This is a genomic window from Vibrio ziniensis (assembly GCF_011064285.1).
GTDB classification, from domain to species: Bacteria; Pseudomonadota; Gammaproteobacteria; order Enterobacterales; family Vibrionaceae; genus Vibrio; species Vibrio ziniensis.
In genome coordinates, this window is the sequence record NZ_CP049332.1 from 864,409 (window position 1) to 979,751 (window position 115,343).

Consider the following 115,343-nt stretch of genomic DNA (forward strand, 5'->3'; position numbering starts at 1 on the left):
TCTGATTACCAACAGCAGTTGATTGAGCGTTTGCAGCGTTAATGTCGAATAACTTTTGAACCTTCTCACATTGGCTCTTGGAATATATAAAGACATAGTTAAATGAAAAAGTTATTGAAAAATATGGCTGTTTTGTTCGTTGGATATACGGCATTTCAACCGGTAGCCTTTGCAGCAAAGTCACCCTGGTCAATTGGTGTCGGTGCTAGCTATTCTCCCGCTGTATATCGGGGGACGCCAACAAATAGAATGGTAATACCGATTCTAGGTTACGAAGGTGAACATTTTTTTATGCGAGGGTTCGGAATGGGCTATCGGATTAATCCTCAAGGTTCGACTCATAATCTGGTGATAAGGGCGATTTATGACCCGAGAACATTTAAGCCTGGTGATTCTGACATAGAAGAAATGAAGTTGTTAGACGAACGGGACGACACTGTTTTGGCTGGTTTGAGTTATCAATATTCAACATTGTTCGGTATGTTAGAAACGTCGGTAGGTGCGGATGTACTAGGCGTTCATAATGGGGTATACGGAGAGGTTGCCTGGCGTTTACCATTGCGATTTAAAAATGCGGGAATTACGCCTGCTTTTGGCTATTCATATAATGACAATAAGCTGAATCAGCACCTTTATGGCGTATCTCAGGCAGAATCGAATAGAACTAACGGCAGAATAAATGCTTTTGATATAAACGGAAGCGGTCAGTTTTTTGTGGGCTTATCAGCTTATTACGTGATTGCTGATCAGCTGACAGTAAATGGAGGAGTACGTTACACAAATTTAGAGGGTGGTATTGAAAACAGCCCAGTTCTGGATTCCACCGAAGCTACTACTGCAACTATAGGGATTACTTACTCTTTTTAATCTTAAATATATGAATGTAGATTTATCGGCTGAGTTATAAAGAGATAGCGGTGAAGTGTACCTTAATTACCAAGCGACTTTGTCATGTGTTAATTCGCTACTGAATTTTTCGGTGAGGTGAGGGGAGTTCAGAGTCATTTTTCTGTAAGAAACTTTCTTACAGAAAATTTAACTCCCAAATCCAATTATCACAAAAATATCAACATATGGTTGTATTTTTTATAACTATCTGAATTAAAGTAAATCACAAATATCATTTTATGGTTGTATCAACAAAAATGATGAAACAACCATTACGGTTGTATCAACAGGAAAATTCGAGTCATTGAGAGCCGCTTTTAGCGGTTCTTTTTTTGCTACAAAATCAGCAAATGGCGACAATGTGGCGACACTCAAAAAATTTTGTGGAGATAGTTATAAACCCGCTATAGGGTTTTTGACAATTGCTGCAGAAAGATGGTCTGGTGCAACTAAGATGGTCACTACTCAGAAATTCTATTCTTCAGATGATGCAATTGCATTTTGTGAAGACAAAGATTTAACACTTGGAAAGCTAAATCTATATAAACCTACAGAGCAGATAACTGTCTGCTATATCAATCGCAAATGGGGGTTGACCTATATTCTATGCAAACGGTAGCGATTGATGTTAACAGTAGTTTTGGATTTAAGTATGTTAATTATTCGGAGAAAGGTGCTCTGATTGTTTGCGAGTAGATTAAGGTATAGACATTTAAAGATATGCTACTAATTAAACCTCTGTGACATTGTCACATATTATTGGCGTGTATAAGTGGTGTAAAGAATCCCAGAGCATAAAGATACTACCGGGATTCTTATCGGTTTTAGCTCATCGCGAAATGCTGAATTGCGTACGCTACCGGTGAACTTAACAGCAGTGTTAATACTGTACGTTGGAACCAAACTACAACGATCTGTTTCACTGAGATAGGAATCTCAGTCGACAAAATACAAGGGATCGACGCAGAGAAGAACAAGATGGAAGAGATAGAAATCTGACCAATCACGAAGCGAGTTATGAAGTCACTTTTCGCAGCAATCAGTGCAGGTAAGAACATCTCTGCAAGGCCCGTCGCTGAAGCTTTTGCTACCAACATAGGATCTGGCATTTGCGCTATCCAAGCAAATGGATAGAACAGGATGCCCAACCATTCGAAAACAGGTGTGTATTTAGCAAGTAGCAAGCCGATCAAACCCACAGACATGATTGATGGCAAAATGCTCATCGCCATTAACAGACCTTCTTTCAGGTTGTTAATAATGCTGCTCAGAACTGGCTCAGATTTGTCTGCGATTTGTAGACCTTCATTCACGGCTTGCTTGATGCGTGGTAGATCACTTGGAATTTCATCAGCAACCGTCTTTGAATCATCTAAACGAGCAAGTGGACGTAGACGTACCGTAATAGCGGTAACGACAAAAGTTAGAACCAATGTACTCCAGAAGAACAGGTTCCAAATCTCCATCAAGCCCAACGTCTTAGCCACGATAACCATGAAGGTTGCAAAAGCCTGTACCGATAATGGCTGCTTCTTTTGCTGAGTACTGACCGGATTTGTATACCCGGTTGGTAATAAGAAGACCAATTGAGTAGCTGCCAACAAAAGAGGCTACCGCATCAATTGCTGACTTTCCTGGTGTTTTGAAAATTGGTCGCATTACCGGTTGCAACAGCACGCCTACCAGTTCAAGCAATCCAAAGCCGATGAGAAATGCTAGGAAGATTGCGCCGACAGGAACAATCAAACCTACTGGCACAACAAGCTTGCCAAATAGAAACGGCAGCATGTCTTTTTCAAACAAGACTGCAGGGCCGATAGAGAAAAATGCCATCAGAGCAGTAATCACACCGACAACTTTAAGTACAGAGAGCACTTTTTGCGTTGTGTTTGCGTTCCAACTACCTGTAATAAAAGGGTAGACGCTACCAGCGATGATCATCAGCAGTGCATAAATCTCAACACCTTTAGGTGATACTGCACGTAGCCAAGAAACCATGTGGTCGAGTGGTATAGTGGATTTTGCGTTAATTTCGATGGGTACAAAGAAAAAAATGATGCCGATAAGGCTAAACAGCATCAGTTTTAGTGCTGAAGACCAAACAGGCTTCGTGAGCATGGATTCGGTTGCTTCCATAGTTACCTTCCTTAGTGGGTTGATCTTTGCACATAGGCAGACAATCTGGCCTACATGCAGTGATTTTTTCCTGACTGAACTTTTAAGCTCGGCGTTTAAACGCTCTTGCTTGCCGCTCTTCTAAACGGCAAGTTGCAAATTATGTTGTGTAATTAAATCTCTGCTTTTAGAACGGCAGTTAATATCGCGTTGAGTTGCGATTTGATTGCGATGGCTTTATCCGTATCTAACTCGTATCTCCCTTGAGCGATTGCGTCATTGCTTAGGTAAGTATCTTGTGACATTTCAAGCTGAATGGCGTGAATGTTTTCACTTGGTTTTCCAAATCCTCGAGTAATGAAACCGCCTTTGAAGCGTCCGTTGAGTACTTGGCTATAGCGATCAGAAACCGCGCCCATCACAGCTTCGACAATCGCGCTGCTGCATGATTCGCCTTGGTTGGTTCCCCAGTTGAATTCAGGCAACGTTCCTTCGAACAACATAGGTACTTGCGCAGCGATACTGTGGGCATCAAATAAGATAGCGTAGCCGTGAATAGATTTAAGGCGCGCAAGTTCCTGTTCGATGGTGGAGTGGTATGGGTGCCAAATCTGCTCTTTATAGCGTTCGTGGTCACTTTCGCTTGGTGCTTTACCATCAACGAAAACGGGGGTGGAGTCGAAAAGGATCTCCGGGAATAAGCCAGTAGTCTTTGTTGTGTAGAGTGGTTTGTCGTCACTTGGTCGGTTTAGGTCAACCACGTAGCGAGAATAGTTGGCTGATATGACACTCGCACCCAGTTCTTTCACACATTCATAAAGCTCTGGAATAAACCAGTCAGTATCTGGAAGTTTCTTGGCGGCTTGCGTTAAACCTTGTTCAACTTCTGGAGTCAGACCTAGACCAGAGTGAGGCATACTCACTAATAGTGGGACGCTTCCTTGATGAAATTCGAATGGTGAACGCACACAATTTGGCTGACTCATTTGACAGATACTCCGTTATCTTTATTAAATGTATATACATTTAATAATCTAGCTGTCATAAAACATTGTTGCAAGTGAGAAGTTAATTATTTATTGCGTTTATCCCATTTTTTCTCGTATTAAATTCCCTTGTTTTTGTAGGTGAACTGAGTGGAAAAATATAACTTGTATATACATATAAAGCTAAATTACACTTATTTTAAACAGTGCAAGTGATTACTTTTTTGAACTAGGAATTCACCATGACAGGGACTCAAACACGTCATTATTTCTTTGCTGAGCGAGCTTGGCTTGCTGATGGTTGGCATAACAATGTCTCTTTCGAAGTTACCGACGGAGTGTTTACTCATGTCGAATCGGATACTTCAGCGGTTGAGGGAGCAACAAAGCTTATTGGCCCAGTATTGCCGACTTTAGCAAACGTGCATTCGCATGCATTCCAACGTGTAATGGCGGGAATGGCAGAAGTGTGTTTGAACCCAAATGATAGCTTTTGGAGTTGGCGTGATCTGATGTACAAAATTGTACAAAAACTTTCGCCAGAACAAGCCAACGTTATCGCGACTCAGCTTTATATCGACATGCTTAAAGCGGGTTATACCCAAGTTGGTGAATTCCACTACTTACATCATGATGTTGCGGGTAAACACTATGCCAACCGTGCTGAGATGTCTCACCAGCTAATCAATGCCGCGGATCGCTCTGGTATTGGTCTGACGCTGCTACCTGTGCTGTATTCTCATTCTGGTTTTGGTGCGCTTGCTCCGAACGAAGGTCAAGCTCGCTTTATCAATTCGTCACACTCTTATTTGGAACTGCAAAGTCAGTGTGAACAATCCTTAGCAGGTTCTGAGCTGCACAACCTTGGTATCTGTTTCCATTCACTACGTGCGGTAACAGAGCAGCAAATCAAAGAAGTATTGAGCTCATTAGACAGCAACAAAGTTGTACACATTCATATTTCTGAACAGCAGAAAGAAGTGAATGACTGTTTGGCATGGAGCGGTCAACGTCCTGTTGAGTGGTTGCATGAACATGTGGGTTTGAATGAGCGTTGGAACTTAATCCACGCGACACATCTGAATGAATACGAACTCAATGCAATTGCCAGCAGCAAAGCGGTAGTGGGTTTGTGTCCGACGACAGAAGCAAACTTGGGTGACGGTATTTTCCCTGGTGTTGAATTTGAACGTTTGAATGGTCGTTGGGGTATCGGCTCCGATAGCCATGTGAGCCTGTCGATTGTTGAAGAATTACGTATTCTCGAATACGGACAACGCCTTCGCGATCAACAACGCAATCGTCTATATCGAGGCGAACAAACTAGCATTGGTGACAACCTGTTTACGCAAGCGTTATTGGGCGGCAATCAGTCATGTGGTGTAGATCTAGGTTTAGCGGTTGGTCAACGCGCAGACTTTATGGTGCTTGATGATACCCATCCGTTTATTGGCGCAAGCGAAACCAAAGATGTACTGAATCGTTGGTTGTTCGCATGCAGCGAAAACGTGGTGAAAGATGTGTTTGTTGCAGGCAAGCAAGTCATTAGCGAAGGACGACATGAGCTAGATGTTATAAGCCGTTCAGAGTTCTCTAAAGTGATTAAGAAGGTTATTTACGATGTCTAATCACTCAAATTTGTTTAGCGTAGTTCCTCAATCTGACTATCTGCGTATGCCATGGAAAAATGGCTTAGGTGAAACGTTAGAAATTGCGGTGAGTCGAGAAAACGATGAGGTGTTGTATCGCGTTAGTCAAGCCGCGGTGGTTGAAGATGGCGCGTTCTCAGATTTTTCTGGTTTGCATCGTACGCTTGTTTTGCTAAAGGGCAATGGGATGATTCTGTCCCATAAAAACGCACAAAAAGAATATCAACATAACCTTGAGCAAGAGTTGTCTGTTGCGCATTTCGCTGGTGGTGATAGTACCTATGCGACCCTATCAAACGGGGCCATTGAAGATCTCAACATTATGGTGCGAGAAGGCAAAGCAGGTTCGGATGTGCAAGCCATTTTCTCTCCTGCCTTTTTTGATGTTAGCCGTGATTCGCACACGCTATTCACGGGCTTCTACGCTAATAGTGATTGTGTACTGGCGTTGGACTTTGCTTCAGAGCTTCACACGGTCAAGCTGCAAAGCCAATCAATGTTGCTGTTTAGCCACACCGCAAAAGTGACATTGGAAAGCGGCTCAGGAGTGGCTATTTCCATTTACTCAATTGACTAAGTTTACGCGATGGTCGCAATCGTAGGGTTGAGCATGGCTCAACCCTAAGTTTTCTATTGCTTATCTTTTAGGATTTGAAGATTTTCATTGATCTTAAAGATAACGATCATCAGTTCACACCAGATACGAGCGCCAATTGACCCTAGAATCATAGTGATTAAGCCTAAGAAGAAAGTGCCTGCAGTTAATCCCTCATAACCGCTGAACATGGTGCCTAATCCAGAAATCACCGCAATAATGATAAGCAGCCAGTAAAGACCTGTTACGAGTTTTGGCGTTAGCATTGAATCGAAGGTGAACATTGATTTCATAGTTACATTTCCTTGTTTAATTTATTGTTTTTCTTGGGTGAATAGACATAGATTGTCGAGTAAAGATATTAAACGGATTGATTATAAATACCATTGTTAAGCTGTAGGTAAATCTCATTTATTCAGATGGTTAGATTCTTACTCGAATTGTTTGAGCGAATAATTTAATAAGTCATCATGTTGTAACTGGATATTTACATTCTTCGGGCGTATATTTCTGTTTCAATTCTGCGCAGTATATAGAGGGCAATATGTTAGAGGCGTTTGGCGTTATTAATATTTGGACGTATTTAGTTGGTCTGACAATGATCATTCTTGCTCCGGGTCCAAACTCTCTTTATGTATTGAAATCAAGCTCATCACTGGGTGTGAAAGCTGGCTATCAAGCAGCGTCTGGTGTGTTAATCGGCGATGCTGTTTTAATCCTGCTCTCTTATCTGGGAGTCGCGTCACTCATTCAAACTTCTCCAGTTTTGTTCACTATCATCCGCTATCTTGGTGCGGCTTACCTGCTGTATTTAGGTATTAAAATCATCCATCAACTGATGAGCAAAAAAGGTGAAGAGGGGGCAGAAATGGCGCGCCCTAAGAAGAAAGAGAACGTGTTTGCTAAGTCACTTACTTTAAGTTTGACCAACCCAAAAGCGATTCTTTTTTATGTGTCGTTCTTCATCCAGTTTATTGATTACACCTATGAGCACACTTGGGCATCTTACCTGATTTTGGCAACCATTTTAGAAGTGTTCAGTATTGTCTATTTGAGTGTGCTGATTTTCCTTGGTACCTCTTTGACTCAGATGTTCAAAAACAACAAGGTATTGGCGAATTTGGGCAATGGCTTGCTGGGTATGTTCTTTATGGGTTTTGCGGCTCGTCTGGCGAGCTTGAGTTAATTGAATAGTTACAAAAAGGCCAGAACATATGTTCAGGCCTTTTTGTTTTCATCGCGCCGACATAGAGTAAGCGACTCGAGTAACTTAAAGTTCAGTAATGAACGTACCTTCTGGCATAACTGGCAGGTAGTTTTTGTAGAAGTCTAAGTAAGCTTGGTTTGGATTCAAGTCTGCAAATACTTCTGGGTACATTGCTTTTGCGTAGAACTGAATCATTGCACCATCAAGAATGGTACGACATGCGCCATGGTAGGCCGCGTACATGCGGTTGTTCTTAACTGCTGAAATTGAAGACCAGCCAGTACGCTTCTTAAAGCCTTCTAAACGCTCTTTCGCTACAGATTCTTGAACACCTTGCCCCATCACCATGGAATCACTGCCTGTACCCGTTTCGTAACCAGTAATGACGATAACATCTGGGTTTGCTGCGATGATTTGCTCTGGGTTTAGTTTGCCCCACCATTCAACATACGGTGCTGAAATGTTGTTACCGCCAGCCACAGTTGCGATAGCTCCCCACATGTTCTTACCGAATGTGTAGCCAATCTCGTTGATGCCAGACGCACCGTACTCAGTATAGATTTTTGGTTGAGGAAGGTTTGCTTTCTCTAAACGAGCAGTAATCATCTCGATATTCTGCTTATATTCATTGGCGATTTTAGCGGCACGCTCTTGTTGACCAGTGATCACACCAATAAGCTGGGTACTTTTGATGTGGCGATCTAGAGTTTGAGCGTTGTAGTCAACCACAACAATTGGAATGCCAGCGCTTTCAAGACGTTGGATGTCACTACCTAAGCCTTTGTATTGCCAGTCAGCCAACATGATAAGGTCTGGTCTTAGGCTGATCACTTTCTCTACTGAGAACGTATTGGTATCTACACGACCAATACCCGGAATCTCGTCGAGTGAAGGGCGGTGTTTGACGTTCATTTCCCAGTTTGCTGGGCGTGCTTGCCAAATGTATTTCGACATGCCAACTACGTTGTCGTACGCCGCTTCAGTACCAATTGCCATGTAATCTTCTGGGTAGAAGCCCACGATGACACGCTTCGCAGGAGCATCGAAAGTCACTTCGCGGTCAAGTACGTCTGTAATGGTGGTTGTTTGAGCGAAGCTGTAAGAAGCAAACAGCAAAGTTGAAAGGCTAAACAGTTTTTGAATCATGTAATGAAACCTTTTATTGTCCTTGTTTAAAAGATCGTTATTTATGCCGCTTGTCTGGCGGTTGGCGCTGATTATATTGTCAATATAAATGCACATGCAAACTATTATCATTTATTTTTCTATAATTTTGTTGTCTAACTCATAGCGTTCATTGTTCATTGCTACAAATCGCTCATTCCAGTTCAAAGATGTGTGATTCTGGCAACACCTATCGAACTTTCGTCGCTATTCTGTACGTATGGAAATCTGCAGATATGAAAAGTTTGCTCTTGTTAGTTGTAAGGAATGAAAATGGAAGATTTTATTTTGCCAAGTAACAATCCTATGCCTCGCTTAGGCTTGGGCACTTGGTATATGGGTGAGACCCCGCGAACTCGCAAACAGGAAGTAGAAGCGTTGCGCTTTGGTATTGAATACGGTGCTCGTTTGCTGGATTGCGCAGAAATGTATGGTGAAGGCGAAGCCGAAAGCATTGCTGGTGAAGCAATGAAAGGATTCCGTGATCAGCTATATATCGTAAGTAAATTTTATCCTCATAATGCCTCTAGAAAAGGTGTGATTACCGCTTGTGAACGCAGCTTACGTCGTTTGAATACCGATTACTTAGATATGTATCTACTTCACTGGATGGGTTCTGTGCCTTTTGAAGAAACGCTTGAAGCACTTTATTTGTTAAAAGAGCAGGGCAAGATTCGCGATTATGGCGTCAGTAACCTTGATATCAATGACCTGAAAGACTTTTGCTCTGCTGATTCACAAGGGCTTTGTGCAACAAACCAAGTGCTTTATAACTTAGCGTGTAGAGAGCCTGAGTGGGCGGTCAAGCCGTTTTGCGATCAGAAGGGAATGTCAATGATGGCTTACTGCCCATTAGATCAAGGCTCTTTATTATTTGAACCTGCACTTCAGACGATAGCAGACAAGCACAATGCCACTCCAGCCCAAATAGCGTTAGCTTGGTTGCTTCATCAGTCTGGCGTTATTGCTATACCTAAATCCAGCACGGTTTCTCGAGTAAAAGAGAATTTAGATTCTGCCAACATAACGTTAACCGTAAGCGATATTGAGCGGATTAATCGAGAGTTCCCAGCTCCGACAAATGATTATGAAGGGCGAATAGGGATCCGGTAGAGTAAAAGAAAGAGCCGCATTTGCGGCTCTTTAGCTATTTAATGTTCAAGAACAAACAAACGTTAGTGGAAGAAATCTACTTGCTGTTTAAGATGCTTGGACAGTTCTGAAAGCTGCTGAGCACTGTCAGACGTTTGTGCACTTGTTTCACGGCTTTGAACATTTAAGTCTGAAATTTCAGAAGCACTTGCTGCAACTTCTTGTGACACCTGAGCTTGTTGCTCTGCAGTTGTGGCAATCGCTTCGGCTTGACCTGCGATGCCGCGTACTTGTTCTGCTATAGATTCGAGTGAAGTGCCTGCTTCTTGCGCCTTGTCGAGCACCTTGTTGGCGTTTTGCTGGCTTTGATGCATTAAAGAGACAGCATTGCCTGTTGAGCTCTTCAACTGGTTAATAATCTGAACTACGTCTTTAACCGACATTTGCGTGCGAGCAGCAAGAGTCCTTACTTCATCGGCAACTACGGCAAAGCCACGACCTTGTTCACCAGCTCGCGCCGCTTCGATTGCAGCGTTAAGAGCCAGTAAGTTCGTCTGTTCGGCAATATCATCAATCATTTTGGTGACGCTTTGGATGCTATTGCTGTCGTTGTTTACTTGCTCAATGGCTTTTGCTGATTGATCGAGCTGATCGTTGAGCTGTGCCACATCTAAGCAAACTTCTTCCACTTTACCCAAACCGTTTTGCGTACTTTCGTCTGCCTGACGAACGTTTTCGGCAATCGCTTCAACTTGTTGTGCGACGGATTTTGCTGATGTTGCCATCTCTTCAATAGCTGTAACCACTTGTTCTGCTTGTCGCTGTTGTGCATCCGACTGACGCAGGTTGGTTTGTGCATCAGTCAACACACTACTTGACTGACCGTCGAGCTGCTCACTGGTCGAACGAATATCCCCAACAAGAGAGTTAAGGCGGTTTGCCATGTTGCTGACACTGTTTGTAAGCCTTGTTACTTCGTTCTGTGAATTCTGGCTGCCTTGCTCAACTTTGATGCTCACTTCACCTTCGCCCAATCGCTCCATATACCCACTAAGTATGGTCAACGGCTTGGTACTGCGATTGATGAAGAGACTCATGATGACAAAGGTTAATGCGCCAACCACAAGGGAAATGATAGCAATCAGTTTGAGAAGTTCTGTACTCTCTTTGGTCACTTCACTAACAAAAGTACCCCCAAGAATCTTCCAATCCCAACCCGGAACAGTGGCGTACACAATGTATTTTTCTCCGACTGAGCCGTTAAATTCCCATGGATAGGTGAGGATGCCTGTATCTTGACTAAAGATAGCTTTAAAAGGCTTATCACCGTTGTAATCGGCAACATCTAAGATAGATGGGTCATTGGGTTTAAATTTGGGGTGTAACAGATAATGACCAAGGTTTGCTTGTTTGTTGTCTAGAACAATCGTATAGCCAGTGTCACCCCAAGAAACGGAACGTAAAGACTCAAAAATAGATTGGGTGGCATCTTCTACTGGCAAGGCGATACTGGTAATGGCTGTTACTTTTCCTTCATCACTCAATACGGGGTCATAATAGGCGATATAGTTCCGACCTAATAAAGTCACCACACTATAATAAGGCTGACCATTCATGATGTTGTTATATGCAGGGTGTTCTCTGCCTAATAACGTGCCTATTTCTAATTTGCCTTCTGAGTCGCGAAGTGAAGTGGAGATTCGAATCCAATCGTCTCCTACTGGCGCAAATATAGTGGCAGCAGCACCTGTATCCCGACTGAAAGCATCAGGCTTACGTACATCGCTTACAATGCTCTCACCCCAAATTGTAATATCGCGAATTTGGTAGCCATTGTAATTGACTTCGTTATCTTCAACATAAAATCCCTCTAGGTACCCATTACGAAGAGTGGATGCAAGGATACGAGCGGTTTCTAGGTAAGCGTTATACTGACCTTCAATGGTCTTACCCATAGCTTGGATTTTGGACTGTTGTTCCGTCAGTGTCGTATTCAAAAGTACTTTGGAAGCATTTTGATAGACCAATGCAGCTATGCTTGAAAATGCAATCAGCAAACATACCGTCATGACGGTGCGCAACTGAAACCCCAAGTTTCTGTTTCGGTAATATTGGATCATAGACATTCCTAACCTTTTTATACTCAAACCACTTTATGTAGTGATTTATGCATATGTGTTTATTCTTCGTCGTTTTATTTATAGATTTTGTTGAATCTCGGTTGTTACATTTTGCTGAGTTCAGCACTTTGTAGGGGTGTATCTGGTATAAATAAAGGGTGATTCCTCCCGATAGATTTCAAATCCCATGCGTTTGTAGAGGCTTCCTGCATGGCTGTCTTTAAGATAGCTCAGAGAACAGGGTTTTCCGGTTTGTTTAGAATATCGGATGACATATTCCATAACTTTACGTCCGATCCCCTGATTTTGATAATTAGGTAGAATAAAGAACCTAGAAAAGTAGATCTGGTCACGTTTTTCCAGCAACATGTAAGTTCCAATGGGCTTGTCTTGATGACAGATAACTGTAGGCAGACCAGTATTCCATTCGTGTTGATGCAAGGCCCATTGAAGCTCTTCGTCCCAACCATGTTCAAGCGTTAGCAAATCGAAGTCGACAGCCTTCTTAAGCTCATAAGCAAAAAGGCAGTCGGCGTCAGTAGCTGGACGAAATCGAATCTCGCTTAAAACTGAATTACCCTTCAATTTGTGCTCTGTTAGCGCAATTTGCCGAATAGTCTCCATTTAATGCAGCAATGATGTTATCGACAGCACACTGCACCATGCTGTAACGAGTTTCTGTGGTTGCAGAACCTATGTGCGGTAACAAGAATGCATTATCCAATTGGTTAAGGGGTGATGATGCTGGCAGAGGTTCAACTTCAAACACATCCAAACCAGCGGCGCGAATCGTTTTGTTTTTCAACGCTTCGATTAATGCATTTTCATCAACCACTTTGCCACGTGCAGCATTGACAAATATGGCGCTAGATTTCATCAGTTCAAATTGTTCTTTGCCAAACATTTTTTCCGTTGCTGCGCTGAGAGGAACCAATACGACAACGAAATCACACGTTGAAAGCAGCTCATTAAGTTCTAAGCGCTCTGCTGCAAAATCGCGTTCTGCTTCAAAGTTGGCGGAACGGTTGTGGTAGCAGATAGACATACCAAATCCCATATGCGCACGTTTCGCGACTGCGTAACCAATACGACCCATTCCGACAATGCCCATCTTCTTGTGATGAAGGTCAACACCAAAATATTCAGCGGGAAGATTTCTGTCCCAGCGACCTTCTCTCACCATGTTTGAAACCTCTACAGCTCTGCGAGCGGTACCTAAGGCAAGAAGGATGACGGTGTCTGCTACGGTTTCATTTAATACGCCAGGCGTGTGCATTAGGGCAATTTTACGTTGGGAGAGATAGTCAAACCCGAACTGGTCGATACCCACGGAAATGGTCGATACTGCTTCAAGATGTGGTGCAGTATTGAGCAGTTCATCGGACATTACGACACCAGAACCTATGATTCCATGCGCTTGAGTCAATGCTGCGTTGAATTCTTCGCGATTAGCATCATTAAGTTCATTAAACACGGTTAGTTCGAAGTGTTCATGCAGACGGTTGACTTCATTTTCAGGGATACTCTTGTACAGAATGACTTTCTTTTTCATTTACTCTCTCCTAGACAACTTCGCGACCGCTTCCAAAAACAACAATTTGTTCAAGTTTACAGCTGGCAAAGCCAGAATTATTTTATTTTGCTCTTACCTTATATCGTTCTATTATCGTGATCCATACCGACAAAAATAGAAACAGATATTTGAATAAAAAATAAAGTTAACTAAACGTGAATATATCTAACATTGTTACGAAAACCTGTATTTGTAATTAATTACAACTTGATGCGATCTTTTGATGTGTTTATAAGGTATTGTTTATAAATGATTATTTTTATGTGTTGTCTAAGTGAATAAATTTCGTAGTTTAGCAATAATTAATTTAAACAATATTTTTTCTAACTTGACACAAATATATTGTGATATAGATCGCTAACTACAGCTTGAGTTTAATTTTTAAAAAATATTTGTAATTAAAGAAGTTAGACTAAGGTATACAATTTTGCGTTTGGTTGTGATTTAAATCTCTGGTTTTGTAGTTTTGAACAAAACTGGATAAATAAAAAACAGAATAATTTGATAATACTTATGATGTAACTCTTCCCGCGATGAACTAATTTTTATGACATGAACATCACTCAAAGAAGCTTGTGAAATGAATAATACGTTGCCTCGTTATATTAAAGTACATCCTAGCGATAACGTTGCCATCGTTGTTAACGATGGTGGGTTGCCTAAAGGAACTATGTTCAACGACGAATTTCAATTGCAGGAAGATATACCAGAAGGGCATAAAGTAGCTCTTGTTGACCTTGCGCCGGGCGATAAAATTCGCCGCTATGGTGAAGTGATTGGCTACGCCAACACGGCAATTGTTAAAGGTGGTTGGATCAACGAATTTCTCGTGGACATTCCTGAAGCACCACCATTGGAAGATATTCCACTAGCAACTAACGTCCCTGCGCCGTTGCCACCATTAACCGGCTACACCTTTAAAGGTTACCGCAATGCGGATGGTAGTGTGGGAACGAAGAACTTGCTTGGTATTACGACCAGTGTGCATTGTGTTGCGGGCGTGGTGGATTACGTAGTTAACATTATCAAGCGTGACTTACTACCTAAATACCCAAATGTGGACGGTGTCGTTGGTCTGAACCACTTATACGGCTGTGGTGTCGCGATTAATGCGCCAGCAGCGGTAGTGCCAATTCGTACTATTCACAACCTTGCATTGAACCCTAACTTCGGTGGTGAAGTGATGGTAGTGGGTTTAGGCTGTGAAAAACTTCAACCTGAAAAGTTACTTAAAGGAACGGACGACGTTAAAGGCATCAACGTTGATCCGGATGACATTATTTCGCTGCAAAGTGACAATCATGTTGGTTTCCAATCTATGGTTCGTAGCATTTTGCAAACGGCTGAAAAGCACCTTATTAAATTGAATACCCGCCAACGTGAAGATTGTCCTGTGTCTGAACTAGTTGTTGGTACACAGTGTGGTGGTAGCGACGCGTTTTCTGGTGTGACGGCTAACCCTGCGGTTGGTGTTGCTGCTGATCTATTCGTGCGTGCTGGCGCTACCGTGATGTTCTCAGAAGTGACTGAAGTTCGCGACGCGGTATATCTGCTTGGTCCTCGCTGTGAAAGCAAAGAAGTGGGTCAACGCCTAATGGATGAAATGGCTTGGTACGATCACTACCTAAGCCTCGGACAAACAGACCGAAGAGAGAATCCATCTCCGGGCAATAAGAAGGGAGGCTTAGCAAACGTAGTTGAGAAAGCTTTGGGATCTATTGCGAAATCGGGAAGCAGCGCAATCGTAGAAGTTCTTTCGCCAGGACAACGTCCAACGAAAAGAGGTTTGATTTACGCAGCGACACCTGCGAGTGATTTCGTATGTGGTACACAGCAAGTATCTTCAGGCATTACTGTTCAATTGTTTACAACTGGACGTGGTACTCCTTACGGACTAGAGGCAGTTCCTGTCATTAAAGTGGCAACACGAACTCCGCTTGCTAGACGTTGGCACGACCTAATGGATATTGACGCAGGTACAGTTGCAACTGGTGATAACACATTAGAAGAGATGGGTTGGGAAATCTTCCACTACGTTATCGCAGTTGCGAGTGGTGAGAAGAAAACCTACTCAGATCAATGGGGTCTGCATAATGCGCTGGCTGTATTTAACCCAGCACCAGTGACTTAAAAATAATAAGGGTCTGTGTTCTAACGAATGACAGACCCTACCTAATACCTACATATTTTTAAATTAAGTGAAACAAGAGGAATTTATGAAAAAATTCGTAAGGAACGCAATTGCACTTTCTCTAATGGCACTGCCAATGGTTGCGATGAGTGCTGACAAGCCTAACTTTGGTAATATTCGTGTTGTAATCGGTTCTAAATCAACAGGCGGTGATACTTACCAAGCCGCTGCAATTGTTTCTGAAGCACTCGCGAAGAAATTGGATGCAAACGTAAAAGTTGATGCTGTTGGTGAAACCGCTGCATTCCAAACTATTCGCCGAGTGAGCAATGGTAGCACCATTATGATCTTCCACGACCAGTCCTACCTAGGCTACTTGTATGGAACTAAAGGGTACTACGACATCTTTAATGAGTTCACTATCGGTCCAACTTTTGCTATCAACCCTGCAAACGCATACCTAGTGCCTAAGAAGTCTCCATACAACACACTGGATGACATCATTGATGCTGTTGGTAAAGGTGAAACTGTTCGCGTTGCTATCCAACCAGGTGGTGTATCTGAAATCGGCTACAGTGCGGTTAAAAACGCAATCAAATTGAAATATCCTGGTAAAGAGTCAAACTTCATTGCTATTAACACGGGTTCTCAGTCAGACAAAAACCAACTGTTGTTTGATGGCCTAGCAGACCTTATCCAAGGTAGCTTGCCTGCTAACGAACAGTTCACTCGTCTAGAAGCATCTGACCAAAAAGCGATGAAATTCGTATGGTTAACTTCAACTCGTGACACTATCGCGAACGTTAACAAAAACGGTTTTGGTGGTTTAAGTAAAGAGCAAATCTACTCTTATGCAGAGCCAGAAGTACAAGTACCAATGGATGCAACAACGAACTTCACATTCGATAAAGAGTTCTTCTTCCTATACAACAAGAAGATGCCAAAAGACCAAATCGAATACATCGATAAAGCTCTGAAAGAAATCTACGCTGAAGGCGAGATTCAAAAGACTTTTGAAAAAGCGTTCTTTGTACCTAACTTCCGTGATTCAAAAGCAGCACTTGAACACTTACAAGCTAAGAGTGAGAAGTACAAAGAAGTACTTAAAAACATTACTGAATAACTGTCGACTCGTCCTCGATAGTCAGCAAAATGCCCACATTAGTGGGCATTTTTTTATAATAAAGAAAACCAATTTATAAGCCATAAGCTAATTAAGCTGACGCACGTTAATCTATTCATAAGTTAAGAGACTGAATAACCACTTGCCTTAGGGCTGGTTGGGTATTCAATTTTATCCAAGTCTCCCACAAACCAGACAAAGCAGACAATGGCGATCAGTGCATGTAGGCCAGTGATGTAAACTGCCACATCAAAAAACCCCGTAATCTCAATCATGTAGGCGATAACGACCGGTGTAATAATGCCAGAAAGGTTTCCAGCAGTATTGAAAATACCGCCGCACAAGCCGTATAGCGGTTTTGGAGCGATATCCGCAACGATGGTCCAACCTAGTGAACTGAATCCTTTACCGAAAAATGCAAAAGACATAAACATCACAATCAATATCGGCGAATCGGTAAACAGTGAAAAAAGCATAAAAGTGGAGAACATCATACCCACGATGATAGGCAGTTTACGTGCCTTAGCAATGGAAAACCCAAGTTTAACCATACGATCAGAGACTAACCCTGCACAGAGGTTACCAAAGAAACCAAATAATGCTGGTATGGAAGCCATTATTCCCACACTCACTAAAGACATACCTTTAACTTCAATAAGATAGAGAGGAAACCAAGTTAGGAAGAAAAAGGTAATCGCGTTCATGCAGTACTGCCCAAGGCAAACACCTAACATGGTTTTATTGGTCATAAGGAAAGTAATTCGTTCACGTACACTCGATTGCTCAACTTTGGTGCTCGCTGTTTTCACAGCTAGATGTTGATCTAAATAATCCAGTTCTGTTTGCGAAATAAAAGGGTGGTCTTTTGGGCTATGTAGCCAATACTTCAAAACTATCCCTAGTAACAATGCTGCTGACCCAAGGTAGAGAAAGTTAAACTGCCACCCCTGATGATAGGTTACCCAAGCGATGATGGGGGAACAGATAAAAATCGACAGATATTGCGATGAGGCAAATATCGCAGAGGCGAAAGATATTTCATGTTTTGGAAACCAACAGGAAACGATTCGGCTGTTAGCTGGAAAAATAGGCGCTTCAAATAATCCTGCTAATAAACGGAATACTATTAGAGCTGGGAAAATGAAGAATGAGTTTGGAATAAAGGTAACGAAGAATGTGCCTAAGCTGACTACTGACCAGAATATTAAGAAAAAGAGATATAGAAATTTTGTTTTAATTTTGTCCAATAGCAGGCCGCAAGGTATCTGAAATAGTACATAGGTCACAGAAAATGAGGAAAACAAATAACCAAGCTGAACAGTTGAGAGTTGTAAATCCTTACTTAGGTCACCACCTGATATCGATAATATCGATCTCCCACCAAAGAAAATGGTGGTGACAAACATAAGCAAAAATACAACAGAGTATCTAACGGATATCGATTTCATATAAGTCACATTAATTAGAGTTTTCCCTATTTTATGTGAAGAGATGTTTGTCCGCTTATGAGCAGCAAGGCTTTGTGATGTGTTGGATTACATTTGTACAAATCTCCAAAAACCAGTGTTAAAGGCAATGTGCTTTTTGTTTAATTATTTAATTGTTTAAAAACAACAACTTAACCTCATTGTATTGTGGTCACACTGGCTTGTTTGTTTGTACAAAAAAAACAGTCAACTTACTTGTTTTTTTGTATAAATGAATAAAGCGAAGGCAAGTGCTATCCTCCATACTATTCACATCCAAAGTTCTTAAATTACCTTACATAAGGAAAATGCTATGCTAAATGTGAGTATCGATTTTGCAGAATCGCATTGGTTTTTCCCCAAGATAGTGATCACGTGTATCCTTGTTTTATTCGCGATTATCTTGGTGAAAGAAAGAAAAACAATTGCGAAAAGCGTTGCTGGTTTTTCAATGAAATCAATTCTGAATCATGAAAACTACAAAGCGTACCTATTTTTGGCGTTGATCAGTGTTTATATCTTGGTGATGGAAGCGTTAGGTGAAGTATTTCCAAATACAGGGTATGCATTTTTAATTACGACTATCCCTTTTCTATTCTGTATCCCTTTACTAATCGAAAAAGAAATCAACAAAAGAAAAATTATATATATAACCATTAACTCGGTTATATCACCAGTAATTGCCTGGGTAGTGTTAGGTCAAATTTTTGGAATTACACTTCCTTAAAATTTATATTTGAAACAAAAACTTGAATGTGGAACTTCTTATGGAAATATTGTCACATTTGTCTATTAATATGTTTCTGCTGAGTTCGATTGGCGTATTAATAGGTATTATTTTCGGTGCCATTCCGGGTATGACAGCAACACTTGCTGTAGCGGTTTGTTTACCTTTAACTTATTCACTTGGCTTAACTGACGGTTTAGCTCTACTACTTGGTCTATATGTTGGTGGTATCTCAGGAGGTTTGGTGCCTGCGGTACTGATCAATATCCCTGGTACCCCTTCGTCTATTACCACCACTTTTGATGGCTATCCTATGGCTCAGAGAGGCCAGGGTGAAAGCGCACTGAAAATTGCTGTTGCGTCTTCACTTTTTGGTGGCTTATTTAGTGCAATTGTTCTCTATTTTTTCGCGCCGTTCCTTGCGAACTTTGCAATTAAATTCTCTACTGTTGAAAAATTCCTGCTTATTTTCTTGGCTCTGACGGTTATCTCGTCTCTGTCTAAAAACATGTTGATGGGTATTTTCAGTGGCCTGTTAGGTGTATTAGTTGCTTTAATTGGTGCTTACGATATCTCTGTTGGTGGTAACGGCGAATACCGCTTAATGCCACAAGCGTTTGAAGACCAATTAAGTTTCGGTTTCTCACTACTGCCAGTACTTATCGGTATGTTCGGTCTGTCTTCTATTATCGTTGCTTGTTTGAATAAGAAGTCTGACGATGATGTAACGAGCGACATGATCAAATTGGATGCAAAACAAAAGTTCAACTGGTCAGTATTTAAAGGTCAATTCTTCAACCTAATTCGTTCTTCTTCTATTGGTACATTCGTTGGTCTTTTACCTGGTATCGGTGGTAGTGCGGCGTCAGTACTTGCTTATACACAGCAAAAGAACATTTCTAAAAACCCTGACCAAATGGGTAAAGGTGCACCTGAGGGCATCATTACCTCTGAATCAGCAAACAACGGCCTTACAGGTGGTGCGTTAATTCCGCTTCTATCACTGGGTATCCCTGGAGACTCAACAACAGCGGTTCTGATTGGTGCATTTACACTGCAAGGTATTCAGGTTGGCCCATTGTTCATCAATGAAAACCTAGAAACTTGGGATTTCATGATCATCTCATTGTTCTTCGCTAACTTTGTGATGTTCGCAATCATGTTCTTCGCTATCCGCTACGTTGCGAAGGTAGTACTGATTCCTAAATACATTCTGTATCCAATCATCGTGATGATGTGTGTTATCGGCGCATACGCAATCAACTACGGCGTGATGTTCGATGTATGGACACTAGTGTTGTTCGGCATCTTTGGTGTGTTGGCTTCGAAGATTGGATTGGAAGTGGTGCCATTCATCATTGGCTTCATCTTGGGTAAATCGGCAGAAGTGTACTTCGTGAAGAGTATCGAGTCTTACGGTGATCTATCCATCTTCGTTACTAAGAGCCCAATTGCGATGTTCTTGTGGGTAATCATTCTGGCTTCAGTTGGATATACGATTCGCTCGGCATTCAAATCAAGCAAAAACAAAAAAGTAAGTAAAACTGCGTAACGTACGGTGAATGTGATGAGTCCTGCGAAGTTTATGCCAATGGTCGAGAGTATGACGGTAATCCCTGTTGCAGGGTATGACAGCATGCTACTGAATCTAAGTGGTGCACATGCCCCTTACTTCACTCGCAACATTGTGATTTTGCAGGACAACTTGGGCAACACCGGATTAGGGGAAGTACCGGGTGGTGAGAACATTCGCAAAACGTTAGAGGACGCACGTGGGTTTGTTGTTGGCCGTAGTATCGGTGAATACAAAAACATCATGAACGAAGTCCGAAATGCGTTCTCAGAACGCGACGCAGCGGGTCGTGGTTTACAGACATTCGATTTGCGAACCACGATTCATGCAGTAACAGCGATTGAGTCAGCAATGCTCGATCTTTTGGGGCAAGCGCTAAACGTTCCGGTAGCCGCGCTGCTTGGAGAAGGTCAACAACGCGATAAAGTCGAAATGTTGGGTTACCTATTTTTTGTCGGTGACCGTAACAACACGGATCTGCAGTATCAAAGTCAGCCTAATGACAATTGTGATTGGTACCGCATTCGTCACGAAGAAGCATTAACGTCGGACGGTATTGTTCGCTTAGCGGAAGCCGCGTTCGACAAATATGGGTTTAGCAATTTTAAGCTGAAGGGCGGCGTTTTCCGCCCTGATGAGGAAGCTGATGCAGTCTGTGCATTGGCAAGCCGATTCCCAGATGCGCGAGTGACGATCGATCCGAATGGCTCTTGGTCTTTGCAGGATGCCATTCGAATCGGGAAAGGTTTGAAAAATGTGTTGGCGTACGCCGAAGACCCATGTGGTGCTGAGGCTGGATATTCAGGACGCGAGACGATGGCTGAGTTTCGTCGCGCAACGGGTATCCCAACAGCAACCAACATGGTGGCGACAGATTGGCGCGAACTTGGACATTCGATTTCGCTGCGAGCGGTCGACATTCCATTGGCGGATCCGCATTTTTGGACGATGGAAGGCTCAGTGCGCGTTGCGCAGTTGTGCCACGAATGGGGGCTAATGTGGGGCTCTCACTCGAACAACCATTTTGATATTTCCTTGGCGATGTTTACGCAAGTTGCCGCCGCCGCACCCGGAGAGATCACTGCCTTAGATACACATTGGATCTGGCAGGAAGGTAATCAACGTTTAACAAAAGAGCCATTGAAGATTCAAGGTGGCTTTATCACGGTGCCGGACAAACCTGGTTTGGGTATCGAAATCGACATGGCTCAAGTGGAAAAAGCGCATGAGCTTTACAAGAACATGGGGTTAGGCGGACGCGATGATGCCATCGGTATGCAGTACCTTGTCCCTAACTGGAAATTCGACAACAAAAGACCGTGCTTGGTTCGATAAGAGCAGGTAGAGGAAAGTTACATGAATGAAAACATTTATCCAAATCACTTTAGACGCGCGATGATCAATCAAGAAAAACGTATTGGTTGTTGGAGTGCTTTAGCGAGCCCAATTACCACTGAGATCCTTGGTTTAGCGGGTTTTGACTTCATCCTTCTGGATGGCGAGCACGCTCCAAACGACGTGCAAACTTTCATCCCACAGCTGATGGCATTGAAAGACAGCCGTAGCGTGCCAGTAGTTCGTCCACCAGTGAATGACCCAATCGTACTTAAACGTTTATTGGATATCGGTTTCTACAACTTCATCGTTCCTTTTGTTGAAACCAAAGAACAAGCAGAACTTGCAGTTGCGTCTACTCGTTATCCGCCAGAAGGCATTCGTGGCGTATCTGTGGGTCACCGAAGCAATGCGTACGGCACGATTACCGATTACTTCAAAAACATAAACGAGAACATCTGTGTTGTGGTTCAAATCGAAAGCCAAGAAGGCTTAGACAATCTAGACGATATTCTAGCGGTAAAAGGTTTGGATGGTGTGTTTGTTGGGCCAAGTGACTTGGCAGCAGCGTTGGGTCATTTAGGCAATGCAAGCCACCCAGATGTGCAAGCAGCGATTAAGACCGTATTTGAAAAAGCGCAAGCGGTTGGTAAATCAGTCGGTATTTTGGCTCCAGTTCAAGCAGACGCAGAGCGTTACCTTGAATGGGGTGCGAACCTAGTCGCAGTGGGTAGTGACCTAGGTGTGTTTAAAGCAGCGACACAAGCATTGTGTCAAAAATTTCTAAGTGAATAAGGGCGAAGAGGAATAGTTATGAAAATCGGATTTATTGGCCTAGGCATCATGGGCAAACCAATGAGTAAAAACCTACTTAAAGCAGGTTATTCATTAGTGGTACTAGACCGCAACCAAGTAGCGGTTAAAGAGCTAACAGATGCTGGCGCGGTATCAGCGACTTCGCCTAAAGCAGTGGCAGAGCAGTGTGATGTTGTAATCACTATGCTTCCTAACTCACCACACGTAAAAGAAGTAGCGTTAGGTGAAAACGGCTTAGCAGACGGTGCAAAGCCAGGTCTTGTATTTATCGACATGAGTTCAATTGCTCCATTAGCTAGCCAAGAGATCGCTAAAGGTTTAGCAGAGAAAGGCGTTCTAATGCTTGACGCACCAGTAAGTGGTGGTGAACCAAAAGCTATTGACGGCACTCTTTCTGTCATGGTTGGTGGCGACAAAGCAGTATTTGATAAGTACTACGATGTAATGAAAGCGATGGCTGGCTCCGTGGTTCACACTGGTGACATCGGCGCTGGTAACGTAACCAAACTTGCTAACCAAGTAATCGTGGCACTGAACATCGCAGCAATGTCAGAAGCTCTTTCTCTAGCGACGAAAGCAGGCGTAAACCCTGAATTGGTTTACAAAGCGATTCGTGGTGGTTTAGCGGGTAGCACCGTTCTGGATGCGAAAGCACCAATGGTACTTAATCGTAATTTCGAACCAGGTTTCCGTATCGACCTTCATATTAAAGATCTTGCAAACGCGTTAGACACTTCTCACGGTGTGGGCGCACAACTTCCTCTTACTGCACAAGTAATGGAAATGATGCAAGCGCTTAAAGCTGACGGTCTTGAAATGAAAGACCACAGTGCACTTGCTCTGCACTATGAAAAACTAGCTAAGGTAACTATCCAAAGCTAATGGTCTAGCAGCAGGTTTGTAGGGAACCTGCTGCTTCCTTTTTTTATCGAGTGGTGTCTATTGATGAAGATTGTAATCGCACCTGATTCGTACAAAGAGAGCTTAAGCGCGATTGAAGTCGCTGACGCTATCGAGTCAGGATTTAGACAAGTATTTCCCGATTATCAGTATGTGAAATGTCCAGTTGCTGACGGTGGTGAAGGTTCAGTTGAAGCCTTAGTCGACGCGTCAGGCGGAGAGATGGTGTACACTGAAGTGATAGGTCCGTTAGGCGACCATCACAAAGCATTCTACGGTATTTCTGGCGATAAAAAGACCGCATTTATTGAAATGGCAGCAGCCAGCGGTATTGAATTGATTGCTCCTGAACATCGAGACCCTTATACAGCGACCACTTTTGGTACAGGACAGCTCATCGACCACGTCTTAAATCAAGGTATTCGCCATATGATTATCTGCATAGGTGGCAGTGCGACTAACGATGCAGGTTGTGGAATGATGCAAGCATTGGGCGTTTCGTTCAAAGATGCACAAGGCAACGAACTTGTTTACGGTGGCTTAGCACTTGAGACACTTGCTCATATTGATGCGAGTAATCTTGATAAGCGTTTGAGTGAATGTCATATCGAAGTCGCCTGTGATGTGACCAACCCACTAACCGGTTTAAACGGCGCCTCTCATATTTATGGTCCACAAAAAGGAGCAACACCTGAGATGGTGAAGCGTCTTGATGCAGCGTTAGCTAATTTTGCCAAAGTGGTTGAGCAAGACCTAGACAAACAAGTAGATCATATTCCTGGCGCTGGTGCGGCAGGGGGGATGGGTGCAGCATTCTATGCATTTTTAGATGCAGACCTTCGTCCAGGCATCGACATCATGACTCATGCTGTTGGTTTGGAAAATATGGTGAAAGATGCCAACTTGGTGATCACTGGTGAAGGTCGTTTAGACAGTCAAAGCGTTAACGGTAAAGTGCCTGTGGGTGTGGCAAGAATTGCCAAACATTACCAGTTACCTGTGATTGCGATTGCCGGAGCGCTGGGTGATGAGATCGATGAGGTTTATCAGCACGGTATTGATTGCGCCTTTGACTCTGTATACAAAATCACCACTTTTGATGAGATTAAGAAAGAAGCAAAAGCAAATGTTACCCGCAGTGCGTTTAACATTGCCTCTGCAATCCAAGTTGGTCAAAGTTTAACGTTATAAAATCAAACTAAAATACAAACGGCACATATCTCTAAAGTTGTGCAAATCAATATTGCAAATTTCTTCCACCCGTTTCATACGATATCTAAGGGTGTTGGGGTGAACATAGAGAACGTTGGATGTTTTCTTAATGTCACAGCTGTTTTCAAACCAACACAAAATTGTGTGGATCAGTGTCGGATCAGCCAGCTCTAACTGTTGAACGTGAGTAGAAAGCTTATCTCGTTGCCAGCGAGATAAGCTGCTCTCAAACAGAGCAGGAAGTTCATACTGAGCGAATGGATAAAACTTCGCTTCTGGATTCAAACGTTGTCCGGCTTTCATCGTCGCCATTGCACTTTCAAATGCGTAATGAAGATTCTGCGGTTGGCTATAGATAGCACCAATCGAGCAATGGAAATCCACTTTAAGTGATTCTGCTAAATAGCTGGTAATGCTTTGCCAGTCATCAATGACGATTTCACCGCTTTTCTCTTTCTCTGTCACATTGAGCAACACTAAGTTTGTTTTGTAAGAGTATTCGGCTTTGAGGCGTTTACGTGACCACTGATTGAGTACGCGAACGACTTCTTTTTGATCACCAGAGTTACCAACTTCAATTACACAAATAGCGTGATGATTGAAAATATCGACTTTTAACTGCGCCGCCATATTGGTGATGTGTTCTTGTGATGCATTCGGGTCGATACACTCAAGCAGAAGCTCTTCAAGTTTGCGTTCGCTCCAGCGCGTCATCTCCATCATTGAGGTGTATTCAACCACCATTTCAGCGGCCATTTTTACCATTTCACCGAACGGGCGGACTTCCTCTAATGGACCTGAAATGCCGATAACACCAATTGGTTCATTGTTAAAAATGATAGGTAGGTTTACTCCCGGTTTTACGTGGGGAAACTCAGGCAACATACCTTCGGAGATTTCAATTGGTTTTAGCTCACTTAATGCGAGTACAGCACCACCATGCTTTTGATATTTGCGAGCGGGGTTGGTTGAAGCAATGATAATGCCTGTCTCATCCATAACATTAAGTGGGTACTTAATGATTTTTTGCGCTCGGTCGACAATTCGTTGTGCTAATTGTTCATGTAACTGCATATATTCACTTGTGGCTTTTTGTTCGCTACGTCAAAGGTTGATACCTTGTTGAGACATAAGCCCTATTAGGGAGATAACCAACAATCATAATGCACAACAATAATTTTAACTGAGATCTCAATCGCATCGAGGGATTGGCAGCTATGTAATTGAGTGAGTTCACCACTGGTTGTATATCTGCAAGGTTTAGAGGCTGCAATGTCTTAAGACTGCTATGTTTTAGTGATACATGTTATGTGCAGGGAGCAGAAGGAATGCAGGTATGAAGAGATGGATAACGCTATTGATGATATCGGTACTGCTTGCTGGCTGCGGTACCAAATTTGTTTACCATCATATTGATTGGTTTGTACTTGAATATCTGGATGACTATGTGACTTTAACCGACCAGCAAGAGAGCTTGGTCAAAACCCAGATTCACGCCCTTAGCCAGTGGCATCAAAGTGAAGAGTTAAACAACTACATTGTTCAATTTGACGAGTTGTTGGAACTCAATCCCAAAACACTCACTCTGGAACAACTTCAACAACACAGAGATTGGATTTATCAACATTATCAAAGCTTAGTTACTCGTATATTCCCAAGTATCTATCCGCTTGCCAACGATCTATCTGACAAACAGGTGGAGGAGTTTATGCAAGCGATGGCTAAGCGCCACCAAAAGTATTCAGACAAATATGCAGGTTTGAATGAAAACGAAACTCGAGCCAAATACCAAGAACGTATTACTGAGCGGATGGAGCAGTGGCTAGGTGAATTAAACAACGAGCAACAGCAATTCGTTAAGCTATGGGCTAGATCTTTGCAAATTACCACCGACGACTGGATTGTGTTTCAAACCATTCAACGAAATGAGATTAAGTCATTGCTAGAAGAACGCAATAACAAAGCTGAGTTTAATCAAAAGCTTTATAAACTTCTTTATTCTCAAGAGGAGTCATATAGCCCCGTGTTTAAGGCAAAACTCAATTACAATCAACAAACGTCAAATGAATATATTCTCAATATTGTTCATCTCTCCACACCAAAGCAGATAAAGCACTTCAAAGAAACCATTTATGAATGGCGCAATCTAGTACGCGATTTATACATGATTGATAGCTAAAGTGTTTTTACTCTTACTTTGAGTCCAACGATCAATAATGGATAATATGTTGTATTTCTGTTAGTTATGCATTGAGAATATTATTAATTAATATCCCCGATAGATGTTACAATCGCTCTGCAAATGTAACAACAAGTAAGCTTGTGATTAGTGCATGTGCATCCGCCATGGTTTTAACTCCATGATAGCGGAGCAAATTGAGTTCTAATCATTATGTCGTAGGGATACTGAAATACATGAAAACCTTTTCTTTTAAGAACAAGATAATCGCGCTGATTGCTAGCATCATTGCGGTCACTATTTTTGTTTCATATATGAGTGTGAACCATTTTATTAGTGGTTATATCTATGAATCAGACACCGCAAGAATCAAACACAATATTGAGTTGGTGACTGCTCAGCTAGAGCGGGAGCTGCAAGAAAAACTCTCACTGACTAAAAGTCTTAACTTCAGCATGATGGATATTGCAGACACGAAAGCGTCGACAGGTTTTGCAAGTATTGTATTGGTTGCTAATGGCTATGCATTCGATGATACCGCGAATTCGCTTGAAGATGAGCAAACAGAAATATATCTAAAGCTAGCTGAGCAATTAACAGAAGAGCCAACTATGAGCGGTGTGGAAATGGTGGATGGTAAACCAACCGTCAACATCGCTCTGAAGAAGTTTGATGGTTCTGCAAACTTCTTTACGATGGATATCAGTAAGCTAAAAGATATTATCAAAGCCTACTCACTTCCAGGCAGTTATATGGAGCTGATATCAGCAAACCAGATTACCATTTTCACTGATAAGGTGAGCGATCACGTTATTCCAGTATCAAACCAGTTCACCATTGATAGCCAAACATGGTCTCTGAATGGTTATATTGATCTTGATAATATTCAAACAAATACTGACAGTTTGAACTGGGATATTACACTGGCATTACTCGCTGCTGCGGCAATTATTATTGTTCTAAGTATTGCGATGCTTAACTTCGCATTTAAGCCGTTGTTGCGTCTAAAAGATCTTGTGGCCGGCCTTTCCCAAGGTAATGGTGATTTAACACAGCGTCTAAATGTTACGTCGAATGATGAAATTGGTCAGATCTCAACATCGATTAACCGCTTCATTGAACAACTACAGGGTATGTTTATTGACGTCTCTAGCTCATCATCGAAAATTGATGTTGCCGTGAGCAATCTAAGCAACCAATCTCAATCAAATATCCAGATGTTGAATGCACATACTATTGAGACGGAGCAGGTGATCACTGCAATTGACGAAATGAGTGCGACGGCTGGTTCGATTGCACAAAGCGCTGCTGATGCGGCTAAGTTGACTGAGCTGACAAACACCTATGCAGATGAGTCTAAACAAACAGTAAATCAAGCTGTGAGAAGCGTGACGGAATTGGAAGCGGACGTCGCGGAGATGTCAACTACCATTAGTGCTATGAATCAAGATACTAAGCAAATCAGTACTGTGCTTCAAGTGATTGGAGACATTGCAGAGCAGACGAACCTACTGGCATTGAACGCAGCGATTGAAGCGGCGCGTGCTGGTGAACAAGGACGTGGTTTTGCGGTTGTTGCGGACGAGGTTCGTGCATTGGCGGCGCGTACTCAACAAAGCACAGCGCAAATCAATGAGATGCTTTCTAAGCTCAATAACACCTCTGAAAATGTGGTGAGTAAAATGGAAACCACTCGTAGAAGTTGTGAAGCAACTTCGCAAAGCACACATAAAGTAATGGAATCTCTCAACACCGTTACAGCATCCGTGATTGAAATTAATGACCTGAACACATTAATGGCAACCTCAGCAGAACAGCAAAGTCATGTTACAGAAGAAGTGAGCCGCAATATGGCGGCGATCCAAGAACTCATAAATCAGTTAAATAATAGCGCTTCACAGACCAATGCGATAAGCCAAGAGTTAAAAGGTACTTCAACGGATCTATCCCAAGTAGTAAATCAATTTAGAGTTTGCTAGACAGGCGAGTTAGTACACCTAGTAGAACGAGCACCCAAGGGGGCTCGTTTTTTTTGTAGCCGTTGTGCTGTTACAGTATTACTTTAAAAAATGAAACATCGTGTTAGAAAATCTAGTTGAGATAGACTAAAAACATGACCGAAGTCTCATTTACCGAACGATGTAGGATCATCTATGAACTACTCCTCATCGTTTCATATTAAGTTTGGATACAATGAGCCGAAAACAATAAATGAGGCTTAGTTAGGTGTAGGAAAACTCGCTCTATTCGGATCATGTGACGAATAGTTGAAAGTCAGCTTGATAGGGCGTTTATATCAAGCGTAGCCAACCAGCAGTTAACTGATAATCCGCATAATAATAAATATTCTATTCACCACCAGCTCACGGTTTTATCGGGACCCGCAGGCTAAGAACTTTGTAAAGGATGCGAAGACTTATGAAGAGTTTTTCCTTTAAGAACAAGATTATATCGCTAATTGTTGCCATCATTGCCATCACCATTTTTGTATCCTATCTCAGTGTTAACCACTTTATTAGTAGCTATATCTATCAGTCAGATACGGCCAGAATAGAGCACAATATTGAGTTGGTTAATAAAACTCTGCAGGGTGAGTTACAAGACAAGTTGAACCTTGCGAAAAGCCTCAAATTCAACATGATGGATATCGGTACGACGAAAGAATCGGCTGGTTTCTCTCATATCGTCCGCTTGGCAAGTAGCTATGCGTTTGATGATACTGGCAGAGTGCTAGAGCAAGATGAAACGCAAAAGTATATGACCCTTTCAGAAAGCCTAACGGCTGAGCCTACAGTGAGTGAAGTGATTGTTGTTGATGGTCAGCCAACACTTAATATCTCAATTAAACATCTGGACGGTTCATCGAACTTCTTCACTCTGAATCTGAGTGGTCTAAAACCAATTCTTGAGGCCTATTCGCTTTCAGGCAGTTATATGGAATTGATATCCGCGAATAGCATTACGATTTTCTCTGATAAGACGGGTGAAAACCTGATTCCAGTTGAACGTAAATTTGATCTTGGCGGTCAAACATGGACACTGAACGGTTATATTGACCTAGACAATATTCAAGCCAATACAGACAGTCTGAACTGGAAGATTACTTTGGCGTTACTTATTTGTGCAGTGATCATTATCGGTTTAAGTGTGACAATGCTGCACTTCGCGTTCCAACCTTTACTACGCCTAAAAGACCTAGTAGCTGGTCTTTCTCAGGGGAATGGTGATTTAACTCAGCGCTTGAGCGTGGCTTCTCAAGACGAAATTGGTCAGATTTCAACATCGATTAACCGTTTCATAGAACAGCTTCAGGGTATGTTCATCGAAGTATCTAACTCTTCATCGAAAATTGATACTGCGGTTAATCACTTAAGCAGCCAGTCTGAATCGAATATGCAGATGCTAAATGCGCATACCATTGAGACAGAGCAGGTCATTACTGCGATTGACGAAATGAGTGCTACAGCAGGATCTATTGCACAAAGTGCAGCTGATGCAGCTAAGTTGACTGAGCTAACCAACACTTACGCTGATGAGTCTAAACAGACGGTAAATCAAGCTGTACGAAGCGTAACAGCATTGGAAGCTGATGTGGCAGAGATGTCAAATACCATCAGTGCGATGAATCAAGATACTAAGCAAATAGGTACTGTGCTTCAGGTGATTGGTGATATAGCGGAGCAAACTAACTTACTTGCGCTGAACGCGGCAATTGAAGCGGCGCGTGCGGGTGAGCAAGGCAGAGGCTTTGCGGTTGTTGCGGACGAAGTTCGTGCATTGGCTGCTCGTACTCAACAAAGTACTGCACAAATCAATGAGATGCTTTTTAAGCTCAATAATACCTCTGAAAATGTGGTGAGCAAGATGGAAACTACTCGTAAGAGCTGTGAAGCAACATCACAAAGCACTCATAAAGTGATGGAGTCATTGAATACTGTAACCACATCTGTGGTTGAGATTAATGATTTGAATACACTTATGGCAACATCGGCTGAACAGCAAAGTCATGTAACGGAAGAAGTAAGCCGTAATATGGCGGCCATTCAGGCTCTGATAGGTCAGCTAAATAACAGTGCAACTGAGACGGATAACATCAGTAGAGAATTAGGTGGTACGTCTAGCGATCTATCACAGGTTGTTGGACAGTTCAAAGTTCATTAATAACTTGCTTTAAATGTCATGAAGAGCATCGTTTGGTGCTCTTTTTTTATTCACTTTTCAATACCATGTATAGGGTAGGTAATATGATTGTCAGTGTTGTACTGGTCATATTGAGTGAGTTGTTAACACTCGTTTAAATTGGTGACGAATCAGCTTAAAAGGAACCAATATGAAACGATACGGGACAACTTCACCATTACTTCTGCTAGGTGCATTAATGTCGACACACGCGCAGGCGTCTGGCTCACAAGTCGATATTGAATTAGGCTGTGTTACGGTAGCGAATAAAGATGTTTCTATTAAAACGGGCGACTGTAATACTAGAAGAGTCGAGACGGTCGAAAGAGTGAAAGTAGTAAAAGTGGTGGAAGAGGATCATTACTATGGTCATCCTGTGCATGGAAAACACCCGGGTAAAAAGAAAGGCCACAACAAAGAAACGTACATTTTAGTGCCAGTGGATAAACACAAACACTAGAGATTTAAGTAATACAACAAAAGGGATGCCCATGAGCATCCCTTTTGCTTTAAATAACTTTTGACAAATTAAACGTCATAAGTCGTTGACGCAGTGTCGCCGCCTGTACCAGTCCAGTTAGTGTGGAAGAACTCGCCACGTGCACGGTCTGTACGCTCATAAGTGTGAGCACCGAAGTAGTCACGCTGAGCTTGTAGTAGGTTCGCTGGTAGACGAGCAGTTGTGTAACCGTCTAGGAACGTTAGAGCAGAAGTCATACATGGCATTGGGATACCTGCTTCTAGTGATTTAGAAGCTACTTTACGCCATGCAACTAGGCTGCTTTGTAGAATGTTTTTGAAGTACTCATCAGAGCCAAGAAACGCAAGTTCTGGGTTCTTCTCGAATGCATCACGGATATTGCCTAGGAATGCAGAGCGGATGATACAACCACCACGCCACATCAGTGCTACGTTACCGTAGTTTAGATCCCAGCCATTCTCGTTTGATGCTTCGCGCATTAGCATGAAGCCTTGAGCGTAAGAGATGATCTTAGAAGCAAGTAGAGCTTGACGTAGTGCATCAACCCACTCTTGTTTGTCGCCTGCAACTGGAGTAATCACTTTACCGAACAATTTTTCAGCTTCAACACGTTGGTCTTTTAGTGCAGACAGACAACGAGAGAATACAGACTCAGAGATTAAAGTTAGAGGAATGCCTAGGTCTAGAGCGTTGATACCTGTCCATTTACCTGTACCTTTTTGGCCAGCAGTATCTAGGATTTTCTCAACAAGTGGCTCACCGTCTTCATCTTTGTAGCCAAGGATGTCAGCTGTGATTTCAACTAGGTAGCTGTTTAGCTCAGTCTTGTCCCAATCAGCAAATACAGCTTGCATCTCGTCTGCAGACATACCAAGACCGTCTTTCATGAACTGGTATGCTTCAGTGATTAGCTGCATGTCGCCGTATTCGATACCGTTGTGTACCATCTTGACGAAGTGACCAGCACCGTCGTTACCAACCCAGTCACAACATGGCTCGCCAGCATCAGTTTTTGCAGAGATACCTTGGAAAATAGGCTTAACTGCTTCCCAAGCTTCTGGTGCGCCGCCAGGCATGATTGAAGGTCCGAAACGAGCTCCTTCTTCACCGCCAGAAACACCAGTACCGATGAAGTGGATCCCTTTTTCACGCAGCGCTGCAACGCGGCGGTTAGTATCTGGGTAGTTAGTGTTACCGCCATCAATGATGATGTCGCCTTTGTCTAGAAGTGGTACTAGTTGGTCGATAAACGTATCAACAACTGAACCAGCACGGACCATCAGCATCACTTTACGCGGTGTTTCTAGTTTCTCTACTAGCTCTTCTAAAGTGTATGCACCAATGATGTTAGTGCCTTTAGCCGGACCTTCTAGGAACTCGTCAACTTTTGACGCAGTACGGTTGTGAGCAACAACTTTGAAGCCGTGGTCATTCATGTTAAGGATCAGGTTCTGACCCATAACTGCCAGGCCGATTACACCGATATCACCTTTCATCATTTGCTTTCTCCTTCACGCAATCTTTGTTGCTGCGTCTAAATCTAAATACCACTCTGTTTCACCAGTTTTAGACTGGATTTTCGCTGCTGGATAAGGCAGTTCAGCAGCTGGAGTAGTGTGAATTTCATGTACGATATCAATTTTGCCTGCACCAAGAACGAGGTAACTAATACGTTTCGCTGCTTCCAGAACTTTCGCTGTTTTTGACACTCGAAGTTGACCAGATTCTGGATGCGTAGCCACTACAGACAGGTTTTCATCTGCATAGTTGGTTACATTAGGAAATAGCGATGCTGTATGACCATCGGCGCCAACACCAAGCAGTATCCAATCAAAAACAGGGGTGCCGTTTTCGCATGGGATAACGTCTGCCATTTCTTTTGCAAAACGTTCAGCTTCTGCTTGTGGCTCATCTTCACCACGAATACGGTGGATGTTCTCTGCTGGAAGGTTTACTTGGCTAAACAGTAATGCGTTCGCTTCGCCGTAGTTGCTTTCTGCATCATCAGGGGCCACACAACGCTCGTCACCCCACCAGAAGTGTAGGTTTTGCCATTGAATCGCGTCTGCATAAGGAGCACTCGCCAGTAGCTTAAACAGCATTTTTGGTGTGCTACCGCCAGACAGTGAAATATGTACAGGCTTGCCGTGTTCACTGTAGCGCTGCATTTCATTCGCTAGTGATTCAACAACCTGCTCGGCTGTTTGAAAAATCTTTGAATTGATCATAGTTCGCAGTAATCCGTGTCTGTAAGGTTTTTGCATGGGAAACGCCATGCTCTTCCGTCATTAATGAGAAGGTTGTCCGACTCTTTTGGTCCCCAAGTACCACATGCGTACCCATATAGGGATTGAGGGTCTTGTTTGAAGTCCAGAATGGGTTGAACAAATTTCCAACAAGCTTCTACCGCATCGGTACGAGCAAACAGTGTTGCATCACCATTCAATGCATCCAGCAGCAAGCGCTCGTAAGCGGTTAGCATCTTCGTTTCTTCTAAAGATGCGTAGTGGAAATTCATGGAAACTTCTTTGGCTTTGAAACCTGCCCCCGGTTCTTTAAGGCCGAAGCTCATCAGGATGCCTTCATCTGGTTGAATGCGAATGATCAGCTTGTTCTCAGGCGCATTTTTACCAAATACAGGGTGAGGTGTGCGTTTAAAGTGAATAACCACTTCAGTTACACGTGTCGGTAAACGTTTACCACTGCGAACGTAGAAAGGAATACCGTTCCAACGCCAGTTATTGATAAACATTTTTAACGCTACATACGTTTCAGTACGAGAGTCTTCCGCTACACCAGGTTCGTTACGGTAGCCTGGAAGGAACTTACCGCGTACTTCTGATTCAGTGTATTGGCCAAGTACTAGGTTATTGCGTAGGTCTTCTTCAGACAGAGGCTGAAGGCTTTGCAGAACCTTGTTAACTTCGTTACGGATAGAATCCGCGTTGATTGCCGCTGGTGGCTCCATACCGATCATTGCTAATACTTGTAGCAAGTGGTTTTGGAACATGTCACGAACGGCACCAGAGCCGTCGTAGTAACCACCGCGCTCTTCTACACCTAGGAATTCAGCTCCTGTGATCTCAACGTAATCAATGAAGTTACGGTTCCAAAGTGGCTCAAACATACCGTTTGCAAAGCGGAACACGAGTAGGTTTTGAACAGTTTCTTTACCTAGGTAGTGATCGATACGGTAGATTTGGTGTTCTTTGAAATGGTGATGAATTTCGATATCCAGTTCTTGCGCTGATTTTAAATCGTAACCGAATGGTTTTTCGATGATCAGACGTTTCCAACCATCTTTTTCACTGTTTAAGCCGTGAGCAGCAAGGCAAGAAGGGATCACGCCATAAAGGCTAGGAGGGGTAGCAAGGTAGAACAGGGTGTTACGTTCTTCAAATGCGTATTGGTCTGAAAGTGCGTCTAAGCGATCCTTCAGTTTTACATAATCTTCGACATCCGACGTATTGATGGCTTGATAGTGAATATATTCACAAAAAGCATCAAGAATCTCTGGTTCGGTTTTCTCTAATTCTTGAAGCGAGCGTTTCAACTTTTCTCGGTAAGAGTCGTCACTGTATTCAGTACGACTTACGCCTAAGATTGCAAAGGATTTTGGCAGTTGGTTGCTTGCAAATAGGTGGTATAAAGCAGGAATCAACTTGCGGTAGGTTAAATCGCCCGAAGCACCAAAAATCACGATGCTGCTGTTTTCAGGTATTAACATCTTCTTTCCCTTAGAAACTAGGTGTGCCCAAAAAACAATAGAGTTATTTGGGAGCTATTTAGCAATGTGCTTACCCTAGCAGCGCAATGCACAAATAAGTAATTGGTTTTGTCTATTTTTGTCATTAGAAAAACCGAAACGCCCTTTGTACTCAATGTCATTATTTTACATTGGACATCGGGACATGGCTGATTTGGTATCAAGATGAAATAACCAAACCAACGTGAGCTCAGTATTGTCTACGACAATTTGACACACATCAACTATTGTTCGCGCAATCGATTAACTTTTGTTCGATCTGTAACCATAAATTCATTTTTAGCCGTTAATAGAGCCAAAATTTGTGACTCTTTTAACCAGATTAGAATTGTTGTTTCATATACGCTTTCACTGTTTTAATGTGCTGTTCCTTATCTATGTCACTGTGCTGAAATTTTTCTAAGAACATATCAGCATATTTCTGATACACGTCTTGCTCTAGGAAGAGCAGATAAAGCTTCGGATCGATATGACCGGAAGTTGCCATCTTGGTCATTATCGAAATTGATTCTTCAATGGTTTTGGCTTGTTTGTATGGTCGGTCATTGGACGTTAAGGCTTCAAATACATCGGCTATAGCCATAATTCGTGCCTGAACGGAAAGCTCTTCTTCGGCTAAGCCTCTCGGGTAGCCTTTACCATCCATTCGTTCATGGTGCCCACCAGCAATATCCGGTACATTTTTAAGATGTTCTGGATAGGGTAAGCGCTGCAACATAGTGATGGTTTGAACTATGTGATCGTTGATCATAAAGCGTTCTTCATTGTTTAAAGTGCCGCCGCGAATAGATAGGTTATAAAGTTCTCCTCGGTTATATTGATGCTCTCCCGGCTGAAGAACAAAAGGTTCTTGCCATGTGTCTTGAGGCTTGTTGTTGGCTTCCCATTTCACTTGGTGTACCTGTTTATCGGCGATGATATTTTCCATCACAGGTAAAGCTTGTTTTTCGCCAGCACGATGAGATTCAATCCAAGATATGCCCAACTGATCATCAATGGTGCGTTTCCATTGTTTTTGGGCTATAGATTCTAGGCGAGACACATCTTCATCCGACATATATTCACCGCCAATATTGCATTTAGCGATGAAGGCAAAATCGTCGTCTAGTGCTTGCTGTGTCTGTTCTAATGCTGCTTTGAGTTGACCTTTATCACCGCCTTCAACAATACCTTGCCAGTAGTCAGACTCAGCCTGAGTTTTCAGAACCTCAAAGCGCATACGGACTTCATGTATCCGGTCGTAAATGGTTTCTAGCTTAGTAGCCTTATCAACTACGTACTCAGGCGTTGTCACTTTACCGCAGTCATGTAACCAAGCCGCTAGATTCAGCTCCTCCCACTGAGGTTTGGTCATAGAAAAATTTCGATAGTAATGAGTGTCTTTGTCGACAGCTTCTGCCAATATTTTGGTAAGGACAGGAACTCTTTGACAGTGTCCGCCAGTATAAGGAGATTTAGTATCGATGGCGGATGCGATTAAGGTAACGAAAGCATTCAACATATCTTTTTGTTGTTGAATCTTATCAATATTGTCTTTGGCTATTTCAGCAAAGCTTAATAACTCTCGTAAGAAAGCATGCTTATCAGATTGCTCTGAGGTTATGGCTCGCTCATAGCCTAGATTCAGTAAACCGACCAACTGCTTTTGACGGTTAAGCAACGGGAAAAAATAGATGTCAGAGTTGTACAAATAATCCAGATGCTTACGCAAAATGTTGTCATTCCGTGTTAAATGAACGGTTTCTCCTTTGTTTAACTCTGCTAATAGCCAAGGCGTCGCATTTACTAAAGTGTTGAGATCGATCTTAAATGGAATGATGGCGTGGTCGGCTATATTGGTAAATACCTCTTTCTCTGGTGAATATGTGTAGAGCTGAATTGTCTCTGCCCGCGTTACTAAATAGCTCTGGTGAGTAATAGTTTTAGCAAGAACCCCGAAATCTTGGTTAGAAGCCGTGTCTCTCAGCAATCTCAATAAGTCATGTAATGTGTGTTCCATTAACTCTATGGATTTAGTGAGGTTAGCAACTTCCTTAATCATGCTTTTGGGATAACGCGTTTTTTTAAAATCAAAACGCGCTATGTTGTGAGTTAGCTCCATCAAGTTGACTAATGGTCTGGCAAGACGAGACGAAATAAACCATACAGCGCCAAAGCAGATCAACATCAGAGCAAAAGCTGCTTGCAGCTGCTTGTTTCGCATAGAGAGCAGGCTAGCGATCAGGTCATCTTGTGGTGTCGCATCGGCTAGCAGCAGATGAATTTCAGGGCTTAACGCGACAGGTGTCAGAGTTACAGACCAAGACTCACCATCTTGCTCTACGGTTTCATACAAAGTTGAACTGCTGATACGGTTGGCTACAGGGGTGAAAATACTGGTATTTAGCTTCTGCTGAGTTGCTTCTTCATCGTCGGTAAGACTTAAGGATGTATTGTGCTGCGCCAGTACTCTGAACTGATGGTCAAACAACGCAAGCTTAGCATTTTGTGAATAGCCAATAATTGATAACTCTTTTGACAGCGAATCGAGTGTAAAGTCAGCACCCACTACCTTTTTGCCATCAGATGAACGACGTGCCAGTGTGACACCCGGAGTCTGGAATAGATAAAATACATAGGGTTCGGTTAGACGAATAACATCGTCGTTTTCGGCAGAGGTATACCAAGGGCGTGTACGCGGGTCGAAATGGTTACTCTCTTGCTTAACATTGCCAACTTGAGCAAGGTCCTCATCGAAGAATATGTATTCGTTCGTACCATCCACTTTGGTGAAGTTGATAAACAGTCGAGCTGTTTCAGGTGCTTTAACGCGTTCTCTGGATAGTGAATCAAACAGTGGACGAATGATCGTGAAATCTCCCTCTTCGTTGCCGAAATAGAGTGCGACCAGACTGGTTTGACGTTCGAATAGCAATCTCATGGAAGAAAGCCAACGAGCCTGTTCCGAAGGGGGTTCGTTTTCATCGATAAAACTACTGTATGCCATAAAATCCAAAGTGGATAGGATAGGGGCAATGCTTTTTTGAAATATGGATTCTAGTTTACGGCTATTTTCTTGGCTTAATTCTTGAGCGCTACCACTCAGTAATTGTTGTGCATGTTGTGAGCTGATGCCAATAAGCACTGCCCCTACGATGGCCGTTAAAATAAGAAATAGAGTACTAATGTGAATACTGAGTGGGTAGCGGCGCTTCATGCAGAATCCCTTCAACAAATGTTAGTTTAAGTATTGTCTAACTTAGAAAAGTTGCAAAAAATTATCTGTTGAAAATTTCACAAAATCATTAACTTATTGACCATTCTGTCTGTAATAGCATTGTTTTTCTCTCTTATTCTAACGATAGGAGAGAAAGCCGATGGTATCCATCAATCGCTGCTCATCCATTTTTACTTATGCGGTACGGTTGTAGTTCATAGAGGTGCTGATAAACTGCGTATATCGCGATGTCAGGAATGAAAAAATGAAATTTGAAGTAGACACCCACACCCACACTTACGCAAGCGGCCATGCATACAGTACTTTGATCGAAAATGCCAAATCGGCAAATCAAAACAACCTTACCATGTTCTGTATGACAGACCACGCAGAGACTATGCCTGGTGCACCACATTACTGGTTCTTTGCTAACCAACGTGTGATCCCTCGTTTCCTTGAAGGTGTGGCGATTATTCGCGGTATTGAGTCCAACATCATGAATGTTGCTGGTGAGGTAGATATTCATCCGACACTCGATGAAAAACTGGATTGGGTGATTGCCAGTTTCCATGAAGCGGTTTTCAGACCTTCGAGCAAAGAAGATCACACTCAAGCTCTTATCAATGTGATTAAGAGTGGTCGCGTAGATGCCTTGGGTCACTTAGGTAATCCAAATTATGATTTTGATTTTGAAACAGTGATAACCTGTGCGGTTGAACATAACGTTGCTATTGAAATTAATAACAGCACGCTTAAAGGTCACAGCAGAGTAGGAAGTGTTGAACGGTGCTACCAAATCGCTGAAGTGGCAAAACGATTAGGTGCTTGGATAACCACCGGTAGTGACGCGCATTTTTGTGAAGATGTGGGTGTGCTGACCAAAGCAGAAGAACTTCTTAACAATGTTGGTGTTGATTCCAAGCAAGTAATTACTCATAGTGCACAACAGTTCTTGAGCTTTTTGGCACTTCGCGGAAGAGAGCCGATTGAAGAGTTTTCGAACTGGTATTAATAACAAAAATTATTCTGGCTTGCGGTTAACGCAAGACGAACACGGAAGAGAAAGTAAATGAAGAAACTATTAACGCTTGGCCTAGGGTTGTTGCTCTCAACTCAACTGTTTGCTGCTGACTTCGACCTAAAAGCGACCATGAAGCAGATGAAGCAGGCATTCAAACAAGCTGCACAGGCTGAAACAATTGAGGATATGCAGCAACCTATCATTGATTTAAATGAGCTGGTGGAACAAGCCAAGTTAGGTGACTATCCGCCAGAGAAAAAAAACATTTATCTTGAAGGTTTTAATAAGCTGACAGTGACGCTAGAGAAGATTGAATCAGAGCTTCAAGCAGGAAAGTTGGAAGAGGCTAAAGCCTCGTTGAAAAACATCGATAGTCTGCGTGAAGAGTACCATGACAAACGTAATCCAAGTATTTGGGATCGTATATTTGGTTAATCTTTAAAGAACTGACACCACAGTAATTATTTAAGGCAGCCGATGGCTGCCTTTTTTGTTGTATAGAGAAAACCCCCAGCTAGGCTGGGGGTTCCGTAAAGCTTACAGCTATAAATCAGTTATATAACCCCTTTCAATTTGATAAAAACGTCTTGTGGTCTGGCAACTACAAGAGTTAATTAAGAATTGAAAGGGGGTCCCAATGGGGGACGAAAAGAGCTTAGCGCACACGCGCTGGAACTGTAAATACCACATAGTCTTTGCACCGAAATATAGAAGACAAGTGTTCTACGGAGAAAAACGTAGAGCAATAGGTGAAATATTGAGGAAACTATGTGAATGGAAAAATGTGAACATTCTTGAAGCGGAATGTTGCGTGGATCATATCCACATGCTTTTAGAAATACCGCCCAAAATGAGTGTTTCAGCGTTTATGGGGTATTTGAAAGGTAAAAGTAGCCTAATGCTTTATGAACGATTCGGGGATTTGAAGTTTAAATATCGGAATCGTGAGTTTTGGTGCCGAGGTTATTATGTAGATACGGTAGGTAAGAATACGAGCAAGATACAGAATTACATAAAGCACCAACTAGAGCAGGATAAAATGGGAGAGCAATTGTCGATCCCGTATTCAGGTAGCCCGTTTGCGGGCCGCAGGAAATAGTCATATGCAAATGTCAGATCACTACGCGCCTGCTAGGGCGCTGCCAGTAGGAGAGCCTTATAGGCGCATATGAAAAACCACCGGCTATGCCGGTGGATACTTTTTTTTCGAAAGACTTCCAACACTCGTAGTTCTATATATTTGCCTCAACATCTGAAACTCAGTCGCTCTATACCAAGTGGCATGTTGTAAATGATAGTTATTATCGATGTTATTTCTCAATGTGACTGGTATAGTACGCGCCCATAAAATGAATACTTCCAATAATAAAAGTCACAAGTGGTCAGTAGACCTAAGCCTTCATGCACTCATTAGGAGTGTGCAACAGTAAAAAGGAAAGCTCATGTTGAGACACTCAACACCTCCTCAGCCCAAAGCGACTTCACGGGCGAAATCACTCTATTTTATGACTTGGCGCTGGCATTTTTACGCTGGTCTGTTTGTTATCCCATTTATTCTAATTTTGTCGCTGACAGGATTGGTGATGTTGTTTGATGACGAGATTGAACAAGCTCGCTATCAAGAGCTACTGATGGTGACGCCACAACATCATGAATTAGCTGTCTCCGCTCAAGTTGCAGCTGTTCAGCAGCGATTTCCAGATTATGCCATTACTCAGTTTATCCATGCGCAGGCTGATAACGTTGCCAATAAGGTATCCATTCGTTCTCCAGAGGGCGTCAATCTTTTCGCAACGGTAGATCCCTACACCGGACAAGTACTTGGCACCATCGATAGAAGCGAAAGCTGGTACTCATTGGCTAACGGCATTCACGCCACACTGTTGATTGGCGATTTGGGGGATTACTTAATCGAAATTGCAGCAAGTTTGGGCGTGCTGTTACTGGTGACGGGCTTGTACTTGTGGTGGCCGAGAGATAATGCATCGAAAGCGGGATTCTTGAAGTTAAGGGCGAGCCAAGGTGTGCGGATTTTTATGCGCGATTTACATGCAAACCTTGGCGGTGTGTTATCGATTGTTTTGCTGTTTTTCCTGATCTCAGGTCTCTCGTGGACAGGGATTTGGGGTAAAACATTGGTTCAAGCTTGGAACACATTTCCGACTTACTATACGTGGGGAGAACAGCCCGAATCGGCATTGACACATGCGAGTCTTAACCATGGTAATGAAGAAGAGATGCCGTGGAACTTAGAGCTTGCACCAATGCCAGAGTCCAATGCTGCGCATGATCATTCTGCAATGGATATGGCAATGCCCGAGATGTCCCATGGTTCAATCAGTGTTGACAAGATTGTAGCTAAAGCAGAAGAGCTTGGTTTCACACAATACCGTATCTATTTCCCGAATGGAGATAAGGGCGTTTACACGGTGGCTGCTAACACCATGGCTGGTGATATTACTGACCCGAGAAATGATCGTACTTCCCATTTCGACCAGTACTCCGGTAAGTTACTTGTGGACGTCACTTGGGCGGATTACAACTTGTATGCTAAAGCAATGGCAGCGGGCGTTTCTTTGCATCAAGGCGATCTCAGTTCTCTCAATAAAGGGTTAAACGTGTTCTTTTGTATCGCTTTTATCGCGATATCTATTACCGGTGTTGTGATGTGGTGGATTCGTCGACCTTCAGGAAAAGCAGCGTTAGGTGTGCCACCTCGTTTCGCAACCAATGGCATTTGGAAAGCAGGTTTAGTAACTCTGATTGCTTTAGCGATTCTCTTCCCACTAGGAGGCGTTACCATCATTGCAACCTTGATTCTTGATTGGTTGCTGTTTAGTCGAGTTGAGAAGTTACGTTTAGCACTGCGTTAAGCCGCTAAACCCAAAAACTAAACAATAAAAAAGGTCAGAGTGTTCTGACCTTTTTACTTTTTAAAAGCGTTTTTTACAGCATGACAAGGCTGGCTGTACCTAAGAATGCAAAGAATCCAACCACATCAGTAACCGTGGTCAAAATTACCGAACCCGCTAGCGCAGGGTCTAATTCAAATTTGTCGAGAATAATCGGAATCAGCACGCCGAAAAACGCCGCAGTGACGATGTTTACCACAATCGCCAATGCGATGGTTCCACCAATAAGCGGTGACTGGAACCATAACGCCGCGATGGCGCCGATGATCAACGCCCATAGCAATCCGTTAATAGAGCCGATTCCTATTTCATTTTTCAGTAATGCGAGACGGTTACCGACAGTGATCTGATTGAGCGCCATTGCTCGAACCATCAATGTCAGTGTTTGACTGCCCGCAATACCACCCATCGAAGCAACGATAGGCATCAATACCGCTAACGCCACCACTTCGGAGATAACATTTTCAAACATACCGATAGTGATTGAAGCTAATATCGCGGTGACTAAGTTTATGCCTAACCAAACCCCACGACGCTTAGAACTTCGCACTATAGGAGCGAAAAGGTCATCGCCTTCGTCCATACCGGTACCCGCCATCAAGCGAGCTTCGTAAATTTCCCGTTGCGTGCCCAGTGCAAACTGCCAGTTGATAATCCCAACTAAGGTACCATCATTATTGACGACCGGTACCATAGGAAGCGTTGCATGTTCTAGCATTTCAACACCTTCAGATAACGTCAAATGAGCGTTAATAAGCGTAATGTCTTCCAATACTAATGTCTTAACGCGTTCCGTTGTTTCAGCCAACAAAATGTCACTGTAAGCAACTACACCGATGAGCTTTTTCTTTTTGTTGATCAGATAAATGTATTGAGGCGACTCGTAGTGATATTTCTCCAGTAACATCTTTGCACGAGCAACGGTGATGCTAAAAGGTAGGGTATACACTTTACGATCAGCCCAGTGACCGATTTCGTCATCAGCAAACTCGTTTGCTTGGTCATAGAGTTCCAGTTCGTCGCGACTGATTAAACGCAGTGCTTCCGTGACAATCTCATCGGGAAGAGAGTCTTCCCATTCGATAAGAGATAAGTTGTCCAGCTTCGCAAGTGTTAGTTTTAACTCTATTTCTGAAAGACTTTTAATAACCGAAATACGTACGTCCGCACGCATCTCAGTTAACACGTCAATATGCATTTCCAGTGGCAAGCTTCGCCACATTCTGACACGTTGCTCGACAGGGAAGGCTTCGAGAATAAGAGCAACAGAGCCTGAATCTAAAACGTTTTCAACCAATTCACTTAAAAGGCTAATTTGCTGCTGGTCATCATCTGCTTTTGCCAGCATTTCAATGTGTTGTGCTAAGTCTTGATATTCGCTCAACGTGTAACTCCGATTAGCCAAGGTTGTAAAGAGTATTTTAATACCGTGATGGTGTTGACAACGTATGGTTTTGACGTGCTCTCAAATTATAGATACGTCTGCATATGCCGCCGTGTTCCTAGCGTGGTTAACTTATCATATTCTTTTTATGAGCATGGCTATTTTTGGAGTCCGTTCGGTATAAATTTATGTGTAAGTGCTTAAAAAATGGGCTTCTATGTAAAATTAGTACACTTGACTAACAATAGTGTTTCAATTTTAACGCTGTTAAGTGAAATGAATGTTTTCCGAGCCTAACGCGATCAGTAAGTCTTCTGGCGGTATTTCAGCAGAATTCATCATGCGGGAAACGCGTTGCAGCGAAGAAAGAATTTGCGTTTGTTCCCACTGATCTAACGCTTGAAATTGTTCAATGAAATCATCTTGTAGCAACTGTGGAGCTTGTTGCAAAATACGCTCACCTTGTTGGGTGATGACCGCGTGAACTTTCCTCTTGTCTTTCGTATCTCGCTCTCTTTGGATGAATCCTCGTTTCTCTAGCCGATCAAGAATGCTGGTGGCCGTCGCCTGACTCATATTGCTGATATGGGAAAGTTGGCTCAGCGTAAATTTGGGAGAAGCCTGAATGGTTCTCATCAATAACAGCTGCGGACTGGTTAAACCGAAGTTCTTGTTCAACTGCTTGGAGTGTAAGTCTATAGCACGAACGATTTGTCGGATGCTGACTAAGACTTCATCGTGGGTATTCAAATAAACCTCCTATTGTCGCAGTTGTTAAAAAGGGCAGCTAACTGCACTGCTGCCCTTAACAGTATCGGTAATTACATCGCCGCTTTTTTAGCGGTTTCTATCCATGAATCAAACAACTTCTGATTAGCCTTAATCCAACCATTGGCATGGGCTTCAATGTCTTTTGCTGAATTGTGACCTTGACTCATCATCATGTTTTCGGCGCTGACATCATTGATGTTGAGCTTCATGATTTCAAACAATTTCGCAGCAGCAGGGTTTGCTTCAGCAAACTTTTTGTTCGCCACAATTTTCATTGAATTCATTTCAAAGCCATAGTTTTTACCGTTTGGTAAAGCCGTATCTACATTCAAGCGTTCACCCGGTAGTGAAGAGAATGGAACTTCAAGCCAAACAACATCTTTGCCAGGTACCAAGACACCACTTACCCAGTATGGTGTCCATGTGTAATACAAAATGGACTCTCCTTTTTTGTAGCGGGAGATAGTGTCAGCAATAATTGCCGCATAGTTACCTTGGTTATGAGTAATTGTGTCACGCAAACCAAACGCATCCATCTGGTGTTCAATAACGCCTTCACAGCCCCAACCGGGATTACAGCCGGTTAAATCAGCTTTGCCATCGTCATTGGCATCAAATAGCTTGGCAATTTTAGGGTCCTTGAGTTGCTCGATATTGGTAATGTTATATTGCTCTGCGGTCTTTTTATCGATCAGATAACCTTGAGCAGCACCCGAGATATAGTTGCCTTTACGGTAGAACTTATCGTACCCGCCAGAGGCTTCGAATTTATCATCATGTAAGGGTTGCCAGTTAACCGCTAAATAGGTGGCATCACCTTCAGCAATTGAAGTGTAGCCGACGTTGTAGTCCACTTCTTTGGATGGCTTGACGTCGTAACCCAACGCTTCCATTGCTTTGTTAACGATTAACGTTTGGAATGTTTCTTCCGCGACTGTTGATTGTACTGGTTGGACTGAAATGCCTTCACCTGGCAAAGATGCGGCATATGCGGATGCGCCCACTATAGAGCTCATAGCTATGCTGCTGGATAATAAAGTCTTCCATGTCAATTTCATTTCTGTTCTCCTAGTTTTTTATTTCCTTCGGTATGGGTCAGTTTCTGTTTAATGCGATATACAAAAGAGGCTGGGCCTTTTTGATACCAGTGAGTTCGTGATTTGCGACTTTCGCTGCCAATTTTCTGTGTGATGCGGTCAAGAAGGATGGCAAGGATAACAATGCCCAATCCTCCCACTGCCGCGAGTCCCATATCTAAACGCCCAATGCCACGAAGTACCATCTGACCTAGTCCTCCCACCGCAATCATTGAAGCAATCACCACCATCGACAGCGACAACATCAGTGTTTGGTTAATACCAGCCATTATGGTTGGCATAGCAAGCGGTAACTGGATTCGATACAGCATTTGTTTCGGGCTAGCACCAAAGGCGTGTCCAGCTTCGATGAGTTCATCGGGCACCTGCTGAATACCCAGTATGGTCAAACGAACAATCGGCGGCAGGGCGAAAATAATGGTCACGACAACACCCGGTACATTACCGATGCCAAACAACATCACAATCGGTACTAAATAAACGAATGCAGGGGTTGTCTGCATGGCGTCCAACATCGGACGAATGATTTTTGCGGCAGTATTACTTCGTGCCAGCCATATTCCCAATGGCAAACCGATTAACAGACAGAAGAAGACTGACGTTAATACCAACGCAAGTGTGACCATCGCTTCGTCCCATGCACCGATAAAGCCGATAGCCAGCAGTGACAACAAAGAGCTGATACCTAAACGTGGACCGGCAAACTGCCACGCTAGTAAAAAGAGTATGAGCAGCATAAACGGCGCCGGTGTTGAAACGAGTGCCCCTTCAAATGAACTCAAAATGAAGTCAATCGGTACTCTGATGGCTTGAAAAATGGGGCGACCATGTGTCACAAGCCAGTTAAGCGCTGTTTCTACCCAGTGATCGAATGGGATAACGGCGTCTTTGAATGGGTGTAACCAGTCAAATGATTCGGGTTGTACTTGGGCGGTGTTCAACCACTCACTTGTTGAAGATGTTGCATTGCTCGCAGTGGACCAAGGGTCGCTGTTTGCAGCATCATTTGCGGTTTGTGCTGCTGAACTCCATGGATCTGCAGATTGTGGAGCGCTAGAAACGTTTTCTGTAGCCATGTTATTCCCTGTCTAAAGTTTGAAGTAAGCGAGATTTGGTAATGACACCAAAATACTGTCCTTGATCATCGACGACTGGCACGGCATACGGCACTTCAGCCACTTGGCTGATGAGATCTCCGACGGAAACATCGGGATGTATCGTAATGGTGTCAGCGAGAAGGGCGCTGCTCAGTGAGCGCTGTTCTTTTTTTGCTTCATTTAAACTGTTGATTGAAACAATGCCGCTATATTTATTGGCTCTATCAACGACGATGCCGAAGTCGCGATCGTTGTCCATCAGCAGTTGCAAAGCAGCAGCAGGACCTTCGTTGTCGTGCTTCTTGAAAACAGCAGCTGGTTTTTTACGAGCAATATCTTTAGCGCTAAATACCGATGCAACATTGACACCTCGAAAGAAGGAACTGACATAGTCGTTTGCTGGGTTATGCAGAATTTCATCAGGCGAGCCTACTTGCACTACGATGCCGTCTTGCATAATGGCAATACGATCACCGATACGCATGGCTTCATCTAAATCGTGTGAGATAAAGACAATGGTTCGCTTATCGTCGTTTTGCAGACGAATCAGCTCATCTTGCATTTCAGCTCTTATCAATGGGTCTAAAGCTGAAAAGGCTTCATCCATCAATAGAATATCTGGGTCATTGGCTAGAGCGCGAGCAAGACCCACTCGTTGCTTCATCCCTCCAGAGAGCTCGTCAGGGTATGAGTTGCAATAAGTATCCAATCCAACACGTTCCAGCGCATTTTTTGCACTCTCGTGTCGAATTGATTTGTCAATACCTGCTAATTCAAGCCCGAATGCAGTATTTTCTAGCACTGTCATATGCGGCATGAGAGCGAAATTTTGAAAAACCATCGAGATGTTTTGACGACGAACTAATCGCAATTCTTGCTCTGAGATATTTGCAATGTCTTTGTTTTTGATGAACACATTGCCTTTGGTTGGTTCAATTAATCTGTTGAGCAACCTTACTAAAGTGGATTTTCCAGAGCCGGACAAGCCCATAATGACGAAGATTTCACCTTCGTTAACGTTAAGGGAAACGTCTTTGACGCCAACAGTGAGACCAGTTTGTTCAAAAATTTGATCTTTCGTTAACCCTTTTTCTATCAGAGAGAACGCTTCATCTGGTGAGTCGCCAAATACTTTGTAGAGGTTTCTTACCTCCAGCATGGTAGACATGATTTTCATCCTTGTTACTTAACTATTTAGGCGTAAATATCGAAATATTTATTAGTACACTAATTATTACTTTGGTGAATATCAAGGGTGTGAATGGTTTTGTGTAAGTGTTTTTAATTCATATATCTGTTATTAAAGGGGAAAATAAAGTAATTATTTTTTAAATATGATTTGAGTAGAAATGTTTTGTATGGAAATTATCTGGCCGTAAAGGTAGAGTGTAACAGTTAGAAATTGAGTGAGTTTCGACCGAAAGAGAAGGCTGGTTTTAGATCAGGAAATATTGAAATTGGAGACTTTTGAAACAACAAATTTGCGTTTTTTTTACTAACATTTATCAGGTGTGTAGAAACAATAAAAGTTTGTCTTAACGACAAATTATTATGATTAGACACACCCCCTAATTTGTCCGATAAAGCGCGTGACATTTAGGGTGTCAGGTGTGGCTCTCGAAGCCACTTCATTCTCTCTTAGTGTGTGAGATTAAATGTGGAACAATCATCTAAATTAGATCGCGTACGTGCTGATTATAACGTTCATTATTGGAGCCAAGGTTTCTTCGGAATAGATAACCATGGTGAAGTCTATGTGTCACCAAGGAAAGATGGCCAATATCAAACGCAATTGAGTTCAATTGTGAGTCAGCTAGAAACACGCGGTTTGAATTTACCGGTGCTTGTTCGTTTTCCTCAAATCCTGCATCAACGTGTTCACAACATTTGTGACGCATTCAATCAGGCAATTGAAGAATACGATTACCCAAACAAATACCTGCTGGTTTACCCAATCAAGGTTAACCAACAGCGTGAAGTTGTTGATGAAATTCTAGCGAGCCAAGCTCAGTTAGAGACTAAACAACTGGGTTTGGAAGCGGGCAGTAAGCCAGAATTATTAGCAGTACTTGCAATGGCGCAACAAGCAAGTTCTGTCATTGTTTGTAACGGTTATAAAGACCGTGAGTACATGCGTCTTGCGCTGATCGGCGAAAAGCTTGGTCACAAAGTATTTATCGTATTAGAAAAGCTTTCTGAGCTTGATTTAGTACTGAAAGAAGCAAAAAGCTTAGGTGTTAAACCTCGCTTAGGTATCCGTATTCGTCTTGCATCACAAGGTGCGGGTAAATGGCAATCAAGTGGCGGTGAAAAATCTAAGTTCGGTTTGGCAGCAGCACAGGTGCTGTCTGTTATTGAACGTTTGAAAGCAGAAGATCAGCTTGATGCGCTACAACTTGTGCATTTCCACTTAGGTTCGCAAATGGCGAACATTCGCGACGTGCGTAACGGTGTAAACGAGTCGGCTCGTTTCTACTGTGAACTTCGTGAATTGGGTGCAGGCATTCAGTACTTTGACGTGGGTGGTGGTTTGGCTGTCGACTACGACGGTACTCGTAGCCAGTCTTCCAACTCAATGAACTATGGTTTGGCTGAGTATGCTCGCAACATCGTGAGCACTGTGAGTGATGTATGTAACTTATACAATCAACCAAAGCCAACCATTATTTCGGAATCAGGTCGTTCGGTGACTGCGCACCACGCCGTTCTAATTACCAACGTAATTGGTACGGAAGGTTACTCGCCAGAGGCGATTGTTGAACCAGAAGCGGATGCACCAACGCTACTACAGAACATGTGGCGTAGTTGGGAAACGTTGAATGATGATACTGATGCGCGTGCGTTGATCGAAATTTATAACGATACGCAAAGTGATCTCAATGAAGCACATACGCTGTTCTCAACAGGCGTAATTAATCTGCAACACCGTGCTTGGGTAGAACAGCTTTCTCTACGTATTTATCATGAACTACGCATGAAAATGAGTGCGAAAAACCGTTTCCACCGTCCGATTTTGGACCAGTTGCAAGATCGCTTGGCGGACAAGTTCTTCGTCAACTTCTCACTGTTCCAATCGTTACCAGATGCATGGGGTATCGATCAGGTATTCCCAGTTCTGCCTCTGTCTAACTTGCAGAATGTGGAAGACCGTCGTGCAGTTATGTTGGATATTACTTGTGACTCAGACGGTGCGGTTGAGCAGTACGTTGAAGGTCAGGGTATTGAAACAACGCTGCCAGTACCAGCGTGGTCAAAAGATACGTCTTACCTAATGGGCTTTTTCCTAGTGGGAGCATACCAAGAGATCCTTGGTGATATGCATAACCTGTTTGGTGATACTCATAGTGCTGTAGTGAACATTACAGACGAAGGCGAATCACAAATCACTTTCATCAACGAAGGTGACACGGTTGAAGATATGATGCGTTACGTGCATATCGACGTAGACGCAATTAGAGCTAATTACCGCCAGTTGGTGTCTCAGCGTGTTGCTGACCACGAGCAGCAAGAAGTATTAGCTGAATTAGAGCATGGTTTAAATGGTTACACCTATTTGGAGGATTTTTAAATGAATGATTTGTTTACTAAAACGGATTATTCATTGTATTCAAATGCAATGACGTTCCTTCGCCAGCCGTACCAGAGAGATCCGCTAGAATCGGATGCTGATGTTGTGGTGTTAGGCGTGCCTTTGGATATGGCGACTTCTGGTCGACCTGGTGCTCGTATGGGACCAGACGCGATTCGTCGCGCCTCAGTTAACTTAGCGTGGGAAGGCAAAAAATTCCCATGGGATTTTAATCTATTCAAACGTATTAAGTTAGTGGATGCTGGTGACTTAGTATTTGACTGTGGTGATGCGGAAGACTTCACCTACCGCCTAGAAGCGGCGACCAGTGAAATTCTAAAAAGTGGCAAAACTATGTTGGCATTGGGTGGTGATCACTTCATCACTCTGCCAATCCTACGTGCTTATGCGAAACACTACGGTGAAATGGCGTTGATCCACTTTGATGCCCACACTGATACTTATGCTAATGGCAGTTCGTATGACCACGGCACTATGTTCTATCATGCGCCGAAAGAGGGGCTGATCTCTGCTCGTCACTCAGTTCAAGTGGGTATCCGCACTGAGTACAAACAGGAAGGTCACGGCTTCAATGTTATCAACGCGATGCAAGCGAACGATATGTCTGCGGACGAAATCGTAGAGCAAATTCGTGGAATCGTTGGCGACAAGCCAGTGTACCTAACATTCGATATTGACTGTTTAGACCCAGCATTCGCACCGGGTACAGGTACACCAGTATGCGGCGGTTTAACTTCAGACAAAATTCTGAAGATTATCCGCGCACTGAAAGGTATTAACCTGATCGGTATGGATGTGGTAGAAGTGTCTCCACCGTACGACCAAAGTGATCTGACTTCACTTGCTGGTGCGACAATTGCGCTAGAGCTACTTTACGTTTGGGCTTCAAATCCAGAGCGTGAATAAATCTAGTTCAGTGGAGTAGCTAAATGTACTTACATTTCTATAGTTACTCATATAGCTAAAAGTACTCCGTTAGCTAAAGCACCAGCAAAAACTACTGAGGCCGAGGGATGTGATTCTCTCGGCTTTTTTATTTGGCGCGTCTCTTTAGAGATCATTCAACAGGGAGATACAGACTCTGTTTTGGCGTATCTATCACTACGTTAGTTAAAACGCGGCGAATCTGGGGGAACTGCTCCATAATGTGCTCAATTAATCCATCGTAACTTTTGGCGTTTTCAGCGCAAATCACCAACATTAAATCAACGCTACCCGTGACGTAAAATACTTGCTGTATTGAGGGCTGGGTATCTGCCCAACGTTTGAATTTATTGATAACACTGTAATTGTCTCTACCAATTTCAATGCCGGCGATAAACGTCATTGGTTGCGTAGAAAGTTCGGAATTGATGATCGCCACTTCCGATTGGATAGAACCTTCTTCTCTTAAACGCTTTATCCTTCTTTGCACTGCTGATGCAGACAAACCGACTTGTTCAGCAATGACCTCACTCGCCATACGGCAGTTACTTTGCATCAATTCTAGAATTTTCTTATCGAAACTATCCAGAGTGGTTTCACCCATGGTCTTCCTCTTGTCGTTATTCCGCGTTAGTGCAATTTAAATGCGGCATTTCTTCCACGTGGAGGCAAGAATAGCGGATTTTACTCACTAATTGGAATCGACAATTAAAGAATTCGTACGGGTTAGAGCCCCAAACTGCTACTAGCCAAAAATTGTTTATGGCTAATGACAACGACTGGATTAAAAAAATGCATAAAGATGATATCGAATTTGGACTGTCCTCTGAGAGATACGCTCCGGAGACTCTCGCTGTACATGCCGCTATTCTCCCTGATCCTCAAACCAGAGCTATTGCACCTAACATTGTCATGTCAGTTAATCACAGCTTCTTACCTAATGAAGGCGCTTTTTCGGCGCAGGGTTTGGAAGACATTTCAGAGTCACCATTTTTATATGCTGGATGGACAAATCCTACGGTTCGATTACTCGAAGAACGTTTAGCTATTTTGGAGCACGCGGAAGATGGACTAGCGACAGCGAGTGGCATGGCTGCAATAACTGCGGTATTTATGTCTCTTTTAAAGGCGGGAGATCATCTGGTTATCAGTGACGTTTGCTATGCCGCTGTGTATGAGTTCGCGACTCAGATCTTGCCCCAATTTGGAATTGAGGTCTCAACTGTTGATACGTCATGCATCAATAATGTGCAAAAAGTCTTACATGAAAGCACTAAATTGGTGCACGTAGAGACGCCATGCAATCCTCTATTAAGACTCACTAATATAAAAGAGCTGTCTGAATTGCTTAAACAACGTGGAATTTTACTCAGTGCGGATTCGACGTTTTCAACACCGGTTATAACGCGACCACTTGATCTTGGGGCAGATTTAGTTATTCATTCTTTGACCAAATTCATCAACGGTCATGGAGATGTTCTAGGTGGATGTGTACTTGGCTCCAAAGCCTTAATTAGCAAGCTTAGAAGCGTTGCTGGCGTCTATTTTGGTGCATCGTTAAGTGCGCAGAGCGCATGGCTAATTATGCGCGGAATGGAGACTATTTATCCACGTATGAAAACCTTGTGTGAGTCGGCTTATACCATCGCAAACTGGTTAGAAAATCATCCAAAAGTGCTAAGAGTTTTATACCCCGGTCTTGAGTCTCACCAACAATTTTCGCTGGCAAAACGGCAAATGGCATTTTTTGGCGGCATTATTGCATTCCAAGTAGAGGACATCGAACTGATTGAGCAACGCTTTGCACATGAATCGAAGATGTTTTATTACGCTTATTCGATAGGACATCAGCGCAGTTTGGCGGTGGTGTTGAAAACTGACGATTTGGACAAGTCTACTTACCGATTTAGCCCAGAACAAAAAGCGAACTTCTGCCGTGATGCAGGTAAAGGCGTGGTTCGGCTTTCTATCGGTCTTGAGTCTCCGGTCGATTTGATTCGGGACTTGAGTCACCTTCTTAGGTGAAAAATGAATACCTATAGCACATTGTTGGTTTTAAATTCGGAAGGTTATTGAAATGTTACTAGATTGTGTTGCATTATCTTGTGGTTTTTGATGTCAGTTCGCGTTTGCGTGACACAAAATACAACATCGTATTTGTCATTGGACGAACAGAAAAATAACAAAATTTTTTATAAGGGATATTATGAAAAAATTTATTAAATCTTCAGCAGCTGGACTTGTATTTGCTTGCTCTCTACTTGGTGCTAATCAAGCGATGGCAAAGTCTGACCTAGAAGGTGTTCTTAGCTCAGGTGAGCTAAAAGTATGTTTTGATGCTGGCTACATGCCTTTCGAAATGAAAACTAAAGATGGCCGTTTCATTGGTTTTGATATCGATTTAGGTAAGCACATGGCGCGTTCTATGGGTGTTAAATTCACTCCAGTGAACACAGCTTGGGATGGTATTATCCCTGCGCTACAAACTAACAAGTGCGACATCATCATGGGTGGTATGACTATCACTTCTGAGCGTAACTTGAAAGTTAACTTTGCTGACCCGTACATCATCATCGGTCAGTCTATGATCATCTCTCCAGCGCTTGAAGGTAAAGTTAAGAGCTATGCTGACCTGAATGATCCTAAGTACACAATTTCTACTAAGCTTGGCACGACGGGTGTGGAAGCTGCGAAGAAACACCTTTTCAACGCAAAAGTTGACCTTTACGACACAGAAGTGGATGCCGTTCTACAAGTTGTTAACGGTAAAGCTGACGCGTTTGTTTATGACTTCCCATACAACGCTATCTACGCTGCACAAAACAAAGGCAAAGTTGCACACCTAGGCGAACCGTTCACTTACGAGCCTCTAGGTTGGGCAATTCGTCAGGATGATGCTAACTTCCTAAACTTCTTGAACAACTACCTACGTCAAATTAAAGGCGACGGTACTTACGATCGTATGTACGACAAGTGGTTCAAGTCTGACGACTGGTTGAAAGACGTTCAATAATTCACGTTTTAAACTTGAGTTTGCTAACACTGCTTAAGTGATAGTGAATCAAAACTCTAGTCAACTGGGCAGCGAGAGTTGCCCAGTTCATTAAAAAGAATAAAGAGAATCTGAGTGATGCAGTCAAAATCCTCAAAATGGATAGGACACGGAATTTATGTCCTAATTATGGCCATGCTGATTGGCGCGGTCTATTTCTCTGGGAAGAGTATCAATTATAACTGGCATTGGGATCGTCTCTGGCCGTATGTCGTCAACACCGAAATGCAACAGCTCCGTGCAAACGGTGACGGCACAGCAGTGGTTAAAGCAGGTCAGTTAACGATTGAGTTTGAAGACTCTAGCCAGCCTCAAATCATAGATCATTACACAACATTAATGGTTGGTAACGGTGACTTGGTATTCCAAGGCGATACGGTTGCACAACTGAATGAATGGAAGTTCGGACCGATTGCTCATGGTTTATGGGTGACGGTAGAAATCTCCTTTATCTCCCTCATATTCGCTGTTTTGCTCGGCCTGATATTTGGTCTGATGCGAGTTTCTAAGAATCAAACAGCAAGAAACTTAGCGCTCACCTATGTTGAATTGATTCGTGGAACGCCGCTTCTGGTGCAAATCTTTATCGTTTACTTCTTTATCGGAACGGTACTCGATTTTGAACGATTCACAGCAGGTGTTGTTGCGTTATCGGTATTTACTGGTGCTTACGTTGCAGAAATTGTTCGTGCAGGTATTCAGGCGATTCCAACAGGGCAAATGGAAGCCGCGCGTTCATTGGGTATGACTTATCCAAAAGCGATGCGCTACATCATTCTTCCACAAGCACTTAAACGCACTTTGCCACCGTTAGCTGGCCAGTTTATTAACCTTATTAAAGACTCTTCGCTGGTATCAGTTATCTCTATTACTGATTTAACCAAAGCGGGTCGTGAAGTTGTCAGTGGTAGCTTTGCACCGTTTGAGGTGTGGTTCACTGTTGCAGCACTTTACCTACTAGTAACCGGGACTCTGTCTTGGGCAATTCAACGTTTAGAGAAGAGGTTATCAGCCAGTGACTAGTGAATATAACGGCGAAGATATGGTTTACACCAACGATGTAGATAAGTTCTATCCTAATGGTTGCCATGCTTTAAAATCAGTTTCGACTACGGTAAAGCGTGGTGAAGTGGTAGTTATTATTGGTCCTTCAGGTTCTGGTAAATCGACGTTTTTACGTACCTTGAACCAACTAGAAGAGATCAGCTCAGGAACTATCATTGTTGATGGTTTCGATATGTATGCGAAAACCACGGACATCAACGTACTACGCCAAAATGTAGGTATGGTGTTCCAAAGTTTTAACCTATTCCCGCATATGACGGCGTTAGAAAACGTCATGATCGCACCGATGAAAGTAGCGAAGCGTCCTAAACATGAAGTGGAAGGCGCAGCGAAAGTGTTGATTAAGCGTGTGGGTTTGGAAGATCGCATGAACAACTACCCAACGCATTTATCGGGCGGTCAACAGCAACGCGTTGCGATTGCTCGTGCATTAGCAATGAAACCGGATTTGATGCTATTTGATGAACCAACTTCAGCACTTGACCCAGAAATGGTGGGGGAAGTACTGGATGTTATTAAGTCTCTAGCAAAAGAAGGTATGACCATGGTTATCGTTACTCACGAAATGGGCTTTGCCCGTGAAGTGGCTGACCGAGTGTTGTTCATGGAAGACGGCAAACTATTGGTAGATGACAGCCCGCAAGCGGTGTTTGATAATCCTGCGCATCCTCGTCTGCAACAGTTCTTAGCAAAAGTGCTGTAATAGTCTGGACGATGATTACGCAAAAACCGAGCTTTAAAGCTCGGTTTTTCTTTTTCTAAGTTACCTTACTTCGAAGCTACATAGTCCAAAGTATCAAAGCCAGTATTTGTGGTGACAGTATTCGCAAACACATCACCAAAGGGTAAACCGTTGCGTAAGCGAGCGCTGAAGCTCCACTTGATTCGTGCAAAGCATTAGCGAACGCTAGTGCTGGTGGATCGGTCATTGAACCAGCTAGCATACCGCAAATGGTGAGATAGTTGATATGTCCAAGCACTCTTGCCAATATCCCAACAGTAATAAGCGGAATAGCGGTAATGGCGACACCGTAACCCATCCAGCTAACTCCATCGCCTTGAACTAGGGTCTCGATAAAGTTACCTCCTGATTTCAAACCTACCACTGCAAGAAAGAGTACGATTCCGATTTCTCGCAAAGCTAAGTTCGCGCTTGGGGGCATAAACCAATACATCTTACCGATACTGCCAATTCTGGCGAGGATCAAGGCAACAATCAGCGGTCCGCCAGCTAAGCCTAGTTTGATAGCAGCGGGAAAGCCCGGTAAGTAAAAAGGTATAGAGCCAAGTAGCACGCCCAAACCAATACCCACAAATACAGGTAGCATTTGTACTTGCTGCAATTTTTGATGTGCATTACCCACCATACCGCTCACAGCTTCGATGGCTTCTTGTCGACCGACGAGGTTTAAGATGTCTCCAAATTGAAGGGTAGAGTTGCTAGTCGGAATCAGTTCAACACCCGCGCGGTTAAGTCGAGAGACAACGACGTCGTATTTCTCTTTTAGATCTAAGTCTCGCAATTTTTTACCGAGTACAACTTCGTTGGTCACAACTAGCCGTTGTACTCGCAGTTCTGTTCCTCTTGTGGATAATGAAACATCAACCTCATCCCCAATGACTAAACGTGCTTTTTCCAAAGCATTCTTATCGCCGACGAGGTGGAGTAGATCATTGACCTCAACACGAGAATCCGGTTTTGGTACATACAATTGTTCATTACGCTTTAGACGAGAACAGACAATGTTGCCATCGCTAAGAGATGGAATATCTTTTAAGAATAGCTCGTTCAAATTTGGGTTTTTCACTGAGATATTCATCGTATGTAAACTGGATTTCTTGTGACCATTTTTGATTTCGAACTCTTCAGCTTCCTGATCCACATTGACTCTGAATACGATTCTAATTAGCCACATGGTAAGCAATATGCCACAGATGCCAAATGGATAAGCAATGGCGTAACCCATGCCAGTCATATCAAGAAGATTCTCGTGGCCCCCGAGCTCGGTGAGAATTTGCTGACCTGCACCAAGAGATGGAGTGTTCGTCACCGCACCCGAAAAGACCCCTAGAATGACGGGAAGAGGGACATTAAATAAGTAGTAGAGTGCAACGGTCACCAGACATCCCAACAACACTATTAATGAAGCAAAGGCGTTAAGTTTGAGTCCTGAACTTCTTAGTGAAGAGAAGAAGCCGGGACCAACTTGGATACCGATGGTGTAGACGAATAAGATTAATCCAAACTCTTGGATAAAGTGTAAGGTATGATAGTTAAGCTCAACGCCCCAAGCACCAGTGAAGTGACCAACGAAAATGCCACCAAACAGCACCCCCCCAATCCCTAAACCAACCCCGTAAAGTCGCCAATTCCCTATCCACAGACCCAACACCGCTACCAGAGCGAGGATACTGATAGAGAGTGCAATATCACTCATAGTAAGCCTCCTGAACAATTATAAAACGGTTGACGGGCAAACGTTGATGAACATCAGGCAGGGGTAGGCGTAAGAACTTTAACGTGGTTATGTCTACGGCTGGAGGGTTCAGATATAGGCGTTGAAATTGCACTAAATAGACAGGAACTCAACGTCACTTTATTGCCCTAACTTAGAGATTAGTAATACTGCAATAGACTTAGATTGTTAACTCTAGTTATACAAAAATGTGCTGTTTCGCAGGAAATAGATTTTGCGATTAAATATATGTTAAATAAGGGTAAAAAGCGTTTATTTATTGCAGGAAAAGTAAACGATGATGCTCTAAATGTAACATAATATTTCACTGCATATTATGATCTTATTAGTTCCAAAGTATGCAGTGAAAGTGACGGTTATACCATTCTGGAAAATTTCCTGATCAGTGAATGGGCGTCGATAAGCAAACCCTCCGAGCCATGGATGGCTCGGCAGAGCTTCAGGGACGAATGAATGCGCGTTTGCATTTGATGCCCATTCGCTGTTCTAGATGCTCAGTCTGGTCATATTTTTATCTAGGATGGTATTATGTTTCGAGCATCTGACCGCTAGCATGTTGTAGAAGGTGACAAATCAATTCTGTCGATGCCGCAGGTTGACCTGACTGACGGCAGTAATCGATCACTGGGCCACATATCTCTTGGATTTCCATTTGGCGACCTTTCTCTCTGTCCACTAACATTGAAGTTTTGATAGCATCAAATTCACATATCAGCTTAAACATATCTTCAACGTCATCTTCGGTCATATTGACATTAGCAAACCTTGCTGCACGTGCAGTCTCTTGCATTATCTGGTACACGGTCTGTCTTAATATGGGATCACGAGTGACAGTTTGAGTGTCTTTCATGGTGAGAGCTGTAATTGGATTCACTGCGTTGTTAATGATGAGTTTGCGCCACAGAGCATAGCTGACGTCATTGTAAAGTTGGTTCGGAATACCTGCCTCTTCAAAAACAGCGCTGAGTTCGATGAGAAACTCTTTGAGATTTGGATTAGCAGATTCGGATGGCCATGCACCAAAGTCGATTTGTGCCATACCAGTGGCTTCGATTACACCGGGTTCTAAAACGTGAGCACCAATTTTAATCGCTAAACCGCCTATGGTTCGTTTTACTCCAACGGTGTTTGCAATAAGACCTTCATTCATTACACCGTTTTGAATGGATAAAACAGGGGTGTCACACTGATCGAGCCAAACCTTCATCTGTTCCATAATTGCAGATGTGGTACTACCTTTAGAAGCGATGAACAACAAGTCAAAATCACTGCCTTTATATTGCTTACATAGACCTTCTACATCCGTTGCTGAAACAGAGCCTGCAAATGAAAAATATGGATGTTCTAATGACAGGCCATTTTGTTGAAGAGCTGTTAAATGCTCACCTCTGGCAACAAATACAACTTCATGTCCAGCGGCAACGAGTTTGGCTGCATAATAGCAACCAATGCCACCTGCGCCGATCATAGCGAATTTCAAGATACTCCTCCTTAAGTGCAGTTTGTTTAACTCGATCAGATTAAACGTTCACGAAGATGATCACCAGTGCTAACTAATTTTGAACAATAAGTAACAAGCTACTTGGAGGAATAAAAAAGTCACATCAACCCTGATGTGACTCTCGCAAAAATGCGTAATTAATAAGAAAAGTCAGTAGATAAAAGAGAGATTAGAACGAATATTTAGCTACAAATTTGATTGCATTACCGTCTTCTTTCACACCTGATTTGTCAATTTCACCAGTTTGCAGTACGAAGTCAGTTTTGAACTCTTTAGTTACATCGTAACCTAGACCTAGGTATGCCGTTTGAGCATCAAAGGAATTGCCCTTGTAATCACCTTCAGCATATTGGACTGAGCCGTACATGCGGAAAACATCGATAGTGTAAGTCGCTGCAATTGAGTACGTATCACCGTTATTTGGTAGTTCAAGTTTTAGCTCAACACTGTCATTGGCTTTTAAAGATGTAGCATTTTCAAATGAGATGTAACCTGCAGCAAGTTTTAGAGAGCCAAGAGTTAGGTCTGCTGCTACACCAACAGAATCAGCTTCGTCACCATCAGAGCCATATGCCACTGCAACGGAGAATTTGTCTGCTTTATAGTTTGCAGATAGAGCATAGTTTGACTCGTTGCTAGATTCGCTATCAGTTTCGTAGTTTGCAGATAGTTCTAGTTTATCGATAGTTTTCTTGTAACGAATACCTTGCCCGTTTACGCCACCTTGACCAACGATGTATAAGTTTGCACCTTCACCTGATTTTGCCTTTTCAATTGCGCCAAATGAGTTACCAGTGTCACCTAGCGAAAGGTTACCAAAACCAGTATGGTCAAACTCCAATTTAATATCTTCAAATTTAGCTGTTCGGTCACCAGCGCTGTCGCCCGTATTGATAGCAAATGAACCAATAACTTTAGTATCTTCATTAAGGAAATGTGTTGCTTTTGCTTTTAAGTGCGCATCAGTGCATACATGAGACTCCTTATCTGCTTGGTCAGCATTTACATATAGACCAACTGCTTTTGCCCAACCTGAAAGCTCAACGGTGTTAGTATCAGTTGCGTATATTTCTCCCGCCGTTACTGAACCTGCTGCTAAAAGAGATACCACTGCTGCTAATGGTTTGATTTTCATATTTTACTCCATATATATATTGATTACTCAAAAAGCAATCGAGTACATTAATTTGTTTAATAACGTAATTTGTTTGCTAGTGAGTAATATGTTTTATTAATCAAGTTGACAGGGGAATCTTATACAAAACAACTTTTAAATATATTGAAAATTAAATTTATAAATATTTTTTACGATCTACTTCATAATGATGTGTTATTTGTTATCTTTATTGTGTAATTAGTTTTATGAAATTGATTAAATAAGATGATTAAGATTATTTAACGTATTTGCGAATTTTATTTACATTGATAGATATTATGGGATTTGCCTCGCGTTCTCAGATTGGTCACTATTTACATTGCTTTAATTAGCTTGTCAGTCTTGGCTTTGTTTCGTTTGTGTGGCTTTATTCTGGATGGTGTTGCGTTTAAATTGATGTAGATATTTAGAATGGTAAATGACAGAGGTTAATAAACAGCATACAAGTAATTTGCAAATTATATCTCGATCGCAAAATATAATAATTGTCATTGGTTATGTTGAACATGTTTTCATTTTATATTGATTGAAATGAATGCTTATCTATAATTGTCACAGTTAATGAATTTGTTTTTTGTTTTTTGTTTTTTGTTTTTTGTTTTTTGTTTTTGATTTTTCGTATAAGTGTGCTGTGTTTCGCATTTTTAAATACAAGCGTTTTAAATATAAGAGATATTATGAGAGAGCAGTTGTTAACAGTATTAGTTCGTTATTTTCCTTTTATGGTTTGGTTACCTCTAATTAATAAGGAAAATTTGAGAGCTGATTGTTTAGCCGGTTTGACAGGTGCTGTAATCGTAATGCCTCAGGGTGTGGCGTATGCAATGTTAGCAGGGCTTCCTCCTGAATATGGACTATACACAGCTATCATCCCAGCAATATTAGCTGCTTTATTTGGCTCCTCTCAACACCTGATTTCTGGGCCAACAGCAGCGTTGTCCATTATCGTGTTTAGCACAATTAGCCAGTTTGCTGATGCAGGAACATCACTCTATATCCAACTGTGCATCACGCTAACTTTCTGTGCCGGTACCGTGCAGTTACTCATGGGTTTGATGAGGATTGGTGCAGTAGTCAATTTCGTTTCCCATTCTGTAGTCATCGGTTTTACCGCAGGAGCTGCAGTTGTAATTTCTATTAGTCAGTTAAGGTATGCACTGGGATTAAATTATGCTTCAGCAAGCACAGCCATAGAAAATTTGTGGCGTGTGGCAACACATCTGCAGCATGTTCAAGTTTTCTCGGTGCTACTCGCTTTGGTAACAGTTGTTAGCTGTGTTGCCACAAAGCGCTTTTTTCCTAATATGCCGAACATGTTGACTGCAATGATGGCTTCAGTTGTTGCTGCTTTATTACTAACTGAAGGCGGTATTGATGTTGAGTATGTTGAGCAGATTCAAAGTACTACGGTAAAACTATCTTCACCTGATTTAGATATTAAGTTAGTCAAAGAGTTGTTGGGAGGAATCTTAGCGGTTGCTTTGTTAGGTTTGGTTGAAGCTATTTCAATTGGTAGAGCTGTAGCTTTAAAATCTAAACAACGTATAGATAGTAATCAAGAATTCATTGGACAGGGGATATCAAACGTCGTAGGTGCATTTTTCTCCTGTTATATGTCATCAGGATCATTTACCCGTAGTGGTGTGAACTATAGCAGCGGCGCGAAATCACCACTAGCTGCTGTGTTTGCTGGTTTAATATTGCTTTTGATGATGCCTATTATGGTCGAGTATATCCACTACATACCTTTAGCTGGCATGGGTGGAATTCTATTGGTAGTGGCTTACAACCTTGTTGATGTACAACACATACGTTCAATAATGCAACAAGATAAGAAAGAGTCTGTGATTTTAATTGCCACTTTTTTAGCCGCTCTCTTCCTTCATTTAGAACTGTCGATTTATGTTGGCATCACGATGTCTATGTTCTTTTATCTGCGAAGAACTTCACGACCAGTAGTAGATAAAGTTGACCTTAGTGAGCTGGGTTTTAGTGAAGAAGATCGACTCAATACTCAAGTAGTCAGAATCAACGGTTCTATCTACTTCGGGTGTGTCGCTCACCTACATAATGAACTGGATGCCATCAACGCTAAGAGGCTGATTATTTTGGGGCGAGGAATCAACTTTGTTGACCATCTCGGTGTACAAATGCTGGCTGAAGTTGCTACACAAGATGATCGAGAAGTCTATTTTTGCCATTTCAAAGCGAACGCTAAACAAGCCATGCTCCTTGGTTCTCCATACTTCAAAGAATCCCATTTTTATGAACATTTATCTTCACTACCAATAGGGTGGGGAGTGGTTTCTTGCTAACGGACTGGGGCGGAAAAGTTTGTCTGAAAGAATTTTTACACGGTATAGAAGGATATTGAGTCATTATGAAAGCAACTCAATTTGATGAAATTGAGCACCCTCATCGCCGCTACAATCCTTTAGTAGGTGAGTGGGTTCTTGTGTCTCCACATCGAGCGAAACGACCGTGGAGTGGTCAGCAGGAAGCGCCTGCGCTTGAGGTTTCATTGAGTTATGAAAAATCATGTTTCTTATGCGCTGGAAACGAGCGTGTAAGCGGTGATGTAAACCCAAACTACACTGGCACATTCGTATTTAAAAACGACTTTGCTGCTTTGACAGGTGATACACCAGCTAAAGAGATAAATGACGATCCTCTATTCAAACTGCATAGTGCGAGAGGAGAAAGCCGAGTCATCTGTTTTTCTCCGGATCATAGTCGTACATTAGCCGAGCTCACGCACCAAGAAATAGAACAAGTCATCGAAACTTGGATTAGTGAGACTAACAGCTTAAGCAAGCATTATCCATGGGTGCAGATTTTTGAGAATAAAGGAGAAACCATGGGATGCTCTCAGCCACATCCTCATGGACAAATCTGGGCAAACAGTTTCATTCCTACCTTGGTTAGCAAGAAAGATCAGCTTCAAGCAGAGTATTTCAGTAAGCATCATTCCCCGCTATTACATGACTACGTCCATCGCGAATTACGGCATAAAGAACGTGTTGTTGTTGAAACTGAGCATTGGGTTGTTGTAGTACCGTATTGGGCGAGTTGGCCTTTTGAAACCCTTGTGCTGCCAAAACACAAAGTGAGTAGAATTACTGAGCTTTCTTCTCAACAAAAGTCTGATCTATCTATTGCTTTAAAAGAGATCACAATCCGCTATGACAACTTGTTTCAATGCTCTTTTCCGTACTGTATGGGATGGCATGGCGCACCATTTTCACTAATTGAAAACAGTGAGCATTGGCAAGTGCATGCCTCATTTCTTCCACCTTTGCTACGTAGTGCAACCGTTAGAAAATTCATGGTTGGTTATGAGATGTTTGCCGAGTCTCAGCGAGATTTAACGCCAGAGCAAGCTGCAGAAAAGTTGCGTGTTGTCAGTGCTGCCCACTATCGCGAGAAGTAATTCTGAGTTTTTAATCAAAATCTAACAAGAGTGTTTTCTATGACCGAGAAAGTCTTTCTACGTCCTTTGCCGGAAGCATTAGACGAACAAAGTGTAATGAATCATTTGCCAATTGTTGTTGAGGCGATACGTCGCAACATTCCAAAAATAGGTGAGCGTAACCCTAAGATCGGCACAGCATCATACCAATGGCTTTATTGCGACCAATTTGATTGGGTTTCGTCGTTCTGGACTGGAGAACTATGGTTAAGTTATCAAATGACAGGCCATGAGGTATTTAAAAACAGTGCAAAACTACGTAAGAGTTACTTTTCTAACATGCTGCTCGATCCATTCTGGCTCGATCATGATTTGGGGTTTCAGTTCAGCTTAAGCTGTGTTGCAGATTACAAACTGACGGGAGATGAAGAATCAAAAATGATGGCGTTAAGAGCTGCTGATCATTTGGTTCATCGCTTCAGGAAAATAGGTGGATATATTGTGGCGTGGAACGACACTCATCCATTAGGTCCTGAAGTGACGTTAGGTAAATCAATCATTGATTCTTTACAAAATACGGCACTGTTATTTTGGGCCTCTGAAATTACAGGTACTCCGGTTTATGCTAATGCCGCTAAGCGTCATTGTGAAACACTGGCGAAGAATATCGTTCGTGATGATTTTTCTACCTATCACTCATTTAATTTCGACCCAATCACTCAGCAACCATTAAAAGGCGAAACTTTCCAAGGCTATGCGGATGCTTCTTGTTGGGCTCGTGGTCAGTCTTGGGCCATTCATGGCTTTGCTCAGACGTATCTATATACAGGGGATGAGCAATTTCTAACATTGGCCAAGAAGCTAGCTAAATACGCGACCGATCATATCACTAACGATGGCGTTCCAGTTTGGGATTACTTACTTCCTGAGCATGAAATTCAGTACAAAGACAGCTCGGCAGGTTCCATTACTGCCGCGGGTCTTCTGCTTATCGCTCAATGTATTGAAGATGCCGATGAAGCAAAAATGTATAGAGACTGGGGATTGTATTTGCTTCAAGGTCTAATGAAACAGTGTGATTTAACACTCAATGACGGTGCACTTGGTTTACTGGCTAATGGCGCTTCTTTTGTCAAAGTAGGGCTATGTGACAACATGCTTCCTTACGGTGATTATTACTACCTCGAAGCGTTAATGCGTGCCAATGGATATCAGAATTTCTTCTGGTAATTCTTCACTGACATTTTCTTAGTTCATGCGGGTAAATGTGCCCGCGGATTTAACGTTTTGGAGTTTTAGAATGAAACAGGTTTCGGCAACCAAGGGGCACATGACTTTGCCAGTTGAGGTTGGTCAAGAAGAAGTCGTATTAGATTTGTACCAACGCTGGCACGCTGACGCTCTGCGAGACAGCGATGGTACGACAATGCCTGAGTCGCTAGCGGAGCAAGATAGTGATATTTACTCTGTAGTGTGCTTGGTTCGCGCTGATCAGCAATTTGCCAATCAACATCCTGAGTATCTGCATCGTAAGTATTTGATGTCATTTCCAGTAACAGCCATGGCTGAAACGCTAACTATTCAGCCTCTTGATGGCTATAGTAAAGACAAATACGAGCTAGATAACGACAGCGACCCTAAGTGCTGGTGGGAAGTGCGAAATCGTACTACCAACACCGTTATAGATGAAGAATTGTGGCAATTTGATTCGGCGACTCAGCAAGTAACTATCCAACAAGCGGAGCCATATCACGAGTACACGGTGACGTTTATGGCTCGTCAGGTGTGGGACAGTGTCTCAATGTACAATGCATTAACTAACGATTGGAAAGGACCACGAATTAAGAGCTTGGATCCCTACCATCCAGAGTGCCGTGCACATTTGATTCAACACTTCGCCCGTTGGTTGAATGAGCATCCAAAAACCACAGTCGTTCGTTTTACCACTTTTGCTTTTTTGTTCGTGATTGATACTGGTGAACAAAATCAGGATATTTACCGGGATTGGACGGGCTATGGTGAAACCGTAAGCCCACGAGCACTAGAAGATTTTGAAAAGCGTTTTGGTTATCGATTGACGCCAGAAGATTTCGTGGATGCAGGTTATTACAACGGTACATACAAAGCACCTTCTCAGCGTTACCAAGATTGGATGACATTTGTGCAAGAGTTTGTTGTTGATTTTGCTGCTGAGCTCGTGAAAATGGCGCACGAAAATGGGAAGAAAACAGCGATGTTCCAAGGTGACCACTGGATTGGAACCGAACCTTACCTTGAGAGCTACCAAAAAATTGGTCTTGATATCAATATCGGTGCCGTTGAAGACGGGGTTGCACTACGCCGTCTAACTGATTCTACGGGAGAACAGACACGTGAAGCGCGTTTCTATCCTTATTTTTTCCCTGATGTCTTTCGCGAAGGAAATGACCCAGTCGTTGAGTCGATGTCTAACTGGGTCAAAATACGCCGAGCTATGTTACAAAAGCCGCTGGATAGAATTGGCTACGGTGGATACCTTTCGCTCGCAAATAATTTTCCGAATTTTGTTGACCATGTTACTGACATATCGAAGGAATTTGGGGATTATTTGCAAAATACTCAAGGTACTGAGTCGCAAAAGTTACCGGGAAAAGTCGCAGTTTTAAGTGCTTGGGGTAAGTCTCGCAGTTGGCTGCAAAACCAAGCACGCGACCAACGTTTTTATGTCCCACCGCGCCCAGATGTGATGGAATTTGTGGGTAATAATTTGTTGGAATGTTTGGCTGGTTTACCATTCGACGTTGAGTTCATTAGCTTTGATGACATCATTCAAAATGGCATTGGTGAGGATGTTAAAGTGATTATCAATACGGGTGATGCAAACTCTGCATGGAGCGGAGCTGATTGCTGGGATAACAGTGATGTTCTGGTGGCTTTGCGTAAATTTGTCGGTCAAGGTGGTGGTCTGCTAGGAGTATGTGACCCATCAGCATTCCAGAAAAATGGCCGTTATTTCCAACTCGGAGATGTCTTTGGGTTGGAAAAAGAGACCGCATTAACCATGGGGCGTGTTGCTATGCCTCTTTCTATCTCGAAAGATCACTATCTTAGCCAGTTCGTTACAGATGAGCTCGATTTTGGCAATCCAAGCTATGTTTATCCGCAGGCGACTGATATTGCTGTGCTGGCAGCACAAGGGCAACACTTAGCGCTCACTGCTCGTAATTATGGCAAAGGGCGCTCAGTGTATATGGGAAACCTATTATTCAATATGAAGAACGCGCGTCTGTTACAACATGTGTTGATATGGTTAAGTAGTAATGAAACACAGCATCATGTATGGCTATCAGACCACCCATTTGTGGATGTTGCTTATTACCCTAAAACAGGAAAAGTGACAGCAGTGAACTACTCTAGTGAGCCTCAGACTCTGACTGTTCGTAATACAGATGGTGAGTTGGTGGATATTAGGTTAGCAAGCTATGAGTGGAAGTGGATTTCCCACTAATACCATTCTGGAAAATTTCCTGATCAGTGAATGGGCGTCGATAAGTAAACCCTCCGAGCCATGGATGGCTCGGCGGAGATTCAGGGACGAATGAATGCGCGTTTGACGCCCATTCGTTGCTCGCCGATGCTCAGTCTGATCATATTTTTATCTAGGATATGGTATAAGTCATCTAGATCAAGTTGAAATAAAAGGTGCATTTTTATGCACCTTTTTTTGCCTTTTAATTTGTCGTATTTCTTATTGACCTTAAATCTTCGTCCTAACGCGGGGGAAAGAAATGCGTTTACGAATAGGGGCACGAGTTTTTTCTCGTGAAGTTAACTGATCGAATAGATTTTGCATTTCTTCAACTTTTTCGGGCATCACTTCAGCAAGGTTATTTAGCTGGCCAATATCATCGAAAAGGTCATACAACTGTGGTGATGGGAGATTGCCTTTTTCATTGCCAGTGTACTGACAGATAAAGTCATCATCATGAGCGGGAATATATACATAGCGTCGATCTCGGAATACTTTTTTGTACTGCATCCCTTCCAGAATCATGTTTTTTCGCCCATAGGGATGAAGACCGATTAATGTACATAGTTGGTCTTCACTATCTGGCGCTTCATTTTCGCTTAACTGATAGCCAATTAGTATTGCCAGACTATGGTACAGATCAACTTGGCTGATTAATGCGTTGCTTAGTTTTTCTGTGGTAACGTTAGGCCAGCTTACGATAAATGGAACTCGGGTTCCGCCTTCAAACAAACTGTATTTCCCTCCGCGTAATGGCCCAGCCATCTTATGGTCTCCATTTAGTTCAATCGCTTGATCCTTATAACCATCATTGAGTACGGGACCATTATCGCTAGAAAAAATCACCAGAGTATTTTCTTTTAATCCTAATGCTTCAAGTTTGTTCAAAACCTGACCAATGCACCAATCCATCTCGACAATGACATCGCCACGAGCACCATGTGGTGTGGTATCCCTGAATTTAGGGTTTGGGATGCGTGGTACGTGTGGCTGATGAAGTGCGTAGTAGAGAAAAAATGGCGTATGCTGGTTTTGTTCGATGAACTCTATGGCTTTTTCGGTAAATCGCTCACCCATGGTTTCATCATCCCAGATCGCCGATTGACCACCGCGCATATGACCGATACGGCTAACACCATTGATGATGGTACCGTCATGACCATGATCGTACATCATGTCTAGTAGTTCCGGATGGTTTCGTCCATTGGGTACATCCGTAAACGCCTTGTTCCAGTCATAAGTGACTTCTATGGGATCGTTTGGATCAAGGTTTTCGACATTTCGGTTATCAATGTATACGCAGGGCACTCTATCGTTAGTTGCCGCCATGATAAAAGACTGATCGAAACCAACATCATTCGGTGTACCAGATATCAATTTATTGAAATCAAGATTACCGTCTCCTAAGCCCAAATGCCATTTACCAACAATACCAGTGCGATAGCCTTGCTTTTTGAACATCTTAGGCAGTGTAGGCTGATTTTTACCGATGATTTGTGGTGCATCACCGGACAACACAGCCGCATTAGGATTTCGCCATGGATAGCTACCAGTAAGCAAACTATAGCGAGAAGGGGTGCAGGTTGCAGCAGTGGCATAACCTTGGCTAAATTTAGTGCCTTCTTCCGCAAGCTTATCAAGGTTTGGCGTGGGGATATTATTCGCACCATAACAGCTTAAGTCGCCAAAACCCAAGTCATCGGCATAGAGAATAATTACATTTGGAAGCGTGTTGGTCATTGGAACTCCTTAGAGTTTGGGTAAGGTAGTAGTTCGTCTAAAATTCTTTGTTGTGCCCACGGGTCATCAATACGAGATAGCTCTGCTGCGAGAAGGGTAAGCAATTCTTTGGCAAGACTGGCACTGCATTGCCAAGAGATGTCAGCTAGTTGATAGGGGTCTGTCTTATAGTCGAAAAGCAACATATCATCAAGATTCATATCGCGATCGATTGTTAATGCGAAGGTATAACGATCAGTTCTAATTCCCCTACTTTGAGGAAAATAGCTGATAACTTTACCGTTATCGTCTTTATCACCATCCAAGTTGCGAATGTAGAGTGCGCAGGTAGGAGCTTCACTCCTGGTGTTATCGAGAATAAAAGGCGCTTTGCTTTGACCTGTAATGCCCGAAGGTAAGCGTTCTTTTAGACCTAGCATCTCTAATACGGTGGGCATGATATCTGCGCTATTTAGAAACGTTGAAGAGACTATAGGAAGAGATTGTCCGATATCTTTGATTAAGAATGGCACAAGAAAAGCTTCTTCATAAATCACGTTTTTCGCGTCTGTCAACCCATGACTACACAGGGTTTCACCATGATCACTAGTGAACACAACGATAGTGTTGTCCCACTCACCAATATCTTTTAACGCCTGGATAATCCGTCCAAATTGCTGGTCAACGCCGCTGACATTGGCAAAGTAATACCGTGCGCTAGAAGCTTTATCTAAGTCTAAATTTGCGTTATCTCGTACTAGCAATTGTTCATCAATGAACTTTTCGTATAGTTTTAAGTCTTGCTCGCGGCAGTCGTTGAGACTTTGATAGGGGCTGTGTGGAGGATTCATTGAGACAAACAAAGCAAATGGCTGACCGACCTCTCTTTCACCGAATTCATTTTTCAAATAGGAAATCGCTTTTTCGGCTTCGTGCTCAGCAGACCAAGTGTGTGGTTCGTACCTTACACCGTGTGTGTCGTAATAGTGAGGGTTATGGTGATTGTCAAACGTTCCGTAACCATACCAATAGTGAATTCCGTGCCTACGAGCTAGCTCAGTATAGGAATCCCAAGCTGGGACAGATGGGTCGACGTATTCACCGGGTCTATCTGGAGCATTAGGTGTAGGCAAATCAAGATGCCATTTTCCTATATATCCTACGTGGTAACCTGACTGAGCAAGAATATCCGTAAAACAGGTTATATTTATTGGTAGATTAGAAATAATACGGTCAGAATTACAATTAAGTGGTACACCGCTTTTATTTGGATACTGACCGGTAAATAAACTTCCTCGATGTGGACTACATACAGGGCAATTACTTACTGCGTTCGGTAAAAGATAAGCTTGTTGAGAAAAACTATCCAAATTTGGTGTGTAAACTGGATCAGGAACTCCAGAACAATGTTTATTAAATAAGAGTTCATTCCATAAGCTCATCGACATTTGTCTAAATTGATCTGGGAATATATAGAGGAGGTTAGGTTTATTCATCATTAGTACTTCAATATAAAAATACATATGATTTTATCGCCAATTAAATTGTTTTTTTGATGACTTTATTTTAAGTCGATCGCAAACGGAAATTAATGTCTCTATCTAAATGTTATTATCAACACCTATTATTTACTCCTTTGAATGTTAATAATCTATAGAAGTTATCAATATGTATATTACGACAGTGAAACCTTCAGCTTGCAACCCTTTTCATGTGTTGGTCAAACCCATAGGTCCCTTGTGTAATCTGGATTGTGACTACTGCTTTTATCTTGATAAATCGGAGCTTTTTCCGAATAAAAATCGTTTTGATATGAGCGACGAAGCGTTAGAAGCACACATTAAGGCCTATATTGAAGGTCAACCTAGTGGCACTAATGAAGTAACGTTTGGTTGGCAAGGAGGCGAGCCAACGCTTCGAGGTATTGAGTTTTATAAGAAAGCAATAGCATTTCAGCATCATTATAAGCGTCATGGAATGACAGTAGTGAACACGTTTCAAACGAATGGAGTATTGCTTGATGATGATTGGGCATTGTTTCTGAAACAACATCACTTCTTGGTGGGAATCAGTATTGATGGTGATGAACAGTTGCATAACCATTTTCGTAAGTATAGAAATGGTAAAGGCTCTTATCTGCAGGCTGTAAGAGGTCTGCGTCTACTTCAAAAATATGGTGTGGAATATAACGTGCTTACCGCTGTGCAAGCGAACAATGGCAGTCATGGTCGACGGGTTTACCAACACCTAGTGTCTTTAGGGGCTGAATTCATTCAGTTTATTCCTGTCGTTGAAGCGGTGGTTGACGTGGGGATTTCTGATCGAAGCGTAGGATCAGAGCAGTTTGGACACTTCATGATTGACGTGTTTAACGCATGGCGCGAAAAGGATATTGGAAAAATATTTGTTAGCCATTTTGATAATGCACTGGGCATGAGCTTGGGAATGCCGTCATCTATTTGTGTCCACTCTCCCAAGTGTGGATACAATTTAGTGATTGAGCATAATGGTGATGTATACAGCTGTGATCATTTTGTTTATCCCGAATTTAAGCTTGGTAACATCGAGCGCAACAACTATCCAGATCTAATTGAAACGCCTATTCAACAGAGTTTTGCTTGTGGGAAGCTGGTGGCAAGTGATTTGCACTGTGTTAACTGCTCACAACGCCGCTTGTGTCATGGCGCTTGTCCTGCGCACAGAATCACGTTAAGTGGAAGAATATCCTTTAAAGAAAAACAATATCTTTGCGAAGGGTATTTTATTTTTTTTACCTTTGTCCAACCGTATTTAAATGCAATGAAAAAGTGTTTGATGAAAAAATTACCAATTACCTATTACTTAAATATGATTTGATAAAAATATTAGATTTCAAATTGTGATTATACATTTGCGACGAGCTTAAAGAAATTATCTTTTTATCTTATTTTGAAAGTTTTTTTGTTAAATTTAACGAGTTGATTTTATGAAAGTGTAATTTTATATTTTATTGTAAAATGCGATTCAATCTAAAAATAATCGAGACAAATAGGTGAAGTTATGACTCAGATATCGAAAATATAAAAAGTCGTTTTAATATTAATATCCTGTGATATTTAATTATTTCCAACAAAACAGATTACTTAATTGAGTGAATATTTATAATGTCTGTCTGCTGGAAAGATTTAACTGAACAAAATAATTTATTTGCCACTCGCCAGAGTGTTGCCGAATTAGCCAAAAACGTGTTGCATCAGCACGCCATGATTATTTCTGACCAAGTTAAATTAGATGTTCAAGCGAATAGTGCGGCGCATTATACCCGCCAGACGGCTGATATTGAGTATGTATGTCGTTTACTATGGTTAGCGGTTCCTTCTAAGCACATACATTCAGAAATCAATCATTTATTGAGCCAGAGAATCATTGATGGCACTACGCCAGAGTTGAGCAACTTCTGGCAGCATGCGAAGGACTACGACCAGCGTGTTGTTGAAATGTCTGCCATTGCGATGGCATTAGTAGAAGCACCTGAAATTTATTGGCAGCCACTTAATGAAAAGCAAAAAACAAACCTCTCTGATTGGTTGCTATCGTCAACTTACATCGCACTTCCACCGAATAATTGGTATTGGTTCCGTGTTCTTATTTTGGAATCGCTTTCTGGTTTGGGTATTGAAATTGATACCCTGAACTTAGAGTTTGATCTTCAATCTATCGACGAAATGCAGCTTCAACAAGGCTGGTTTGAAGATGGTGCTACGGGGGTTATGGATTATTACAACCCTATGGGATTCCATCTTTATGCGTTGATGTATTGTCGATGGAATCCCAATTCACCTCGTAAAGAGGTGCTGCTTAATAACGCGTTAGAGTTTACAAAAACCTATCGGAATTGGTTTGACTCAGAAGGACGCCAACTAGCTTATGGTCGTTCTTTAAACTATCGTTTTGCGGTTTTAGCATTTTGGGCAGAACTAGCCAGAGTAATCCCGAATCATCCAGACATAAGCTTATGGCGTACTTTGTGGACCAATGGTATGAACTGGTGGTCGAATCAACCCATTTCTGATAGCAACGGTATGTTGTTACCAGGGTTTGCGTATCCCAATTTGCTCATGAGTGAGTTCTATACCAGTTCTGTGTCACCGCTGTTAGCGTTTAAGGCATTTAACGCCTTAGCGATGGAAGAGACTCATCCATTCTGGCAATCAACATTGGAATCTCTGCCTGAAATGGCTGAAGTGCAATGGATCAACGATAGGCATCTCCAGTGGCGAAACGGTGGAACTTATTTGCTGACGAATGCTTCGGGCAGCAACGAGCTAAGAGAATGTGCTGATAAATACTATAAGTTCGCATATAGCTCAGCTCATGGATTTTGTATCGATAGTGTACGTTGGATAAATCAAGGGTGGGTTGGTGATAATATTTTGGCTTTTCAACATCCAGACACTATGCAGTGGTATAGCAGGACTCACCACATAAGTGCTTTTCGAGAAGCAGATACGTTAGTTTCAATTTGGTCTCCTTTTATGGGGTGCCGAGTTATTACCTGTCAAACTTTGCAAACAGATCGCGAAGTTCGAATTCATCGCATAACGAGCGATCGAAATTTGTCTTTCATAATGACGGGATACTGTGTGGATGAATGGCGAAGTTGGTTTAGCCATGTTATCGCCGCTCCGTCTCGTATTGAATCAAAAAATCTATTTAGTGAACTGCGGTTAGTGAAAGGCCAAGGACATGCTTGTTGTTACCCATGTGCTCCAAACACTAACGTTGTATATCCGCATTCCAGTGTTCCCGCTATTTCTGGCGTTATCCAAGCTGGTAACTCAGACATTGAAGTACAAGTACTGGCAGGAAGTTTGGGAGTATTACACGAGTAATACTCTAAGTGCCTCAAATAATTACATTGAAAACAAAAACGTTGAAACACTAGTCATCTTATGGAGTTAAATATGAGAAAACATAATAAGATACCTCATCTAGGAAAAGCAGCCGTCGCAGTTACTGTAGCTCTGTCTTTCTCTAGTTGGGCTGGTTCTTATAACGAAGCCCCTCAACTTGCTGAGTTAGTAAAATCGGGCAAGTTACCAAAAGTTGAACAGCGTCTACCTGAAAACCCACTCATCGTTGAGCCCAATGAATCTATTGGTCAGTACGGTGGCACATTAAATTTAGTGGGTAAAGTGGTTGATAACGGTCATCGCACTCGTACTATTGCTTATGACAACTTATTCAACTTCGACACTACTTACTCGAAAGTTATTCCCAACTTAGCGACAAGTTTTACTTCAAACGCTGACAATACAGAGTTCATTATTCATCTGCGTAAAGGTGTTAAGTGGTCTGATGGTACGCCTTTTACCGCTGAAGATATTGCCTTCTATATCAACGATATCGTAGGCGATCCTGAGCATTCTGGTAACCGTCCTCTGGTTCTTCCTAATCATGATTCTGCAAAAGCAGAAGTGTTAGACACATACAGCGTAAAAATCACGTTAGCTCAACCAAATGGTTTATTCATCCGCAGCTTAGCGACAGTGGACAGTGAAAGTTATACTGCATTCCCGAAACACTACTGTTCTAAGTTCTTGCCTAAGTTTAACGATAAAGCGGTAGGGAACGCGAAAGCTGCAGGGTTTGATTCATGGCGTCAATACGCATCAACAAAATGCGAAGCGCATTACTTTATTGAACACTATGCAAACGTTGAACGCCCAGTCCTGACTGCATGGAAAGTCACTACTCCTCCTGGGCCAAATGCGAGCTATGCGGTATTTGAACGTAACCCATACTACTGGCAAGTGGATACCGAAGGTAACCAGTTACCGTATTTAGATGCTGTTCGCTGGCGCTACAGTGAAGATCAAGAGGAGATGGTACTTCGTGCTGCTAATGGTGAAGCAGATTATCAGCATCGCCATATTGGACAAACTTCTTACCGTTCATTGTTGATTGAAAACGAAGATAAAGGCGGTTACAGCTATGAGTTTCGTCCAAATACTCAAAGTACTGAGTTGGCTATCGCACTGAACCAAACAGTGAAAGACCCACTTAAGCGTGAACTCTTTCAAAACAAAGATTTCCGTATCGCACTTTCACATGCTATTGACCGTGAAGAGATCAGTGAAACGGTTTATTCAGGTGCTGTAGGAGCTTTTCAAGCTGCGCCGCTTAGCATTTCACCTTTCTACGATGAAGAAATGGCAAAGCAGTACACGGAATTTGATCTTAAAAAGGCGAATGACATTCTAGATTCCCTTGGCCTGACTAAACGCGACAGCGAAGGCTACCGTTTACTGAAGAATGGTGAGCGTTTGCGTATTGAAGCGCTGTCAAAAGTTTCAAACAAAGGTGTTCTTGCCGACTCTTTAGAGCTAGTTAAGAACCAATGGAAAGAAGTGGGTATTTTCTTGGATATTCGTGTTCTTGAAATTAACCATGTAATTAACTTACGCCTGACTAATGACTTCGATCTTATTCCCATTATCGGCGATGGTGGTGTAGGTATTATTGATGAAGCGCGTTTTTACTTACCATTTAGCCCAGAATCGACTTGGGGATTGGGATACTACCTATGGGCAAGTGAACCTGACAACGAGTATGCAGTCGAGCCACCTAAGCATATCAAGCACCAAATCGATTTATGGAACAAATTGAAGCAGACCTCTTCTCAAGAAAAACAACAGAACTACATGAAAGAAATTATCCAAATTGCTAAGGAAAACTTCTATGTTATGGGTACTGTTGAAGCAATGCCTGCTGGTGTCGTTGTCAGCAATAAGTTGCAAAACGTTCCAGAAAATATGCCGCAAAACTACAACTTCCCAACTCCGGGACCAATGCGTATGAGCCAGCTTTGGAAAAGCCAATAACAAATAACTTTTCTTAATTTTTGCCCCACTTGGGTGTGGGGCATTTCTATGGATTTTCATAGCAATTATTAAATTTATCAGTGGTGCGTTTTATAAATCTACTCATATGGAATGATTCGGTTTAACGCATCCTTAAGCATTGTTCAGAGTTTGTTGTCACTATTAAGGAACAGTAATGAACAGTTTTTTTCTGTTTGCAGGTAAGCGGCTAGTGTCGATACTCGTCACATTGTTAGCTGTATCTATTGTCGTATTCGCTGTCATTGATCTTCCTCCTGGTGATTTTGCTTCCGCCAAAATTGCCGAGCTTCAATCTATGGGGCAAACGGTAGATCCACAGATGATTTTTACTATGCGAGAGATGTATGGTCTAGATAAGCCTCTCTGGGAGCGTTATCTCAATTGGATATCTGGATTATTAGTGGGGGACCTTGGTATTTCGTTAACCACTAACCAATCTGTATGGACAACGATTGAACCTCGGATATGGCCAACGGTTGCACTTGCAGCAGCAGTCTTCTTCTTTCAATTTTTAATCGCTATCCCAATTGGTATGTACTCGGCTTTACGTCAGTACTCGTGGGGTGACTATGTCGCAACGATTTTCGGTTTTATTGGTATGGCAACGCCTAACTTTGTTATTGCTATTGTTGCATTGCTAATCGGTTATTACAGCTTCGATACTGTTGTGTCAGGCTTGTATTCTGACGAATATCTAGACCAACCTATGTCTTGGAGCAAACTGATTGATGCAGCTTCAAGAAGCTGGATTTATATCCTAGTTGTCGGTACTGCAGGTATGGCCGGTATTATTCGAATCATGCGTGCAAACTTACTTGATGAGTTGAAAAAGCCATATGTAAAAACGGCTCGAGCCAAGGGACAAACGGAAGCAAAACTCATTTTGAAATACCCAGTACGTATCGCTGTGCTTCCTATCGTTTCAACTATCGGCTGGATGCTTCCAGCACTTCTTGGAGCTGATATTATCGTAAGCCAAGTGATGAACATTCCAACACTAGGCCCATTAATGCTTGCATCCTTACGCTCACAGGACATGTATGTGGCTGGCGATGTTCTATTGATTATGTCCATTCTCACCATCATTGGCACATTGATTTCTGACTTTTTACTGTACTGGATTGACCCTCGAGTACGTGTCGGCGTTGCGAAGGAGTTTTAATTATGACTACGTCTGCTATTCGAAATCTTGGGCATCTGTTTAAACGCCGCAAGAAAAATATCGATTTAAGTACTGCAACTCAGTGGCAACTGATCGGTTTGAAAATGCGCCAACACAAACTGGCTTGGTACAGTTTGAAATTTCTAGTGATTGTTTATGTTATCGCAGCATTTGCTGAGTTCTTTGCTCCATTTGACCCCAGTGAAAACTGGCGACGCTACACTTATTCTCCTCCGCAGTCGGTTAGTTTGTTTGAAAACAGCACTGAAGGATGGCGTTGGGCTCCACATTTGGAGTTGTATCAAAGTAAAACAGATAAGCGCACCTTAAAAAGGCATTATGTGTTAGATCTAAACACGAAAGCTTACTTCTCATTCTTTGGTAAGACAGAACCATATGAGCTAATGGGTTTTATTCCTATGAGTTATAAGTTCATTGTGCCGCATGACACAAAGCAACCTTTCTTTATCTTGGGCTCTGATCGTATGGGGCGAGATATGTTGTCACGCCTTATCTATGGTGCGCGCATTTCTTTGTCCGTTGGCTTAATGGGGGTATTAACGACTTTTGTATTGGGTATTTTGATCGGTGGCATATCTGGTTACTTTGGCGGTACCATCGATAATATCATTCAACGTACGATCGAGTTTATCAAATCGATTCCTACGCTTCCGTTGTGGATGGCTCTGTCAGCTTCTTTGCCAGCAGAATGGAGCTCACTTACTAAGTATTTTCTAATCACCATCATTCTGGGGCTCGTCTCATGGCCAGATATGGCGAGGGTGGTGCGAAGCCGCTTTATGTCTTTGCGTGGAGAGGAATATGTAGCTGCGGCTTGGTTGGATGGTAACAGTCCGTTCGAAATTATCCGCCGTTATATGGTACCGAACTTCATGAGCCACATTATTGCAGTTGTGACTCTAGCCATTCCTATGATGATCCTTGGTGAAACAGCATTAAGTTTCCTTGGACTAGGATTACAAGCTCCTATGGTGAGCTGGGGTGTTTTACTTCAAGAGGCACAAAACATCCGAGCGTTAGCTGAAGCAACCTGGTTACTTATCCCTGCGGTGGCTGTAATTATAGTAATTCTAGCGATGAATTTCGTTGGTGATGGTCTACGTGATGCGTGTGACCCATACCATGATCAAGGGACAAAATAATGAGCGATAAAATTCTACAAATAAAGAATCTCAATGTGAGTTTCCCAACCAGCATGGAACATTTCCATGCTGTCAAAAATGTTTCGTTCGATTTATATCGTGGTGAAACACTGTCTGTCATCGGCGAGTCTGGGTCAGGTAAGTCGGTCACATCATCCGCCATTATGCAGCTCTTGGATAAACCAGGCCGTATCGATTCTGGTGAAATTCTTTATACAACCGAAACCGATGATGTTATTGACATCGCACAAATTGATCCTCGTAGTAAAAGCATGCGCTCTCTACGCTGTTTCAATTTCTCTTTGGTTTCGCAAGAGCCAATGGCGGCATTAAGTCCGGTTCATACAGTGGGTGATCAAATTATAGAGGTATTGTGTTTAGTTGACCCTAGCATGACCAAACAAGTCGCGCATTTACGTGCTATCGAATTACTCGAACAAGTTCAGATGCCCGAACCATCGAGTTTAATCAACAAATACTCATTTGAGTTGTCTGGTGGGCAGAGACAACGAGTAGTGATTGCTATGGCGATTGCCTCGCGTCCAGATGTTTTGATTGCCGATGAACCCACCACGGCATTGGATGTAACAACGCAAGCAGAAATCTTGCAGCTATTCAAAAAACTACAAGATGAAATTGGTATGGCAATTTTGTTTATTACTCATGACTTAGGGGTTGTCGCTCAAATTTCGGACCGAGTTGTGGTGATGGAAAAAGGAGAGGTAGTTGAATGTGGTAGCGTTCGACAAGTGTTTGAATGCCCAGAGCATCCATATACCAAGAAATTAATGGAAGCAACAAGGTCATTAGAAAGGCCTTCAAAGGTGAAAGTACCGTATCGAATGCAAGAAGGCCATGAGATACGCCCAATTTTGGATTTGAATGGCGTGACGAAAGTCTTTCATAAGCCTGCAAAAATGTTTGAGAAAAAGAGTACGATGACCGCTGTTGACAACGCACAACTCAAACTTTATCCGGGAGAATCACTGGGGATTGTCGGCGAATCGGGATCGGGTAAAAGTACCCTTGGTAGAGCCATTTTGGGAATGTCACCAGCGACATCAGGTACGATTCAATATGTTGATAAAAAGGGTGGAGTTGAAATCGAATTGTCCAACTATAAGCGTGTAGTTCGTGATCCACTATTTGCAGACCTTCGTTTGATTTTTCAAGACCCTTGGTCGTCTTTGAACCCTCGTATGACAGTGTTCGACATCATTGAAGAACCACTGATTAAGCTACGTACTGAAATGAATAAAGCAGAGCGTGAAGAGCGTGTACGTAACATTATGAAGTGGGTGGGGTTGTTGCCTCAATTTTCTAGTCGCTATCCTCATGCATTTTCTGGAGGTCAAAGGCAGAGGATAGTCATTGCTCGGGCATTAGTCACTATTCCTAAAGTTGTGATTGCTGATGAGGCTACTGCTGCTCTTGATGTATCTCTCCGTTCTCAAGTATTGGATTTGCTTATTGAGTTTCAAAATATATATGGCACGGCATTCATTCTAATCACGCACGATATTGCTACCGTGAAGTATTTCTGTGATCGGGTGTTAGTGCTTCAAAACGGAAAAATTGTTGAACAGGGTTCGGTAGACAGAGTGATATATCACCCTGAGCAAGCCTATACACAACAATTAATCGCGGCTGTACCGATTGCTGAATTAGCATCAGAAACATCAGCCGAGTTAGTTTAATTTTGTTAATTGAAGCCTTCTCATTAGGGACACTGAGAAGGCTTGTCTCGTTGGAGATCTAGCATGAATGTTTGGCACAGAATGTCGATCGTTGGTAGGTTTTATTTTGTCACTAGTTTGTTGCTGGTGGTGATTGCGATGATTGGTGGTATTGGCTTTTGGCAAAGCCAGAAATTAACGGATCAGTTAGATTACATAGCCAAGTACTCTATGGATGAGCTAGCTCTTTTATCTGTTGTGGAGAAGGAGTTAGTGGAGTTAGAAACAGATATAGCTAATTTTAATGCCGATACATGGAAAGACATTAGTGAACATGTGTTAAAACACATCATTTTTTCCAAGCAAACAGTTGCCAATATAGATAAGCAGAATGATGGAGCTAGTCTGGAGTGGGTGGTACCAGAATCCTTTGAACAGGATTTCCAACGCTTGACCAACATGATGAAAGCACATGATGATTTGCGCGTAGATCAAGCAAAATATATTCAAGAATATCGTTTAGTTTCTTCACAAGTTAAACGTTTCATCTATACCGTTACCGCGACAGAGACTGACATGAATAATGCAATGTTAGCTGAAAACTTGAGCAGTCGTTTAGATTCATTGATGTTCAATACAGATAAAGCACTAGATTCATTTCGACTAGATGATACAGAGGAGTTTTTTGAAAAAAATAAAGCGATTAGTCGAGATATCACCGCAATGGTATCTGATCTTGCTTTGCGATCAAGTCATGTGACGAAGAGAAATATTAAGCTAGTTGAGTTATTGATAGATCATAGTCTTAGTATAGACGGTGTAGCTTACAACCATTTACAGATGATTAAACTGTCTCTCGAAGAAAAAAGCATGACTGAGAAAATGTCGTATGATATTAGACAGCAAATAAATTCTTTAGAAGCTTTTAGAGATGTTGTCATCGTTGAAGCTCAAAACAAGGTGTTGGAGGTAAAAGAGCAGCAAAACAGCTATATGTTGCAGCTAATTGCCCTAATCATAGCGACTGGATTGCTATCTTTAGGATTAGTAATCGCCACTTCTCGAAATATTCAATCAGGATTGAATGCTCTCCGGATGGTGCTAAATGCGATGGCAAATCGTGACCTCACTCTTCAAACAATTTATAGCAAAAGTAGAGAAATGGCTTGGCTAGGTTCGCATGTTGAATCGGTACGTACATCGCAATGTGAATTGCTAAGTCAGTTACAGAAATCTTCACTAACACTCAACGAGGTGGTTGAGCATAACAGTATTGATGTTCATCAGACCGGGTGTTTTGTAAGGCAACAAGTGGATTTATCTGACGAAATCGCTTCTCTTACAGAACAAATGGAAGAAGTTATTAACCAAGTAGCAAAGCAAGCCCAAGAAACGAACGAAAAAATGGTATTAGCTGTACGAGAGTCTCAGAAAGGATATGAACATATTTCACTAAACGATTCGTGTATTAGCTCTACGTCTAGGCTCTTGGAACAGGCGGTAACAACCATTGAGCATTTAGTAAAAGACGCGAAACATATAGAATCAGCATTATCAATGATTGAGGAAATTGCAGCTCAAACTAATTTGTTAGCATTAAATGCGGCGATAGAAGCTGCAAGAGCAGGGCAGCATGGTAGGGGCTTTGCTGTTGTTGCCGATGAAGTTCGGCAATTAGCGACGAATACGACCAAATCTACGAATGGTATACTAGGTAATATTCAGTCGTTACAACGTAGTGTTTCTCAATCAGTCAGTCTTATTCAACAATGTAAAACCAGTATGCAGGAGGCTCAGCTTAGCTCGAATATTTCATTTGATTCAGTAAAAGAAGTCAAAATGTGCATAGATACGGCGGCTGAAATGTCGGCTTCGATATCTGTTGCTACCTCACAACAATTAGCAACTAGTCATGTGATGGTTGAGAAACTTGCAGCGATTAAAATCAGCTCGAATAGCAGCATAAGAAGTGTTGAATCACTTTCTGATAGCATCAATGAGATAAAACAAGTGTCTCTAAGGCAACGTGAGTTAGTGAGAGATTTTATCATTTAGAGCTCATGATGATAATGTTTATTAAATGATATGTAATTGTTTGACTACCTAACTTTTTTTGTATGAAAGGCAATAAAAATCACTAAAACTGTTAAATCCAGCGATAAATTGCGAAAAAAGATAACTGAACCCTATTTTTTTGGAGAACATTATTTTAAATTATTGGCTAGACGTTTATTCGTTTAGAAACGTGTTTTAGTTTTGGGAGTGCTGCAATGTGTGGCAGTCTATTTGAATCGAACTCATGTCAACTGTCTATTGGGCGATACAGAGTATGTCGATAAAATGAATATTAAAAATAGGTAAAACAAGATGACAGCTGACAAGCAACCCGAATCGGTTTCATCCGTATTAAAAACATTCGGTATTTTACAGGCGCTTGCGACTCAAAAAGATATCGGAATCAGTGAGCTAGCTCAAAGATTGATGATGTCGAAAAGTACGGTGTATCGTTTTTTACAAACGATGAAATCTCTTGGTTATGTATCTCAAGAAGGTGAAACCGAGAACTATTCGCTAACTCTAAAACTATTTGAGCTTGGCGCGGCTGCACTTGAGTACGTTGATTTGGTTGAATTAGCGAATGGCGAAATGCGCCGTATTTCGGATTTAACTATGGAAGCACTTCACTTAGGTGCTCTAGATGGCGATAGCATTATTTATGTGCATAAATTGGACTCTAAGTACAACCTGCGTATGCAATCGCGTATTGGTCGTCGTAACCCGCTTTATTCAACTGCAATTGGTAAAGTTTTGCTTTGTGTTCGTCCAGAACAGGAAGTTCGCGATATCCTCTCTGAAGTTGAGTTCGTTCAAACTACAGAGCGCACTCACAAAGATGTCGATTCACTATTAGTTGAATTAGCATTGGTTAAAGATCAAGGTTTCGCTGAGGACGTTGAAGAACAAGAAATCGGTCTAAGATGTATCGCTGTGCCAGTTTATGATCGTTTCAACCAAGTGATTGCTGGCTTAAGTATTTCTCTTCCAACCATCCGTTTTACTGAAGAGAAAAAAGCAGAGTACATCTGTGAATTACATGCAGCAGCGCGCCGCATTTCAGAAAAATTAGGTTGTACAGTTTACCCGTACGCAGACTAAATTAATTCGATTAAATCGTAAAAAGCCGTATGTTGTATAGTGACATACGGCTTTTTTATATTCTATTTTTTACGTTTAAAGAAGATGGTTTTATACCAATGTCACTATTAATCTGTTCAGTATTAGACAATGAGCACCGACCATAAACATGCACTTATCGTTTACTCCATCTTTGGGGCCCCGTCGAGTCTTCTAAGACTCGGAGGTGATGCTTATCGGTACTCGATTGATTAGATGATGTGATTGGTATTACAAACTTCTTATATATCCCCGCAAGATTGAACAGAATCTCACTCTACATTGACATATTTGTCTTAATGATTTGGCATTGTATTCATATGAACAAGTGATGGTTTAAGGGAATTCGAGTGGAGTTTTGTCAAGAAGATCGCAAAGCGTTATATGACGTGTGGATGTCGCAGAAGGCGAAGATGCATCTAACTCAAATGGAAATAACAAAGCGTCTTGGTGTGAGCCAAGTTGAGTTTTCAAACCTTCTACGTGGTACAGAGCCACTATCAATGTCCTTTGTAACCAAGTTTTGTAAACATTTACATGTGGAACCAGCAAATGTTTTACCAACTTTGAAGTATAGTTGCGGTAAAGTGGAATCCTCTGTCTATTTACGAAATAGAATTTGTGTAGATGGTGAAATACAAAAAGTGTATGTCGAAGGTAACCAGGTAGTAATCGAGTATGTACATGTGACTCAATAGGTTACGTATATATCAATCTATTAGCTGCTTAAATGCCATCCACATAAAATGGATGGCATCTAGAAGTTTATCTATTCAGTTACTAAACATTGCTAAATGCTTAGAGCTCAGATGACGCTCTAGTTACAGATATCATTGGATTTTCTATGCTTTCATTTGCGTTTAGGATAAAAGTATAGCTTCCAGTTTCTGCAACACTTAGAACGCAATTATCACTAGTTCCAAGCTCAAGAGAATCACTGGTTTGTTCCGATAAGGCACAACCTATGTTTGGATTCGACCAACTGGCATCAGCAAACTTAAATTCATGGCTGCCTGCTGCTAGTGCTCCAGTTACTGAGTATACGCCGTTACCGATAAATGTCATTGCCCAGTCCTGATTGTCGGACCATCCGTTCATTGTTCCTTTTACGTAAACAACAGTTTCGCCGTAAGGTGGGATGCTTGAAACGTCTTTGTTCGACGTGTTTACAGGTAAACCGGCTCCTTGTGCGCCAACTTGAGGTTGTACGAAGACTGCTGTTGTCAATGCTGGTACTGTAAAGGTTTCTCCAGAAAAATTCGCACCTTTAACTACGTCATCCGCTGAGTTTTGCTGAATTTCGTGAAGTTCAAAACTGCTTGAACCCGTTACAGTAAACGATTGTTCATCCGATGAAGCATTAATAATTACGACGATAGCATCGTAGATTGGGTCTAAGTCTTGACCAGCAGATATCCCATCATCTATAGACATAACGATTAAGCCTGATTGCTGCTCTTTGCCAACGTTGTGAAAGTCGACTCGGTTCATCACTTCTTGAGCAGTATCTAGACGGAAAAGTTCACTGGATGTCCGGATTTTGAGAAGCTCTAGAAATTGTTGTTTAGTTAGTTCAATGTTAGTAGTATCAGGTTTAGCTGTACTGTCACTTACAATTGTTTTTATAAGATCCCAGTTGTCGCTGTCTTTGTCTTCTCGAGGCAATCCTACATTCCAGTTGTTTTTACTCCCATCGAAAAAGACACGGTTGAACCAGTCACCAGAATCATAGGAATCGCGTTGCATCGATTTAGAACGAAGTAACTCAGAGCCCATATGTATGAAGGGAATACCTTGACCTAACATTACCGTTGATAGTGATACGCTTTGCATACGCGCACGATTAGCAGAGCTAGTGCCCGTTGCGATTTTATATGCGTTGTTGTCCCACAAAGTTTGGTTATCGTGTTTTGAAACATAAGCGATGTTTTCGGATGGAACTTTAGTGTAACCGGCAGGTGCTCCATTATAATCTATATTCTTACCAAGCTTGGTTTCGCCTGTATAGTCGATAAGGACATACTCAGCTAAGTTGCCTGCCATACCTAGTCGCACTAAATCTTGGTTATGTAGACGTTCATTGATAGATTCGTCATCCATTTTAGTTTCTTCGTTTGCATAAGCTGCATTACCAAAGCCTTGATTGTAACGAAGTGAGTGGTTTCCTTCTGAATCAACACCTCCGTCAAAAGGACTACCACCGCGGACAGCGTCACGTAGACGGTCAGAGAAAGTTCCAATCTCTGTGCCAGCCATGTTCAGTTGTGTTGCTTGATCAAAACGAGCATTGTTAGCGACTTCACCAAAGTCCCAACCTTCACCGTAGAATAGGGTATTGGAGTCGATTTGACGGATTTGCTCTAACGCATCGACCATAAGGTTTTTGGGTTGATGTCCCATTAAATCAAAGCGGAAACCATCAACCTTGTAGTCGGATGCCCATACCTTGAGCGAATCGACCATGAGTTTTCCCATCATCAAATTTTCGGTAGCAGTATTATCACAACAAGTTGAGTTTTCAACGCCGCCGGAATTTACATTTAGACGGTGATAGTACCCTGGTACAATTTTATCGAGTACGGATTTATCGTTAACACCTGATGCATTAGTATGGTTGTAGACAACGTCCATGATCAGTTTTAGATTCATTTTGTGTACAGATTGAACCATTTCACGGAACTCGAGAATGCGTTGAGAGCCGTTTGGATTTGTCGCATAGCTGCCTTCGGGCACTGTGTAATGATAAGGGTCATAACCCCAGTTGAAGCTGTCAAGTCCTCGCAGATCACTCATCAGTGATTGAGCAGAACCTGTAGTAGGATCATAACTGTTGAGTACATCTTGGATACTGCTTGCCTCATCCGCTGATTCACAGACAGATGCGTCCGGTTTGATGGAACATAGCTTGCCAATGGTGTCATTAATGTCAATACGGTTAGCTTCGTTTTCGTCTACGGTTGCAATATCGAATGCTGGTAGAATATGGAGTGTTGTTAGGCCTGCGTCCCTCAGCGCTTGTAAGTGAGTCACCGATTCGCGATCTGCTTCCGTTAGTGCTAGGTATTTGCCGTTGTACGCTGCAGTTCCTTTGTTGTCATTGAAGCTAAAGTCCCGAAGGTGAGATTCATATAATACATGATCTTCGTCTTTCTCTAACGTTGGGCGAGCATCATCGTCCCAGCCTTGTGGAAGTAAACTTGAGTCGTTTAAATCTACAACTTGAGAATACAACGAATTAGTTGACAGGCTTAATGAGTATGGGTCTGTGACTAGGCGAGTCTCAATAACACCTGTAGTTGGATGGTAAACCTTAACTTGGTAACGGTAGAACTTATTCACTAAGTTATTTAATGGATCAGAAATCCAAATGCCAGTCACCGTGTCTTCAGTCATCGGAATGATAGACTCTTCCTGTAGGTCCTCGTCGTAAGTAATCAGAGAAACGTTTTGGGCTGTAGGCGCCCACAGTTTGAAAGTTACCGCTTCACCTTCCAACACCGCCCCCAATTCTTGCGATACTGCATTACCTGCATCTGCGTTTGCAAATACGTCGTCTAAGACTCCTGATTTTTGTACTTGTGTAGCAGATAATATATCGCCGTCTGAGTTGTATGCCACCATCACAATTTGCGATTTGAGAATTGTATGAAGTGTTGCGTCGTCGATATCTATATTTACGGCGGGCAAGCTAGATAGATGGCGAAAGCGAGATTTTAACTGGTCAGATAGAACGCCGGATTTACTTAGTTCTACTGCAGACCCTGCGGTGATTTGTTGATTTTCGTCGATTTGTATTTCGTTGTTTAAGCTGTAATGAAGTTTAATTGAATCAGCATTTGCGACTGCTTCCCATGCAATTGTCGTTGCATCCAACCAGTGTGCTTTTTGACCATCGATTCCTATGGGTAGTCCTTCGATTGGCTCATAGAAAAGTTCACTACTTCCGTGAAAGCCAAACACTCCTTTTGAAGCCCCAAGTTGAGATAGTTCAACTTTAGAGTTGGAACTGCCGAACGCTTTATCATCGCCGTTGTGTAAAATGAAATTCATACATTTGTATGGGTCATTAGCGTCTGGATCAACTTTGAGCACGTAGTATGCTCCATAGGTTGCGCTAATTCCGTCGTAAAGGCGTGGATACCCCCAGTCTGTTCCGCTGCTCTTAATACCCATTGCTTCTAAATCTGTACTTGTACAACCTTCTCCATTCCACAGATGCAATCCCCAGCCTTCATAGTCGCTTGATGTCGAAGCCGCATCGCGTTTGTAATAGATAACGACTTCATTTTCAGCTGTAGAATAAAAATCGGAACTAGAGTTGGACGTTGTTCCGTTCGAGTTGTCACTGCCACAGCCACTCAGTATTGCAGTAGAAACCAATGGTAATAGGCTTTTTGCAACTATTGATAATTTAAATGTTCTTTTGTTCACGTTTGCAAATCCATTTTTATTGAAATCATTTAAAGGGATGACGATTTTTGAGAGCAAACAGCAAGTAGCAAAATAGGTACTGTTAGGTACAAAAACCGAAATGAAAAGTTCAACGAAATGCTAATACAGTGAATCATCAGCAAAATGTGAGAGTTAGCGGCTTAGTTTTTTACGCATGAAAAATTTGTTATTCCATAGATTTTTGTCACAAATTAAATAACAAATTGGATGCATAGCGAGAGGTTCTACACAGACTTGTATAGCAATTTTTCGAGGGAGTAGTGAAGGGGGATGACTTGGATGGAGGATATCTAAGCCTTAAAAGCGTGATAAACATCCATAAAAATTAGATGGATAATTTTTGAACTAAAAGAAGTAAGAGTGAAAATAAAAAAAACCACTCGTATGGAAGCGAGTGGCATTAAGGCAGAAATCGTAGTTTCTCTAGATTTTGAACTTAAAGTTCAAATTAAGCTTTGAAAGATGCTGGTAGGTCTGCGATGTAAACCGCTGGAACACCTTCGAAGTCACTAGTAAATAGTACGCCGTCATCACCTGGAGTGAATGATGGGTGTGGGTGTGTAATTTGACGATCACCGTCTAATACGTCCCATGAAGTACTGTGTTTACATAGTTTAGTCGCTGTTTTCGCTTTAGTATTTAGTACATATAAGAACGGGTCGTTCTCGATGTCGTAGCTTTCAGCATCTGCAACGTCAACTGGTGCATCACAACCGTCACCAACCATTAGAGAACCATCAAAGTTACTCATTAGGTGTGAACATGGTGGCATTACCATTACTTCTTCGTTTTCTAGTGTTTCAGGGTTCGCTTTGTAGATCACGCGATCAGATTGACCTTTGAAGTAAGATACGTAAGCCATTGCGCTGCCATCTGGAATCCAGAATTCATGCGTGCAAGACTCACCAGGAGCGTGTTCTTTGATCTTGCGAACGTTGCTGCCATCTTCGTTTACTAGCCACATACGAGCATCAACTAGGTCGTGTGGACCTTCGTGACAGAAGCCAACAGTTGAATCGTCAAATGGACGGTAGATAGGGTGACCTAACCATGCTTTGTCTTGGTGAACAACTTCAAGTTCGCCAGTTGCGATGTCAACTTTGATTAGACGACATGTTGGGTTTGTATGGTAGAACTCAGCGAATTTTTCCCAAGAAGTCAGTGGTGCCCAATCTGCTTTTAGGATCTCGATGCCCACTAACTTAGTACAGTCAGAGTTTGCAACCCAAGTACCGTAACCTTTCCACTCTGGATCAACCGTGTACACAACACGTTCTTCTAGAGTTTCTAGGTCAACCTGCATTAGGTTTAGCTCAGCTTTCACATAGAAGAATGATTTGTCATCAGTAGAGATGAAACCACCGAATGTGTTGTCGCCTTTACCTTCAGTAAGCTGAGTCGCTTTTTGAGTTTTAAGGTCAACAAGGTAGTAGTTACGGTTACCGTCAAAATCACCAGCTAGAAGCAGTTTTTCACCGTTGTTAGTGAAACACTTTTGGTAGAAATAGTTACGATGACAGATTACGTCTTTAGGGGTGATACGCGTTACTTTTACGTTAGTGTCACTATCAGTAAAAGTTTCGAATTCAAGGTTTAGGATGTCACCTTTAGCCACGATAAATCTCCTAATATAAATGAAGTAGGCAGCCTCATGCTGCCCACTTTAGATTGATTAACGAACAGAAATTGATTCGTTTAAATCGTCAATTTTCGCACTCTTCTTCAGACCGTAACCAACAGCGAATACTGCTGCCGCACATGCCAAGAACAGTAGGCGTCCCCATAATGGGTTTGGAATTAGAACCATTGTTGTTAGACCAGCCGCCATGTAGATAACTAGAGTACCTAGTTTAGCGCGTTGCATACGGTCAACAACGTCTTGTCCTTCTTCTTCAACACATTCAGTGTCAACGTCTTTGAAGAATTCTGCAGTTACTTCTTTATGTGTGTCTTTCTCTTCTTTGTAGAATAGAGTGGTTAGACAGAAGAAACCAGCAGTTAGGAATAGGTGAGCTGCGATTGTGATCATAGTCTTCATTTCGCCAGCTTCACGACGAGTTAGCTCTTCAATACCGAACCAGTTTGCTACGTAGCTTGGAGTAAATACGTTTACTACTAACCAAGATACAAACATACCGAATACTACTGTTGCCCAAGGAGCCCATTTAGGCGTCTTACGGATCAAGATACCTAGGAATAGTGGTACTAGGATTGGAGATTGAAGTAATGTCGCAACTTGCATCATTAGATCGAATAGGCTTAGGTGCTTCAGTGAGCTGAAGAACTGAGCCATTAGGATTACTAAGATACCGTTGATAGTACAAGCGATTTGACCTGCACGTAGAAGCTCTTTGTCGTTTGCTTTGCCTTTACGAACGATAGTTGCGTAGAAGCTGCGCACGAAGATACCAGAGTTACGGTTCAGTGCTGAGTCCATAGAAGACATGGTTGCAGCGAACAAACCAGCCATTAGTAGACCAACAGTACCAAGAGGCATTGTCTCACGAGCAAATACTAGGTAAACAGCATCGCTAGCTTTAGCGCCTAGGTTAGGGTATGCCGCAGCTGCATCAGGATACATGATTGCAGAAGCCCATGGTGGGATGAACCAAATGATTGCACCAAACACCATCATCACTAGAGCCATCAACGCAGCTTTGCTTGCGTTTTTAGAGTCTTTAGCGTTTAGGAAACGGTAAGATTCCTGCATGTTGTTGATACTTTGAAGCTGCTTCACGATGAAGAAGATGAAAGAGCCAACAAGCAGTAATGGGTAGTTCATGTCAGGACCCATTACGAAACCACCAGGGAAGTTGTTGATGATTTCAGAAGGACCGCCAACGAAGTATAGAGCAACACCCGCACACGCAATTGAAATAACAGCAACGATCAGAGTTTGGATAAAGTCTGATGCTACAACACCCCAAGCACCACTCAATAGAGAGATGATAAGAACTGCTGCACCTGTTACATAGATGGTGGTTGTGATGTCTGCATTGAATACTGCTGAAGCAAATACACCTAGACCGTTCAACCAAACACCAGCGTTAATTACGCTAAGTGGGATGATAACCCAAGTGAAGAATTGCTCGTTCGTATCACCGAAACGACGTTTAACAGCTTCCGTAGGAGTGTCAACGCGCATTTGACGGAAACGACGTGCAAAGTAGAAGTATGCAAATACGTATGCAACCATGTTACCAACGAACACAGCTAGAATTGCAAAGCCATCGCTGAAGGCTTTACCTGCTGCACCTGTAAAGGTCCAAGCAGAGAATTGGGTCATGAATGCTGTAGCACCAACCATCCACCAGAGCATTTTACCGCCCCCACGGAAGTAGTCACTGGTGCTATTGCTAGCCATCTTTTTGAATAGCAGACTGATCGCAACCATCAGTGCGAAGTAGCCAGCTATTACAATGTAATCATATTGCATAGTGATATCTCATAAGTTTTACATCAAAAAAATTTTTCGTACATTCTCTACCAAAAAAATAGAAATGTATGTGATTAAAATCAAAACGTCGGTTTATTTTTAGTAGGTTAGCATTTTCGAAATGATTTTTGCAATAAAAATGCGTTACAAATTGTATGTGTTTATGACTGAGAATTTCTTATTAGTTATTGATAAAAAAGAGATTTATTTATCATCATGTCAGCCATTTTGGTGTGTGTTTTTCAGGCTAATCTAGCTCTAATGTCATAACCGGCTTCAATGTTTTGAGCATAATTAATACAGCTGATTTTAGACTAAAGACGTTCCTTAAGAATGTCAGATTTTGCTGATTTAAGTTGTAGATGTCTTAACTCTCACTATTGGTACAAAAAACAGTGAGAGTTATGGTTAATTAATGAGTATCAAATTTGGCAACATGAGAGGTGGGTTGAGTGTGGTTACTCATCTTTTAGTTGAAGTCTTGCGCCAATAGGCTTGGTGCCCAGCCGCTGAAAATGTTTTTTAAGCTGTAATTCATTTTGTCATCAGTGCTCATTTCAAAATGATCACCTCCATATTGAGCTAAAGGTTGGTTGTTAAAGGTATGGAAACGAGAGTCTTCAGCATAGAACCAAATGGATGCTCCATCTTTTGCTTTGCCGTGCATCTTGTCCCAGCCATGAATATGATTATCAAACTGACATTCGATATAAGCACAATGTCCAATCGCATTTGGGTTAGCATACGACCCATCCGAAAAATTGGTTGTCGGATGCCATGGTCGGCCAAGTCGGTAACTTGCATTGGGAACATGTTCGTTTTCTTTAGTTAAATTGCAGCGATAGAAAACTAAGCCGTACTTTTGTTCGATAAGCGTGCTTGGTGCACTTACGAATCCCAGAGGTTCGTGTCCAGAGCTATCTTCTCGCCAGCGGCAAACTAACTCGCAGTGATTAAACAAGGCTGTACCGCCGCCGAAAATGAAGTCTACAGTGCCCCAAATATCGGTTGATTCGAAATAGCTTCTTCCAGAACTTACATATAGGGTGTCTTGATAACTTTTCAACGTACAATCTCTACATTGAATTTTATCACCTTTGTGTCCAACCAGCAGTGCCACAGCTTGAGTTGCAGAAATTTTAGATGAGTCTGTGTTTTCTTTTCGTTGGTTACCAATGAAATCGAAAGTGTTTTCAATGGTTAATGATTGGAAAGTGATATCAGTGGCATCGGCATTCACTACATAGCTATTGTATGTTGCCCAAATCTTACCATCATTAGCGAGTAATCCGTTTGCCGAAGTATAGCAGATGAAGGTATTGGCTTTTGACGCGCCAACTAAGTGAGTATTAGGACGAGTGATGTGTAATTTTTCTTCGTAGTGACCCGGTTGAATAAAGATGGTGTAGGGTAATGAATTGAGAGGGGCCAAATCCAAAGCTTGTTGAATTGACTCGACATCGCCTTTACCTGATATATCAACAGTAATGTCATACGTTTTCGACATGTATTCAGTCCTTTGTATATTCGCTTAAGATCACTCTAACTAAATAGAGAGAGAAAGTTTAGAATTAAAAAAGGCTCAGGATGACTGAGCCTTACACTTTAATATGAGCGGGAGCAATTAGTTTAACAACGCGTGGACTTTTTGCACTTGTTCACGCAATGATTCATCATCAATAGAAGTCACTTCGCTTGCATTTTTCAGTAAGCTAACATCTTCTTGAACAACTTTACCTGCTTGGTCAACTGTATTGCCATTTACATAAAAGTGATTGTTAACCAAAGAATCACCATTCACAACATCACTGTACTTGCTTGCTACAAAGAAACGGTATGAGCGGTTACCTTCGAAACTACCTTGCTTAACTTGTTCTGTATACGGACTCTTACGGAATAAGAAGTTAAAGCGAGTGTTATCAATAGATGTGTTGTTTTCAAGCACTAATGAACCTGGGTTAAAGTTATCAGTAAAACCATCCATGTTATTTTGGAAGGCTAAGCTATTTTTAACCACGTGAGCGACAGGTAGTCCCTCTCCACCAAGTTTAAATCCGTTACCTCTTGTACCACCTTTTGCATCAACAGTTAGTGTTTGGCCATTTTTGTAAGCAATTGAATCTAAAATGGTCACAACACCATTAGCGCCGTCTTCCACTTTGTTGAAAAGATCCCAACCGTCATCAATGTTGTGGTGGGATACGCAACGGATGAAAGTATTGCCATCTCCAATACGCATTTTAGCTGCAAAGCCGTCAGCGTTAATTTGTGAATCATCCATGTTGTTGTAGCTTTCACTGTCACTAACAATATTATGGCTAGCCCATAAAGCACGACCTAATTTGTCCGGTGAAGTGATTTGGAATCCTGTGTCTTGGGCTCCGTGCGTAACAATATGACTAAAGTTGTTATAGCTGCCCCAAACAATATAACGAGCACCTGCTACTTCTAAGTTAGATACATTCCAGTAACTGGCATTGTGTTGGATATCCCCAATAAAACGCACGTTGTTACCTTTTGCCACCAAGGTTTTTGGTGCTTCAGCTGTTCCGCTAACTGTTACAGGAATGGTAATGCCTTGGTAGTCACCATCTTCTAGGGTAATTATTCCACCAGGAGCAACGAGTTTGATTGCAGTCTCTAAATCCAAATTGCCATTACTGCCATCTGGGTTTACAGAAATATTCATTGGATCTGGAAGAACAACTTTCTCAACCAACTGTTGATACGTTTTGGATGTTAAGTCTGGACCTTCAGAGGGCGTGTAAGTAACTGAAAACTCGTTATTGCCAGCATTTAAAGATGTATCAAATTTGAAAAAATCGCCCGCATTGACACTTTGCTTATCAATCAGTGTATTACCTTCGCGGCTAACAGTGAATGTACCAGCATAGTTTGCACGGGATTGTAGGCTATAGTTGGCGATTGTGCTTCGATCAGGTGATGCTTGCTGTAAGACAACGTCCTGTAATTTTGCTGAATACTTTGGTGCATCAATTGTGCTTGCGTCACTTATTTCAAGTTTCACATCGCTGACTGCAATTTTTGCATTACGTGAGGCAAAGAAACCCACGTATTGATTGTCAGGGTCTTGCATTTCAACAATGTTAGCGTTGGCATTTTTGACTTCGTGTGTATTCACTGTGCTACCGTTGTCATAGCTAACGATATAGCCAGAATTAGTGCGAGTCAGTGACATTTTGAATGGAGTACCGTCAGTAAACGGAATACCTTTAATGAATTCGTTACGGCTCATTCTATTGCCGCCGGTACCCCATGGTTGGTAGATACCATCTCGGAATTGAGCGTCAATATTGACTAAACCGTTATGTTCTTTCTTATTAGCACGTAGAAGATTTATCACCATATTTGAAGCGGCAGGAAACTCTTCTAGTCCCTCTGGTTGAGGGTTTTGGCGAGGTTCACCGATGATATCGCGCACCATAATACCAGCGCCTTCTTGACGGTTCGGCGCAGAGCCAGTTTCAGGCCCCAATTGCTCAAGAACAATCGTAGCTGAAAGAGTGAAATTTTTACTAGTTGGTAGTTTTGTATAGTAAAAAGTACCACCTTCGTGTGAGTTAGCTAACTTGCCGCCGCGACTCTCAATAGTGAATGATTCTGCAACTTTACCTCGTTGAACAGGTTTACCATTTACTAGAACTTCGTTGGTGCCCACTTTTTCTGGCAGTATTGTAGAGCCAAAATTTAAATCTGTTGATTGACCAAAAGTCACAGCCTGCCAAGTCAATTCATCAGGATTATTTGTTGTTGACGAACATGCACCAAGTGCTAGTACGCTGCTAACAGCAAGAGTAATTTTGGAAAATTGCATAAAACACCTAACGTATTGTAAATTTTAAAATTTAATAGAGAAAAAAGGCTAGCTCAAAGGTACGTTGAGCTAGCCTAAAAAAGACAGGACTATGAGTTCAGATTAGAACTTGTATTTGAGACCTACACGGTAGTATGGACGCCAGCTATCCTTAACACTTGTATCTTTTGATGATGGATATAGACCGTATTCTGCATATGGAGATAAGCCGCTATCAAAGCCTGAGTATTCTGCTTTGAAGTTAATTTCGTTGATACCTTTGTTATCTTCATCAACAGTGTTTTTTTCTACGCCATTATCTAAACGAGAACGCTTGATTCGGTAATCAACAGCAGTGCTTAGTGCTAAATCTTCAATACCTTTGTAGCTAGCTGCAACTGAGAACTGGTTGTAGTGTTCACTGTAATTTTTTGCACCTGTATCATTACCCTTTGTATCTTCTTCAGCCCAAGTGTCATAGTTGTAACGGTAACGAACAGACGCACTAAAATCACGGCTAAACTTATAAGCTAGTGTTAAGTTAGCTTGTTGTGACAGTTTATATGTATCGTTGGTTTCAATTTTTAGCTGAGGAGTTAAAGTAAAGTCGTCAGCGAATTTCCATGCATAGCTGATGTTTGCTTGAGTACCTGCTGTTTGAAAATCTTGCAGGAAACTTTGGCCAGTAGGAGAAAGATATTTAGCTTCAACACCGAAACCGATACCGTTACTTAGACGGTTGTTGAAAGCGATACGATATTTATGTTGGTAATCTGGGTTCTTTTCACCGTGACTAGGGTTGTACTCTTCACGAATATCGAAATCAGCAGCGTAAACCACTGTAGAAGATGCAAGAGCCATCAGAATTGCAGAGGTAAGGACTTTTTTCATATTAAAACACCGTTTTTTTATTTATGACTTGATGTTCAATTTAACTGAAAAAAATTTTTTTAAAATGGAACTTTCTAAAATGTGTGATCTTTGAAACAGTGTTTTATATATTAAAGCTGATTCGGTGTGATCAGTGTAACATTTGTATCGGTTTTTAACGCAGTTACCAATTCTATTTTGATGATTTATTAGTTTTGTGAATTGATTTAATCCAAGCTGTAGACTTGATTAGGTAATGGATAGTACGTTTTCAGGTATTAAATAGGGGTTGGATTCATTGACAAGGATATTCAGATACGGAAGAAAATCTCACGTTTATAGCAAGTCACTCATGATGATTATTCAAAAATGTAGTCTGATGCTTATTTGATAGGTAGGTTTTGTCTGATAGGTGAAGTAGCGGCAGTGGGAAGCGGTGTTAGGTTTTTGTTATAATAGTATTTCTGTTAAATCAATTTTTCTTCAAATGTATTTTATTATTCAATATTGATAAAACAATCATTTAATAAACTGCTGATAATTATTTTATAAATGTGATTTGTTTTTTTGTTTAATAAAAACGCTAACCGTGATTAAAATTGATTTATATCAATATTTAGTGTTTGTGCATTTGGCTGCTTCATCAAGGATAGCTATTTATAACTATCAATATAGCTTTAATTTACAATACATTCTGGTCAGACCTGGGATGTTTCCATGGAAATCAAGAAAATTTTAAATTTAGAAACATATAATCGCTAAAATAGGAACTTCGTTTCATTTTTTTATTACTTTAATAAAAAAATAATATCCAAGATCACAAATAATGAGTTTTCGCATGGTAATCGTTATAAATTACGGTTTAATAGATAGCGGAAGCCGATGGGTCTCTGGGAGAACGTATCTAACCCATCGGTCATTTATCTATACGAGGACGAGAAAATGTATGAAAATCGTAAGCTTGGATTAGCGTACTTATCTCCCTATATCATAGGGTTGATAATGTTTACCGCTTTTCCGTTCATTTCATCATTCGTGATGAGCTTTACCGATTATGACATGATGACTTCACCAGAATTCATCGGTATTGAAAACTATCGGTACATGCTCACAGAAGATGATACTTTTTGGAAATCAATGAGCGTTACATTCTTGTACGTTTTCTTGACCATTCCAGTAAAACTAGCATTTGCACTTGGCATCGCGTTTATCCTTAACTTCAAGTTAAGAGGTATTGGCTTCTTCCGTACTGCCTATTATATCCCTTCAATTCTGGGTAGTAGTATTGCAATCGCGGTACTTTGGCGCGCTCTATTTGCTATTGATGGTGTACTAAACGGTGCTTTAGGCTTTATTGGTATCGATCCTATCAACTGGTTAGGTGAACCTGCATTCGCGCTATTCTCTATTACATTATTGCGTGCGTGGCAATTTGGTTCTGCGATGGTTATCTTCCTAGCAGCACTACAAAACGTACCACAATCTCAGTATGAAGCTGCGATGATCGACGGTGCAAGTAAATGGCAAATGTTTATGAAAGTAACTGTGCCACTAATTACACCAGTTATCTTCTTTAACTTCATTATGCAAACAACTCAGGCATTCCAAGAGTTTACAGCTCCTTACGTAATCACTGGTGGCGGCCCAATGAAGTCTACTTACCTGATCTCTCTATATATCTATGAGACGGCGTTTAAGTTCTTTGATATGGGTTACGGCAGCGCATTGGCATGGGCACTATTTATCGTAGTTGCAATCTTTACGTCAATCACATTCCGTTCGTCGAAGTACTGGGTGTTCTACTCAGGTGATAAGGGAGGCAGATCATAATGACAACTGCAATTTCAGAGACTTCTGTTTCTAACGTAGAAAATGAGCGCACGATTCGTCGTGAAAAGATTAACGCAGCAATTCGTTACATCGTATTGATTGCTGTAGGTTTCCTAATGCTTTACCCACTATTGTGGATGTTTACTGCAGCAATGAAACCAAACCATGAAATCTTCTCTTCTATGAGCTTAATTCCAAGTGAGTGGAGTTTAGAAGGTTTCATTAACGGTTGGAAAACCGGTACTGAATTTACGTTTGGTCACTACATTATCAATACATTCTTGTATGTATTACCAAAAGTTATTCTTACTGTAATTTCTTCAACTATTGTTGCATACGCGTTTGCGCGTTTTGAAATTCCGTTTAAGAAGTTCTGGTTTGCTACGCTAATCGCAAGCATCCTGCTTCCACAATCTGTACTACTTATTCCGCAATACATCATGTTCCGCGAAATGGGTTTACTTGATAGTTATCTACCATTGTACTTGCCATTGGCATTTGCAACACAAGGTTTCTTCGTATTCATGTTGGTTCAGTTCCTACGTGGTGTACCAACTGATATGGAAGAAGCTGCAATGATTGATGGTTGTAACTCGTTCCAAGTGCTATGGCACGTAGTGGTTCCTGTTATCCGCCCAGCAATCATCTCTGTTGCACTGTTCCAGTTCATGTGGTCAGTAAACGATTTCTTAGGTCCACTTATCTACGTATCAAGTGTAGAGAAGTACCCAATCGCACTTGCTTTGAAAATGTCAATCGACGTTACAGAAGGCGCGAAGTGGAATGAAATCCTAGCAATGGCATCTATCGCTATCATCCCGTCAATCGTCGTGTTCTTCATGTCTCAGAAGTACTTTATCGAAGGCGCAGCTAGCAGCGGTATTAAAGGTTAATTTTTTGGAGTAAGTAAAATGGCAGAAGTTAAATTTAATAAACTAGAGAAAGTTTATTCAAACGGTTTTAAAGCAGTACACGGTATCGATCTAACAATCAAAGATGGTGAGTTCCTAGTAATCGTAGGCCCATCAGGTTGTGCAAAATCCACTACGCTACGTATGTTAGCGGGTCTAGAAACAATCAGCGGTGGTGAAATCACTATCGGTGGTACAGTAGTGAATAACTTGGCACCAAAAGATCGCGGCATCGCGATGGTATTCCAGAACTACGCGCTATACCCACACATGACAGTAGAAGAGAACCTAGGTTTTGGTTTGAAACTGCAAAAGCTTCCAAAAGAAGAAATTGAAGCACGCGTTAAAGAAGCTGCTGAAATTCTTGAAATTGAAGAGCTACTGGATCGTCTACCACGTCAGCTTTCTGGTGGTCAGGCTCAGCGTGTAGCGGTAGGTCGTGCAATCGTTAAGAAACCAGAAGTGTTCCTATTCGATGAACCTCTATCAAACTTGGATGCAAAATTACGTGCATCGATGCGTGTTCGTATTTCTGATCTACACCGTCACCTTAAGCAGTCTGGTAACCCAGCAACGGCTGTTTACGTAACGCACGACCAAACAGAAGCGATGACAATGGGCGACCGTATCTGTGTAATGAAACTTGGCGAAATCATGCAAGTTGATACACCTACTGAGCTATACAACAGCCCAGTGAATATGTTCGTAGCTGGCTTCATCGGCGCGCCAGAAATGAACCTACTTGACGTAGAGCTAACAGATGAAAATGGCCAGATGTTTGTTTCTCTAGGTGGCCAACGTCTAGTTCTTCCTGAAGCGAAAACGCAAGCAGTACGTGGCAACGGTTACGACAAGACTGTGTTCGGTATTCGTCCAGACAATATTACTCTTTCTCTCGCTGATGATGAAAATGTTCAAACTATCGTTGGTGATGTTGTTCGTATGGAGAACATGGGTCATGAAGTATTTGTTTACTTCCGTGTTGGTGATAAAGAGCTAACTGCACGTGTACCTGTTGACGATGTTCGCACTAAGTTAGACATGAAACTACAGAAAGATGTGAAGTTTGCTGTTGAAATGAGCAAAGTGCATATTTTCGATAAGAAAACAGAGAAAAATATTTCTCTACTAAAATAAAACTGGAGACATTTCCATGAATCAAAAGGTATTGACTACACTTATCGCTGCTGCAATTGGTGCTACGTCTGCTTCAGCATTTGCTGATGTAGAACTACGTATGTCTTGGTGGGGTGGTAATGACCGTCACCAATCTACACTGCAAGCATTGAAAAAGTTTGAAGAGAAGTACCCTGGTATTAAAGTTAAAGCTGAATACACGGGTTGGGATGGTCACACTTCACGTATGACTACTCAGGTAGCAGGTAACACTGAACCAGATGTAATGCAAACTAACTACAACTGGCTACCTCTATTCTCTAAGAATGGTGACGGCTTTTACGATATGAACCAGCAGAAAGATGCTCTTCATATGGCTGCGTTCCCTAAATCTGCACTAGATATGACTACTATCGGCGGAAAAGTGAATGGTCTTCCAGTAAGTATGACTTCTCGCGTGTTCTACTTTAACAAGACAATGTTCGAAAAAGCAGGAGTTGAATACCCAGAAAACTGGGATCAGCTAATGGCTGCTGGTAAAGCATTCGAGAAGAATCTTGGTGCTGATTACTACCCGCTAGTTATCGAATCTCGTGACGTGTTCGCTATGAACCGTTCACTCATGATTCAAACTATGGGCAAAGACATTATCGACGCTGAGAAAGTTGTTCTAAACTACGATCAAAAAGAGATGGAAAAATTCTTCCAACTTTACGTAGATCAAGTTAAGAGCCACGTATTCCCATCAACGAAAGAGTTCGCGTCATACGGTAAAGGTAACCTTTACGAAATGCGTCCTTGGATTGATGGTCGCTTCGGTGGTCTATACATGTGGGATACAGCCGTTGGTAAATACGCCGCTAACCTAGATCCTTCAATGACTCTAGAACTAGCTCCATACCCAATGGCACCAGGCGCAACTGACTCTGGTCTACTTGCTCGTCCATCAATGATGTTCTCTATGGGGCGTAATACTAAGCACCCTGAAGAAGCTGCGAAGCTGATCAACTTCCTGATGAACGATCCTGATGGTGTTAAGATCCTAGGCTTATCTCGTGGTATTCCTCTAAGCTCAGAAGGTCTGCAAGCTCTACATGATGCTAACGCAATTGACCAAAACGGCTTGGGTTACCTAGGTTACCTACAAGGTCAATCACTACCTAAAGTAATTCTTCCAACAACTTACACTGATAACGCTCAGCTAATGGAGCTATATGGTGAAGTCATGGAAAAACTAGATTACGGTCAAACAGATGTTAAATCTGCAGCGTCTGACTTTATCCGTCGCGGTAACCGTATCCTTAAACGTATTAACTAATAATGCGTGAGTTTAGTCTCCTTTCGGGGAGACTAAATACCCAAGTGACGTCACGTCACTTGGGTATGCTTGTTTATAGCAAACGAAAAAGTATACGAGTTATATTTTCTCGCTTGTTATCAACACCTTCCTGCTTTTGGAGAGAGTATTATGTCTGAGTCTCGAGTTTCTCTACTTCCCATCATCAACCGTTTCTATCAACAGTCTTTAGAGCTTGGAAAATCCTCTCATAGCCCTTTAATTGCCGATGGTATTAATATTAAAACGCTAAAGCCAGTTGAATGGATTTACCCAGATGGACACCATGTCCCGATGAGTAATTTCGCCAGTCAGCAGAACTTAATGCGTGGTTTTCTTGCACTGAGTATGTTAACCGGTAATAACTTGTATTTGCATGAAGCGCAGAATATTACGGAATACTTTTTAGATAACTATGCTGACAAAGCAAGTGGGTTACTTCAGTGGGGCGGACATCGTTTTGTCAATTTGGAAAATGGTGATATTGAAGGGCCTGCAAGTAAAGAGTGTGTGCACGAGCTTAAGCATCACTTCCCGTTTTATGATTTGCTATTCCAAATGCAGCCAGAAGCAACAGAAAACTTTTTAAAAGGTTTTTGGGCTGCGCACGTAACGGATTGGGAAAAGTTAGACTTAACTCGCCATGGTGAATACGGTAAAGAGTGTCCTGATGACCTATTTAAATTGCATCAGCCAAAAGAAGTGGTTGATCCTAAAAAATGGCCAGAGTTACCAGAAACTGTTGGCCTAACTTTTGTTAATGCTTCCACGGACTTAATTTATGCAGCTTGTCATTACTACCGTTACACAGGTGATGAAGACGCTCTAAAGTGGGCGAAACACCTTTATCGTCAGTTTGTTGCTGCTCGCCATCCAGAAACTCATATGCCAGTGTATCAGTTCTCTTCACCGAAACAGCGTGAGCCAATTCCGGAAGATGACCGAATTACTTATTCTTGGTTTGGTGATCGCGCTAGACGCCAATTTGGCCCTGAGTTTGGAAAGATCGCATTAGAGGCTAATGTTCTGTTCCGTGACTGCTGGGCTGTTGTCGTAGATAACCCACTAGCAATGCTTTCTTGTGTACAAAACTTGAATGACGAAGAATGGCTTAACTGGGTTATTGAAGGTATCGTTGGCTATTTTTCTCACGCATGGGATACAGAAACTAACGAAGTACTTCCAATGTGGACTGATGGTACAGATTTAACGGGTTTCTCATTCAAACGTCATGGTTATTATGGTGACATGGGTACAACGTTAGCTCGTCGTCCGGCGGATCCAGCATACCTTTTAACACTGATTCGAGCTTCACGAGCAAGTTCTGATTCCCAAGTGAAAGAATTAGCGGCGAAGATGTTTGAACGTTTTGGGCTTGGCTCACTAGATGCAGAAACACTGGTACCTTCATCTGTGGCTAAAGACACATCTATTGCGTCTACCTATCTGTTATTTGCTCTACTGGAACTATTCCAACATAGTGACGATAAACGTCTTCTTACTTTGGCTGATTGTGTAGCTCAGAACTTAATTCATCAGCACTACCACAAAGAGAGCGGACTGTTTGTTGAAGATCTTTCTCAAGAGCACGCACGTTTAGATGATCCAATTGCATATGCTTTGTTGGCATTAGAAGCCGCGTATGCAGGTGTATATGATGATATTCCTCAGATGATTTCAACTGGTGGTTATTTACATGGTGATCGCAACATTAACGGTGAAATAAAAGTGGTATATGACCGAGATGTGATATATGGTCAGCCACACAATGAAATGGCTATGGTTGCGCGTTAAGTAGGAGTCGCCATGTCAAACTCTTCTTCGGAGCCTGGACCCACAGAGAAAATGACTCGTGGGCCTTTGTTTCCAAAGTTATCTTTAAAAGTTCGTTATCGTCATAAAGTTTTATTAAAACGTAATGTTTGGCCATTTACTTGGCCAATTATATTGGAACTCTCCTGCGTGGTACTGATGGGAATCATCAGTACTGTACTTGTTGCACGTCTTGGTGCGGATAAAACCGCCGCTGTTGGTTTAACTGATGGTATTACGTGGATCATCATATCCGTGATGACTGCCGTTGCACTTGGTGGATCAGTTGTTGTTGCTCAATCATTTGGACGAGGTGATAGGGCATCTGCATTGTCCGCTGCCGGGCAGGTGATGGTGCTAGGGTTGCTTGTAGCCCTTGTATCTATGTTCTCTATTTTCCTTTTCTCTGACTCAATGCTCTATATCGTTGCTTATGGTGCGGAAGAAGAGGTAATTGCCTTGAGTGACAAATATTTAAATCTTGTCGCGTTAAGCTATCCTGCCTTGGCGATAACTCTGGTAGGGAGTGGCATTCTTCGCGCTGTTGGTAACTCTCGATTGCCAGCTATGTCTAACATCGTTATGAACCTGCTAAACATCCTGTTCAGTTATCCACTGATTTATGGCATGCATGGATTTATGGGTATTGAATGGCAAGGCTTTGGGATGGTTGGTGCTGGGCTAGGAATAACATTAGCTCGCTGGGCAGGTGCCGCGATTATCTTGCTTTGTCTAACTCGAAACAGTACTTTTATTGTTAGCTTCCGTCAGTACTTCTCTGGTTTCGAAAAGAAAATACTGTTTGATATTTTAGGTGTCGGTGTGCCGGCGAGTGTTGAGTCTTTAATGTTCAACTTGGGTAAACTTATCACCCAAATTATGGTCGCAGGTTTAGGAACAGTAGCAATGGCAGGCAACGTCATTACGTTTTCTTTGTTATTACTACTTAATATTCCCGGTAACGCACTGGCGATGACTTCGACAGTATTGGTGGGGAAAAGGTTAGGGCAAAATAGGCCTAAAGCTGCTTTTCAGGAAATGCAGCTTATATTTTGGACTGCTACCATCGTTTTGTGCTTGTTTTCCGCCGTATTTGTACCTCTGTCACCTTATATGGCTGCTTGGTACACAGATGAAGCGGATGTTGTTGAAGTAATACTCAATCTGGTATTTATCAACGCGATAATGATGCCTGCTTGGGCAGCCTCATGGGTATTACCCGCTGCGTTTAAAGGTGCCAAAGACGCCAAGTTTGCCATGTACATTTCGATTGCTAGCATGTGGGGTGGGCGTATTGTCCTTGGCTACATATTGGGGATTTATTTTGAATTTGGTATTTATGGTATCTGGTCGGGTATGTTTGCCGACTGGTGGATACGTGGATCTATCTTCTATTTTAGGATGATGAGACTTGGATGGCTGAAAAGCTATCTAAAAGTAAAAGTCGCTTCAGCATCAATCAAGTAAATGAAAATGGCCCCTGCAATGTTGCGACATCAGGGGCCATGTTGTTGTTAGCTAGGTTAAGATAGAAAAGTTATACCATTCTGGAAAATGTCCTGATCAGTGAATGGGCGTCGATAAGCAAACCCTCCGAGCCATGGATGGCTCAGCGGAGCTTCAGGGACGAATGAATGCGCGTTTGCGTTTGACGCCTATTCGCTGTTCTGCCGATGCTCAGTCTGAGCATATTTTTATCTAGGATGGTATTAGCAGTATTACTAGATCTTTAAAATATAGCTGACCCATTTATGGAATAGAGTAGGCCATTGATGTGCAGGCTTATCTTTCACTTTTGTAATGCCAAATCCGTGTCCACCTTCGTTGAACAAGTGCATTTCTACGGGAACTTGTTGCGAACGTAATGCTTGCCAGAGCACTATGCTGTTTTCTACTGGTACTGAGTCGTCATCGCTGGAATGTACTAGAAAACATGGTGCCATTTTTGCGTGTACACATTTCTCAATCGAGTAACGTTGTAATGTTTCTTCAGTGATATCTGAACCTAGTAACTCAATCGCAGAACCTTTATGGCCGAACTCAGTATCCATAGTGACCACCGGATATATTAGACCGCAAAAGTCTGGTTTAGCAGAAAGTGTGTCGGTATTATCCAAAGCGTCATAGACAGTGGTATTAAAACGCGTAGCCAATTGACCTGCGAGGTGTCCACCGGCTGAAAAGCCTAATATTCCTACCTGTTCGATGTTCCATTTCTCGCGATTTACTCGAACCCAACGTACAGCACGTTGAGCATCGGCTAATGATGTTTCTGAGCCGTAGCTATGACCTTCTCCAGGCATACGGTAAGTTGCGACAAAAACGGTATAGCCAAACTTTGTGAAGGTGTTGCCTATATCACGCCCTTCATTATCAATCGATAATCTTTGGTAACTACCACCGGGAAAGACAACGATACCAATACCGTTAGACTCTTCGGGTGTAAACACCATGAGTTCTGGCGAAGATACGCCAGCAATAAGTCTGTTTGAAGAGAGATCTAGAGGATCTCGATGCCAAACCGATGCAGTTGTATTTTCTTCACAAACCGCAGAGGGCCAATATTGGTAAATATTGTTGGTTAGATCCAGCTGTGCTAGTGAATCAAATTTTTGACTAGACTCCATCTTCCCCTCTCATAAATATGAACTTGCTCAGCGTCTTACTATAGCAGTAACGCCCTTCATGAAAATGTATGGCGTGCCGTTTTAGACAGATAAAAAAAAGCCAGTCTAAAAGACTGGCAAGGAGATCCATTAGTCCCTATGCGTCGGGATTAGGAATATAGTTGTTATAAGAAATTATTTATTAAGCGACGAAGTCTTTACGCATTGGCGTGAAGTTATCTAGAAGAACGCCTTTTTCTAAACATACACAGCCGTGCATTACGTTTGGCTCTTTGTATAGTGCATCACCCGCTTTTACGATTTTCTTTTCGTCACCGATAGTGAACTCAAATTCGCCAGAAAGAACGTAAGTTAGCTGCTCATGTGGGTGGTTGTGTAGAGTACCAACAGCACCTTTTTCGAAGTAAACTTCTACGCTCATAATGTTTTCGCTGTATGCAAGGATTTTGCGAGAAATACCATTGCCTAGATCTTCTAATTTCACGTCTTTGTTGTATACGAACATAGCTTGCCCTTACTTATATTGCTTCTGATGGAATTGCAGTTTTCTTTTTATCGCTGACTAAGCGATAAATGGTAAGCAAGTTAACACAAATTAACGTTGCTTCCAGCATTGTCCCGCCAATCGATCCGACGATTATGTTGTTAATCAACCAACAAATGCCTCCAGTTAAGAAGGCGATACGCATGATTATACCTTTAAGCATAAATACAGCGTATGTACCGATAACTGTCCCAAGGATAGGCCACATGTCCCACCAATGGTCAGTAATACTCAAGCCTAAACCAAGGCCTAAGACTACAAATATAGCAGCGACATATTTTGAAGACGTATAAATGGATGTCCCCGTTCTAGCCGCTGATAACGCCGCACTTAATGTCGACGTCATGGAACCGAGTAAAAAGAAATGAATCAAATGATTGATGTTAAAAATCAACATGATTATTTTCAATTTACGATCATCTTTCTGATAAAAAGCAGAAATACCTAAAGCAAAACTGACAAAACCTAAAGCCTGAGCAAACGAAAATTCCATCCAACTCTCACACCCAAAAGGTTACAAACAACTGAGCATAACCACGAAAGCTACTCAGAACCGTTTTTGACTGTACATCGCCGAAAATCTGCGAGTCATTAAGGTCATATTACTTTTGCCACTAATGCTTAGCTAGCGATTAACACTAAACTTAATGAATTCGGCACTAGTATCAGAGTGTTCTATGTATCGTACAGTACATAAAAATTTTATTTTATGCAATTATTTTTAAAACTGCTTTTCATTTTAGTGAGTTGTAACACTTTTCTTGTATAAACATACAAAGACAAAATAGAGTGGATAGCAACGTTTATTATTAATAAATCATGTGTTAAAACAAATAATTAAATAATGTTTTTAAATTTCGTGAAGAAGGCCTATACCGTTGTTTATCTATGAGATTTTGCTGATTTTTTGCATAGCAAAGCAGCAATTAGTTACTATACAATGGTACTATTAAAACAGCGTTTCAGTATTGTAAAGGTTAATGATGTTAACTGAAATACATCTGTGGAAAGAATTACTCCGCTTGAGTAGAAAACTGGTTCAATTCATTGTTAATAAGAAGATAGGTAAATATGAGTACTTCAATTACTCCTAACATTCACAGCTTTTTGGTCAAAATCGACCCATTTGATCGGCTACCATCCTCTGTTGTGACTACTATCGCCAATTCAGTAAAAATCAAATATTTGGTTGAAGGAGAAGTGATTGGTTTCAGTGCGTTGTGTGAAAAGCGTTACCTATACATTATTAGAACAGGCGCAATTGAGCAAAGAACACCTTTAGGGGAACTGCGCGCTCGCTTAGGTGAGGATGACCAATTTGGTTTTACATTCCTTCAACCGTTGGCGCATTCTGAAGATGGTTATCAAGCAGAAGCGATTGAAGATTCGTTACTCTATCTTATTCCACATCAAGTGTTAAAAGATGTATGTGAAAGCCATCCTGAGTTTGAAGATTACTTTGCGGCTAAGGCGAATATACGTTTGAGCTCAGCTGTTAAGCAGGTCTTCCGTAAAGAAGACAAAGGATTGTTCTTCCGAACTGTTGGAGAAATAGCCAGTGAAAATATTGCGATTGTTGATGTAAATAATTCTATTAAAGACGTTGCTCGTGAAATGTGTGGCAGACAGCGCAGTTCGTGTGCCGTTGTTATGAAGAACAGTGAGATTGTCGGTTTAGTTACGGACCGTGATATGACGCGTTCTGTAGTTGCAACCAGTATCGATACTAGTATGCCAATCTCTATGGTGATGACACCGAATCCTGTTTTGGTAGAAAGTAGCTCTAAAGTGATTGAAGCCATTTCACTGATGCTGCAATACAATATACGTTGCTTGCCAGTGGTTAATGATCGTAAAGTTGTGGGTCTATTAACAACGTCACACCTTGTACATAATCACAGAACGCAATCACTGTTCTTAATTCAGAAAATCAAATATACCAGTTCAATCAGTGCATTGGCCACATTGAAAGAAGAGCGTGAAACTATTTTTCAAGCGTTAGTTGAGAGCGGTGTAAGCGCAGAAATTCAAGGTCGAGTTATGTCGACCATAATGGATGCGTTCACTCGACGCATTATTCAGTTAAGCGAAGACCTTCTTGGACCCGCACCATGCGATTATGCATGGATTGTCGCAGGTTCACATGCGCGAAATGAAGTACATATGCTTTCAGACCAAGATAGCGCTTTGGTTCTATCAGATGATGTAACTGATGACCAAAAAGCATATTTTACTCATTTAGCAATGAAAGTATGTAATGGTCTGGCTGCGTGTGGCTATCCTCTTTGCGATGGCAAATACATGGCTGCAACACCTAAGTGGTGTCAACCAATTTCAGTATGGAAAGACTACTACAGTAAGTGGGTTTCGAGCCCTGAATATAACAAGCTGCTTAGTATCAGTGTGTTCCTCGAAGTACGTTCTATCTATGGTAACCGCGATTATGCAGAACAAATTCAGCAGCATCTGCATGACTGTATTCAAAAGAGCGGTAAGTTCATTCCAGCTCTGGTGCGTGATGCTATAGATACTCAGCCGCCACTAAGCATTTTCAATAGCTTAGTTTTGGAGAAAGGGGGCGAAAATAGCAACACGCTGAATATCAAAAAGTACGCGTTAAATCTTATCATCGACTTAGCTCGCATATTTAGCTTGGCTGCCGGAGGTTCTTTAACGGGGACAGAGGAGCGTTTTCGTTATGCTGCTGAACATGGCACTTTATCTGAAGACAGTTGCCAAAACATTATTGGTGCATATCGCTTCCTTACACAGGTACGTTTCCGCCATCAACTTAATGCTATTTTGTCTGGCCGAGAGCCTAACAATCATATCTCACCAGCTGAGTTCAGTAGTTTTGAAAGAAAGCACTTGAAGGATGCATTCAAAATTATCAGTGAGCTACAAGATGTGGCAAAACTGAAGTTCCTTGTGGGGTAACAATATGATTCGTCGTATGTTTAAAGGGACGGAGTCTCATTCGGCGTCTGAAGAGCTGAGAAGGTCAGTAGAGTTCAATGAAAACTGGCCTGACGCTTTTAAAGAATATATGTCACAGCCTTTGGCCGATTTAGATACACCGCTCAATCAGCTTGAGTATTTGGCTATCGATTTCGAAACATCGGGGTTAAATGTCCAAAAGGACAAGATTCTATCGATAGGTATGGTTGAATTCACTTTAGATCAGATTGAACTCTCCAATTCTGAAGAGGTGCTAATTGATAACGGTGAATACATCAAAGCGGAATCTGCGAAAATTAATGGCTTAACACCACAAGCTTTAGCTAATGGCGTTCCTTTAGAGCAGGGTATGGAGCGTTTGCTTGAAAGGGCAAAAGGAAGAGTGATTCTTGCGCATAGCTGTAATATCGAAAAAAGCTTTATTGAAGCATTTTTAGAACAATACTATCAGCTTGATGTGTTTCCAGCGTATTTCATTGATACGATACATATTGAAAAACGTTTTAGCTATGCGGGTAAAACAGGTACACATAAAAGCTATCAGCTTAATGACATGCGTCGTCACTACAAACTGCCGAATTATCTTGAGCATTCAGCCGGGAGTGATGCACTTTCTTGTGCTGAGCTGTTTTTAGTACAGTACAAAAAGCTTAAGTTAGGACACATTAAGGGAATGACCCTTAAGAAAATCCAGTCTTAGCAAAAGAGATCGCAGAGTTTCATGTAGAGTATTCAGATATACATAACCGCCTAAGTGGCGGTTATTTTTTTAATTCATGACCTTCTCGGGTAGCTGACAATATTCTGAAAAACAGTCTTCTCGGCAACTGCTTGGTAGCCATGTGGCTGGTCTGCCATAAAGCGGATATTTTGTCCTTGAAGTAAACGATGCCACTGCCCCTCGAAGTAGAGATTAAGGTCACCATTAAGAACGTGAACATGTTCTATTACGCCCACATCGTGCGCTTCTGACATCTGTTTATGTTGATCAGTCAGGGTAATTTCAAACATTTCGAACCCTGCGTCTTCTCGATATGGGAAAAGTGTATTTACCTTCATCTTGTGATCATCAGGGAAAGTGAGTTCACTGCTGCGAAGTTGCGGTTCATCAGCAAAAAAGGCTGAAAATGAGGTTTCCAACCCGCTGGCTATTTTCCATAAGGTTGAGATAGTCGGGCTTGATTCACCTCTTTCTATCTGACCAAGCATTGCTTTGGATACTCCAGTCAGTTTGGAAGCTGCATCGAGACTCAAGCCTTTGTCTGTTCGAAGTGAGCGTAAATAACTGGCTATCTGAGTTTTGAAAATAGTGTCGTCCACAATTTGATTTCCTTGTTGTGCGTTATAGCGCACGGTGATATTATCAACCACGTACGTTATAACGCACAATAGGTAGAATTTCTAGGAATAGGGAATCAAATGCAAAAGGGATTGTTCAATTTAGGTCATATTTCTGCTGGATTTACAGCGGTTTTAGTAGGCTATACCAGCTCTGTTGTTATCATCATACAAGCTGCAACGGCTGCTGGCGCAACATCTTCGCAAATTGAGAGCTGGTTAATGGCGCTCGGTGTGGCAATGGGTGTCACTTCTATTTTGTTTTCTTGGTATTTTAAGAAGCCTGTATTGACAGCATGGTCAACTCCTGGGGCTGCTATGCTTGTTGCTGCTGTTGGGCAGTACGAGATGCCTGTAGTGATAGGGGCGTTTGTTATTTCAGGATTATTGATTGTATTAACAGGTTTGATCTCTCCATTAAGTAAAGCTCTTGCACATATCCCAGCGCAATTAGCGACAGCGATGTTGGGTGCGATATTGCTTTCATTTTGTGTAAAAACGTTTAGTCCAGTCATGACTAACCCAGCTATTTTCTTTTCTATGTTTGCGGCATTTTTAATCGGCAAACGGTTTTTACCTCAATACACCATGGCAATCTTACTGGCTGTTGGGATTGTTTGTTCAATTACTGGGGACGCATTCGACAATCAACACATCTCTTTAACTTTTGCCAAACCTGAGTGGATCACACCGGATATCGACATATCTGCCATGATTAACTTAAGCCTTCCGCTTTATATCATCACTATGCTGTCACAGAACTTGCCGGGTATTGCCATGATGAGATCGCATGCTTATGAAGTGCCTGTTAAACCTCTGCTTTTGGGTACAGGCATTGTGAATATTCTATTTGCGCCTTTTGGCGGCTTTAGCGTGAACTTAGCGGCTATCTCTGCAGCAATTTGTATGAACAAGGATGTTGATGAAGATCCTTCACAAAGATACCGAGCGGTAATCTGGGCTGGAGTGTTTTATCTGATAGCCGGCATTTGGGCAACAACGGTCGTCGCAATTTTCCTTGCTCTACCTAAAGAAGTAACGCAAATTCTGGCGGGATTAGCTCTGTTAGGGACTTTACTCATGTGTTTTCAGACAGCCTTTAAAGATGAAAGCTTACGTGAATCGGCGTTGTATACGTTTTTGATTACGCTATCAGGAGTAACATTTCTTGGTGTTAGTTCTGTTGTGTGGGGATTGGCTGCAGGATTGCTACATATTCGGTTTCTTACGAAAAGACCACAATAGACGGTTTAATCAGTCTTATTTCGGTGTAGATATTGGTATATGAAACGGGTATCTACGCCTCTGATTTTCATGCGTAATTCAATCTCGCGTAGCTTTTTAATTGTTTCAACCTCGGCATAGGAACTTTTTCGGCACTGGTCTAACAAATCGCACATTTTAAGGGCGCTATTTCGGTCTTCAAGTTCTGGTGGTATGTAGCCTGCGTTTTTGAGAATACGATAACCAACACGAAGGTGTTCAGGCACCATTCTGTCATCCTCAAGTTCAAGAGGTTTTCCATGACCAGCAAGATATTTTAACTGACCTTCTTCGATGGCTTTCATAATTCTTTGCTCGGCGATTTGATCAATCAATGAACTCATATTTTTCCCTACATATAATTAAAGTCTAACTATTTGATATAAAACTGGAAAATGCATTACTGCACCGATGCTTAATCTGATCATGTTTTAACCCAGTATGGTATGAAAGGTAGAATCAAGACGAGCTGCGATGTATATGCAGCTCGATAAAATTAAGCCATGAATTGACCACCATTGATGTTGATAATCTCACCCGTGATATATCCAGACATAGCATGAGATGCAAGATACCCAAAAGTAGGTGCCATCTCATCTGCTGTGCCTAAGCGTCCCATTGGGATGCCTTGGCTGATAGCAGCCTTTGCTGCTTCATCTTTATCTGCGTGGAAAGCTGTATCAACTGTCCCTGGAGCTATAACATTGAAACGAATATTATCTTTGGCATAAGCTTTTGCCCAAGAGCGGTTGATCGTATGTAACCAAGCTTTAGATGCAGCATACAGTGAAGCTCCGGGGCCACCGCCATTATAAGCTGCAATAGAGCCTACATTAATAACCGACGCAGACCAGTTTTCTTGGGTTGCAGATTGTTTGAGATAAGGCAGGCATAAACGGACCATAGTTTGAGCGGAACGCATGTTCAAGTAAGCCACTTCATCAAAAAATTCTTCGTCAATGTCCTCTGTACTTTTCCTGCTAACCAGACCGCCAACGTTATTAATCAACACGTCAATGCCACCATTCTCTGCTACAAATTGGTGAACAAAGTCTTGGCATTCTGCTTCATCAGCAAAATTCACTTTATAGAAACTTGCTGTTCCTCCGAATGATTCAATTTTGCTAATAATATCTTCAATATCCACATGGTTTCGATAGGAGGTAAGAGTAACATGAGCACCAGTTTTAGCGAGAAACATAGCGGTAGCTAAGCCGATACCACCTGTCGAACCAGTGATGATGACTTTCTTATTCTGTAGGTCGTTTATCATGGTAAACCTTTATGGGCTATTAGAAATAGGTGTTGCTATAGTCTCATTTTTGAAAAGTGGTTTCAATTTATCCAGCTACTAGAAGCGCATTTCACATAGAAGGGTGATAATCCTGTTTACGACGACGTTATAAATTCAATTAATGCGAGAAAGATCTAGACGTTATATCGGTCTGGTAGCTAGGATTATTAAATTATTTGAATGTGCGTTTTATTACATACTCTATATGTCTGTTACAGTTTAGTGAGCACCCAAATCTTGGAGAGCTAAAGTGAATATAAAGTTAAATCCCCAATCGATTTTGACGACGTTTTTGTTCGTTATCGGGTTACTTGTCATTGCTAATCTATTTGGTATTTATGCAAGGTTTAATCTAGATTTTCCACATATTCAGAGCGTCATTCGATTAGTTGATGTCGATACTGAAATGAATGTACCAACGTTGTATTCCTCCTTTGCTATGTTCGTTGCCAGTGCTTTACTCGCGCTTGTTGGATATATGCATCGATTGAGAAAAGAATCTAGTTTCCCTTGGTTTGGTTTGGCATTCATTTTTACATTCTTATCAATTGATGAATCGTCAGAATTTCATGAAATGCTGGTTGGCCCTGTAAGGGACACATTACATACGTCAGGCGTTTTCTATTTTGCATGGGTGATTCCTTACGGTCTTCTAGCTATCGTATTAGGTATTGCCTATTTCCGATTTTTGCTTAATCTCCCGAGAAACATTTTAGGTTTGTACGTGCTTTCAGGTTGTGTCTTCCTAGCTGGTGCATTAGGTCTAGAGTTGATTGGTGGTGTTATTGCCCAGCAATCAGGCACGGATTCTTTTATTTACGCTATGAGTTATACCTGTGAAGAGACACTTGAAATGGTAGGGATCGCACTACTTATTTATACTACTGCTCGTTATATCGTTCAGGTGTTCCCTGGTACTCAGATTGAATTTGTAAAGTCTAAATAAATATATCCTTCTTCTTTATGAGGCTCTCGTTACAAACGAAACGAGAGTTTTTTTGTACTCTCATTCCATTATTTTTTATGACTATGATTTAATCAGGTTATACCACTACAGTTGCTGTTAACTGCTCTATGATTAAAGTGTCGTTAGTCACGAGTAGGACATAACTATGAACAAACTAAGTGTAGGAATACTAATAGGTGCGAGCATAGTCTCTTTCAGTAGTACTGGAAGTGTGGAAACGGACACTAGGCCAGTAAGAACTATGCCGTCATTCGAAAGTGTTGATACAGATGGAGATGGAGTGATCAGTGTTTCTGAGTTGGATGCATATCGTTCGTCTATGCCGATGAAACAAGCAAAAGGTTCAGCATCTTCAGCTAAACAAATGAACAGAAAGGATTCAGTAAGTGCTTTCGCTTCCTATGACAAAAACAAAGACGGGGTGATTACTCAAGAAGAGTTTGCGGCTCATAATCGTTACTTAAATCCGGATAACGGAATGAGTAATATGAAAATGTATAAAGAAGAAAACACCAATCGTAACAAATCAAAGAATCAAAGTGACGGCAACAAAAGTAATTAAATAGGTGTGTCTGCCGCCCTGAAAAGGCTAATATGGGGCGGCAGATAGTACGAAATTAAGCTAGCGCTTTTTCAATCGCTTTAGATAGAATTTCGTGATTTGGTGCCATATCAGGTGCGAAATGACCAATCACTTCACCATCTTTACTTACGAGGAACTTTTCAAAGTTCCACAAGATATCACCTTCTTTTGCTTCGATACCATAACCTTTAAGTTTTGCAACAAAGCCGCTGTCAGGTGCAGTAGTGCGCTCTGGTTGAGCTGAGAACAGTTGTTGATAAAGTGGATGACGACCTTCACCATTAACTTCGATTTTGCTAAACAGCGGGAACGTCACACCAAAGCGCGTAGAGCAGAAAGACTGGATATCTGCTTCTTGACCTGGTTCTTGCGCGCCAAATTGGTTACATGGGAATCCCAAAATTTCCAAGCCACTGTCTTTCTTAGCTTGGTAAAGGTTCTCTAAACCTTCGTATTGTGGCGTTAAACCACATTCAGATGCAGTGTTAACGATAAGCAATGCTTTGCCTTTAAAATCAGCCAATTTTTGTTGTTTGCCTTCAATTGTCACTAATTCAATATCGTAAATTGAGCTCATTATTCTGTCCTTGTATTCCAGTTGAAGTATTTTTTCTAGATTTCTATAAGAAGTTGTAGCGGCAACAGCCAAAACTTCAAGTTTAGTTAAGTTTTACTGCATTAAGATATCGCACAATTATATTGTGTGCAATTGTAATGTTGGCATGGTTATAGCCCTAGGTATAATATTGGTCACCATTTTCAACCAATGATCGTGGTAGCATCAAAGGTTATTACACTGTGGAATACCAATATGTCATCAGACTATTACGGAACGAGTGCTAGTTATGCACGCAAGGAAGCCGATTATAGAGAGAAAGCACTTAAACTTTATCCTTGGGTATGCGGGAGGTGCGCACGAGAGTTTGTATATTCAAATCTACGTGAATTAACAGTTCATCACAAAGATCATGACCACAC

General features: G+C 41.9%; 92 protein-coding genes (2 of these 92 only partly in view). 54 read left to right on the forward strand and 38 right to left on the reverse strand.

What is annotated here, in order from left to right; translation table 11 throughout:
- From G5S32_RS18865 to G5S32_RS18875, 3 genes are all read left to right on the forward strand, one after another.
- Positions 1-42 carry the 3' portion of an NAD(P)H-dependent oxidoreductase gene (locus tag G5S32_RS18865; protein WP_165313696.1) on the forward strand. It extends 570 nt beyond the left edge of the window, so 42 of the gene's 612 nt are visible here — the last part of the coding sequence; its start codon lies off the left edge, out of view; the stop codon is at positions 40-42.
- Positions 43-102: 60 nt separating this feature from the next.
- On the forward strand, positions 103-867 hold the full coding sequence (locus G5S32_RS18870; RefSeq protein WP_165313697.1) for a MipA/OmpV family protein: 765 nt from the start codon (positions 103-105) through the stop codon (positions 865-867).
- 325 nt (positions 868-1,192) lie between these two features.
- On the forward strand, positions 1,193-1,507 hold the full coding sequence (locus G5S32_RS18875) for a hypothetical protein (RefSeq protein ID WP_165313698.1): 315 nt from the start codon (positions 1,193-1,195) through the stop codon (positions 1,505-1,507).
- Between the two features lie 205 nt (positions 1,508-1,712).
- On the opposite strand, the gene G5S32_RS21585 is transcribed toward G5S32_RS18875, so the two are convergent.
- The 3 genes from G5S32_RS21585 to hutG all read right to left on the reverse strand — a co-directional run bounded on the left by G5S32_RS21585 (position 1,713) and on the right by hutG (position 3,989).
- Positions 1,713-2,375 (reverse strand): YjiH family protein, encoded by a 663-nt coding sequence (locus G5S32_RS21585; protein ID WP_246201122.1) that lies wholly within the window; start codon positions 2,373-2,375, stop codon positions 1,713-1,715.
- Entirely contained in the window at positions 2,368-3,024 is a 657-nt protein-coding gene (locus G5S32_RS21590; protein ID WP_246201123.1) for a YjiH family protein, read from the reverse strand. The genes G5S32_RS21585 and G5S32_RS21590 overlap by 8 nt, the downstream gene beginning before the upstream one ends.
- 152 nt (positions 3,025-3,176) lie before the next feature.
- A complete protein-coding gene (hutG, locus tag G5S32_RS18885; protein WP_165313699.1) occupies positions 3,177-3,989 on the reverse strand; it encodes an N-formylglutamate deformylase in 813 nt (270 codons plus the stop codon).
- 242 nt (positions 3,990-4,231) lie between these two features.
- Between hutG and G5S32_RS18890 the strand changes: the two genes are divergently transcribed.
- Together G5S32_RS18890 and G5S32_RS18895 are read left to right on the forward strand one after the other, a co-directional pair.
- Complete coding sequence (locus tag G5S32_RS18890; protein ID WP_165313700.1) at positions 4,232-5,617, forward strand: formimidoylglutamate deiminase; 1,386 nt, start codon at positions 4,232-4,234, stop codon at positions 5,615-5,617.
- Entirely contained in the window at positions 5,610-6,215 is a 606-nt protein-coding gene (locus G5S32_RS18895; protein WP_165313701.1) for a HutD/Ves family protein, read from the forward strand. The genes G5S32_RS18890 and G5S32_RS18895 overlap by 8 nt, the downstream gene beginning before the upstream one ends.
- Before the next feature lie 53 nt (positions 6,216-6,268).
- Here the strand turns inward: G5S32_RS18895 and G5S32_RS18900 are convergent, their stop codons facing one another.
- Positions 6,269-6,526: a DUF4282 domain-containing protein gene (locus tag G5S32_RS18900; protein ID WP_165313702.1), complete on the reverse strand. Its 258-nt coding sequence runs from the start codon at positions 6,524-6,526 to the stop codon at positions 6,269-6,271.
- 251 nt (positions 6,527-6,777) lie between these two features.
- Between G5S32_RS18900 and leuE the strand changes: the two genes are divergently transcribed.
- Positions 6,778-7,419: a leucine efflux protein LeuE gene (leuE, locus tag G5S32_RS18905; RefSeq protein WP_165313703.1), complete on the forward strand. Its 642-nt coding sequence runs from the start codon at positions 6,778-6,780 to the stop codon at positions 7,417-7,419.
- An 84-nt stretch (positions 7,420-7,503) separates the two neighbouring features.
- Here the strand turns inward: leuE and G5S32_RS18910 are convergent, their stop codons facing one another.
- Positions 7,504-8,586, reverse strand: a complete 1,083-nt coding sequence (locus G5S32_RS18910; RefSeq protein WP_165313704.1) for an ABC transporter substrate-binding protein — start codon at positions 8,584-8,586, stop codon at positions 7,504-7,506.
- 291 nt (positions 8,587-8,877) lie between these two features.
- On the opposite strand from G5S32_RS18910, the gene G5S32_RS18915 reads away from it, so the two are divergent.
- Positions 8,878-9,717, forward strand: a complete 840-nt coding sequence (locus G5S32_RS18915; RefSeq protein ID WP_165313705.1) for an aldo/keto reductase — start codon at positions 8,878-8,880, stop codon at positions 9,715-9,717.
- Positions 9,718-9,779: 62 nt separating this feature from the next.
- On the opposite strand, the gene G5S32_RS18920 is transcribed toward G5S32_RS18915, so the two are convergent.
- From G5S32_RS18920 to G5S32_RS18930, 3 genes are all read right to left on the reverse strand, one after another.
- Positions 9,780-11,816, reverse strand: a complete 2,037-nt coding sequence (locus G5S32_RS18920; protein ID WP_165313706.1) for a methyl-accepting chemotaxis protein — start codon at positions 11,814-11,816, stop codon at positions 9,780-9,782.
- A gap of 120 nt (positions 11,817-11,936) precedes the next feature.
- Positions 11,937-12,401: a GNAT family N-acetyltransferase gene (locus G5S32_RS18925; protein ID WP_246201124.1), complete on the reverse strand. Its 465-nt coding sequence runs from the start codon at positions 12,399-12,401 to the stop codon at positions 11,937-11,939.
- Positions 12,391-13,368 (reverse strand): 2-hydroxyacid dehydrogenase, encoded by a 978-nt coding sequence (locus G5S32_RS18930; protein ID WP_165313708.1) that lies wholly within the window; start codon positions 13,366-13,368, stop codon positions 12,391-12,393. The genes G5S32_RS18925 and G5S32_RS18930 overlap by 11 nt, the downstream gene beginning before the upstream one ends.
- A 601-nt stretch (positions 13,369-13,969) precedes the next feature.
- On the opposite strand from G5S32_RS18930, the gene garD reads away from it, so the two are divergent.
- Together garD and G5S32_RS18940 are read left to right on the forward strand one after the other, a co-directional pair.
- Positions 13,970-15,520, forward strand: coding sequence for a galactarate dehydratase (gene garD, locus G5S32_RS18935; protein WP_165313709.1), 1,551 nt, complete (start codon positions 13,970-13,972; stop codon positions 15,518-15,520).
- 85 nt (positions 15,521-15,605) lie between these two features.
- Entirely contained in the window at positions 15,606-16,643 is a 1,038-nt protein-coding gene (locus G5S32_RS18940; protein ID WP_165313710.1) for a type 2 periplasmic-binding domain-containing protein, read from the forward strand.
- A 122-nt stretch (positions 16,644-16,765) separates the two neighbouring features.
- On the opposite strand, the gene G5S32_RS18945 is transcribed toward G5S32_RS18940, so the two are convergent.
- On the reverse strand, positions 16,766-18,091 hold the full coding sequence (locus G5S32_RS18945; protein ID WP_165313711.1) for an MFS transporter: 1,326 nt from the start codon (positions 18,089-18,091) through the stop codon (positions 16,766-16,768).
- Between the two features lie 331 nt (positions 18,092-18,422).
- Between G5S32_RS18945 and G5S32_RS18950 the strand changes: the two genes are divergently transcribed.
- From G5S32_RS18950 to G5S32_RS18975, 6 genes are all read left to right on the forward strand, one after another.
- Complete coding sequence (locus G5S32_RS18950) at positions 18,423-18,836, forward strand: tripartite tricarboxylate transporter TctB family protein (RefSeq protein ID WP_165313712.1); 414 nt, start codon at positions 18,423-18,425, stop codon at positions 18,834-18,836.
- 40 nt (positions 18,837-18,876) lie between these two features.
- Entirely contained in the window at positions 18,877-20,388 is a 1,512-nt protein-coding gene (locus G5S32_RS18955) for a tripartite tricarboxylate transporter permease (protein WP_165313713.1), read from the forward strand.
- Positions 20,389-20,403: 15 nt separating this feature from the next.
- A complete protein-coding gene (gudD, locus tag G5S32_RS18960) occupies positions 20,404-21,744 on the forward strand; it encodes a glucarate dehydratase (protein ID WP_165313714.1) in 1,341 nt (446 codons plus the stop codon).
- A gap of 21 nt (positions 21,745-21,765) precedes the next feature.
- Positions 21,766-22,539: a 2-dehydro-3-deoxyglucarate aldolase gene (gene garL / locus G5S32_RS18965; protein ID WP_042481436.1), complete on the forward strand. Its 774-nt coding sequence runs from the start codon at positions 21,766-21,768 to the stop codon at positions 22,537-22,539.
- An 18-nt stretch (positions 22,540-22,557) separates the two neighbouring features.
- A complete protein-coding gene (garR, locus tag G5S32_RS18970; protein ID WP_165313715.1) occupies positions 22,558-23,442 on the forward strand; it encodes a 2-hydroxy-3-oxopropionate reductase in 885 nt (294 codons plus the stop codon).
- A gap of 63 nt (positions 23,443-23,505) precedes the next feature.
- On the forward strand, positions 23,506-24,651 hold the full coding sequence (locus tag G5S32_RS18975) for a glycerate kinase (protein WP_165313716.1): 1,146 nt from the start codon (positions 23,506-23,508) through the stop codon (positions 24,649-24,651).
- Here the strand turns inward: G5S32_RS18975 and G5S32_RS18980 are convergent.
- Positions 24,646-25,746, reverse strand: a complete 1,101-nt coding sequence (locus G5S32_RS18980) for a CdaR family transcriptional regulator (protein ID WP_165313717.1) — start codon at positions 25,744-25,746, stop codon at positions 24,646-24,648. The two genes, G5S32_RS18975 and G5S32_RS18980, sit on opposite strands and share 6 nt — an antisense overlap.
- A gap of 262 nt (positions 25,747-26,008) precedes the next feature.
- Between G5S32_RS18980 and G5S32_RS18985 the strand changes: the two genes are divergently transcribed.
- From G5S32_RS18985 to G5S32_RS19000, 4 genes are all read left to right on the forward strand, one after another.
- Positions 26,009-26,851 (forward strand): DUF6279 family lipoprotein, encoded by an 843-nt coding sequence (locus G5S32_RS18985; RefSeq protein WP_165313718.1) that lies wholly within the window; start codon positions 26,009-26,011, stop codon positions 26,849-26,851.
- A 236-nt stretch (positions 26,852-27,087) separates the two neighbouring features.
- On the forward strand, positions 27,088-28,830 hold the full coding sequence (locus tag G5S32_RS18990) for a methyl-accepting chemotaxis protein (protein WP_165313719.1): 1,743 nt from the start codon (positions 27,088-27,090) through the stop codon (positions 28,828-28,830).
- A 439-nt stretch (positions 28,831-29,269) separates the two neighbouring features.
- Positions 29,270-31,012 (forward strand): methyl-accepting chemotaxis protein, encoded by a 1,743-nt coding sequence (locus tag G5S32_RS18995; RefSeq protein ID WP_165313720.1) that lies wholly within the window; start codon positions 29,270-29,272, stop codon positions 31,010-31,012.
- A 169-nt stretch (positions 31,013-31,181) separates the two neighbouring features.
- Complete coding sequence (locus G5S32_RS19000) at positions 31,182-31,490, forward strand: hypothetical protein (protein ID WP_165313721.1); 309 nt, start codon at positions 31,182-31,184, stop codon at positions 31,488-31,490.
- Between the two features lie 68 nt (positions 31,491-31,558).
- On the opposite strand, the gene gnd is transcribed toward G5S32_RS19000, so the two are convergent.
- From gnd to G5S32_RS19020, 4 genes are all read right to left on the reverse strand, one after another.
- Positions 31,559-33,007: a decarboxylating NADP(+)-dependent phosphogluconate dehydrogenase gene (gene gnd / locus G5S32_RS19005; protein WP_165314204.1), complete on the reverse strand. Its 1,449-nt coding sequence runs from the start codon at positions 33,005-33,007 to the stop codon at positions 31,559-31,561.
- A 15-nt stretch (positions 33,008-33,022) separates the two neighbouring features.
- Positions 33,023-33,739, reverse strand: a complete 717-nt coding sequence (gene pgl / locus G5S32_RS19010; protein WP_165313722.1) for a 6-phosphogluconolactonase — start codon at positions 33,737-33,739, stop codon at positions 33,023-33,025.
- Entirely contained in the window at positions 33,736-35,238 is a 1,503-nt protein-coding gene (zwf, locus tag G5S32_RS19015; protein ID WP_165313723.1) for a glucose-6-phosphate dehydrogenase, read from the reverse strand. Before zwf ends, pgl begins: the two co-directional genes overlap by 4 nt.
- 361 nt (positions 35,239-35,599) lie before the next feature.
- Positions 35,600-38,473, reverse strand: coding sequence for an HD domain-containing phosphohydrolase (locus tag G5S32_RS19020; RefSeq protein ID WP_165313724.1), 2,874 nt, complete (start codon positions 38,471-38,473; stop codon positions 35,600-35,602).
- A gap of 265 nt (positions 38,474-38,738) precedes the next feature.
- Between G5S32_RS19020 and G5S32_RS19025 the strand changes: the two genes are divergently transcribed.
- From G5S32_RS19025 to G5S32_RS19040, 4 genes are all read left to right on the forward strand, one after another.
- Complete coding sequence (locus G5S32_RS19025; protein WP_165313725.1) at positions 38,739-39,485, forward strand: phosphatase; 747 nt, start codon at positions 38,739-38,741, stop codon at positions 39,483-39,485.
- A gap of 57 nt (positions 39,486-39,542) precedes the next feature.
- Positions 39,543-39,929 carry a cytochrome b562 gene (locus G5S32_RS19030; RefSeq protein WP_165313726.1) on the forward strand — a complete coding sequence of 129 codons (387 nt, stop codon included), beginning with the start codon at positions 39,543-39,545 and terminating at the stop codon, positions 39,927-39,929.
- A 202-nt stretch (positions 39,930-40,131) separates the two neighbouring features.
- Positions 40,132-40,593: an IS200/IS605 family transposase gene (tnpA, locus tag G5S32_RS19035; protein ID WP_165313727.1), complete on the forward strand. Its 462-nt coding sequence runs from the start codon at positions 40,132-40,134 to the stop codon at positions 40,591-40,593.
- Positions 40,594-40,936: 343 nt separating this feature from the next.
- The gene (locus tag G5S32_RS19040; RefSeq protein ID WP_165313728.1) at positions 40,937-42,367 is read left to right on the forward strand and encodes a PepSY-associated TM helix domain-containing protein; all 1,431 of its coding nucleotides are present in this window, start codon (positions 40,937-40,939) and stop codon (positions 42,365-42,367) included.
- A 73-nt stretch (positions 42,368-42,440) separates the two neighbouring features.
- Here the strand turns inward: G5S32_RS19040 and G5S32_RS19045 are convergent, their stop codons facing one another.
- The 5 genes from G5S32_RS19045 to proV all read right to left on the reverse strand — a co-directional run bounded on the left by G5S32_RS19045 (position 42,441) and on the right by proV (position 47,923).
- Positions 42,441-43,790, reverse strand: coding sequence for a magnesium transporter (locus tag G5S32_RS19045; RefSeq protein WP_165313729.1), 1,350 nt, complete (start codon positions 43,788-43,790; stop codon positions 42,441-42,443).
- 267 nt (positions 43,791-44,057) lie between these two features.
- The gene (locus G5S32_RS19050; RefSeq protein WP_165313730.1) at positions 44,058-44,540 is read right to left on the reverse strand and encodes a MarR family winged helix-turn-helix transcriptional regulator; all 483 of its coding nucleotides are present in this window, start codon (positions 44,538-44,540) and stop codon (positions 44,058-44,060) included.
- Between the two features lie 71 nt (positions 44,541-44,611).
- Positions 44,612-45,619, reverse strand: a complete 1,008-nt coding sequence (proX, locus tag G5S32_RS19055) for a glycine betaine/L-proline ABC transporter substrate-binding protein ProX (protein ID WP_165313731.1) — start codon at positions 45,617-45,619, stop codon at positions 44,612-44,614.
- Positions 45,616-46,734 (reverse strand): glycine betaine/L-proline ABC transporter permease ProW, encoded by a 1,119-nt coding sequence (proW, locus tag G5S32_RS19060; protein ID WP_165313732.1) that lies wholly within the window; start codon positions 46,732-46,734, stop codon positions 45,616-45,618. Before proW ends, proX begins: the two co-directional genes overlap by 4 nt.
- 1 nt (position 46,735) lies before the next feature.
- Positions 46,736-47,923 carry a glycine betaine/L-proline ABC transporter ATP-binding protein ProV gene (gene proV, locus G5S32_RS19065; RefSeq protein ID WP_165313733.1) on the reverse strand — a complete coding sequence of 396 codons (1,188 nt, stop codon included), beginning with the start codon at positions 47,921-47,923 and terminating at the stop codon, positions 46,736-46,738.
- Between the two features lie 489 nt (positions 47,924-48,412).
- Between proV and speA the strand changes: the two genes are divergently transcribed.
- Positions 48,413-50,323: an arginine decarboxylase gene (gene speA, locus G5S32_RS19070; protein WP_165313734.1), complete on the forward strand. Its 1,911-nt coding sequence runs from the start codon at positions 48,413-48,415 to the stop codon at positions 50,321-50,323.
- The gene (gene speB / locus G5S32_RS19075; RefSeq protein WP_165313735.1) at positions 50,324-51,250 is read left to right on the forward strand and encodes an agmatinase; all 927 of its coding nucleotides are present in this window, start codon (positions 50,324-50,326) and stop codon (positions 51,248-51,250) included.
- Positions 51,251-51,401: 151 nt separating this feature from the next.
- On the opposite strand, the gene G5S32_RS19080 is transcribed toward speB, so the two are convergent.
- A complete protein-coding gene (locus G5S32_RS19080) occupies positions 51,402-51,872 on the reverse strand; it encodes an Lrp/AsnC family transcriptional regulator (RefSeq protein WP_165313736.1) in 471 nt (156 codons plus the stop codon).
- Between the two features lie 188 nt (positions 51,873-52,060).
- On the opposite strand from G5S32_RS19080, the gene G5S32_RS19085 reads away from it, so the two are divergent.
- The 4 genes from G5S32_RS19085 (at position 52,061) to G5S32_RS19100 (ending at position 56,088) form a co-directional block, all read left to right on the forward strand.
- Positions 52,061-53,293 (forward strand): trans-sulfuration enzyme family protein, encoded by a 1,233-nt coding sequence (locus tag G5S32_RS19085; RefSeq protein ID WP_165313737.1) that lies wholly within the window; start codon positions 52,061-52,063, stop codon positions 53,291-53,293.
- 181 nt (positions 53,294-53,474) lie between these two features.
- Positions 53,475-54,281 carry a transporter substrate-binding domain-containing protein gene (locus tag G5S32_RS19090; RefSeq protein WP_165313738.1) on the forward strand — a complete coding sequence of 269 codons (807 nt, stop codon included), beginning with the start codon at positions 53,475-53,477 and terminating at the stop codon, positions 54,279-54,281.
- A 117-nt stretch (positions 54,282-54,398) separates the two neighbouring features.
- On the forward strand, positions 54,399-55,343 hold the full coding sequence (locus G5S32_RS19095) for an amino acid ABC transporter permease (RefSeq protein ID WP_165313739.1): 945 nt from the start codon (positions 54,399-54,401) through the stop codon (positions 55,341-55,343).
- The gene (locus G5S32_RS19100) at positions 55,336-56,088 is read left to right on the forward strand and encodes an amino acid ABC transporter ATP-binding protein (RefSeq protein ID WP_281347261.1); all 753 of its coding nucleotides are present in this window, start codon (positions 55,336-55,338) and stop codon (positions 56,086-56,088) included. The genes G5S32_RS19095 and G5S32_RS19100 overlap by 8 nt, the downstream gene beginning before the upstream one ends.
- Before the next feature lie 76 nt (positions 56,089-56,164).
- On the opposite strand, the gene G5S32_RS19105 is transcribed toward G5S32_RS19100, so the two are convergent.
- From G5S32_RS19105 to G5S32_RS19115, 3 genes are all read right to left on the reverse strand, one after another.
- Complete coding sequence (locus G5S32_RS19105; protein ID WP_165313740.1) at positions 56,165-57,823, reverse strand: putative transporter; 1,659 nt, start codon at positions 57,821-57,823, stop codon at positions 56,165-56,167.
- A gap of 565 nt (positions 57,824-58,388) precedes the next feature.
- Positions 58,389-59,342: a ketopantoate reductase family protein gene (locus G5S32_RS19110; RefSeq protein WP_165313741.1), complete on the reverse strand. Its 954-nt coding sequence runs from the start codon at positions 59,340-59,342 to the stop codon at positions 58,389-58,391.
- 190 nt (positions 59,343-59,532) lie between these two features.
- Complete coding sequence (locus G5S32_RS19115; RefSeq protein WP_165313742.1) at positions 59,533-60,498, reverse strand: porin; 966 nt, start codon at positions 60,496-60,498, stop codon at positions 59,533-59,535.
- 698 nt (positions 60,499-61,196) lie between these two features.
- Between G5S32_RS19115 and G5S32_RS19120 the strand changes: the two genes are divergently transcribed.
- The 4 genes from G5S32_RS19120 to gnpA all read left to right on the forward strand — a co-directional run bounded on the left by G5S32_RS19120 (position 61,197) and on the right by gnpA (position 67,415).
- Complete coding sequence (locus G5S32_RS19120) at positions 61,197-62,834, forward strand: SulP family inorganic anion transporter (protein ID WP_165313743.1); 1,638 nt, start codon at positions 61,197-61,199, stop codon at positions 62,832-62,834.
- Positions 62,835-62,899: 65 nt separating this feature from the next.
- Complete coding sequence (gene galT, locus G5S32_RS19125; RefSeq protein ID WP_165313744.1) at positions 62,900-63,949, forward strand: galactose-1-phosphate uridylyltransferase; 1,050 nt, start codon at positions 62,900-62,902, stop codon at positions 63,947-63,949.
- A gap of 39 nt (positions 63,950-63,988) precedes the next feature.
- Entirely contained in the window at positions 63,989-65,158 is a 1,170-nt protein-coding gene (locus G5S32_RS19130) for a glycoside hydrolase family protein (protein ID WP_165313745.1), read from the forward strand.
- A gap of 70 nt (positions 65,159-65,228) precedes the next feature.
- On the forward strand, positions 65,229-67,415 hold the full coding sequence (gene gnpA / locus G5S32_RS19135) for a 1,3-beta-galactosyl-N-acetylhexosamine phosphorylase (RefSeq protein WP_165313746.1): 2,187 nt from the start codon (positions 65,229-65,231) through the stop codon (positions 67,413-67,415).
- Between the two features lie 249 nt (positions 67,416-67,664).
- Here gnpA and G5S32_RS19140 read toward each other — a convergent pair whose 3' ends face one another.
- On the reverse strand, positions 67,665-69,176 hold the full coding sequence (locus G5S32_RS19140) for a sulfatase family protein (protein ID WP_165313747.1): 1,512 nt from the start codon (positions 69,174-69,176) through the stop codon (positions 67,665-67,667).
- Positions 69,173-70,654: a sulfatase family protein gene (locus G5S32_RS19145; RefSeq protein ID WP_246201126.1), complete on the reverse strand. Its 1,482-nt coding sequence runs from the start codon at positions 70,652-70,654 to the stop codon at positions 69,173-69,175. Before G5S32_RS19145 ends, G5S32_RS19140 begins: the two co-directional genes overlap by 4 nt.
- A gap of 169 nt (positions 70,655-70,823) precedes the next feature.
- On the opposite strand from G5S32_RS19145, the gene G5S32_RS19150 reads away from it, so the two are divergent.
- The 9 genes from G5S32_RS19150 to G5S32_RS19190 all read left to right on the forward strand — a co-directional run bounded on the left by G5S32_RS19150 (position 70,824) and on the right by G5S32_RS19190 (position 83,912).
- Positions 70,824-72,011 carry an anaerobic sulfatase maturase gene (locus G5S32_RS19150; RefSeq protein WP_165313748.1) on the forward strand — a complete coding sequence of 396 codons (1,188 nt, stop codon included), beginning with the start codon at positions 70,824-70,826 and terminating at the stop codon, positions 72,009-72,011.
- A gap of 287 nt (positions 72,012-72,298) precedes the next feature.
- On the forward strand, positions 72,299-74,026 hold the full coding sequence (locus tag G5S32_RS19155) for a DUF2264 domain-containing protein (protein WP_165313749.1): 1,728 nt from the start codon (positions 72,299-72,301) through the stop codon (positions 74,024-74,026).
- Positions 74,027-74,098: 72 nt separating this feature from the next.
- Positions 74,099-76,018: an ABC transporter substrate-binding protein gene (locus G5S32_RS19160; protein WP_165313750.1), complete on the forward strand. Its 1,920-nt coding sequence runs from the start codon at positions 74,099-74,101 to the stop codon at positions 76,016-76,018.
- Positions 76,019-76,193: 175 nt separating this feature from the next.
- On the forward strand, positions 76,194-77,201 hold the full coding sequence (locus G5S32_RS19165; protein WP_165313751.1) for an ABC transporter permease: 1,008 nt from the start codon (positions 76,194-76,196) through the stop codon (positions 77,199-77,201).
- Positions 77,202-77,203: 2 nt separating this feature from the next.
- A complete protein-coding gene (locus tag G5S32_RS19170) occupies positions 77,204-78,364 on the forward strand; it encodes an ABC transporter permease (protein WP_165313752.1) in 1,161 nt (386 codons plus the stop codon).
- Positions 78,364-80,061 carry a dipeptide ABC transporter ATP-binding protein gene (locus G5S32_RS19175; RefSeq protein WP_165313753.1) on the forward strand — a complete coding sequence of 566 codons (1,698 nt, stop codon included), beginning with the start codon at positions 78,364-78,366 and terminating at the stop codon, positions 80,059-80,061. Before G5S32_RS19170 ends, G5S32_RS19175 begins: the two co-directional genes overlap by 1 nt.
- Positions 80,062-80,124: 63 nt before the next feature.
- On the forward strand, positions 80,125-82,095 hold the full coding sequence (locus G5S32_RS19180) for a HAMP domain-containing methyl-accepting chemotaxis protein (protein ID WP_165313754.1): 1,971 nt from the start codon (positions 80,125-80,127) through the stop codon (positions 82,093-82,095).
- A gap of 312 nt (positions 82,096-82,407) precedes the next feature.
- Positions 82,408-83,196, forward strand: a complete 789-nt coding sequence (gene kdgR / locus G5S32_RS19185; protein WP_165313755.1) for a DNA-binding transcriptional regulator KdgR — start codon at positions 82,408-82,410, stop codon at positions 83,194-83,196.
- Between the two features lie 368 nt (positions 83,197-83,564).
- Complete coding sequence (locus G5S32_RS19190; protein WP_165313756.1) at positions 83,565-83,912, forward strand: helix-turn-helix domain-containing protein; 348 nt, start codon at positions 83,565-83,567, stop codon at positions 83,910-83,912.
- Between the two features lie 100 nt (positions 83,913-84,012).
- Here the strand turns inward: G5S32_RS19190 and pulA are convergent, their stop codons facing one another.
- The 6 genes from pulA to G5S32_RS19220 form a co-directional block, all read right to left on the reverse strand.
- Positions 84,013-87,645: a pullulanase-type alpha-1,6-glucosidase gene (gene pulA, locus G5S32_RS19195; protein WP_165313757.1), complete on the reverse strand. Its 3,633-nt coding sequence runs from the start codon at positions 87,643-87,645 to the stop codon at positions 84,013-84,015.
- 469 nt (positions 87,646-88,114) lie between these two features.
- Positions 88,115-89,281, reverse strand: coding sequence for an oligogalacturonate lyase family protein (locus G5S32_RS19200; RefSeq protein WP_165313758.1), 1,167 nt, complete (start codon positions 89,279-89,281; stop codon positions 88,115-88,117).
- 57 nt (positions 89,282-89,338) lie between these two features.
- On the reverse strand, positions 89,339-91,102 hold the full coding sequence (locus G5S32_RS19205; RefSeq protein WP_165313759.1) for a sodium:solute symporter family protein: 1,764 nt from the start codon (positions 91,100-91,102) through the stop codon (positions 89,339-89,341).
- Between the two features lie 469 nt (positions 91,103-91,571).
- Positions 91,572-92,609, reverse strand: a complete 1,038-nt coding sequence (locus G5S32_RS19210; RefSeq protein ID WP_165313760.1) for a pectinesterase family protein — start codon at positions 92,607-92,609, stop codon at positions 91,572-91,574.
- A 117-nt stretch (positions 92,610-92,726) separates the two neighbouring features.
- Positions 92,727-94,937, reverse strand: a complete 2,211-nt coding sequence (locus G5S32_RS19215; protein ID WP_165313761.1) for a right-handed parallel beta-helix repeat-containing protein — start codon at positions 94,935-94,937, stop codon at positions 92,727-92,729.
- 102 nt (positions 94,938-95,039) lie between these two features.
- Positions 95,040-95,807 carry an oligogalacturonate-specific porin KdgM family protein gene (locus G5S32_RS19220; RefSeq protein WP_165313762.1) on the reverse strand — a complete coding sequence of 256 codons (768 nt, stop codon included), beginning with the start codon at positions 95,805-95,807 and terminating at the stop codon, positions 95,040-95,042.
- A 921-nt stretch (positions 95,808-96,728) separates the two neighbouring features.
- Here G5S32_RS19220 and G5S32_RS19225 point away from each other — a divergent pair.
- The 6 genes from G5S32_RS19225 (at position 96,729) to G5S32_RS19250 (ending at position 104,258) form a co-directional block, all read left to right on the forward strand.
- Complete coding sequence (locus G5S32_RS19225; protein ID WP_165313763.1) at positions 96,729-97,616, forward strand: carbohydrate ABC transporter permease; 888 nt, start codon at positions 96,729-96,731, stop codon at positions 97,614-97,616.
- Positions 97,616-98,509: a carbohydrate ABC transporter permease gene (locus G5S32_RS19230; protein WP_165313764.1), complete on the forward strand. Its 894-nt coding sequence runs from the start codon at positions 97,616-97,618 to the stop codon at positions 98,507-98,509. Before G5S32_RS19225 ends, G5S32_RS19230 begins: the two co-directional genes overlap by 1 nt.
- Positions 98,510-98,527: 18 nt before the next feature.
- Positions 98,528-99,664: an ABC transporter ATP-binding protein gene (locus G5S32_RS19235; protein ID WP_165313765.1), complete on the forward strand. Its 1,137-nt coding sequence runs from the start codon at positions 98,528-98,530 to the stop codon at positions 99,662-99,664.
- A gap of 16 nt (positions 99,665-99,680) precedes the next feature.
- Positions 99,681-100,961: an ABC transporter substrate-binding protein gene (locus tag G5S32_RS19240; protein ID WP_165313766.1), complete on the forward strand. Its 1,281-nt coding sequence runs from the start codon at positions 99,681-99,683 to the stop codon at positions 100,959-100,961.
- A gap of 150 nt (positions 100,962-101,111) precedes the next feature.
- Positions 101,112-102,773: a pectate lyase gene (locus G5S32_RS19245; RefSeq protein ID WP_165313767.1), complete on the forward strand. Its 1,662-nt coding sequence runs from the start codon at positions 101,112-101,114 to the stop codon at positions 102,771-102,773.
- A 12-nt stretch (positions 102,774-102,785) separates the two neighbouring features.
- Positions 102,786-104,258 (forward strand): EmmdR/YeeO family multidrug/toxin efflux MATE transporter, encoded by a 1,473-nt coding sequence (locus G5S32_RS19250; RefSeq protein ID WP_246201128.1) that lies wholly within the window; start codon positions 102,786-102,788, stop codon positions 104,256-104,258.
- 254 nt (positions 104,259-104,512) lie between these two features.
- Here the strand turns inward: G5S32_RS19250 and G5S32_RS19255 are convergent, their stop codons facing one another.
- The 3 genes from G5S32_RS19255 to G5S32_RS19265 form a co-directional block, all read right to left on the reverse strand.
- Entirely contained in the window at positions 104,513-105,418 is a 906-nt protein-coding gene (locus tag G5S32_RS19255; protein ID WP_165313768.1) for an alpha/beta hydrolase, read from the reverse strand.
- A 181-nt stretch (positions 105,419-105,599) separates the two neighbouring features.
- Complete coding sequence (locus G5S32_RS19260; protein ID WP_165313769.1) at positions 105,600-105,923, reverse strand: cupin domain-containing protein; 324 nt, start codon at positions 105,921-105,923, stop codon at positions 105,600-105,602.
- Positions 105,924-105,936: 13 nt separating this feature from the next.
- On the reverse strand, positions 105,937-106,455 hold the full coding sequence (locus G5S32_RS19265) for a YgjV family protein (protein WP_165313770.1): 519 nt from the start codon (positions 106,453-106,455) through the stop codon (positions 105,937-105,939).
- A 578-nt stretch (positions 106,456-107,033) separates the two neighbouring features.
- Between G5S32_RS19265 and G5S32_RS19270 the strand changes: the two genes are divergently transcribed.
- Together G5S32_RS19270 and G5S32_RS19275 are read left to right on the forward strand one after the other, a co-directional pair.
- A complete protein-coding gene (locus G5S32_RS19270) occupies positions 107,034-108,899 on the forward strand; it encodes a DUF294 nucleotidyltransferase-like domain-containing protein (RefSeq protein ID WP_165313771.1) in 1,866 nt (621 codons plus the stop codon).
- A gap of 4 nt (positions 108,900-108,903) precedes the next feature.
- Entirely contained in the window at positions 108,904-109,620 is a 717-nt protein-coding gene (locus G5S32_RS19275; protein ID WP_165313772.1) for an exonuclease domain-containing protein, read from the forward strand.
- Between the two features lie 74 nt (positions 109,621-109,694).
- Here G5S32_RS19275 and G5S32_RS19280 read toward each other — a convergent pair whose 3' ends face one another.
- Positions 109,695-110,240 (reverse strand): helix-turn-helix domain-containing protein, encoded by a 546-nt coding sequence (locus G5S32_RS19280; protein ID WP_165313773.1) that lies wholly within the window; start codon positions 110,238-110,240, stop codon positions 109,695-109,697.
- A gap of 99 nt (positions 110,241-110,339) precedes the next feature.
- On the opposite strand from G5S32_RS19280, the gene G5S32_RS19285 reads away from it, so the two are divergent.
- Positions 110,340-111,503, forward strand: coding sequence for a benzoate/H(+) symporter BenE family transporter (locus tag G5S32_RS19285; protein ID WP_165313774.1), 1,164 nt, complete (start codon positions 110,340-110,342; stop codon positions 111,501-111,503).
- A 5-nt stretch (positions 111,504-111,508) separates the two neighbouring features.
- On the opposite strand, the gene G5S32_RS19290 is transcribed toward G5S32_RS19285, so the two are convergent.
- Entirely contained in the window at positions 111,509-111,865 is a 357-nt protein-coding gene (locus G5S32_RS19290) for a DnaJ family domain-containing protein (protein ID WP_165313775.1), read from the reverse strand.
- A gap of 152 nt (positions 111,866-112,017) precedes the next feature.
- A complete protein-coding gene (locus tag G5S32_RS19295; protein WP_165313776.1) occupies positions 112,018-112,794 on the reverse strand; it encodes an SDR family NAD(P)-dependent oxidoreductase in 777 nt (258 codons plus the stop codon).
- A 271-nt stretch (positions 112,795-113,065) separates the two neighbouring features.
- Here G5S32_RS19295 and G5S32_RS19300 point away from each other — a divergent pair, with 271 nt between their 5' ends.
- Positions 113,066-113,761: a hypothetical protein gene (locus G5S32_RS19300; RefSeq protein ID WP_165313777.1), complete on the forward strand. Its 696-nt coding sequence runs from the start codon at positions 113,066-113,068 to the stop codon at positions 113,759-113,761.
- Positions 113,762-113,927: 166 nt separating this feature from the next.
- Positions 113,928-114,344 carry an EF-hand domain-containing protein gene (locus tag G5S32_RS19305; protein WP_165313778.1) on the forward strand — a complete coding sequence of 139 codons (417 nt, stop codon included), beginning with the start codon at positions 113,928-113,930 and terminating at the stop codon, positions 114,342-114,344.
- Between the two features lie 55 nt (positions 114,345-114,399).
- Here the strand turns inward: G5S32_RS19305 and G5S32_RS19310 are convergent, their stop codons facing one another.
- The gene (locus tag G5S32_RS19310) at positions 114,400-114,942 is read right to left on the reverse strand and encodes a glutathione peroxidase (protein WP_165313779.1); all 543 of its coding nucleotides are present in this window, start codon (positions 114,940-114,942) and stop codon (positions 114,400-114,402) included.
- A 234-nt stretch (positions 114,943-115,176) separates the two neighbouring features.
- Here G5S32_RS19310 and G5S32_RS19315 point away from each other — a divergent pair, with 234 nt between their 5' ends.
- A protein-coding gene (locus tag G5S32_RS19315) for a YajD family HNH nuclease (protein ID WP_165313780.1) crosses the window boundary here: on the forward strand, positions 115,177-115,343 show its 5' end (the start). 178 nt of this gene lie beyond the right edge of the window; 167 of the gene's 345 nt are visible here — the first part of the coding sequence; the start codon lies at positions 115,177-115,179; its stop codon lies off the right edge, out of view.

Excerpts from the sequence above, each read along its gene's own strand:
- G5S32_RS18870 (WP_165313697.1), top strand. The coding sequence starts at position 103 with ATGAAAAAGTTATTGAAAAATATGGCTGTTTTGTTCGTTGGATATACG.
- G5S32_RS21590 (WP_246201123.1), bottom strand. The coding sequence starts at position 3,024 with ATGGAAGCAACCGAATCCATGCTCACGAAGCCTGTTTGGTCTTCAGCA.
- hutG (WP_165313699.1), bottom strand. The coding sequence starts at position 3,989 with ATGAGTCAGCCAAATTGTGTGCGTTCACCATTCGAATTTCATCAAGGA.
- G5S32_RS18890 (WP_165313700.1), top strand. The coding sequence starts at position 4,232 with ATGACAGGGACTCAAACACGTCATTATTTCTTTGCTGAGCGAGCTTGG.
- G5S32_RS18895 (WP_165313701.1), top strand. The coding sequence starts at position 5,610 with ATGTCTAATCACTCAAATTTGTTTAGCGTAGTTCCTCAATCTGACTAT.
- G5S32_RS18900 (WP_165313702.1), bottom strand. The coding sequence starts at position 6,526 with ATGAAATCAATGTTCACCTTCGATTCAATGCTAACGCCAAAACTCGTA.
- leuE (WP_165313703.1), top strand. The coding sequence starts at position 6,778 with ATGTTAGAGGCGTTTGGCGTTATTAATATTTGGACGTATTTAGTTGGT.
- G5S32_RS18910 (WP_165313704.1), bottom strand. The coding sequence starts at position 8,586 with ATGATTCAAAAACTGTTTAGCCTTTCAACTTTGCTGTTTGCTTCTTAC.
- G5S32_RS18915 (WP_165313705.1), top strand. The coding sequence starts at position 8,878 with ATGGAAGATTTTATTTTGCCAAGTAACAATCCTATGCCTCGCTTAGGC.
- G5S32_RS18920 (WP_165313706.1), bottom strand. The coding sequence starts at position 11,816 with ATGATCCAATATTACCGAAACAGAAACTTGGGGTTTCAGTTGCGCACC.
- G5S32_RS18930 (WP_165313708.1), bottom strand. The coding sequence starts at position 13,368 with ATGAAAAAGAAAGTCATTCTGTACAAGAGTATCCCTGAAAATGAAGTC.
- garD (WP_165313709.1), top strand. The coding sequence starts at position 13,970 with ATGAATAATACGTTGCCTCGTTATATTAAAGTACATCCTAGCGATAAC.
- G5S32_RS18940 (WP_165313710.1), top strand. The coding sequence starts at position 15,606 with ATGAAAAAATTCGTAAGGAACGCAATTGCACTTTCTCTAATGGCACTG.
- G5S32_RS18945 (WP_165313711.1), bottom strand. The coding sequence starts at position 18,091 with ATGAAATCGATATCCGTTAGATACTCTGTTGTATTTTTGCTTATGTTT.
- G5S32_RS18950 (WP_165313712.1), top strand. The coding sequence starts at position 18,423 with ATGCTAAATGTGAGTATCGATTTTGCAGAATCGCATTGGTTTTTCCCC.
- G5S32_RS18955 (WP_165313713.1), top strand. The coding sequence starts at position 18,877 with ATGGAAATATTGTCACATTTGTCTATTAATATGTTTCTGCTGAGTTCG.
- gudD (WP_165313714.1), top strand. The coding sequence starts at position 20,404 with ATGAGTCCTGCGAAGTTTATGCCAATGGTCGAGAGTATGACGGTAATC.
- garL (WP_042481436.1), top strand. The coding sequence starts at position 21,766 with ATGAATGAAAACATTTATCCAAATCACTTTAGACGCGCGATGATCAAT.
- garR (WP_165313715.1), top strand. The coding sequence starts at position 22,558 with ATGAAAATCGGATTTATTGGCCTAGGCATCATGGGCAAACCAATGAGT.
- G5S32_RS18975 (WP_165313716.1), top strand. The coding sequence starts at position 23,506 with ATGAAGATTGTAATCGCACCTGATTCGTACAAAGAGAGCTTAAGCGCG.
- G5S32_RS18980 (WP_165313717.1), bottom strand. The coding sequence starts at position 25,746 with ATGCAGTTACATGAACAATTAGCACAACGAATTGTCGACCGAGCGCAA.
- G5S32_RS18985 (WP_165313718.1), top strand. The coding sequence starts at position 26,009 with ATGAAGAGATGGATAACGCTATTGATGATATCGGTACTGCTTGCTGGC.
- G5S32_RS18990 (WP_165313719.1), top strand. The coding sequence starts at position 27,088 with ATGAAAACCTTTTCTTTTAAGAACAAGATAATCGCGCTGATTGCTAGC.
- G5S32_RS18995 (WP_165313720.1), top strand. The coding sequence starts at position 29,270 with ATGAAGAGTTTTTCCTTTAAGAACAAGATTATATCGCTAATTGTTGCC.
- G5S32_RS19000 (WP_165313721.1), top strand. The coding sequence starts at position 31,182 with ATGAAACGATACGGGACAACTTCACCATTACTTCTGCTAGGTGCATTA.
- gnd (WP_165314204.1), bottom strand. The coding sequence starts at position 33,007 with ATGAAAGGTGATATCGGTGTAATCGGCCTGGCAGTTATGGGTCAGAAC.
- pgl (WP_165313722.1), bottom strand. The coding sequence starts at position 33,739 with ATGATCAATTCAAAGATTTTTCAAACAGCCGAGCAGGTTGTTGAATCA.
- zwf (WP_165313723.1), bottom strand. The coding sequence starts at position 35,238 with ATGTTAATACCTGAAAACAGCAGCATCGTGATTTTTGGTGCTTCGGGC.
- G5S32_RS19020 (WP_165313724.1), bottom strand. The coding sequence starts at position 38,473 with ATGAAGCGCCGCTACCCACTCAGTATTCACATTAGTACTCTATTTCTT.
- G5S32_RS19025 (WP_165313725.1), top strand. The coding sequence starts at position 38,739 with ATGAAATTTGAAGTAGACACCCACACCCACACTTACGCAAGCGGCCAT.
- G5S32_RS19030 (WP_165313726.1), top strand. The coding sequence starts at position 39,543 with ATGAAGAAACTATTAACGCTTGGCCTAGGGTTGTTGCTCTCAACTCAA.
- tnpA (WP_165313727.1), top strand. The coding sequence starts at position 40,132 with ATGGGGGACGAAAAGAGCTTAGCGCACACGCGCTGGAACTGTAAATAC.
- G5S32_RS19040 (WP_165313728.1), top strand. The coding sequence starts at position 40,937 with ATGTTGAGACACTCAACACCTCCTCAGCCCAAAGCGACTTCACGGGCG.
- proX (WP_165313731.1), bottom strand. The coding sequence starts at position 45,619 with ATGAAATTGACATGGAAGACTTTATTATCCAGCAGCATAGCTATGAGC.
- proW (WP_165313732.1), bottom strand. The coding sequence starts at position 46,734 with ATGGCTACAGAAAACGTTTCTAGCGCTCCACAATCTGCAGATCCATGG.
- proV (WP_165313733.1), bottom strand. The coding sequence starts at position 47,923 with ATGTCTACCATGCTGGAGGTAAGAAACCTCTACAAAGTATTTGGCGAC.
- speB (WP_165313735.1), top strand. The coding sequence starts at position 50,324 with ATGAATGATTTGTTTACTAAAACGGATTATTCATTGTATTCAAATGCA.
- G5S32_RS19080 (WP_165313736.1), bottom strand. The coding sequence starts at position 51,872 with ATGGGTGAAACCACTCTGGATAGTTTCGATAAGAAAATTCTAGAATTG.
- G5S32_RS19085 (WP_165313737.1), top strand. The coding sequence starts at position 52,061 with ATGCATAAAGATGATATCGAATTTGGACTGTCCTCTGAGAGATACGCT.
- G5S32_RS19090 (WP_165313738.1), top strand. The coding sequence starts at position 53,475 with ATGAAAAAATTTATTAAATCTTCAGCAGCTGGACTTGTATTTGCTTGC.
- G5S32_RS19095 (WP_165313739.1), top strand. The coding sequence starts at position 54,399 with ATGCAGTCAAAATCCTCAAAATGGATAGGACACGGAATTTATGTCCTA.
- G5S32_RS19105 (WP_165313740.1), bottom strand. The coding sequence starts at position 57,823 with ATGAGTGATATTGCACTCTCTATCAGTATCCTCGCTCTGGTAGCGGTG.
- G5S32_RS19115 (WP_165313742.1), bottom strand. The coding sequence starts at position 60,498 with ATGAAAATCAAACCATTAGCAGCAGTGGTATCTCTTTTAGCAGCAGGT.
- G5S32_RS19120 (WP_165313743.1), top strand. The coding sequence starts at position 61,197 with ATGAGAGAGCAGTTGTTAACAGTATTAGTTCGTTATTTTCCTTTTATG.
- galT (WP_165313744.1), top strand. The coding sequence starts at position 62,900 with ATGAAAGCAACTCAATTTGATGAAATTGAGCACCCTCATCGCCGCTAC.
- G5S32_RS19130 (WP_165313745.1), top strand. The coding sequence starts at position 63,989 with ATGACCGAGAAAGTCTTTCTACGTCCTTTGCCGGAAGCATTAGACGAA.
- gnpA (WP_165313746.1), top strand. The coding sequence starts at position 65,229 with ATGAAACAGGTTTCGGCAACCAAGGGGCACATGACTTTGCCAGTTGAG.
- G5S32_RS19140 (WP_165313747.1), bottom strand. The coding sequence starts at position 69,176 with ATGACCAACACGCTTCCAAATGTAATTATTCTCTATGCCGATGACTTG.
- G5S32_RS19145 (WP_246201126.1), bottom strand. The coding sequence starts at position 70,654 with ATGATGAATAAACCTAACCTCCTCTATATATTCCCAGATCAATTTAGA.
- G5S32_RS19150 (WP_165313748.1), top strand. The coding sequence starts at position 70,824 with ATGTATATTACGACAGTGAAACCTTCAGCTTGCAACCCTTTTCATGTG.
- G5S32_RS19155 (WP_165313749.1), top strand. The coding sequence starts at position 72,299 with ATGTCTGTCTGCTGGAAAGATTTAACTGAACAAAATAATTTATTTGCC.
- G5S32_RS19160 (WP_165313750.1), top strand. The coding sequence starts at position 74,099 with ATGAGAAAACATAATAAGATACCTCATCTAGGAAAAGCAGCCGTCGCA.
- G5S32_RS19165 (WP_165313751.1), top strand. The coding sequence starts at position 76,194 with ATGAACAGTTTTTTTCTGTTTGCAGGTAAGCGGCTAGTGTCGATACTC.
- G5S32_RS19170 (WP_165313752.1), top strand. The coding sequence starts at position 77,204 with ATGACTACGTCTGCTATTCGAAATCTTGGGCATCTGTTTAAACGCCGC.
- G5S32_RS19175 (WP_165313753.1), top strand. The coding sequence starts at position 78,364 with ATGAGCGATAAAATTCTACAAATAAAGAATCTCAATGTGAGTTTCCCA.
- G5S32_RS19180 (WP_165313754.1), top strand. The coding sequence starts at position 80,125 with ATGAATGTTTGGCACAGAATGTCGATCGTTGGTAGGTTTTATTTTGTC.
- kdgR (WP_165313755.1), top strand. The coding sequence starts at position 82,408 with ATGACAGCTGACAAGCAACCCGAATCGGTTTCATCCGTATTAAAAACA.
- G5S32_RS19205 (WP_165313759.1), bottom strand. The coding sequence starts at position 91,102 with ATGCAATATGATTACATTGTAATAGCTGGCTACTTCGCACTGATGGTT.
- G5S32_RS19210 (WP_165313760.1), bottom strand. The coding sequence starts at position 92,609 with ATGTCGAAAACGTATGACATTACTGTTGATATATCAGGTAAAGGCGAT.
- G5S32_RS19215 (WP_165313761.1), bottom strand. The coding sequence starts at position 94,937 with ATGCAATTTTCCAAAATTACTCTTGCTGTTAGCAGCGTACTAGCACTT.
- G5S32_RS19220 (WP_165313762.1), bottom strand. The coding sequence starts at position 95,807 with ATGAAAAAAGTCCTTACCTCTGCAATTCTGATGGCTCTTGCATCTTCT.
- G5S32_RS19225 (WP_165313763.1), top strand. The coding sequence starts at position 96,729 with ATGTATGAAAATCGTAAGCTTGGATTAGCGTACTTATCTCCCTATATC.
- G5S32_RS19230 (WP_165313764.1), top strand. The coding sequence starts at position 97,616 with ATGACAACTGCAATTTCAGAGACTTCTGTTTCTAACGTAGAAAATGAG.
- G5S32_RS19235 (WP_165313765.1), top strand. The coding sequence starts at position 98,528 with ATGGCAGAAGTTAAATTTAATAAACTAGAGAAAGTTTATTCAAACGGT.
- G5S32_RS19240 (WP_165313766.1), top strand. The coding sequence starts at position 99,681 with ATGAATCAAAAGGTATTGACTACACTTATCGCTGCTGCAATTGGTGCT.
- G5S32_RS19245 (WP_165313767.1), top strand. The coding sequence starts at position 101,112 with ATGTCTGAGTCTCGAGTTTCTCTACTTCCCATCATCAACCGTTTCTAT.
- G5S32_RS19250 (WP_246201128.1), top strand. The coding sequence starts at position 102,786 with ATGTCAAACTCTTCTTCGGAGCCTGGACCCACAGAGAAAATGACTCGT.
- G5S32_RS19255 (WP_165313768.1), bottom strand. The coding sequence starts at position 105,418 with ATGGAGTCTAGTCAAAAATTTGATTCACTAGCACAGCTGGATCTAACC.
- G5S32_RS19260 (WP_165313769.1), bottom strand. The coding sequence starts at position 105,923 with ATGTTCGTATACAACAAAGACGTGAAATTAGAAGATCTAGGCAATGGT.
- G5S32_RS19265 (WP_165313770.1), bottom strand. The coding sequence starts at position 106,455 with ATGGAATTTTCGTTTGCTCAGGCTTTAGGTTTTGTCAGTTTTGCTTTA.
- G5S32_RS19270 (WP_165313771.1), top strand. The coding sequence starts at position 107,034 with ATGAGTACTTCAATTACTCCTAACATTCACAGCTTTTTGGTCAAAATC.
- G5S32_RS19275 (WP_165313772.1), top strand. The coding sequence starts at position 108,904 with ATGATTCGTCGTATGTTTAAAGGGACGGAGTCTCATTCGGCGTCTGAA.
- G5S32_RS19285 (WP_165313774.1), top strand. The coding sequence starts at position 110,340 with ATGCAAAAGGGATTGTTCAATTTAGGTCATATTTCTGCTGGATTTACA.
- G5S32_RS19290 (WP_165313775.1), bottom strand. The coding sequence starts at position 111,865 with ATGAGTTCATTGATTGATCAAATCGCCGAGCAAAGAATTATGAAAGCC.
- G5S32_RS19295 (WP_165313776.1), bottom strand. The coding sequence starts at position 112,794 with ATGATAAACGACCTACAGAATAAGAAAGTCATCATCACTGGTTCGACA.
- G5S32_RS19305 (WP_165313778.1), top strand. The coding sequence starts at position 113,928 with ATGAACAAACTAAGTGTAGGAATACTAATAGGTGCGAGCATAGTCTCT.
- G5S32_RS19310 (WP_165313779.1), bottom strand. The coding sequence starts at position 114,942 with ATGAGCTCAATTTACGATATTGAATTAGTGACAATTGAAGGCAAACAA.